We start from the raw sequence: 115,343 nt of genomic DNA, 5'->3' as shown, positions 1-115,343 counted from the left end.
TAACGTTAACTCAGTCTGAAGAAGAGCAAAGAACGCTACGCAACCTTACGGTTCAACAAAACCTGCAAATCATGCGCAGCCGTATTGAAGAGCTAGGCATCACGGAGGCATCGATTCAACGCCAAGGTGAAAGCCGTATCCGTATCGAGTTGCCGGGTGTACAAGACCCTGCTGCAGCGAAAGACGTGATTGGTGCAACGGCATCATTGGCGTTCTATTCGGTGTACGACAATGCCACTCGCAGTACTCAAACCCTGAAAGATTCAGACGGCAACCGTGTGGTAGTCGACCGCAAGGCTGTGTTGAGTGGCGAACACATTATTGATGCTCGCAGTGGCATTGGTGAGATGGGCAGTGCAGAAGTCAACATTACGCTGGATTCTTCTGGTGGTAAGAAAATGTCCGAGTTCTCACGTCATAACATCGGTAAGCCAATGGCAACGGTGTACAGCGAATACAGCCGTGATAGAGCGGGCAACAGCAAGCAAGACAGTGAAGTGATTAGTGTGGCAAACATCCAATCTCAACTGGGTAGCCGCTTCAGAATCACTGGCGCAGGCAGTTTGGCAGACGCACAAGAGCTTGCGTTACTGTTGCGTGCGGGGTCATTGACTGCGCCTGTGACCATCATTGAAGAACGTACTATTGGCCCATCTTTGGGTGCTGAAAATGTAACCAACGGCTTTGCTGCTTTGGCACTTGGTCTTGGCCTTACGCTAACGTTTATGGCGCTATGGTACCGCCGCTTAGGTTGGGTCGCGAACTGTGCATTGGTGGTTAACATGACCACATTATTTGGTTTGATTGCGCTGCTACCGGGTGCGGTGTTAACTCTGCCGGGTATTGCGGGTCTAGTACTGACCGTTGGTATGGCGGTGGACACCAACGTGCTTATCTTCGAGCGTATTCGAGACAAGATGAAAGAAGGGCGCAGCTTTGCTAGCTCTATCGACCGTGGTTTCGATAGCGCATTCTCGTCAATTTTCGATGCTAACGTCACTACCATGATCGTTGCTGTGGCTCTATATACCATTGGTAATGGACCGATTCAGGGCTTCGCTCTGACACTGGGCTTAGGTCTTCTAACCAGTATGTTTACGGGCATTTTTGCTTCACGAGCGATCATCAATTTGGTTTGGGGGCGTGACCAACGCCACGATGTAAGGATTTAAGCATGAGTACTTCAAAAATGACTATTTCAGACCGCTATTTTTCAAATAGCTATATTTCGGACAAGAATATGACTCGCCTTCGTAAGGTGATGTCTGTGATTTCTATTGTGCTGTTCATGAGCTCTGTGATGCTGGTGGCGGTGAAAGGTTTTAACTGGGGCTTGGACTTCACAGGTGGTGTGGTTGCTGAGGTTCAGCTCTCTGATCAAGTCACCAAAGATGCGTTAAAAACAAAACTTGATACAGCTTTCCAACAAGACGTGCAAGTGGTTGGTATGGCAGAACAGGATCGCTGGACAATCCGTTATAGCCAACTGACAGACGCTCCACAGCCAAACTTAGTGGATGCTTTGTCTTCTGTAAGCGACCAAGTAAAAGTGCTTAACAGCAGCGTGGTTGGCCCTCAAGTTGGTCAAGACATGGTTGACCAAGGTGGCTTAGCGGTATTGGTGTGTTTCCTAATGATCATGCTGTACCTGAGTGTACGTTTTGAATGGCGTTTAGCACTCGGCGCCCTTGCCGCGATCATCTATGACGTGACGCTTATCTTGGGTCTGTTCGCTTTTACTCAGTTTGAGTTCAACCTGACTGTGTTAGCGGCTGTGTTGGCGATTTTGGGTTATTCATTGAATGACTCGATCATCATTGCCGACCGTGTCCGTGAGATGCTGCGTGGTAATCCAAATGGTGACACTGATAACCTGCTTAACGAATCGGTTAAAGCGACCTTCTCACGCACCATGGTGACCTCAGGTACAACGCTAATCACCGTATCTGCGCTTTGGCTACTTGGCGGTGCGGCACTTCAAGGGTTCGCGATTGCACTGGTTGTAGGTATTGTCAGTGGTACGTGGTCTTCAGTTTCAGTAGGTATCACACTGCCTAAGTTACTTGGCCTACAGCCTTGTCACTACCAAGTGAAAGCGCCGGTAGAAGTTGAGGGTGAGTACCCTTAGGCTCTCTATTGGTTAACAGTACGACTTAGTCAGTAACGTCAACAAAGCCCTTCGTTTATAACAAAACGAGGGGCTTTATTTTTTATAAGAGTCAGACAGTTACAGAAAAGAGAGCCTATTTCAAAAAACGATGGATTGAGCAGGCAAGCCCTCATGATATGAAGTATGTTTAGATGACGTTCGTAGAAATGAGGCAAGGGAATGGAATATCGACATCAATGTCATGTAGGCGACCATGGGGATGCACTCAAGCATCCAGTTTTAAGTGCACTGGTTAAATCATTAATGCAGCAACACTCTCGCCTCAACGTTATCGACACACACTCAGGTACTGGGTGTTATGACCTCACCACAGCACCAAGCAATCACGCGGGCGAGTTTGCGGAAGGGGTCGGATACTTGTGGCGAAATAAGGCTTATCTTCCGTCGGCATTCAGTTCTTTTATGACGGTGCTGGAATACTACAATCCGAATCAGCTTATCTCTTTGTATCCCGGTTCTGCTGCCATTACCTATCAACAAGGCCGCAGCCAAGACAGTTTCTATTTTTCAGACATTCAGCAAGATGAAGCTGATTTACTGCAAACCAATATTGAGAAGTTACAATGTAACCTAGATATTTCAAGCAAGCTTACGATTAGCGCAGGTGATGGGCTTAAAGCGTTACCTGATGACGTTGCTAAACATGACAACCACCATCTGATTGTTATCGACCCACCCTATGAAACCGATTCAGAATATCTCGCGGTGATTGATGCCTTGGTTAAGGCGTATCAGCAATCTGAGAAGGTATCTGCACTAATTTGGTACCCGCTCTACACGGATGACAAGAGCTCACTGATTTTGAACCATTGTGTGACCGCAGTGAAAGATGGTTTGCTGCCAAGTCCGATTAAGTCGGAGCTTCGCCTTCGAGATCCTAAGGGTGATGATCGCCTGATCGGTAGTGGTTTACTGTTGTTCAATCCTCCCCAAGGCATTGCGGGAACGGTCGCGGATACGCTTGATTATTTACACAGCCAACTCGCGACTAATGGTGAAGGGTATTGGCAAATGAGAAGTCTATAAATATGATTTCTATGGATTTTATGATGATTTTCTAGACGTCGTTCACTAAATCACTGTTATTTATGTGGTTTAAATTGACCAAACGCTAACTTTTATCGATTGATTAATTGCAGTGAATCATTTAAAAATAGAATATCAATGCGCACAAGTGCATAATGGCTCATAAGTTAAATAATTAATCTTAAGATTAAACTAGATTGTGGTTTACCCCCTAAACTGCATAAGGCTCGCACTAGTCATGCGAGCCTTTCTTTTGCCTGAAGGAAATGTTTCTAGTGGTTAGAAACCATCACCTCCTCCAAATTCACTACAACGCTGGATAATCGATGTAGCCTTTTTCGTTGCCGCCGAACAGAGTGGCGCCATCGAGATCGGATAGTTCGCTGCCGTTTTGTAGGCGTGAAACTAGATCTGGGTTAGCAACGAATGGGCGACCGAATGCGACAAGGTCGGCGTAGCCTTTGCTTAACACTTCTTCGGCGCGTTCTGGTGTGTAGCTGCCAGCAACGATGATGGTGTTAGAGAACAACTCTCTTAGTTCGACACGGAAGCTTTCAGGTATCACAGGCGCGTCATCCCAATCGGCTTCTGATAGGTGTAGATAAGCGATATTACGAGCCTGCAGTTCCTTTGACGCTTCTAAAATCGTTGGCACGATGTCTGGGCAGTTCATGTCTTTGAAGGTGATGAATGGGGCTAAACGTACGCCCACTTTGTCAGCACCAATCGCTTCAATTACCGCATCCACGACTTCAATTAGAAAGCGAAGTCGGTTCTCACGACTGCCACCATAGTTGTCGGTGCGCTTATTTGAATTGGTTCTTAGGAATTGATCGATGAGGTAGCCATTACCACCGTGGATTTCCACTCCGTTGAACCCTGCCTCGACAGCTTTTTTCGCTGAGTTAGCAAAATCTTGAACAACACGATCGATGTCTGCTTGGGTCATCTCTCTTGGTTGGATGCAATCCACCATGTTGCCGTTACCATTTTCATCAGAGATCCAAACCTGCGTTTCTATGGGTGCCAGTGCAGAAGGTGCAATCGGCAACTCGCCTTTTTGAAAGGTAGGGTGTGATACTCGGCCTACGTGCCATAGTTGGCAGAATATCGCGGCACCTTGCTCTTTTGCTGCTGTTGTTACTGATTTCCAACCTTCGATTTGCGCATCGGTATAGACGCCGGGTGTGAATGAGTAACCTTGGGAATCATCTGAAATTTGTGTGGCTTCAGTGATGATAAGCCCTGCACTTGCTCGTTGTTGGTAATAAGTCGCCATTATGTCGTTTGGCACGTTTCCAGGTTGGCTAGTGCGAGCGCGTGTCATGGGTGCCATAACCACGCGGTTTTGTAGTGCTAGGCCTTTCAGTTCTGATGCTTCGAATAATTTGTTCATGGTTTCTACCTTGTTTTAATGCTGTGATCTTTCGTTTTTTATTGGGGCGATAAGTCGCGTTATTTGCTTTCTGCTGGGCTGAAAATAGAGTTGCTCTGTGGCTTTTCAGATCGGTTGGCTTTTGCAATAAGCAACAAACCAATCACTGGGACAACAACGGCTGCGAATGGAATCATGCCTGCGCCTAGTTGGCTGTCGAGTACCATGCCGCCAAGGAATCCACCAAAGGCATTGGCTAAGTTAAACGCTGAGATATTCGCAGTTGCTGCTAGCTCTTGCCCTTCGCCACCGTGGTTCATTACTCGAAGTTGCATGGCAGGGACGTTCGCAAATGATGCAATACCAAAGATAAATGCAGCTGCAACGAATAGGATTTTGTTGTCTACCACAAGGCCAACCACCACCAATGACACGATCATTGCGACAGCCCAAAACATTGAAGCTTTGCCTAGGTTTTTATCTGAAGAGCGTCCGCCCAAGGTGTTACCGATGATTAAGCCAACACCTACAATCACTAAGATCCAAGTCACTGATTCTTGACTGTAACCCGTGATGTGCATGGCGATTGGCGCAAGGTAGCCGTAAAGCGTCATGAAGCCAGACCAAGCAAAAGCAGTGATTGCCAAGCTGATCAGCAGCATTGGGTTTTTGAACGCTAACAGCTGAGTTTTGATGTCTTTTGCTTCACTGTGACCAGTCGATTTAATCGAAGTCAGAATGGCAAGCATCGCGATAGTGCCAAGTGCTGCCACGGTAAAGAAAGTAGTGTGCCAGCCGAATTGCAAGCTGACCCATGTACCCGCTGGAACGCCAAGAACGTTAGCGAGTGTTAAGCCTGCGAACATTTGGCCAACGGCACGACCTGCCATTTTTTCAGACACTAAGTTGGTTGCAACAACCGCACCGATACCATAAAAAGGGCCTTGCACTAAGCCTGCGATAACACGGCTGGCAAGTAGAAGTGGGTAGCTAGGAGCAAGGGCTGATAAGACATTACCGATGATGAACAGTGCCATTAAGCCAATCAGCACCATCTTCTTGTTAAAGCGAGCAAGGTAGATGGTTAAGATCGGGCCGCCGATAACGATAGCCAACGCGTAAGCACTGATAAGGTAGCCAGCTTGGCCTTCTGTGATTGAAAGTGATGTGGCGATCTGTGGAAGAATGCCTGCGATAACAAACTCAGCCGTGCCGATTGCAAATGCAGCGAGTGTCAGTATCCAAACTTGGAATGGAATCTTTTCTTTATGGGTAGTTTCTTTATGGATAGTTTCTTGGTTGACGGTTTCTTGTTTCATGATGATCTACCTATGTAAATTCTTGTTTGTTAGGACGTGAGATACACGCCCTAACGATTGTTCTTTATGTCTTTGCTTCTTTGCGGAGTGTTAGCCGAGTAGAGCGCCGCCATCGATATCGATGATTGACCCAGTGACGTATGGGTTATTAATTGCGAACAGGTAACCCATGGCTATCTCTGAAGGCTCGCCAACCTTACCTGCGGGTAGGTTGTTTTTGGCGTTGTCGTACATGTTTGCACGAGCGGAATCGTCCATGTTTTTGTAGGCTTCCGTCATGGTTAAACCCGGGCTAACGGCATTGACTCGAATGGGTGATAGCTCTTTCGCCAGTATTTTGGTTACGCTTTCTAGTGCGGCGTTGATGGCGGTTTTTACGTAAGTACCAGCAACAACTTTGCGTGACAACATACCAGTTGTGAAGGTGATAGAGCCGTTTGGCGTCATGTAGCGTGCGGCATGTTTGGCTACGTTTAAGCTGCCCCAAAACTTAGTGTCAAAAGCTGTCTTAGCGTTTGCGGTTGCTACGTCTGTTACTTTTCCTGCGGGAGCGGATGAGCCAGCCGTTACGATTAAGTGGTCAAACACGCCAATCGATTCGAAGTATTCACAAATCGACTTTTCATCGGTGATATCAACGCCTGTGTGTCGGCTGGCAATATGTACCGTGTTGTTCTCGTTTCTTAGTTGCATCGCTAGTGCTTTGCCGATACCTGATGTGCCACCAATGATGACGAAAGTGCGTTGCTCTTGTTTAGTCGATTCGTTAGTCATTCTCTGAATTCCTGCGTTGTTCTGTTGATGTTTGCCATTATATTTATTCGACTAAATTTGATAATTGGTTAAAATATAAATTCATTATTCGGTTAAGCTGAATAGTGTGACTGAGTATTCAAATCGAGCATTAAGATCGAGAAGTAAGACGAAGAGGTGGAAGCGAGAATCGTATGGATAAGTTTTCAGATATGGCGATGTTCGTCAGTATTGTTAAGCATCACGGGTTAGCGGCGGCGGGGCGCGAACTGGGTTTATCGCCTGCGACCATGACAGCAAGGCTGCAGGCGCTTGAAGAACGATATGGTGTGAAGTTGTTGAATCGAAGTACGCGTCATGTGTCTTTGACCGACTCTGGAGATCTGTATCACAAGGCATGTTTGGAGATTTTAGACAACGTCAGTGAGGCCGAAAACCTGATTCAAAATGGCGTAAAAGAAGTCAAAGGCTCGCTAAAAATCGCCGCGCCAAAAGACATCGGAAAGCAGTACATTCTTCCTATTTTGTCGGAGTTTTGCCAGCAGTATCCGGACGTTATTCCTTACCTGTATTTGAACGATAACCTCTCGAACATTGCTGAATCTGGCATGGATATCGTGGTCCGTTATGGTGAACTGGTCGACAGCAGTTTGATATCCAGACGCTTATCGCCAAGCCGACGTGTGTTGTGCGCTTCTCCTGAATACCTCGCTAAACACGGGACGCCGTTGACGCCGCAAGACTTGGTTGAACACGACTGTTTGGCGATGCTGCGGAGTAATGAAGAGCTCAAGACATGGCACTTCCAAGATCATGATATGAAGAAGGCTGTGACGGTTGTGCCGAAGCGATTTTCAGATGATGGTGAAGTGATTCGGTACTGGGCATTAAAAGGTGAGGGCATTGCGCTTAAATCGGTGCTGGATGTGCAAGACGACATCAATAACCAACGCCTTGTGACTCTGCTTAATGGCTACATGAAAAACTTCAATACCGCGATGTCGGTGTCGAGCGCCGATTTGAATGTGGTGTACATCAGCAAGAAATATCAGCCCAAGCGTATCCGGTTGTTTCTTGATTTCTTGTTTGAGCGATTTGGTTGAAAAGTCTAGTTAGATTAGCCGAGAAGCAGCGCATGACAGATCTCTCGAACTCAACACCCGGGTACGGACAGAGAACATTGAACTGGTTATGATACGACCAACATAAGGATGTGATTGGAGAGAAAAATGAAAGTCGTCGGAGATACGGTTATCCAACCTTTTCACAAGGCAACCTGCCATTGCGGTGCGGTTGAACTAGAGTTCAGCTTACCTAACGGGATAGAAAAACCACGTCGCTGCGATTGCTCTATCTGTCGTCGAAAAGGCGCGATTGTTGGTTCTGTTGCGTTGGATGGTATCAAGATCCTCAAAGGTGCGGAGCATCTCAAGCTTTATCAATTCAATACCAACACCGCAAAGCATTATTTCTGCTCAAACTGCGGCATCTATACCCATCATCAACGCCGTTCTAGCCCAAATGAATACGGTTTTAACATCGGCTGTTTGGAAGGGGTAAATCCTTTTGATATTGGTGATGTGGTGACCAACGATGGTGTCAATCATCCAGCTGATCGTTAATTTATTGAGCATAAAAAAGGAAGGAATTATGTCTGAATACGGAGCGATCATTCGCTGGAAAAAAGCAGAAGATGAAGTCTTTAGCGACAATCAATACAGTCGAGGTCATACGTGGGAGTTCGATGGTGGTGTCACTGTGCCTGCTTCGTCCTCTCCACATGTTGTGCCACTGCCGTTTTCGGTGGAAGCGAATGTTGATCCAGAAGAAGCGTTTATCGCGGCACTTTCTAGCTGCCATATGCTGACGTTTTTGGGCATTGCCGCAAAGCAGAAGTACGTGATCGACTCCTATGTCGATGATGCGATTGGTGTGCTGGAAGAAGATGAATCTGGCCGCTCATCGGTCACTAAGGTGACTCTGCGCCCTAAAATTGTGTTTTTAGGTACCAAAAAGCCCACCGCCAAGCAGCTCGACAAACTGCACCACTTGGCGCACAAAAACTGCTTTATCGCGAACTCGGTAAAAACGGACATTGTGGTAGAAACTAAAGCGTAAACCACACACGTTAACATCCAAAAACCGCGAGGTTGCTTAGTGCATCACTGGCGGTTTTTTTGTGTCTGTGTAATCCTACGTACGGTTTTAATTGAGTGACAGTTAGAAAGTTTTGAGAGATAGGTAGAGAGCTCTTGAATGGTAGGAATAGATTGATTAGCAGAGAGTTATGTTTAGCGTCCCATTGAATAGTTTTGTACATCGTGTGAGTGATAAAAGCCAAGTGATGGTGAATGCTGCGGAATGTGGATGTCAGTTGAAACGAGTTCGTCGTTCGCGTAATTGGCTGTTGGTCGCTCAAGAGTATCAACTCGTTGAATTTAAAACGATGTTAACCCATGAAAAAGACGGTTGGATAGCAATTGCAATCGACAAAGTGCTGCCTAAACCCGTGGTGTGTTTGGCATCTCTGTTGGCCGCTACACCTTCAATGACTGTGGCTCAGCTGGTGATGGAATCTGGATGTTCAATGGCCGAAGCAAGACGTGCTATTGATGAACATGAAGGTCTGTAGGCGTATTCAAATCGTGTGAAAAGAGAATTGCGAGCAGCAAAAAGCCCGTAACGATATTGCGCTGGAAAACGTCATATCGTTACGGGCTTTATCATCTGTGCTGCTGTTAAGCTAAGCCATGCGGCTTATGAAGCATTGAATCGATTAAGAGTTCGCTACTTTTACACGAATCGTGTTTTTGCCAAGCTTTGACAAGTTCAGCTTGTTTAGTGCCGCTTTAGCTTCTTCTTGCTCTGGCATTTCAACAAAAGCGAAGCCTTTTGAGTCGCCAGTTTCTTGGTCTAAAACTAGGCTGCACTCTTTTACTGAGCCAAACTCAGAAAATAGCACACGGATGTCTTGCTCAGAGGTAGAGCGCGATAGGTTACGAACTAGAAGTTTCATAATAAACCTTGAATATGAATTTACGCCGAGCATTGTCGCACACTTTCATGCTCACCCTCACAAATAATTGTCTCGCGGCTCTATTTCCTTGTAGCTCTATCTAAGCACTAGCCGCGGTTTATCGTGATGTCTGATACGAAGCCATGCTCTGTGCTGGTCAACGCCTGTTGTAGCATCTGAGCGGCTTCTTGCGCGGTCATAAAGCTCGAGGTATCCATGTCTTTACCGCTTGTATTCCAAAACTCGGTCGCCATTCCTCCAGGGTAAACCGCCACGATTTTCATCGGGTGACCTTTTAGTTCCAACCTCACCGATTCGATAAAGCCTTTCACGGCCCATTTTGCCGCGCAGTAGGTGGACTCTTCCGCTTTAGCACCTTGGGCCGCCGTCGACATCACCACAGCGATGGTGACCGATTGATCTTTGTAGCGCTGTACAAGCTCGCGAATCAAAAAGATCGAAGACTCAATATTGTTCTTCAGCATGTCGCTGATGATGGTTGGATCTTGCTGTTCTATTTTACCGAAGTAGCCACTGCCAGCACTGTGGATCACCAGTTTAGGCATTTCAGGTAACGCATCCAATAACTCACTCACTGAGTGCGGGTCACAGAGATCACACGCTTGGCTAATGGTATTCGCAGGTAGGCCCTGCGCTACTTCTGCTAAACGTTGTGCGTTGCGACCTGTAATGGCTACACGCTGAGCGTCTGTTGCAGTGTTAGCGTATTGTATCGCGAGCGCTGCGCCTAAACCGCTGCTTGATCCGGTAATTAAAATCATACTGTCTTAAGTTTGTAGAGTTGATTCGAGATAGTAAGGGGCTAGGCTAAGATTTTCTGAGATCTATGGCTAAAGTTGATCGATAGCCTGGTTGATAGGTTGATAGGTTGATAGGTTAATAGCTTGGGTGATCGGTCGAGCGGTAAGGCTGAGCTAAGAAAGTGGGGGAAAGCCGTTAAGAATCGACGGGTTTAGCAAGAAATAACAGCGTTAAAAAACAACGAACTAACAAGTAAAAGCGCCGGCATAGAGCCAGCGCTTTTGAGTAATCATAAGTGATTATTCGTCGTCGAACTGTTTGATCGTGAACGCGTCTTCGATTCGGTTAAGCTCTTCTTGTTCTTTCACTCGCTTCTCTTCTTGCAGAGTCGCTCTCGTTTCGTTGAAACGTTTTTTCTCTGACTTAGTCAGGAATTTTACAGCTTTTTTGTTGGTCAGTGCGTAAGCAACTACGTCTTCACCTTTTTCTCTGCGGTCGTTTACGCGTTGTGAGAAACGTTCATTGTCGCGAGCTTTACGCTCCGCTGAGGTCAACTTGCTCATGCTTTAAAGCCTTTTCAATTATTCATGGTAGGGAATCTACGCTTAGCGAAACAAATGGGGACTGCTTAGTGTCAGTCTAGTCCATTTGTATGCTGGTGGCGCATCTTAGCACAATGGCTTGAGCATGCATGTATGCTATTCGAGGGATCAAACAAAACAGCCCACAATTTTCGTTGTGGGCTGTTTTGTTACGTACTGTAGATGTAGTCATCGTTTTAAAACTAAGAATCAGAAACGGCAGTTACATCAAATCTTCTCGATGTATAAGATGACCTCTCCGACTTTAAAGCCAAACTTAGACATCTCAGTCTTGTTGAACAAGCGTTTATCGTCCATTAAGAACATCCAATCATCGAGCACCACTTCATAGGTGCTGCCGTCTACTTCAATCTCTAAGTCATATTTCCAATACAGCGCAGAACCTTGGGTTTCACCATAAGCGGTTCCAACGACATCGTTGGCAGTCCCAGAATAGGTGTTTTCGCCCGTTTTGATCAGATTCCAAACGCGAGTTGAGCGCTCGCCATCAGCAAAAGAGAACCACTCTTTTATTTCTCCGTTGTCACCGTCCCAAGTCGCGATCAGTTTGGCATCAAAGCGGCGCAGTAAGTTACCAGAGCGGTCTAGCACCATGCCGTAGGCCATTAGCTCGCCATTAAAAAAGGTTTCAAGCTTGAGCTCTGGCGTTGTGTCGACATGGTCTTCTAAACTTGCAGAGCCACAGCCCACTAGCCAAGTGAGTGAAAAAAATGCCAGAGCAAATTTTATTATTGTTGTTTTTGGATTCATTTGTTCAAACCTAAAAGTTGTTTACGAAGACCGGGTTCAGAGGTGTTTTCAGACAACCAAATCGCTAGAAAGGCTTCACCAAATTGCTTGTCTTGGATGGTGCCGATCGGTTGTTCATCGAAATAAAAACGACTTACGTTATCTTCAGCGACACGAATCGTGAGTGTGCTTCCTTCTTCCACGTTCGGCCACATCGCGTACAAGGGTTTCAACCAACGTTGAATGTTGCTGTCAGAGTAGCCAAGCTTGTTCCACTGATCTTCGGTAGCGTCTACGAGGTCTTTGCTATCGATAGAGCGGTAATACTCAAGCTTCAAAGCTCGTTCGGAGTTGGTTGGAGTCGCGTAGAATTCTGCCGAGTAGAGAGTCCAAAACAGGTAACTCATTTCACCCTCACCACGTTTGTTCAGATCATCGACAGCAGAGGCTCTAGCGTGTCCGGCAAATAACAGCGCAGCAAAGATTAACGGGAGAGTAATAAAGCTTAGAAGTGTGTTTTTTGCTTGCTGATGAGCGCGAACAATACCTCGCTCAGGTTTGAACGTTTGTGTCGGGTTGCGTGGATAAGCCATAAGTCACCTCGTTATTGCCATTTTAGGTTGTATTAAGTTGGAGTAGGCGGCCACCAGTAAGGGCAACAAAATCCCCCAACTTATTGCAAGGGCAGCAACTACCGATGCATCTGGCCAAGTAGTAAGAAGAGCACCTGCTTTGATGCCTCCCCAATAACTACTAGTACCTGCTACGAACCCTATGACAAACAAGATCACTTTCGAGCATTTTAAAAGCCAATTTAGGCTGTGGTTAAAACTGATTAAGAACATGATCCACAGGCAGACAAGCCACACCGGGAACCACGATTGATTCGCAATTTCAGAGTCGACGGCAAACACGCCGAAGTGGAGTAAGAGGCTATCAAGCAATAGCCCCAATGGTAATAAAATGAGTATCTTCAAATCGCTACTGCGAGTCGGTGATAGAAGGAAGTGAACCACTACAATCAGTGGTGTGACGAACGGGGCTTGCGCGGTAAAGAAAGCACTGCAAACCCAGGTCGCTTGAAACAGTACGAGATTAATAATCCAAAACCGCTTCATCTTTTGCTCCAAAGTAACGAGGTTTTCTTGCGACTACATGGTGAGTGCTGATCACGCGCTCTTTGAATGCGCCTTCACAGTAGCAGAAGTAGAAGGTCCATAAGCGTTTAAACTCTTCTGAATAGCCGAGAGACTCTAGCTCTTCCCAACTATTTTCAAAGGCGATGTTCCAATCATTCAGCGTTCGAGCGTAGTGCAGGCCAATGTCATCAATTTCTTGAACCACAAGGTCGGTGCTGGTCGCAAGGTGTTGGGTCATCACTGAAACAGAAGGTAGGCAACCGCCGGGGAAGATGTACTTCTGAATAAAGTCGACACCTTTGCGGTATTTGTCGTAACGGCTGTCAGCAATAGTAATTGCTTGAATCAGCATCTTGCCTGAGGGCTTAAGTAGCGAGGAACATTTTTCAAAGAAGGTTTGTAGATACTCATGTCCGACCGCCTCTATCATCTCGATCGAAACCAACTTGTCATACTCACCAGTGAGATTGCGATAATCCTCTTTGAGCAGGGTGATTTTGTCGGTTAAACCAAGCGCTTTTACTCTCTGTTCAGCAAGTGCATGTTGGGCATCTGAGATCGTGGTAGTGGTGACGTGGCAACCGTAGTGTTGCGCCATGAAGATGGCTAAGCCGCCCCACCCTGTGCCTATCTCGACCACGCTATCTTTCTCAGACAGTTCTAGTCGCTCACAGATGGTTTTCATTTTGTTTTGTTGAGCCTTCGACAAGGTTTCTGCGTCTTCGCTGTAGATTGCGGAAGAGTACTGCATCGAGCTATCTAAGAAGCGCTCATACAGCTCGTTGCCAATATCGTAGTGGGCGAGAATATTTCGCTTAGAGCCTTGCTCGGTGTTGGCATTCTTACGACGCAGCAATAGGTTTTTGATGCGAGAAATCCATTGTGTCTTGTCATCAAGCTCATCCAATTGGGCTTGGTTACGAGCCATGATTTGAATCACATGCGTTAGATTTGGGCTGGTCCATTTACCATCGATATAGGCTTCAGATGCCCCAATGCTGCCATTGATGACCACATCTCTAAAAAAGGTCGCATCATGAATCACGATTCGACCTTTCAATTCAGCTTCTCGATCACCAAATACTGAATGCTGGTCGCGCTCAATGATTTCAAGCGTTGCGAATTGCAGGCTTTCTAACACCTTGAAGATTAAAGCTCGATATTTACAGTTGCTTGAAACAGCAACGGCTTTAGCTTGTTGTTCAATATTGTTGTTTTGTTTGGCAAGCTGTTCCATGTAAACCTCGCTGATAACTCATTCTAATATTTTGTGCCAACTAAGCTGAGTTCAGCTCCTTGATTGGAGCGAACCCAAGCTAGAAATGATTTCTGTTTTAAGCGCTTAAGATGTTGAGTCTGGATGCGCCACAAACGGTACTTTTTTCAGGAATAATTTGAGAGCCTGATAATAAATTCCCATCACGACTTTTATCGTCATCGCCGGAATCTTGAATACCGTTCGTCTAATGTTTGTCTTGGTTACTGACTGCTTCGTCAGGGCTAGTGTCGCATCGAAAAGCTTGTCGTCTCGGCGGCTTTCGATGTGAACTAACGTGCGTTTCGCTGGTGGCTTAATCTTCCAAAAATAAGTCATGTTCAAATCCATGAACGGCGAAACGTGAAACTCTTTTTTTACCTTCAATTCTTGGTGCATGTCGATGAGATAGTAGTGTCTTTCTCGCCAAGGCGTGTTACTCACCTCAGCCAACATGTACTTACAATCTCCAGTCTCGTCATAACAGAAGAAACAGTTGATTGGGCTGAAGTAGATGCCTAAACAGCGGCACTGAGCCAGCATCGTCACACGGTTTGAATCAGACCAAACCCCACCAAGTTGTTGCACTTTGGAAGCTATACGTTGCTTAAGTGATTTTGGTTCATCCGTGGTGACATTTTCTTTTTTTTCAGCGAGATAATCCGATTCGACAAAGCGAATCGGGTTGTACCAACGAGTTCCGAACAGCGCACTGCGCGCTGTGGTTTGGGGCAGCTCATCAAGATCTAACCCCATCATATACAGCTGATAGCTGAACTCATGAGTGATGTCGCCAAAGCGGCGATGTCTGACGTTACCCCAATAGATACCGCTGAGCTCTTCACTCTTTTCGGATGCGATCCCCATCTCGGGTGTCAGGGTTTGACTGTTCATAGCGCGGAACTCGTACTCAAATCTAAACCGAAGCGTTTGGTCACATCGAGTGCACTGTGGACACCGTCTTCATGGAAGCCGTTATACCAATAAGCGCCAGCAAAGTGCGTCTGGTTTTTGCCACAGATTTGCTCACGCTTGTGCTGAGCTTCGACCGTGTTCGAATTAAGTACCGGGTGATGATAAACAAAGCTGCGAATAATTTTTTCTGGGTCGATGGCTTCGCTTTGATTCAAGGTGACACAGAAGGTGTCTTGGCTTTCGATGCCTTGCAGAATGTTCATGTTGTACGTGACACAGGCAGGTCGTTTACTGTCGCCATCCAACATGTAGTTCCAGCTTGCCCAAGCCAGTTTTCTGTCTGGTAACAAGCGAGTATCGGTGTGCAGAACCACTTCATTGCGGCTGTATGGGATCTCGCCCAATACCTGTTGCTCTTGTTCTGTTGCATCACCAAGCAAGCGTAAGGCTTGGTCTGAGTGGCAAGCAAAGATTACTTCGTCGAAACCTTGTGCGCTGCCATCTTCAAATTCAATCGTGACGCCTGTTTCTTGGCGAGTCACTTGTTTAATCGATGTATTCAGTGCAACAGTCTTACTTAGGCGTGAAAGGATGATTTCAACATAAGAACGCGATCCCTTTGGTATCACATACCACTGAGGACGGTTCGCGATATCGAGCAATCCATGGTTGTAGAAAAACTGAATGAAGAACTTGAGCTCAAACTCTTCCATTTCTTCCAAGCTTGTCGACCAAATCGCCGCGCCCATCGGTAAGATGTAGTGCTGGCTGAAAAAGTCGGAAAATTGATTATCTCGTAGGAAACTGCCAAGGGTAACGTCTGGTGTGAATTCATTGCTTTCAAACTGAGCCTTACACAGCTTGTTGAACTTGAGAATGTCAGACACTAAAGACCAGAACTGAGGTTTGAAGATGTTGCTCCTCTGCGCGAATAACGAATTAATGCTGTGGCCGTTGTATTCAAACTTGGTCGTCGTGTTGTGGACGCTGAAGCTCATCTCAGTCGGTTGCCTTTCGACATCGAGTTGTTCTAGAAGCTGATTGAAATTCGGGTAGGTTCGATCGTTGAATACGATAAAACCTGTATCTATCGAAAACGCCGAGCCTTGATGTTCAATATCAACGGTCGCGGTGTGCCCCCCAACGTAATCATTCTTTTCGAATACTGTTACGTCGTGGTGCTTATCTAATATATGCGCGCAAGTGAGTCCAGAGATACCTGAACCAATAATGGCGATTTTCTTCATTGTTATACCATCCTTGAAGCGAGTTTTTGCCAAACTGGAGTTGGGAGCATTCTTAGTAGCTTCATCAACATGATGAATCGTCTTGGGAAATCGATTTCACTCTTTCCTTGAGCGATACCATTTACGATTCGCTGAGTTGCGGCCTCACTACTAATAATCATAGGCATAGAGAACGTATTTCGCTCGGTTAATGGCGTTTCAACAAAGCCAGGGTGCACAATTGAGACATGAATGTTGTGCGTTGCCAGATCAACCGAAAGTGTTCTGCCTAAGTAGGTGAGGGCTGCCTTTGAAGCGCCATAAGCCTCGGCTCTTGGCAAAGGTAAAAAGCTGGCGCTGGAGCTGACTAAAACCAAACGGCCGCCGGGCTTGATGTTTTTTAACCAAGCTTTAAGGGCGTAGCCAATTGAAATTAGGTTTATGTTGATGACGCGCTCAAAAAGCTCGGCATCAAAATTCACTGGGTCGTCGATGTACTCACAATCACCCGCATTTAAAATCAGCAGATCGAGCGGCTTGTCTTGGTCGAGTTCTGGGAAGTTGTGGTAATCAGTCAAGTCGAAACAGAGCGGTGAAATTGATGAATGCGCGACGTCTGTCTCGTGCGAGTCAACTAAGGCTTGCAGCTTGTCTGAGTTGCGGCCACAAGCAATCACCTGATGCCCTTGCTGAGCGTAATCTTTAGCTAGGGATTGGCCGATACCTGAGGTCGCGCCTGTAATCATAATACGCATTATCGGCTCGCCCTCTTTTTGATGGATTTGATCGCGCAGCCCAGTACTGGAATGTGTTCGTACAACATAGAGCCGACGTCGAGGTAGTCTCTGTGGTAGACCACTTGACCGTCGAGCATCTTAAGGTGGCTGTGCCCTTGTACTTCGATTGGCTTTTGCCCATTTAATTGCTTGTGAGCAAACTGCATCGTCCAGTAAACGGAAGCTTCGTCGTTCGCTTCGAAAGTGTGTTCGATATGAAAGTAACAGCTGGTTACTTGGGTGTAGAGGTTCTCGAAGTAGTGCGTAAGCGCCGAAATACCGCTGACATGATGCAGCGGATCTTGGAATTCAATATCAGGGTGATAAACCGTCTTAAGCACGTCGAAATTGTCGGTTCCGAGTTCTCGATACATGTTGAGAAAGTTATCAAGCCATAGAGAGTTATCCATAATATTCACTCTAATTATTTGAAGAAGGCTAAGGCTCTCAATCGTGCTTCTTTATGCTCAACGATGGGTTGCCAGTATTCGCTGTCTATTCCGTTTTTAGCGATAAAGTCATGTGGGAAATGTACATGCTTATCTGGGATATTTTGCAGCTCTGGTATGTACTTACGAATAAAAATTCCTTTTGGATCAAACTTTTCACTCTGAGTGATTGGATTGAAAATTCGGAAGTAAGGTTGAGCATCACAGCCAGTACTTGAAGCCCACTGCCAGCCACCATTGTTGGCACTAAAGTCTCCGTCGATAAGGTGCGACATAAAGAAACGCTCGCCCCAACGCCAGTCAATAAGCAGGTGCTTGGTTAGGAAGCTTGCCACCACCATTCTTAGTCTGTTGTGCATCCAGCCCGTTTCAACCAGTTGACGCATTGCGGCATCAACCAATGGATATCCTGTTTTTCCTTCGCACCAAGCTTTGAAGCTAGGATGATCGTGATACCAATCTAAACCATTGTATTTTTGCTGAAAGTTAGCACCTTTGACCAGTTTAGGGTGGTGGAACATCAAATGCTTATAAAAATCTCGCCAAATCAATTCATTGAGCCAACAAAAGGCCGGTAATTGCGTATCAAATAACAGATCGGGTTGCTGCTGAATCAATTGAATCGCTAACCAACGTGGGCTCACGGCGCCAATCGCTAAATAAGGTGATAGCCCCGATGTTCCTTTAACTGAGGGAATATCTCTCAGACGTGCGTAGTCGTTGACTTTATTGCCTAAGAAATTGGGGATCACATTGCCCAATACATCTTGGCTTAATGGCCAGCGACTCGAATCAACACGCGGAAAATCGAAATCATAGTCAGCAGAGATGGTTAAGGCTTGTAAGTCGTCAGGAAGCTGTGTTTGTGAACGTTCAGCTGACTCGACAGGAGCTGGACTGCAGATGATGCCTTTCACCTGAACTTCTTTTAACCAAGCGTTCTTAAAGGGCGTAAAGACTTTGAACATCTCGCCTTGTTTGTTGAGAACGCTACCGAGTGGCAGCATAACGTCACAATCGCTGATCTTCAGGTTTAGGCCGCTTGAAATCAGCTTTTTATCGCGAGCTTGTTCATCGACCTCTGGTTCAGAGTTAGCGTAGACGCACTTGGCATCAAGCTGCTGGCACAAATCGATGAGCTGTTTGGATTGGTCGTCAAAGTCGCTAGCTTTCAGGTGAAGCAACGTTATCCCGAATTCAGCGAGCTGGGAATCGAGTTGTTTTAGATGACGATAGATGAAATCAGCTTTGATCGGCGCAAGGTGGTGTTGCCGCCACGTTTGAGGCGTTGAAATGAAAACGGCGGTCGTTACGCCGTTTTCAACTGCCGCGACGAGCGCTGGGTTATCGTGAATCCGCAGGTCTCGTCGTATCCATAGTATGTCGCTCAATATCCGTATCTCAGTTTAAGTTCTTGAGGGTGCGGGTTTAGGTAAACCTGTGATTCTAGGTATTCGTTCGGGTATTCCATCAGGTAGTGATTGATCAGTGTCAGTGGCACTAGCAGTGGAACAACGCCCTCTCTGAATGATGCGATCTGGTTGGTCAGCTCTTGCTTGTGAGCGCTACTCAGTTGTTTTTTAAAGTAACCCTGCAAATGATGCAGCGTATTGGCGTGACTGCCTCGATTCGCGTGATGAGACAACGCCGTCATCAAGCCTTCGATGTATTGAGCCGCTAGTTCGTCGATATCTAAATCATTACCCGCTAGCAGTTTGCCTAAGCTTTTGTAACCCTCAACGTGGTGACACATGACTAGATATTTGTGGGCGCTGTGGAACTGAATCAGTTTGTGCTTGGTCACACCTTCATCCACAAGATCGAGCCATTTTTGGTAAGTGAACACTCGAGTCATGAAGTTTTCACGCAAAATGGGATCGTTAAGGCGGCCGTTTTCTTCAACGGGAAGTAACGGGTTGCCGTCCATAATTTGTTGGGTGAACATGCCTATGCCTGTCGATTCAGAGCCGCGACCATGGTGGTGGTACACCTTCACGCGCTCCATGCCGCAGGTTGGGCTTTTTTGACACACAATAAAGCCAGCAATGTGTTGGTTTTTCTTTGAGTAGTTTTGACCGAACTCGATCAGTTCGTTGGTCACATCACCTGAGCCATCAGGGCGAGAAACATGGATGATGTCATCTAGCATTCTTGTTTGACGAATGGTTGGACGAGGGGTTGGAAGACCAACAGCCATCTCTGGGCAAACAGGTTCCAATTCCACGTAGTCTGCTAGGTCGTCTGTACAAAAACGAGAGCGTTTATGACCTGTGTCGAAACGTACTTTATGTCCAGCAACACATGCACTGATACCGATTTTGATTTTCTTTTCCATTGGCCAACTCCTTTGCTCTTGCTCTGAGCTTTTTCTTATAGTTCAACATTGCTAATCGTATTTACAGAGCTGGGTGTGTTTTTACTTTGACACCGTAGTTGTTTTTATTCAGATGTATTGACGATATACAGGATAGCTTTATGCCATCCTGTATATTTATAGCCTGCAACTGGGTTAATAGATATATTTTCCAAGTGGATTGAATAGTTGGCTCACACCTTTTGTGAAGTAAAGCGCATCACTTGAAACGGTTAAACAGACACAACCTTCTTTTGTTGCCGGTTGATGAGTGTGATTGCCATCCAACCAGATGAAGTCACCTTTGTTGTAAACGCCCATTTCGTCTTCGAAACTGCCCTCTAGAAGAAGCGTGATCTCGAAGCCTTTGTGGGTGTGGCAAGGCACTTGTCCATCTTTGTCGATGTGCAACAAGCTGGTGTGGTGTGCTTCGTCAGCAAAATCGAGTCTTGCTCGTGAAATTTTGCCTAGGTTCATCCAGTCCTTTCTCGCTACTGAGTTTAGAGCGCGAGGGATTGTGAATGTCGTGTCAGCAACAGTTACTTTCTGAACCTCTGGAGTCACTTCAACAGACTGAGAAGTATCAGCTGTGATTTGCTCTATCGCGTCAAAATCAAAGTCCATGTCGTCCATTGAGAAGCTGTCTAGATCTTCATTTGAGAATACTGGCTCTGCGTCAAAAGCATTATTCGCTGCTACAGCTGTAAGCTGCTTGACTTGTTGTTGGCAGTGTTCACACAGCTCTACATGGCTAGAAACAATCAAAGAAACTGAATCAGCCAACGTGCCATCGACGAAGTCTTTCAAGATTGCCGCGTTTGGGTGATGTTTAATCATGGTCTTGTTCCCCCATGTGAACTTTTAATTTGGCTAAAGCGAGTCTCAGACGTGATTTCACTGTTCCAAGTGGGACGCCAAGTTGCTGAGCGAGTTGCTCTTGAGAGAGCTCTTGAAAGTAAACGCCTTTGACGATGGTTTTCTGAGCGAGAGGCAACTTTTCTATTTGAGTCATTACGTGTCGGCTCATCAAATGGTCACCGAATGGCAAATCTTCGCTTTGAGACTCGGCTACCATCGCATCGATTGGCCAGATATCGTCGGCTATCGTTTGTTCGGCTTTCGCTTTCACTTTGCGCAACATGTCGAATGCTGCATTACGCATTACCGTGTAGACCCAAGTGGTCGCAGCGCCTTTATCTACATTGTAGAGATGTGCTTTCTTCCAAACATTAGTCATCGTGTCTTGAACTAGCTCGTTTGCAGCAGCTTCGCCACCCAACTTACTGATACCAAAACGCTTGATCTTAGGAGCGAAGAACTTGAACAAACAGGTGAACGCCTGCTTGTCTCGGTCTGTACCAACCAACACCAGCCAGCTCGAGAGCTCTGTCGGTACTTTGTTGTCTGTAGGTACTTTGTTATCGGGAATAATGACATGCTCCTTGCCGTTCCCTGAACTTCTGCTTTCCACTTGCATAGTAACTAACCATCATGCGAATTTGATGGGCACTACGTGAAAGGAGAAAGTCGGGATCACTTTAATTTAAATTAATTTCTACTATACAAAATTATAGTGAAGAAAAGTGCTTATTGCCCCGTAATGATTTGATTCAAAAAAGGAACTAGAGACGGAAAACTGGCTGGCTCAGTAAATTCTGTTTTCTTTTCCAGTGGGATAGGCATCATTTCGAGCAATCGCGCACAGATCCATTGTGGGCTCTCAAAATCAGGAGTGGGATAGAGTGTTCTTATCGAATCGTGGTCGCGAAACAACTGAACCAAAAAAGCGGTAAACACGTTAGGCACTTTATATTCATCGGTAGGCCAGTGAGGCAACAAGCTGAACTTACTTTTAATCAGGTCATCATCGTCTCGAAACGACCCATGCAATTGCACCAACTTTTCGCCTTCGACATCAATTTCTAATATCTGGTCGTCCGACATATTGAAGTCGACGATGGTCACCTTTGTTCCCCAAGAGCTGAGATGATCAGAGTTAGATTTGTCTTGAGTGGCGATAATGAAACCATCGCCCTGCGCTGCGTGAGCGACCATCGCGAGATACTTTGGCTCAAAAATGCGCAGTCTTTGTCTGCCTCCCGGTAAAAGGAAGATGGGGAGGGGAAACACAGCGAGCTCCAGAGAAGACTCTACGGGTGTTTCTGGTTCGGCGTCTGTCCGCGTGGTCTTCCTAGGTGAATTCGGCACATAGTACTCCTTAGTTCAGATGTGATTCGAGAAGATATACGCGGGGAGGGTGGTGTTCGATCAATTCGCTTCGGCTTATGTTCGCAAAGGGATAGATATTTTGTTGCACCTGTTCATAAATTCATTGTTTTTACCTTTTCTCATACGCGTCATTAGGTAATATATGAACAAATAGTAAGCGAATGGGTAGTTGCCAGACGATGCTTCTATCTGACGTTCTTCTATACCTAACATCGCATCAAAGGAATGGTCATGATTGTTATTTATGGTATCAAAGAGTGCTTAAATCCAATTAAGTTGCAGCTCTCTAATGTGTTGCAGCAGTGCTTGAACAGTGAAATGGGTTTACCCGATGACAAGCGAGCACATCGGTTTGTGCCATTGGAACGAGATGACTTCTTTTACCCGGAAGGAAGAACAGAAGCCTATACCGTCATTGAGATAAATATGATGGAAGGTCGAGCGGTAAACACCAAAAAGCGTCTAATCAAGAAGATCTTTTCTGAGATTGAAAAGCAGCTCTCTATCTCTCCGATTGATATTGAAATCACCATTAAAGAGCAGCCTTCACATTGTTGGGGTTTTCGAGGGATGACCGGCGATGAAGCTCAAGATCTGAAGTACAAAGTGAACGTCTAGGGTTTAAGCTCTTAACTCTTAACTCTTAACACGTAAGACTTAAGCCAATCTATCGAGTGACGGCTTTGGAATTTGATGCCAAAGCCGTTTTCCTAGTTCTCGACACTAACCTTTAAGCATCTAAGCATCGTCACTCTTTTTTAAATACTGATGCCAATTTTCATTGATCACGTCAAAGTGCTCAACGCAGAACTCTTTTCTGTCTTTCAAATAGTCGTTTTCCACTTCATCGAGCAAGTTCTTATAGGCATCGGGATCGCTGCCATACACCAAGCATAACGTGGAGAAGTAACGCTGCAGGTCGAAACTGTGCTCGTCGATGTATTCCCCCAAGTCGTAATACTCTGGGCGGTCTTCTGACTCGAAAGCGAACATGTCTGCAGCGCTGATAGCAGCGTCGGCCCCATGCTCTACGTAGTTAAGCAGTAGCATGGTTGCTAGGTTATCAACCGCATCTTCTTCTTTACCCAATATGGCAATGTTCTGATCTTCGATATACGCATGCCCAGTCTCGTGTAGCAGGGTGTGCAGCAAGGTATCAATAGCGCCGGTTTGCGCAGATTTCCCATACTCTTTTTCGTATTGGTTCTTCTCAAAGTAATTGAGTGACTCAGCGTAAAAACTGTAAGGGATCAGTACTTGATGGGTTTGTGGATCGTAGAGTGGTCCTTCTTCCCCGCCATATTGAATGGTTAATGGCTTCTCAAACATGAAGAGTTGGTTTGATAGGTCGACCACGGTGTCATTAACGCCACTGCTTTGAATCTCTCGTTTGAGCTGCTCTTCTTCGGTATTTTGCGGTGTAGAGTACTCGACGATTAGGTTACTTTGGGTGGCTTGTTCACTAGATGCATAAGTTGTGGCAAACATTGCACTCAGGGCTAGGCTGCAGGTCAATGTTCGTTTCAATAATGTCATCGGCTATCCTTGTGATTACGTTGCGATTCAGAGTCGTGCTTGGGGTAACAACTCCAAGCTGTGTACCCTGATTTAGTTATTGCGTTAGAGTATAAGTTTAGACGGAATTTTGATGCATCGAGGACTGCAATTTTTGAAGTAGGCGCTATCCTATCAATGAATAATCCGCTTAGAGATTCGCCACAAAGAATAAGTAAGCTGAATGAGCGGTGTCGATGTGATTCGTTTCTATTGGTAATTAACAGATAAATTTCGGTTCAACACAACCCTTGTGCTATACTCCGCGCCCCAATCCGAATTGGCTTGTTTAATCTTAGGAAATTATTATGAGTGTTAAAAACGAACTTCAACAAATTAACAACCGTCTAGACAAGTGTCGCCACAAGTTAGATGCTGCTAAAACTCGTAATGATCGTCCTGTTGTTCGTCAGTTCGAGGAAGAGATTAAGAAGCTAACTAAGAAAATTGCCCAGCTTAAACACAAAGAAAGCTATGATGTGAACCAAGAGCGTAAGTCTCTGGTTGATATGCCATTTAGCCGTGAGATCACTAAGGCTGAGCAAGCGGATATGGGTAAACTTAAAAAGTCTGTTAAAGGACTCGTAATTGTTCACCCAATGACGAAGATCGGTAAAGAACTTCGCATTGAGGTTATGACTGGTTACGCACCGAAAAAATTCTAATTACCAGCGATGGTGATGAAAGAGGAGCTAGAAATAGCTCCTTTTTGCTTTTTTAGGTATTAAGAAAGCAGAGTCAGCGGCATAGATACTCACGCCGTTTTCAACTTTTAGGAGGTGATTGTTGTCACAAATCCTTTTATCTCCTATAAAAGTTAACGTGCTACTAACATGGTACTAAGCGATCGCAGTAATGTGTTCGCTTTTCGAATCCACACTTTCTCTCCAGTTTGTATAAATATAGGTAGAGCAGCACAAATAATTACAGATAAAACTAGACTCATTAGGGAAGATGAGAACGTAAAAAAATAGAGGTTATATGAATCAATTAATTTCAATTGGACCACTAGAATCCTTCCTAATCGCGATTAGTGTTTTGTTTCTAGGTCATTTCGTCAATGCAAAGCTTCCGATTCTCAAAAAGTACAACATTCCAGAGCCCATTGTCGGCGGCTTGATTGTCGCTTTTGCTATTACAGCCCTGCACTTTAACGGCCTTGATCTTGAGTTTTCCTTGCCCCTGCAGAACACGTTTATGTTGATGTTCTTTGCAACGGTCGGTCTTGCGGCGAACTACACGCAGCTGATAAAAGGTGGTGCTAAGGTATTCCTATTCTTAGGGGTAGCGTCGGTTTACATCATTATCCAAAACGGTGTAGGCGTAACCTTAGCTACGGCACTAGGCCTTGAACCCTTGATGGGTTTGATTGCTGGCTCTATCACCCTTTCGGGCGGTCACGGCACAGGCGCGGCTTGGTCTCAAACTTTTGCAGACACGTTTGGCATTGCAAATACGCTAGAAATCGCGATGGCTTCAGCGACCTTTGGTTTGATCATCGGTGGTATTATCGGTAGCCCAGTGGCGCAAAAGCTGATTGATAAAAACCAGCTTGAATCTGAGTACGGCACTGGCACGCAAACACATGAACGCTTCCCTGAACTTGTTACTTACAACGAGTATGAAGAAGACAAAGTGACGGCGAAGAAGGTGATTGAAGTGTTGTTCATCCTTCTTATCTGTATCACGGGTGCGAAGTACCTAGAGCAGTGGGTGGCGACTTTTGAAATTTCTTGGTTGATGATTCCTGACTTCGTTTACGCGTTGTTTATCGGTGTGTTCATCACTAACGTGTTTGAAGTGACTAAGCTGCATAAGACTGACAGCGAAACGGTCGATATTCTTGGTACGGTGTCATTGTCACTGTTCCTAGCAATGGCGCTAATGAGCCTTAAGCTTTGGAACATATTTGACCTTGCGATTCCGTTCTTGGTTATCCTGGCGGTTCAGGCGGTTGTGTTAGGTATCTTCTCTTACTTTGTGACGTTCAAAGTAATGGGTTCTAACTACGACGCAGCGGTTATGGCAGGTGGTCACTGTGGTTTCGGCCTAGGTGCAACACCAACAGCGGTAATGAACATGGGCTCTTTGGTGAACCGTTTTGGTCCTTCACCACAGGCGTTCATGGTGGTGCCAATTGTTGGTGCCTTCTTTATCGATATCGTTAACCTGATTATCCTTCAGGGTTACATCTCGTTTATCGGTTAATGTTCGCTTTTACTTAAACGCAATGTGCTTATCGACTAAGATGAATACAAGAAAGCCAGTCTGTTGACTGGCTTTTTTTGTTCTTGTTTATCGAGGTTTTCTTGCCTGATACCCCTGCGGTTAGGGCTCTGTCACATCAATAACTAGGGCGTGTTGATCTTTCGAGCTGATTTTTGCAGTGAGTTGCTGGGTATTTATACAAGGCAGAGGCATCGATGTGTAGCTAGCCTACATGAGAAGCCGATAACGCAGTAGAAATGACCAGCAAACGCTGCCCGAAGGGTTCGAGCTGGGCGCCCCCGCAAAAAGCGTTTTACTCTTTGTTGAGGGAGGTTTGCTTAGAATGACTAGGCTACTTCTCCCTCACCGCGATTAAAACGCTTTTGACTAGGCGTCCCCATCCGAACAAAATTTAACCACGAAAGGTCAACACGCCCTAAAGTGTTGTAACGACTTCATCAAGAGCTAGGCGCGCTTTTGGTTTGCCGTAGTTGTAGTCTTCGCCGTCTTTGTGGTAGCCGATAGCTAGCGCTACATCAACAACGTGACCTTCTAGTTCGTCAGCAAACTCTTCGCTGATCATAGCTGCATCTACACCTTCCATAGGTGTTGAAGCGATACCTAGACGAGCTAGTGTGTGCAGTGTGTTACCTAGTGCGATGTAAACTTGAGACTTAGTCCAGTTACCGTTGAAACCTGTTTCGTCTGTGTTCATTTCTGCGAATGCGTAAGCACCTAAGAATTGCTCGTACATTTCAGCTGGTAAGTGACCAGAGCTTACTTCTGTATCAGCACGCTTCGCGAATTTCTCTTTAGTGTACTTAGGATCGTGAGCAAACAGGATCGTGTGTGACGCTTCTTTCGCATGTGGTTGGTTAAACTGGAACATGTTTTCGAAAGTATTGTGGAAGCGTTGTTTTGCTGCGTCACTCTCAATGATGATGAATTTCCAAGGCTGAGAGTTGATAGAAGAAGCTGACAAGCGAAGTGCTTCTTTGATTACTTCCATGTCTTCCGCAGAGATGCGCTTTTCTGCATCGTATTTTTTAGCTGTGTAACGAGTGTTTAGATCAGTAATGATTGGATGAGTCATGTTGAATCCTAATATCTATCAATAATAAATGTTGTAGGGTTTTATGTTCAGTTACGTCAACAATAAACGGATAACCAATTTAAACGAATCTCAATAGATTGAACGTCTAAATAGTTATCGAACATGCCCCAATAAATCGAGTATCTGCGGAAGCTCAAGTCGATGGGTGTAAGATAATAGAAGAATGACTCGGGAAAAATAGCGAACATATCAAATCACTATGGTTAATAATGTCCATAATGATTCAATAAGTGTGATCTTAATGGAGGTGGAATCTCTAGATTCAGTAGCTTAGTACGCTTTGATACCATATTGGCGCAATAATGGCGGAAGTACGCTGTCTAGGTTGGGGATATCTTCTGGCGTGATTTCGATTAAACCAAAACCATGCTCTTCATAGATTTTTCTCGTATCTTCACGTTTATTTTCGGCGATTGGCGCAGAATCAGTTCCCCAGAACTGGATGTATACTTTGCCACTTGGTAGATAAAAATCGCTGATCACTTCTTTTGATATCGGAAGCGGACGCTCGTACGCATGGACCACTCCTGCCATATAAAGCCAGTTATCAATGATCAGCTCTCCCTTTGATCGAACATAATGCCCGTCTAAGCTTCGGTGCTTCGCCTTAAATTTCTGACGAAAACTGGAGAATGACACATCGGTCGAGTGGCTTTCAGCATCATGCCCTAGGAATTCAACAACAGACTGCTTTAAACGTTTATTGCGAACCAATGAGTCGTGCCATACCACGAATAAGTTTTGAGTCGCTTTGTCTTCTCTTTGTTCACCTCCGGCTTTTAAGCCTGTAGAGGTGACATGCCAACCGTCTTCTTCTTTTGTTATCCAACCAAGCTCGTTGAGCAGTAAGTTGATTTTCTTTGCGCTGAGTTGAAAGGCACTGCCAAGCTGGGTGGCGGTGAGTGTTTTTCCTGAGAATGAGTCCAAATCGATAAGCAGTTTCTCTGGCCAGACAATAAAGACACCAAACTTCTTGTGTTCGACATATTCCCCACCAAAGCTTTCTCCCCGTTCTGTGAGAATCCAACGCTCTTGTGAACGCACTATATAGCCCGCTGTTTTTAGATCGCTAAATAAAGCTTTAGCTTCTATGCCTTTTTGTTTAGCGAGTGCGGATGTGGAAATTTTGTCTGACATAGTCTTTTCTCAAATAGCGGAGTGATCAGCTGATGGGTGTTGGATATATATATGATGCGATAGCGTTGGTAAATACCATATCACATCTATCAATGCTAACTGCAGTTCAGTGGTCTATGTTTTTAGTAGAGCGTTAGGTCTCGTTTTGTATGTTTAGCAAAATGTAGCTCAACCTGTAATTAAATTACAGGTATCGCGATTTTGCTCATCTGGGTGCATATTTTATATACGTGACACGATGTTCTTTTATACGGTTTATATAGATCTTAGATGCTATCTTTTATTAAATGTGACTTTAATCACTATTTATTTTTAAGTATTACAAAATAAAATGTGATCTAGATCGTGTTTTGATGATATCTATTCTCATTGATTTGGCTTTGTAATTTAAATTCATGGTGTTTTTGTGATCTAAGGTGCTCTTGTTAACCCTAAAGTGTTTTTCGTGTGTGATGGTTGTCACGAAAGCTGGGCTAAGGTGCATTTTGGAAATGTTGTGATACATTTTAATCGACTTTTGAGTACACACTTTCGGTCATTTGACCAACCAATACATTACGGGGTTCTACCTATGTTATCACCAGAAGCAAAGATTAAGGTTCAAAACTTTGGTCGTTTCTTATCCAATATGGTAATGCCAAACATCGGCGCATTTATTGCGTGGGGTTTCATTACTGCACTATTCATCCCAACCGGTTGGTGGCCTAACGAAACGTTAGCATCAATGGTTGGCCCTATGATTACATACCTACTGCCACTATTGATTGGTTACACCGGTGGTAAAATGGTTGGTGGTGACCGCGGTGCGGTAGTGGGCGCTATCACAACAATGGGTGTTATCGTTGGTACTGATATCCCAATGTTCATGGGTGCAATGATTGTGGGTCCACTAGGTGGTATCGCAATTAAGAAATTCGATGAAGCTGTTCACGGTAAAGTGAAGAGTGGTTTCGAAATGCTAGTGAACAACTTCTCTGCGGGTATCATCGGCATGATCTGTGCGATCATCGCGTTCATCGTGATTGGTCCTGCGGTTAAGATTCTGTCTGGCGGACTTGCGGCTGGCGTAAACGCAATGGTAGAAGCGGGTGCACTACCTCTAGCATCTATCTTTGTTGAACCTGCGAAAATCCTATTCCTAAATAACGCAATCAACCACGGTATCTTCTCTCCACTAGGTATCCAGCAATCTGAAGAGATGGGTCGCTCTATCTTCTTCCTAATCGAAGCAAACCCAGGTCCTGGTTTTGGTCTTCTACTTGCTTACATGGTGTTTGGTAAAGGTAGCGCGAAGCAATCTGCTGCTGGTGCATCTATCATCCACTTCCTAGGGGGTATCCACGAAATTTACTTCCCTTACGTTCTAATGAACCCACGTCTAATTCTTGCGGTAATCGCAGGTGGTATGGCGGGTGTATTCACTAACGTAATGTTCGATTCTGGCCTTATCTCTCCAGCATCTCCAGGTTCTATCTTCGCAGTCTTACTGATGACGCCAAAAGGCTCTTACATCGGCGTGATTCTATCTGTTATCGCAGCAACGGCAGTATCGTTTGTTGTAGCGTCAATCCTTCTTAAAACATCAGCGCAAGATGATGAGGAAGATTCACTAGAGAAAGCTTCTGCACAAATGAAAGACATGAAAGCGTCTTCTAAAGGTGCAGCAGCAGAAGCAAACGTAAACCTAGCGGATGTAAAAGCAGTTTATGTAGCGTGTGATGCGGGTATGGGTTCAAGTGCAATGGGTGCAGGTCTACTACGTAAGAAAGTAGCAACAGCTGGCCTAGACATTGAAGTAACCAACTACGCAATCAACAACCTACCGGCTGATTCGCAAATCGTTATTACGCATAAAGACCTAACAGACCGTGCTCGTAGCACTGTGCCAGGTGCGATGCATATGTCTCTAAGCAACTTCCTAGACGGCGGCGTATACGACCAACTAGTTGCCGAGCTTGTCGATGCTCAAAGTGGTGAAGCGAAAGTAGAAGCTCCGGCTCCTGCAGCAGCTCCAGCGCAAGAAGGCAACAAGCTTGCACTCACTGACGACAGCATCTTCCTTGGCCTTAAAGCGACTCAAAAAGAAGACGCAATCAAGTTTGCTGGCGAACAATTAGTAAAACTTGGCAACGTATCACCAGAATACGTAGATGGCATGTTTGCTCGTGAAGAGCTTGTGTCTACTTACCTAGGTGAGTCTATCGCAGTACCACACGGCACAATCGAAGCGAAACAGTACGTACAAAAAACCGGCATCGTTTTCTGTCAGTACCCTGAAGGTATTCAGTGGGGCGAAGATGAAGATGATATCGCGAAGATGGTTATCGGTATTGCCGCACAAGGCGATGAGCACAACATGGTGCTGATGGCTATTACCAATTCACTCGATGATGAAGAAGCTGTGGAATGCCTACAGAACACAACAAACCCTGCTGATGTTCTACGTATTCTCAACGGAAACTAAAAAGCTCTAGTCAAGCTCCTGAGTGAAGGAGGCCGGTATCCCCCTACTGGCCTCATTTTCGGTCTTAATCTTTCTAACAAGATTCAGTCTGAATAGCTTACTGCTTAATGCCTAGGGCACATCGTCAAGGCATGTTGTTGAGCAGTTAGCTATCTAGATTCAAATATTTATAAGGTCAAAATTATGAAAGCGTTACATTTTGGTGCAGGTAATATCGGTCGTGGTTTCATTGGTAAGCTTCTTTCTGATGCTGGTATGAAGGTTACGTTTGCTGACGTAAATGAAACGGTTGTAAATGCGTTAATTGAACGCCAAGAATACCCAGTTAAGATTGTTGGCGAAGAGTGTGTTGTCGAAGTTGTTAAGAACGTGACAGCAGTAAACTCAGCGACAAGAGCAGTAGTAGATTGCATTGCTGAGTCTGATCTTGTGACGACTGCAGTGGGCCCTACGGTTCTTAAAATCATCTCTAAGTCTATCGCTCAAGGCATTGAAAAGCGTGCAGCAGCAAACAACACTGCACCAATGAACATCATCGCGGCAGAGAACATGGTTCGCGGTACTAGCCAGTTAAAAGCAGCCGTGTTAGAGCACCTTTCTGATGAAATGAAAGCGTTCACTGAAGAGCACATTGGTTTTGTTGATTCTGCGGTTGACCGTATTGTTCCACCGGCAGAAGCGGGCGAAACAGATCCTCTAGCGGTAACGGTTGAAACGTTCAGCGAGTGGATCGTAGACCAAACACAATTCAAAGGTGAGATTCCAAACATCCCAGGTATGGAATGCACTGACAACCTAATGGCTTTCGTTGAGCGTAAACTGTTCACGCTAAACACAGGTCACTTGGTAACGGCATACCTTGGTGTCCTTGCAGGTCACGAGACAATCAAAGACTCTATCGAAGATGACGTAATCCGTGCTGAAGTAACGGCAACGATGGAAGAGAGTGGTGCAGTTCTGATTAAGCGTTACGGCTTTGATCCAGAAGCTCACGCTGCCTACATCCAGAAGATTCTAGGTCGTTTTGCTAACCCGTTCCTACGTGATGAAGTAGACCGCGTTGGTCGTCAGCCAATTCGTAAACTGAGCCCGCAAGACCGCCTAGTTAAGCCTCTAAACGGTACATTAGAGTACGGCCTACCAAATGCTCACCTAGTAAAAGCAATCGCTGCTGCGTTCCATTACAAGAACGAAGACGACCCTCAAGCGGTTGAACTTCAAGCAATGTTCGCAGAAAAAGGCTTTGCTGAGACATTAGCGTATTATTCTGAGCTGAATAGTGACTCAGAAGTTGTTAAACTAGCGGAAGAAGCTTATCTAGCATTGAAATGATAAACCATCAAAGTGCCACACCAGTGGCACTTTCTTATTGTCGAGCCGTTATGCCAATACAAACAAGCCATGAAACTGAATTACTCGAAGCCCTTTCGGAAGCTGAGAGTGCTGGCGCCTGCCTAATGGCTGCTTATGATGCATTGGACGACACGGTAGATGCCGTATTAAAAAACATCTTTAAGAAAGACGACACTGCAATTAAGTTCGTTGTCGAGCCACTTCTCAACAGTGGTGGGCCGTTAGGCGAGATCATGATTCGTGCTAAGTTGCTACTCGGGCTTGGCGTGATCAGTAAAGAACTCTACGATGATCTAGAGGTTTTCGTTACCTTGAAAGAGTGGGCGAAAATACAGGGTGAAGACACCAGCTTTACAGAAGTTGATGTGATATTTGAGCTCAACAAGGTGCACGCGATTCAGCGTATTATGCCTATCGAATATGACGCGGAGATGGTGGAAACGATGTCTGGCCCAATGCTTGAAATGTTCTTGGGGCGACATAATCAAAAGGTGAAGTCGACGATCGTATTAGCTATCACTGACATTATCACTACCCTATGCCGAGATAACGCGCTGAGCTCTTAGCTCTAGTTTGCAGCTCTGCTTATCTTGTTTCACATCCTACATAACTTGTAGCTGTTCGTTCGTTTCAATACAAAGATTAAAATGATGGCGGTTTCTCTCGTTGGAGAAATCGCTTTGTTGTTTTTGTGCTTCTAAAAAATATCCGAAATATCTTCCCATTAAATACAAAAGCAGCAGGCACAAAAAAAGCCACATTCAGTGGCTTTTTCTATTCAAGACGCTCTCTTTATAAAAACGCCCTGCTATTCAAGACTATAGGAATTATAGGTCTTGGATGTTCTCAGCTTCTAGCTCTTGGAAGTAGCGTAGAGTCTTAACTTTTAGCTCTTGTTGAGCTGGCTCATCAGCAACGATGATAGCTTTACGGTGCATCTGTAGAGCTGTAACAGTCCACATGTGGTTTACAGAACCTTCGATAGCCATTTGAAGCGCTTGAGCTTTGTTGTGGCCTAGAGAAAGGATCATCACTTCTTCTGCATCTAGAAGAGTCGCAACACCGATAGTTAGTGCGTATTTAGGAACTTGGTTGATGTCGCCATCGAAGAAACGAGAGTTCGCGATACGAGTGTCTTCAGTCAACGTTTTGATACGAGTGCGTGAAGATAGAGAAGAACCTGGTTCGTTGAATGCGATGTGACCGTCGATGCCTACGCCGCCCATGAACAGGTTGATTTTGCCGTATGAACGGATTTTCTCTTCGTATGCTGCACAGTGAGCATCGATATCTTCAGCTTTGCCGTCTAGCAGGTTGATGTTTTCTGCTTGGATATCAACGTGGTTGAAGAAGTTCTCGTGCATGAATGTGCGGTAAGACTCTGGGTGGTTAGGGTCGATGCCAACGTACTCATCCATGTTGAATGTTACAACGTGCTTGAAGCTAACTTCGCCAGCTTTGTAAAGTTCAATTAGCTCAGCGTAAGTAGTTAGAGGTGTGCTACCAGTAGGAAGACCTAGTACAAATGGACGCTCAGCCGTTGGAGCGAACTTGTTGATTGAATCTGCGATATGACGAGCAGCCCATTTACCTACTTTAGCTTTGTTGCTTAATGGAATAAGTCTCATTGATTTTGCCCCTAGAAATAAAATTTTATAGTGTTCTGAAACATTAATTCGCATTATAAAATAAGTTATCCAGTTCCGCTATTGTTTTAGGTCAAGTTTTTGCTTTTTTCGTCGTAACTGTGACTGGAACTCTCAAAATTGCACAATTATTGTATGGATATTTGGTGGCGTTAAACAAGATTAATACGTTTGTCATATACAGCAATGTTGATCTAATTCAGCACCTGAAAGGGTTGGTGTGTTTCTATGCCTTGATACGATTATTGCAATAATGGCATCGCTCGAACCATTGACGAATTTTGGTGCATTAACGTGTTTCGAGTATAAACAAGCGTTGAGCGTATAGTTGAAACTAGAAAAATAATGATGGCAATGGAGCGCTATCGTGATAAAAGACAGGGGCAGGATGAAGAACGATGAATCTCAGTGGGATGAATACCCATAAGATTGAACGAGAGCTGTGTTTTAGTCACGCTATCGCTATGAATTGTATATAAATATTGGTAAAAATGGATAGGTTGGCTAAACTTACCAATTACAAAGAAGATGTGTGTTTGAAGGCAAAAAAAAGCCCAAAGTGATGAGGTATCACTTTGAGCGATTTTACTAATCTTCTAACACTAACTCACTTTCGTATTCTTCCCTAGATACGTCGCCGCGTTTGCAGCCGTTTAGGGTGTGAAAGCGACGGCGTCCACGAGCCAGTTGAATGTACTTCAACCAAACACGCTCTAACTTGGACTTTGCCTTATGAGGGTGAGACAACACTTTAATGAAGTGTTTTTCTTCTGCATTGATTGGTGCTAGTTCACCAGTTTCAAGTGCAAGCATAGTGTCACCAAACAAGGTTAGGATTTCCTCTTCTGAAAGAGTAAAATCACCCGACTTAGCGAACCCTCTCGGGAATTTAATGGTGTCATAAAAACGTTTTTTTCCGTGTCGGAATTCGGTCTCAGACATATCAGCCTCAGTAATGTGGTTAGATAGAAATTAGTGTTTATTGCTCACGCGAAAATATTGTTAAAAGGCTAAAATAGGAAACAAAATGTTTTTGCCTTTACGATAAACAATCCTAGATCGGCTAGTTAGCAGATTTATTACAGAGATGTATTTGATGGATGTGAAAGTATTTAGAACCTTTCTTGAGGTTGCAAGGGTGCGCCATTTTGGGCGTGCAGCTGAAAACTTGTATTTAACACAAGCGGCGGTGAGTGCGCGGATCAAACAGCTTGAAGGCTATTTTGATACTCAGCTCTTCATTCGTGACCGCAATAACATCAAACTCACATCTTCCGGTGAACGTTTGATTGGTTATGCCGAAGTGATGGTGTCCACCCTACAACAAGCCAAATTTGAGCTGTCGTTAGAGAGTGGTAAAGCCTTGCAGTTAACGCTGGGCGGCACGCCGAATATTTGGGATGCGTATCTGCAAAACTGTTTAAGTGTGGTAACCGACTCTTTTGGTGGTTACGGCTTTATGGCAGAGGTGATGGGGCGCGAGCAACTGAACCGTAATTTGTTAGAACGAACCTTAGATATGGCTTTCGCGTTCGATCAGATCAAAGCAGAAGAGCTGAACTGTAAAAAAGTCGCTGACTTGGTTTTGGTGTTGGTATCAACGCAGCAAGATGATCTGGAATCTGTATTTCAACATAAGTATGTTTATGTGGATTGGGGAACGCGCTTTGGTTCTGAACACGCAGAACGTCACCCTAAAGTGCCAGCACCGTACCTACGTACCTCTACAGCCCGTATCGCCCTCGATTTCATTTTAGAGAAAGGCGGCAGTGCGTATCTTCCGGTGTCTCTAGTCGAACCTTTTATCGATTCGGGTCAGCTGCACAAGGTGAAAGGGGTTGAAGACTGGTATCTCCCAATTTATCTGAGCTACCGTAAAAGCAGTACCTCGGTTGATGCGATCATGCAGGTTGAGAAGTTGGTTAATGAGATTGACCCATCGACGGCTTACACATTGCAGCAAGCCGCTGAACAAGCACCTGAGTAACGGCATTCGCGGTAAGCAGTGGCTTTGCTGATTAGATTCAATAAAAAATGGCTCCCAACTAATTGTATAGTTGGGAGCCATTTTTGTTTTAAACCAGAAATGTACTTCTTTTCGGAACTAGAGATCGTTTCTAATTCCATAAATATCGTTTAGGCCTGGTATGTGTAGCCCTTATTAAAAGCCCTATAGGTTCATTAGATTCTCAATAGACTCTTCAAGAGAGTGTGACATGTACGAATGGATTTGATTGCCATCCGTTGCGTCAATCTCGATCATAGAAATCCCGTTGTCCGCTTTGTCTTCAAGAAAGCTTAGAGACTGCTCGACTGATTGACTGGTGAGAACCTGTTGATTTGATAAAACAATACGACATGTGTGTAAAACCATAGCCTTTTCCTTTTTATATTCGATAGGTCTCTGCATCTTGGCGTGCTAAGTACCGATCGTTGACGTTGTGAGAAGAATGTCCTCTCTAGGTTAAATTTAGTCGAATTGAATAAAATTAAAACTCTTTTTTGTGATTTATCTGACCTTCGCTTCCGAAAGTGGCTAGCGACAATGGTGGTTCACGGTAAACTTTTAGGTATCGGATCAAACGCTATGGTAAGTGGGAAGAGTACGGCATGTCGAAAAAGATCAATCACAACAGCAGCTTAACCAGTGAGCAGTGCCATTTGGCTCGATATGCACGAGATGCTCGCTTTGATGGGATGTTTTTTACAGCGGTGAAAACGACAGGAATTTTTTGTCGCCCGATTTGCCCAGCCACACCACCCAAAGAAGAAAACGTCGAATATTTTTCCCATCAAGCTCAAGCATTGAAAGCGGGATATCGTCCTTGTTTACGTTGTCGACCAGACAGCGCACCTTTTTCGCCGGCTTGGAAGGGCGTCGAAACCACTTTCTTACGTGCGATGCAGTTGATTGATAATGGCGCTCTGAATTCAGGATCTATCGTCGACCTTGCAACGCGGTTAGGTATTTCAGATCGTTATTTACGAACCTTATTCGACAATTACATCGGCGTGTCACCCAAGCAATATAGTCTGTACAGTCAATTGATGTTTGCCAAGCAGTTGCTGCACACCAGTAGCATGAGCATTACTGATGTCGGCTTTGCTAGTGGCTTCAATAGTACGCGCCGTTTTAATGATGCCTTTCAAAAAGAGCTGCAGCTTTCGCCAAGCCAAATTAGGCGAGCGAAGCCAAGTGACACTCAGAGTAATCATATTCAGCTTGGTTTTCATGGACCCTTAGATTGGAACCACTTGTTGAGGTTTTATCGACGAAGAATGATTGAGGGCTTAGAAGGCGTTGGCGAAGATTATTATAAGCGCACGGTAAATGTGAACGGGTCAAAGGGTTGGTTCAAGGCGACTTTAGCCAAAGATAACCGCTTGGATATTGAATTCGAGTTGGATGATATAAGCCAATTAAGAAGCTTGATTGCGAATATCCGCCGTATGTTTGATCTTGATGTCGATATTGCCAAGGTTGAGACGTTCTTTACGACTATCGATCCTAACTTGGTGGCTAAGAGTGGTATCCGTATTCCTGGCGTGTGGAGTGCTTGGGAGGCAGGCGTGAGAGCGATTCTAGGACAGCAAGTTTCGGTAACCGCGGCGATTGGTCAGCTTAACTTATTGGTCAAAGAGCTTTCTGATGAACATGAGAAAGCCAGCTTCCCAACACCAAAACAGATAGCGGACGCTGATGTTAGCTTCTTGAGAATGCCGGGAAGCCGCAAAGAGACCCTAAAGCGTTTTGCCGAATACATGGTCGACAATGAAGCTGAGCATCCTTCCAAATGGATTGAGCTAAAAGGGATTGGGCCTTGGACTATTCAATATGCACTGCTTCGCGGGTTAAGCGAACCTAATCATCTGTTGGTTGGTGACTTGGTGGTGAAGAAGTTTATTGAGCATCGCCCCGCCATCAACACGGAGAGTGTTTCGCCTTGGGGTAGTTACGCCACGTTCCACTGTTGGAATCAGTCTTAATCGGAATACTAAGCTAGGAGATATCATGGACAACCGTTTTACTTACTATGAGAGCCCATTGGGAACCGTGACGTTACAGGCGAACGATGAAGGCTTGCTCGGCCTTTGGTTCGAGACACATACCACCAAGCCGGAACCGTTGGGTGTTCAAGATGATAGCTTTCCGATCTTTGCATTGGCTATCGAGCAGCTTAATCGCTATTTCTCGGGCGAAGCTATTCAGTTTTCTGTGCCGATTGCAGCCAAGGGCACGCCATTTCAGCAGTCGGTTTGGCAGGCGCTGACGACCATTCCTTATGGAGAGACTTGGAGCTATGCACAACTGGCCGATGCGATAGGCAATCCGAAAGCCGTTCGTGCTGTGGGTTTGGCGAATGGCAAAAATCCGGTTTCAGTGATTGTGCCGTGTCACCGTGTGATTGGTAAAAACGGCAAACTGACGGGTTATGCAGGTGGCGTAGAACGTAAACAGCACTTATTGGTGATAGAGGGAAGAGAGCAAGACTAGCAAGCGATTTAGCCATGAGCCTGTCGAGATGCTGGCTGAATATCTCGTACTACTTAATGGTGAAGGCGAGTGGTTCTTAAAATATGACTTTGCATTAAAATCAACGCTTTCTGGGAAATATCGATTTGGTTGCATATTCTTTGACTATGTTCTCTAGGCAAGGATGCCCAAATGAATAGATTCCCCTTACTAATATCTGGCTGCAGCTCTGCATTATTGCTGACAGGTTGTTTAACTGATACCAGCCGACCTTTCGAGGTTCCACAGCTTGCTCTGTTCAAAGGTATGTATGAGAACGCAGATAATGACAGTTATCTACTTTTTGAATCCGGGCAAGTGACTTATCAAACAACGGATAATTCCGTGACTCGAACCTATCGTGTTGATGATGACTTGATCACCATTGAATTCAATTCTGGAAGCAGCCGAACTGACTCTAGACTAGTGATGCGCATTCAACAGAAGGGCGAGATGCTAACTTGCAACCAATGTCCAGCGATACAATTGAGTAACGTCTGGACACTTATTGAGAAGCCTTTGAAAGACAGTTCGAATTAGAAAAGATCTCCATTCAGCCATAGGTGAGCGGCGATACTGACGGCATAGCCAATCATGATCACTGGCATCCATTTTAGGTGTCCAAAGAAGGTGTATTTTCCATGCGCCGCCCCCATCAATGCCACACCTGCTGCACTGCCTATAGATAGCAAGCTACCACCGACACCTGCGGTTAAGGTGATCAGTAGCCAGTTGCCCATCGACATTTGGGGTTCCATGGATAACACGGCAAACATCACCGGAATGTTATCGACAATAGCCGATAAGATCCCCACCATGACGTTGGCCCAAATTGGATCCCATTGGCTATACATCACGCCCGAGGCTAATTCCAAGTATCCAAGTAAACTCAAGCCACCGACACACATTACGACGCCGTAGAAGAACAGCAACGTGTCCCATTCGGCATGCGAAACTCTTCGAAATACATCGAATGGCACAACAGAACCGAGTCGTTTCAGGGCGCCTTCATCGTTATTGGCGATCGCCACCGCTTTTTTCTTCGCGAGTGAGTTGGGTAAAGTCTTACGTAAGTAATAACCAAAGAACTGCAGGTAGGCGAGTCCCATCATCATCCCCATCACAGGAGGGAAGTGGAGTACGGCATGGAAAGCAACTGCGGTCGCTATTGTCATGATGAACAAGAATACGATTCGTCTTGCACCACGTTTTAATTCAACGTGTTGATGAACTGTGTCGGGCTGAGTCGTGGGTACAAAATAAGACATGATCAACGCAGGGACTAGGTAATTCATCACCGAAGGGATAAACAAAGGAATGAACTCACTAAAACTCACATAACCAGCCTGCCATACCATGAGCGTTGTGATGTCGCCGAATGGACTGAACGCGCCGCCAGCATTGGCGGCTATCACGATATTCACACAAGCTAGGTTAACGAATTTAGGATTAGAGCCAGCAACCTTGAGAACAACGGCGCACATCAATAGAGCTGTCGTGAGGTTGTCGGCAATGGGGGAAATGAAGAATGCAAGAATACCTGTTAACCAAAATAGAGACCGGAAATTGAACCCTTTGCCTACCATCCACGCTTGCAATGCATCAAATAACCTCCTCTCTTCCATGGCACTGATGTACGTCATGGCCACGAGTAGGAACAGCAGTAGTTCAGCGTATTCTAGTAAGTTATGTTCAAGGGCTTGTTTGGCCACTTCGACAAGGTTGTGTTCTTGGTAAGTGAAACCAATGATAATCCAGATTAAGCCAGCTGCCAGTAACACGGGCTTTGACTTTCTGAGCTTTAGGTATTCTTCCATCATCACCACTATGTAGGCGACAACGAAAATGGTCAGCGACAGGTAGCCAGCAAACGAGTTGGTTAGACTGAGCGATTCCCCTAGCTGAGAAGTGGAAGCAGCTGCTACCGTTGAAAAGAAGAATAAAGAGAGAACAGCTGAAAGCTGGATACCTAGCATGGATTACGCTCCGAAGTTAATAAGTTATTAACACGGGTAAAAGCGTAGACCTAAATAAGCATGTGGGGTGTGATAGATATCTTAATAATTCAATAGATTATAGTGAAAAAGAAAGACGGTGGCGAAAGTATTAGCTTTGATGGATACTCCTGGCAACTCAGGCTTAGCATTGATTGCGTCGCTTCAAAGTACTGATGCTGGCGCGGGGCGATCGTTAACTTCTTCTCTTCAGGTACAGTACTGTTCACCCTTCCAGTTATGGATGGTTCTTTGGCGGTAACTTCGTCAATTGGCCTAGCGGTTGCTGTGATGTTTATCTTCAAGTTTGTTGGTGCAATACATGGGACGTATCATGGGACCAATTGGTATTGAAGGTCGCTATATTCCAGTGATGATCGCGATTTCAGTATTGAATGCCTTTGGTGCAATGTTCTTGATGAACATTATTTTGTAACGTGACTTTGAACGGTTAGTTGCGAACAGCTTTCAGACGTTACAAAAAAGGAAACCCCGTTTGGCTTTCACCAAACGGGGTCTATTCTTTTCGTAGCCATCCTGCTACTGCGCGTTACTTATCTTTCAATAGGTAACTGGTGCTCCCTGCATCGTTCCTTGACGTGGCTAAATCCTTTAACCTATCCAATTCATCGCCGTCCTAGCGGTGTCCTTGCAAACTCATCATCCTGATAAGCGACTCTATCCTAGAGCAAAACTTCCTTGCTGATAACTCATCCTAAGTCATCAAATCTTCATCCTGAAGATACCTAATCCGTTAGGCTTTTTCCTGTTCCTGCCAACTCCCTGTCGACATGTGTATTAAACACTGCAGAGGCTTTACTCACAATCCACCTCAAGAAATAAATGTACTCACTAACCGAAAGAAATATGCGTGGATTCATACAAAACAAGGGGTTGGGTTTGTATTTTAGGAATTTTCTGCGAAGCTTGATTGTGATCTCTTACGTTCGGTGTGAGAGATCTCTTACAAGTGCTCGGGCGTGATTATCATTTTATCTTGGCGGTTAATGTCGAAAAGATAGAAAAGAACACTGAGTTAAGACAAAACAATAGGGAATTATGATGGTTACAGCACTTTACGCAGCTCTGCTGACGGTAGTAATGATTTGGTTGGCGATTGAAGTTATTAAGCAAAGACGAATCAATCTTGTTGCTCATGCCGATGGCGGTGTTGAGTCGTTACAGATAGCACGTTCGGCACAAAGTAACGCGATGGATTACATCCCAATCACGGTGATTTTGATGGGGTTGCTAGAGATGAATGGGGCTGGTGTGTGGCTTATTCATGTCATTGGTGTGGCGTTTATTCTGGGGCGAGTGATTCACGCTAAAGGGATCTTAGCGAAGAATTTCAAAGGCAGAAAAGTGGGTATGGTGTTAACGCTTATCTGCATGATCTCCTTGATTGTCCTAAACTTAGCTTACCTACCTTTTGATAAAATGTTCTAGGGAGCATTATGGCATTGCGCCTTCCTCCTGCTTGGGCGATTGTCCTCGCAGGGCTAATACTCAACATCATGGCGATTGTCATGTCGAGCTTGGTGTTGGACAAAATTGAAGCGGAGAAATCGGAATACAACGATCGTAAATACGGCAATGTGTACTCTATACAACTGTCCTGGAATACGATCGAAACCTTAGAGCGTAAGCGTGAAGCGATTCTGATTCACCTTGATAAGCTATCCCCAGAAATCGCTCAACCTGCTACTGTTCTTGATGAAGCGCTTCGCGGACAACTTCGGAGTTGGGTGAGTGACGAGGTGCCGGCCATCTCGTTGGCTAACTTACCTAAGCTTATGATGCTGATAAACAATGCCCAAGAATCGCAACGAACCCGAATTGATGACTACTATTTGGATAACCTGACCTTGGTTGAGTTAATCCAAAGGCTTGATGAGAAAATGGCTTTCTATAAGAACATCGCCCTGTTTCTTCAGGTGTTTGGTTTAGCGCTTATCTTAGCTCGCGACCTAGCAAGAAGACCTTAGTCTTTAACCTTATTTACCTATTTACTTGTACCGCTAACGAGACTCACTTGGCAGGTTGGGGTGCTGCTGGCCTTGGTATTTTGGTAGCTGTTCTTTCAGCCCCTTAAACGTGCTCAGCGCACTGCCTATCGATAACTTATTCATCAACCAATTGGGCAAGATGCCACCTGCGTTCGCATATGCGGTGTAGGTGATGTAAGTATTGCCATTAGTGAGCGGTTGCAGCGTCCAAAGTGCGTCCACATCGTAAATTCGAATATACCCCGATTCTTTCGCCAAATAGTTAGACGCATCCTTTATCGACAAGACAAACTGCCCATCCTCGATGCTGTACTTTGAGTAGGTCACCATATCGCGATCTCTAGCAGGCCAAGGCGCTTTGAATTGGGTATAGACGATGTTTTCTGCCTCAGATATCTGCATCAAGACACGGCTTTGCGACACATTGTCTATCCAGTTTGGCACGTTCTCGCTGTCTTCCAGCAACAGTAAAAAACCGGAGTAAGTGGTGGGCGTTTGCATTTGTGCTCGTATCTCTACCAAGCCTTCAGAGTGAGGTCTCTTATCAATGATGATGCCGTCTTCACTTTTTACGAACTGCCATTGGGCAGCGTAAGTCAGTGTTGAGAAGGCGCAGAGCCCAAGTGCAAAAATCCTAGGTAATATCATTATTCTTCCATAAAAAGAAAAGCTTATCTTCTAGGAGTATAGAATAAAAATGGGCTTGATTCGTGCTAAAGGCTGACGGGTTTTCCTGATTTGAGCAGCGCATCGCCATTTATTGTGGTGATACCAATAGCTGGAGGCTTATTAATATTTGGAACGTCGAAATGAAAACGGAAGCGTTCGGTCGCTTCCGTTTTTATTAATGGGCAATGGATAAAGGTTAAAGTTACTAGGCTAAAACTTGTAGGTTAAAGCTTATAGACTAAAGCTTATAGGCTTCTACGGTTTTGATCGTCGTCCAGTTGCTGTTGGCGTCTTGGATGAACTCTTGCGTATCTTCCAACCATCGTTTTTGTACAGATTTGTCTAAGTTCAGATACAGCTTTCCATCTTCGACTTTCCATGCGTTAGGGTCGGTCTCAAATTTCTTACCCATAGCCACACCAAAGGCACAATAGCCACCGTATTGAGGTGCATAAGCTTCAGGATTGGTGCGGAACTGATCTCGGTTGTCACTGTTTGCGAACTGATAAATAGCGTTCTTATAAGTAGCAGTGAATTCTGATGAACCTTGAACGGCACCAGCATCAGTAAAGTAAGCCACTGGGTCATAGCCTTTGATCGCGATGTCATTGCTATCAACGCTCATGTCGATGTCTGCTGCCATCAGTGAAAAGCTGGTGCCTAGTAACGCGGCCAATAGAGTGATTTTTTGACTGGTCGATTTCATGTGTGACATATCAAGTTCCTTGTCAGTGTTGGTTATCTTGTTTGAAGTAATTTAGCCCACTCGTCCGGTCTATAGAGGGACAAAAGAACTTAAAAGTAAGCGAATCGTTCGGAGGATGCATGGATCTGCTTTCACAACTAATGGAACACTTCTCGATACGTACCGGTGTTTTCTATTCTGGCAATTTGTGCGGAGTGTCGTCATTTAAGCCGCAGCAGGGTAAAGAAGGGCATCTTCATGTATTGAGCGCGGGTGAGTTGACCTTGTCTAGTGCGCACACGGAGTACAGGCAACTGTCACAGCCCTGCATTGTTTATCTGCCGAATAGCACACCACATGTGATTGAAGGTGTGGGAGACGGTGCTGAGGTCGTGTGTGCGAATGTCGAATATCGTTCAGGGCAGATGAATCCTTTATTGTCTGCTCTGCCTGACGTGATAGTGATTCCGTTTTCGGATGCACCTAACTTAATGCCAGTGATAGAGGTGCTATTTCGAGAGTCGAGCCAAGAATCATCGGGGCAACAATATCTAATGGATAAGTTGAGTGACGCCTTGATGGCTTTGATTTTTCGTCATCTCATTGAACTGCAGCAAATTGATCAAGGGGTATTCTCAGCCCTAGCTCATCCACGATTGGCTTCGGTGGTTACGGCCGTTCACCTATTGCCTGCTCGTCATTTTTCGATTGCGGAAATGGCGTCACTGGCCGCGATGTCTCGTACTCAGTTTATTGAAGCGTTCAAACGGGAAGTGGGTGAAACGCCGGGAGATTATGTGCAAAAGTGGCGAGTCTCTGTTGCTCAATCTCTGTTATTGCAAAATAAGCCGATCAATTGGGTCGCTGATGAAGTGGGTTACAATAGCTATTCAGGATTCTCACGTGCTTTTCAACATGTTGCCGGAGTGTCGCCGCGCCTTTGGCTAAAGCAAAATGCGTCGTGAAGCGCTGGCCATCCCTACCTGCAATATGGCTATTGGCATCAGGCTGGCCTATGTTTTAGCGGAAATTGAGCGTAGTTTGTTCATTTCTCGAATGACGGTGTAAAAAGGTGGACTTTATTAGCTCGTTGTAACATCCTGCCCGTCCTATTTTATCAGACATCAATGAGACGAAGTGCCTGCTGAGCATTATTCAGCCTCCCGTATCTCATTAAAGTATTAAGGAGTTCAACTTGAACCTATTTGTAAGAGACCTTACCGTTATCGATTCTTCATACATCTGTGAACACAGAGGGGTCGTAGGAGATAGTTGGATTTTAGATGTCACCATGTCTGGTGAACTTAATGAAATGAGCATGGTGCTGGATTTTAGCAAGGTCAAAAAGCAGATCAAACAGCTTGTCGATGAGCATGTTGATCACCGTTTGCTGCTGCCAATGCAGAGCGCTGCAATTGTTCTTCAAGCGAGCAAAGCGGGCTACTCTAAGGTTGATGTGTTGCGTGGTGACAAGAGTCTTCATCTACATTGCCCTGATGAAGCATATTGCCTCATTGATGCAGAAGCGATCACCATCGAGAGTGTGACCGCACACGTTTACAATATTCTTCGCGATAACCTACCAAGTAACGTCACAGGGTTAGAGATCACCCTACGTCATGAGAACATTAATGGCGCGTTCTACCACTACACCCATGGTTTAAAAAAGCATGATGGCAACTGCCAACGCATCGCGCATGGTCACCGTTCTCCAGTAGAAATCGTGGTCGATGGTCAGCGTGACGGGCAACGTGAACAAGCATTTGCTCAGCGTTGGGAAGACATTTATTTAGGTTCTAAAGAAGACCAAGTTTCAGTTTCATCACTTAACCTGAGTGAAAACGCGAACAGTGTTAATGATGAAAGTCACTATGGCTTCCGCTACACCGCGCCACAAGGCGAATTTGAGCTAGCGATTGCTAAGAGTGAGACGGAAATTTTACCGACAGATACCACGGTGGAATTACTTGCTGGCTATATCGCGGATCAAGTTGAACCGAGCCTAGCAGAGAACCAATCACTACAAATCGTCGCTTATGAAGGTGTTGGCAAGGGCGCAATGGCGTTCCGATAACACTCCAGCGAGTGACACAGTCTCATTACTGACATGATGAAATAAAGGCAAGATAATCTGTTATCTTGCCTTTATTTTTTGTGACTCTTTAAAACTGATTTAGCTGATGATGTTAGGCACAAACACTAACGAAGCAGCACACGTCGCAGTGGTGTTTTTTCGATTCCAACAACCAACCCGAAGCTCAACAATACGGTGCCAAAAAATACCGTAACGTCTTTTGCCAATTCCGTAATGCCTAAAACTCCACAGACATTGAACAACACGATAATGATCAGCAAATGGCTGACGTAGATACCTAGCATGCGATTTGAAATGGCGCGAACCCAAGCGTAGTTACCCATGTTTGGATTTGCTAAAAGCCACATGAACACGCCCATCCCCCATAGCGCCGTGCCAAACAAGAAATCATTCATGTTGAATCCGACGTCGAACGTGGTGAGCCATGATGCCTCAGCAAAATGAATCAATATGCCTAACGCTAATAACCCCAACGCTTTAGTTGATGACACCTTCCATTGATTCTGACGAATAAGGAAACCTAAGGTCACCATTAACGTGCTAAAGAACGGGCCATTACGCGTGAAGAAAGGTGCTTCTAACCCGGTTAGCGTTGCGTAGCTGCCCGCTAAAACACCATAAACGTAAAGTACAATGGCCGCTGGTAATAGCAGTTTGTCGAGTTTCATTTCGACTATCAAAGCAATGATCAAAACTGCACATACGAGAGCGGGAATAAACCATAAATGAACCAATCCACCCTCTAAGAAAGAGTTAAGTGGCGTGTTCATTAAGAAACCCCAATAGCCTTGGCGCTCACCTAGGTAACCAAACTCTTCTACCTTCGCGAGGTTGAATGGCATCACTAAGCAAATGATGCTCCATGCTAACCAAACCTTAAGCAGTGGTTTAGAGTAATTAATGACGGTTTGCCACGGGGAGGCAGTCAGCTTGGGCTGAATAAGATAACCGGAAATTAGGAAAAACAGAGGTACCGCAAAACGAGCGGTTTGGTTGAGTACATAACCGATCCAAGGCACTTCATCTATTTGCCAATAAGTGAGTGCCATTTGACCGTGTAAACCAATGATCGCCAAGATAGCAATCACTCGACCCAACTCAATACTGGCGATGTGTTGTGAAGGCGTATGTTGAACGGAAGACATATCAGATCTCTAAGAAAATTTTCGTAGAATCTAACAGCCTTTTTATTGAATCAGTTAGCGCTAAATCAAGGGTTGCGACCTTTGTTTTAAGGCTTGTATTGATTATTTGAAGCCTGTCGCAGCTATATTAAATCCATTGCAGTAAGTACAAAAATACCGAGAGTACAAGTGATAAGAGAAACAACAGTAGTAAGCGCGATGATGTTAGCCGCCAGTGTTGAGTTTCCTCCCATCGCACGAGCCATAACGTAGCTTGCCGCTGCTGTTGGTGCTGCGCTCATCAAGAAGATAAGCCCGAGATCGAGCCCTTCAAATCCTAAGTACCCAGCCGCCAGTGTAATCAGTAACGGTGAGGCAATTAACTTGTAGCTAGAGGCGAACCACGTCGATAACTTTTCTTGTTTGAGCGAGCTGATGTCCAGCGACCCACCGGTACACAGCAGTGCCAAAGGTAACGTCATGTTGGCAAAGTACTGACCAGCATCAGTGACCATTTTTGGGATAGGAATCGAAAGCGCATAGAAGACGACCGCTAAGAAAATAGCGATGATCAATGGGTTCTTGGTAATCGACTTAGCGATCACTTTAATCGCTTTCGCACCAGTGTCTTCGCCTTTGGGTGTCAGTGCAATCACGGCTTGAATGTTATACAACACGGTTAGAGATGCGACATAGATAGCCGCCAATGCCACGCCTTGGTTGCCATAGATATTAGCCACATAGGCGAGGCCGATGATCGCGGTATTGGCGCGGAATCCACCTTGGACAATCACACCTTGATCTTTCGAACCTTTAAATACTAATTTGGTTGAGAAAATCGTGAACAAGAAAAAGACAAAGTTAGCGATGACGCCAAACGCAACTAACGCGCTACTGGCTGAAAAGTTGTGATTCGATTGAACAATACTCAGAAATAGCATCGCGGGCAGGGTGACTTGAAATACCACCTTAGATGCGACATCAATGAAATTGTCATTGATTAAGCCGATTCGTTTGAGCATCACACCAAGAAACAGCATTAAACAGATAGGGCCTGTTACTGACGCCGAAAACGCAAACTGTTCCCAAAGTGTGTTCATTGTTTTTCCTTTGTTAGTCGATTTCAATTTCCTTTGAATACTGTCGCATTTTTCCACAGTTCTTTGATAAGACAAAATGAATACCTAGGGTTAAGTAAAAAATCTTGAAAAAAAGAACGAACGTGCTAAAAATAATGTATCAGATTTATTATTGGTGAATAATGAGTAAGGGAAAGATAACCAAAGAGTATATTTTGAGCCATGCATTCGCGCTTGCAAGTGAGAATGGGCTTGAGAGTTTGACGATTGGCGAGTTAGCCAAGCAGTGTGGCATGTCTAAGAGTGGCTTGTTTGCACACTTCAACTCTAAAGAAAACCTGCAACTCTCTGTACTCGAGTATTCCAACGCCATATTCACCGAAAGAGTCATCATTCCCGCAAGAGAGCTGGGAGATGGTGATATTGAAGCGAAATTGAAACAGCTGCTCGACAATTGGTTGGGCTGGAACCATTCATTCCAAGGCAGTTGCATGTTTATTGATGCATGGAAAGATGCGGGCAGTGAAAGGTCTGTGATTCAGAAAGCACTGCAGAAAACCATTTCAGTGTGGATTGATTACTTGACGATTCAGGTAGCAAAAGCGGTTGAGAGCAAACAGTTCAGAGCCGATTTAGACCCGAAACAGGCAACCTTCGAGTTATACGGTCTTTATTTGAGTGCGAACTTGTTCTACTCGTTACGAGGCCAACAAGCGAGCCACACCCATTTTTGGAGTGGTGTCGAGCGCTTGGTAGCCAGTTGGAGAGCGGTTTAATACATACAGCAGGTTAACTCGCAAATCATGTGACTTTGCTTAACTAAGGTTTGCAAAAGATTTTAACAGAAGTGGCGGCAAGCAATCATAAACAGCGCTATCGTCATTTTTTATACTAACAAATAGCACGGTCGTTCGATTTTCAGGGCCGAGCTCGATCCGCCAATGATGATGGCGATACAAGGACCGGTCATGAGTGACAAAATCTACTTTAATACATCGAACAAATTCAGCTTCAAGCGCAGCTTAATTGGCGCAACAACCAATCTTCATTACATCCTAGCGCCGAGTCATGCGAAGAAAACCGCACGTAAGTTGCTGCTCACTCCAATGCGTACTGAGCAGAAAAATGCTGATCCCCAAGGGCTTATCAAGAGTGAAATCAAAGGTCGTGATGGCGTTTTAAAAACCTATTCTTTGGGTACGGGGCCTGTTTGGGTGCTGACTCATGGTTGGTCTGGCACCGCGAGTCAGTTTTTCCCTCTGATGGAACATATCGCCGCTAAAGGTTTTACGGCTCTGGCTTATGATCACCCTGCTCATGGTGGCAGTGATGGTGTACATGGTCATATTCCTGCGTTTGTGAACGGCCTTGAAGCGATTCTCGATTCGGTGGGTGAGGTAGCAGGTTTGGTCGGTCACAGTATGGGCACGGCTTCTGCGTTGGAATGTAAGCACGTTAAATTGGAAAACAAGCCATTATTGCTGATTGCACCTGTACTGGATTATCTAGAAAACCTATTTGGCAGCGTTGCGCGTTCTGGCTACTCAATGAAACTGTTCGAGGCGGTAGTTGGAGAAGTCGAAGAGCAGTTTAACTACCCGATTCAGTCTGTTGATCCCTATGGAAAGCTAGCGCTTCGTGAGTCTCAGACGATCATCGTTCATGATGAGCAAGACAAGTTTACTAAGTTTGATGTGTCTCAGCGTGCTGCTAATGAAATGGGTCGCGTTACTTTAATTGCGACTCAAGGACAGGGCCACGGGCGAGTAATGAAGTGCCCACAAGTATTTGAGAGCTTTGATAACTTGATTGGTTAACTTTAACTAATCAAGCCAGTAGAACGCAGGTTAAGAAAACAAACACTAAAAAGGCCAACCAGACATTATCTGGTTGGCCTTTGTTTTAGGGATTTAGTTGATGCTTAGTTGGTGTTTAGCTCAACCCTATTTTTAGTTAACAGCTTGCAGGACCAATCTCTTTCCACACGCCCCATTGGCCTGTCGTTGTTGGATCTTCACCGGTTGTCCACCATTTCGCTTCCCAAATCTTACCGCCTTGAGTCACTTGGTCGCCACCAGTGTAAACCGCGCCTGAATCCCAAGCGTTAGTACACGTACCGCCGCCTGTGGTTTTCTTTAGAACTTTCACTGAAGTAGCCGCAACCGATGTATCAGTGCCATCGCTGACCGTTACAGAGAAGTTCAGCGTTGTATCTTGCGTGTATTCCGCCGCGACAAAGCTCACTGAAGCACCTTGAACCGTTGCATCGATACCAGCAGGTACATCCCACGTGAAGGTCAATGTGTCTTGGTCTGAATCGCTTGAAGCCGAAGCATCAACCACGACTACATCACCTGCATTCACTTCAGCCGGAGCCGTAACCACAGCAACTGGTGCTGTATTGACTGGGCCTGTGTCTTTAGGAGTTACCGTTACAACAACGGTGTCAGTTGCAGTAGCGCCTTCGTTATCAGTTACCGTTAGGCTGAACGTGAGTGCTTCTTGTTGCGCGACTTCAACCACATCGAAGCTTACAACAGCCGCATTCGCGTTCGCCAGCGTTACTGCCGTGCCGCTTACTTGTGACCAAGCATAGCTCGCGATTGTACCGTCGCTGTCTTTTGAAGCGCTGCCATCTAGAGAAACAGAAGCTGGGCCTTCAACCGATTGGTCTGTACCTGCAGCTGCCGTTGGTTTGCGGTTGACAGGATCAGTTGTACCGCCCGCTAGGCCTTCATGCATTGCATTCAGGATGTCGCCGTTATCTGCATCAATTTCCCAAGAGAATAGACCCGCAAGGCCAAGGCTACGAACGTACGCGCCTTTTGCTTTTACAGAGCGATCATCATCAAATGTGATTAGCTGACCTGAAGTGCGGTTCCAAACGTAAGGCGCTTCTGCCATTTCGTCATAGCCATATTCGAAGCCGTTGATGCCTTGGTTATTCGCGCCAAGCATGTTTGCTTTAATGCCTTTGTAATCAATAACGCCATCTTCCCATACGCCTTGCGCAGAGCTGCCTTTCAGTTTGCCGTTACCAACGCCTGTCATAGGGTCGCTCGGATCGGTGAGTGATGATGGTAATACGCCTTCCCAACCACGACCGTACATCGCTGTACCAACCACAAGCTTGTTCGCTGGAACACCTTGCTCAAGCAACAGTTGGATGCCGTTGTCTGTGGTGTAAGCTGGGCCTGTGTATTGTTCGCCATTTTCATCAAGGCCTGTGCCATCACATTGACCAGGACGCATGAAGTTACCGCAGTTTAGTGCTGTTTGGTGACCTAACACGTTGTTCCAACCGCCGTAGAAGTCGTAAGTCATTGCGAAGATGTAATCCATGTATTGGATAGCATCGCCGTAGTTCACGTCTTCAATCTTATCGTGACCAACACCGATCGCAGAAGTGAGCTCGTAAGTACGACCGTTTTCCGCTTCTAGCTCATCTAGCATCACGCGAAGTTCTGCCATCAGTGCAATGTAAGCTGGGCCGTCATTTACAGGATCACCAAGGTCTGGAGCAGCACCGCCACCACCAGGGAATTCCCAATCGATATCCACACCGTCGTAGAATTTCCATGTGTTAAGGAATTTCTTAACAGACGCTACAAAGGTGTCACGGTTGGCTTTAGTTGTGAAATCAAAGAACGGGTCAGACAGCGTCCAGCCACCAATCGATGGGATGATCTTCAAATCAGGATTACGCTGTTTGAGCGCCATCATCATTGCGTAGTTACCCTTGATCGGTGAGCTGTATTCGTGTCCCGCTTGAGGGAAGCTTTTCTGGAAAGCCGCCCAAGGGTCATGAATCACCACTTCGTAATCGTTAACACCCTGACAAGCTGTCATGAGTGCGTTGTAGCTGTTACCGCCTACTGATTTAACTGATTCGTTCGGACCACAAATTGGGATGAAGCCATAAAGGATATGGGTTAAGTTGTCAGCGGGTAGGTTATCAACGGTGTAATCACGGCCGTAAATACCCCACTCTACAAAGTAAGTACCGACTACCGTATTTGGATCTGTGTTGTATGACTTGTTGTTCGGATCCACATTCATCGCAAGTGGCGCTAAGTGTGAGCCATCGGTATCAGCGATCGTGATTTGAGCAGGTGCGCTCTTGCTACAACCTGTTTCATCACACGCTTCGATTTCCATCTCAAATAAGCCGCCTTGGCCATATTCGAATGAAGCTGTGGTTTGGCTGCCAGTGATTGGGCCGGTGGCCACTTTAACGCCATCAAAGTAGATGTTGTACGTGTTTCCTGACGTTCCGCTCCATTGGTTGAACTTAACGTCGACCTTCGCTTGGTCGTGATATTTCACCATCTGGTTGTAGCCAGAGGTGGTTTCCATCGCGAGTTCAATTTTAGAAAATTGCAGGTTGTTGGAACCGTACATGTCGATGCTAGGTGCTGTTGGAGCAGCTAATGCTGTACCAGATAGCGCTAGAGCAATGCTTGCAGCACAGGTATTTATACGAATCATACTATTTCTCTCATTCCTTGAAGATTACGAGAACCCAATGGCCCCATAAACGGCTCCAATCAGTTTTGAAGGAGCTTCCCAGTCAGTATTCGAGGGAGTTTTAATTTCATAACTGAAAATAAATCCGTTTTCGATGGACAACTAAAAAATTGTATCTTGTTACAATTCTGTTGCTTAATGAATGAGAGGCTGAGTCCATGTTTTATAAAATAAAACATCCTTCAGTAGGAAAATCTCACAAGTGAAAATTCACGACATGAAGTTATGAAAAGGTGCGACAAACTATAAGAAAATACTGTGGATTGAAGCTGAATCACAAAGTGAAGTATGTTGAGCGAGCGGGGTCGATCGACGGGTAAACTTGAAGACGAATGCTTATGGCAGTATGGATAAGAGGGTTATCTTTTGAATTGCTCAGCTAAGGAAGCGCGTCGTTGTTGCATGACACTATGGGTATCACCAGTCGCAGTATCTTCGTAGCCTTCTTTAATAAATTGCTGAGATGGCACGCTTGGCTCTAATCGCTTTAAGCGAGGCGAATCGTAAGTACCACTGATGGTGTAAACGGTGGTTCCAGAGCCAGTGTTGATCGTGACGATCTTCCCGTCAAAATCGAATGAGGTAGTGATAAGACGATGATTCATCATCACACCGTTTTCTGAAAGTGTCAGGATGTCGGTGTTGTAAGGTGGCGCCGCAATCTCTATCCATGTGCCATAGACGTTGCTTGGGCTGACAGATTGCTGGTGGGCTTGGTAAGCAAAATAGCCGGCGGTGAGGGCAACCATAAAGCCAGCTAATAGGAAGCCGTAGAGTAACGAGTTGGCAAATAGATCTCTGCTTTTAGTCGGCTTTTTTGCCATTATCTCTTCATTTTTCGACTGATATTGTTTTAGATTCTATTAATTAAAACCTTAGTTTGCAAAAATTGTTCTAAGAGTTAGAAGCAGGATCGAATGTTCTAATAAATGTGGTTGCGTTAGTGGTTTTTAGCCTTGCTCCTCAGTATTTACGCTATCAATGAAAGCGAACTCCAGAAATGCTTAAGCTATGCGTATTTATTTCTTGTAGGAAAGTCTCGAATTGGTTAAAACAATTATCACCTAAATTTACGCATAGGCTTACTCGGTGAGCTCAATAATTGCAATTTGAAGATAACAAGGAAGTACAATGATTAAAGAAAACACATACTTTGAAGGTGGCGTTAAGTCGTTAGCGTTTAACCAGTCTGGTGCTGATGTGAGTGTTGGTGTAATGGCGGCTGGTGAGTACACTTTTGGTACTGCGGCTCCAGAAAAGATGACCGTTGTTAAAGGTGCTTTGATTGTAAAGCGTGTTGGCGATGATGATTGGACGACATACCAATCTGGTGAGTCTTTTGACGTTGCGGGTGACTCTTCATTCGACCTACAGGTAAAAGAAGCGACAGCTTACCTATGTGAGTATTTGTAATCAGATCTAAATTTGTTCAATCAGGGCATCGTTTGTCTCTGATTGAATAGAAAAAAACCACGCTCTAGGAGCGTGGTTAAATAAGTGATAGTAACCGGCAGTGGATAGTGTCACTTGTTTTTGCAGTCATCAAATGGATGACCAAATCGTTGTTCGTTGCAAAATCTCTTCAATCTTCACTCTTCAATTCAATTCAATTCAATTCAAATCTAAATTCAAAGCTCAAAGACAGACATTGGTAAATCAGTAAGTCTCAAATACGCCGTTGTTGTAATCCTGAATCGTCTGTTCAATCTCTTCCATTGAATTCATGACGAACGGACCATAGTGCACAACAGGTTCATTAATCGGTTCACCAGAAAAAACCAGTACACCTGAATCTTCTAAGCTGTCTAAAGAAAGCCAGTCAGCTTTGGTGAGAAGGGCAAGCTGACCTTGCTTGATCACTTTGTCGCCGATCTTAATGCTGCCTCGGTACACATAAGTCATGGCATTGTGATTAACATTAGTCCCTAACGTTACTTTTTGCCCAGAATGAGAGCGCCAATCCGCAACGCTTAATGGCACACCTGTCTTTTGCAATGGACCTTGCGCTCGTAAAGCCTCTGAATCATCGTTAGTTTGGTTATGCAGTTCAAACCCACCGGCTATCACTCTCAATAAACCACGTTGTTCGCTTTGGTGTTCTGTAATGCTTTCACTCTGGAAGTCGTGATATTGCGCGGGCAGCATTTTGTGTGACGCAGGCTGATTTATCCAAACCTGAAAGCCATGCAGCGCACCTTCTTCCATCATTGGCATTTCGCTGTGAATGACACCACGGCCTGCGGCCATCCATTGAGCGCCACCGCTGCGTAGCTCTCCAACATTCCCCATATGGTCTTTGTGTTGGAAGTGACCTTGGAGCATGTAAGTGAGCGTTTCTATCCCACGGTGAGGATGTGGAGGAAAGCCGCCAACATAGTCTTTGCTTTCATCCGACTTCAGTTCATCAATCATTAAAAATGGAGAGAAACGTGCGTTATTAAAACCTGCGAGTCGTTGGATTTTGACGCCATCACCATCTGAGGTGGCATGTGCTGTAATCACATGATCTACTGCTCTTACATTCGTCATTTTGAAACCCTCATAAACTTGAATAGCTGTAGTTTATGTAATTTGATTTAAAAAGAAGATGGCACAGCGTTGAGTGACTTATTCGAAAATCTTGAACAGGTAACAATATGAAATTATGTCTATACTCAATAGAGAGTATATCGCCAAGGAGGCCGCTATGGCAGTTCAGCAAAAACATGGCGAAAGGCATGGTCGGATAGGTTTTGATAACGACTTTACAACGGAGCAAAGCCAGCGCTTTACAGAGGTTGCAAACAGCGCAGTTAAACGCCGCGTGAAAAAACGTGAGATAGAAGCGCCGTTTATTCAGTCAGCTAAGCAAGCCGCTTTTAAAACCGTGGTGAGGCGACCTAAAGGGAATAACCCAAACCGAACACGTCAAGTCATATGGATTATTATGATCGGGTTAGTGAGTCTTTGGCTTATGTACCTTGCAGGTTAGCAGCGCCGCTCCGTTATAGGAATGGCTAGCGTTGGCGCGTTTTTAATAGCGTAACATTGTTCCCTTCGATCTTCGCTTCAAAGCAATCTTCAAGTTCAGATGAATCCGGTGCTGAGCTAACAAGGCTCGTTGGTAGTTCTTCTATCAGGGTCGATACTGGGTTGTCGTGATAATAAGCATATCGGTTTTTTCCTGAATGCTTGGCAACATACATCGCTTTATCAGCACATCTCGTCAGCTCATGTAATTCTTGGGCATCTTGCGGATACAAAGCAACCCCAACACTTAACGTCAATTCCTTGATTCTCTCGTTTGTTTGGCAGCCGCTTTCGAACAGCCCGCAGATCCTATCTAGAATGCCGTCTAGATCTTTACGAGTTGGCACATCGTAGAGCATCAGAACAAACTCGTCTCCAGCAAAGCGCGCAATCGAATAGTCGTATTCATGGCTTTTTCTGTCTCTGGTTCGAATGTTGTTACTCAAGCGATTGGCAAAGTGCTGTAAGACACTGTCTCCTACGTCGTGCCCGTAGCTGTCGTTAATGCCTTTAAAGTCATCAATATCTAAAAAGACCAATGCCGTAAGTGATCGCTCACTATCCACTGTCGCAAGCTTTTCCACCGCCCAGCGCTCAAAGCTCCAACGGTTGGCCAATCCGGTAAGTTGGTCTCTGTAGGCCAGATCTTCAATGCCTTCTTTATAAAGGCGTTGGATATAACTGACGGCTTTTGTGTAGTAATAAGCGGACGTGTGACACACCAAGCTCATGGTAAACAGGCTAAGAATAAACCGATGTGTGCTGTTAAATGGCAGAGAAAAGTTATTGGGCATTGCCGTAATTAAGGTGCTGATAAACAAACAAAATGAGGTGCTGAAGATGATTCCAATTCTGAAGTCATTGATAAAAATCACCGCCGCCAGAATAGGGTAGAGCCAAAGAATTCGGTCAGGAATGGCGTGACTGTACAAAAATAGGATGACCCCTTGAACCAGTAAAACACCGCTCAGGATCAATTCTGAATACTCAGGGTTAATGACTTTTCTTACGTAAAATGCATTGAAGATAGCGATAAGTGCAAAACACAGTTCGAAAACCGACAGCGTGTAATGTTGGCCTTGGAAGTAAGCCCAAGTGTAGAAAATGAATAACGCAGCGGCAGTCAGTGAAAAGGAGTGAACAATTTTTTGCTTGCGGGTGGATCGTATGTCCGCCATTTCTTCTAGGTGCCTGCCGACGAGCCTTTTCATGTGATCTGTGCCAAAGTTTTTGATAATGGTGTTAATAGTAGATTAAATAACAAGCTATGCAGAGGCTTAGATGTCTATTTAGTGTGACTACTATCAAGGTTTCATATGAAAGGCTGTTCAATCAATTCCAAATAGTGATGTATATCACCGATGGTGCTGGTCATCTCTAGAAGATTAGATTTAAGCATCAAACTTGTAACCGTTGTTTGATGTTTATCTACTTGCTTTCCAGAGAGTTACTCCACATAGTTTGTAAACGACCAAAATTAAGAAAGGCTCATTATGTTAATTACCTTTAGTTGTAAAGCTCATGCTAGTGTCACGATGTTTGGTGAAGTCGGCCTCCAGTTCATCAAGATGCTTGGGCATAGCGGCTCCATCCCAGGTGCTATGGATGCTTCAGAGGTTCCTCAAGCTCTGGATAATCTACGTGCTGCTATTGCAGCAGAGCAGAGCAAGTCCGTAGAGCATGAAAATACTGATGACGACAATGAAGAAGAGGTGGTTGAAGCGCCTGTTAATATCGGTAGTCGAGCGTTCCCACTGGTTGAATTATTAAAAGCTGCCATCAAAGATGAATGTGAAGTAATGTGGGAAGACGGTAGCGGCAAGCGACTGTAGTACGATTCACGCGAAACGTAACAAGCCTATTGAATCTATTTTAATCAGAATGAATGCTGAACCAGTATCGGACACACCATGACCATGGAGTTTTATGGTGATGAACCGATACTGGTGTTTTTTTAGTGAAGTAATCCACTCGTTTCTGTTTATTTACAAGGTTCGTCAGCCCTGAAATGAGTGACTTTTGTTATCGTAATATCAATCCATAACAGACCGTAAACAAAGTGATGCTGTTCACGCTTTCTTGACTCCCAATTCTGAACTAAGAATTTTTCCTAGTTATTCTAAGACCCTCTCTCATGCGGTCGATTTTTAGACTCCTTATTATTTCACGGTCAACTAACAAACAATGTATGGCCGCAATTATGCCGTGCAGACCTCACAAAAAATAAGAGAGTTCACAATGTTAAAGTTCCTAGATCAGGTTCGAAAACCGACGCTGGATCTTCCGGTCGAAACTAGAAGAAAAATGTGGTTTAAACCATTCCTACAATCTTACCTCGTCGTGTTCATTGGTTATCTAACCATGTATTTGATCCGTAAGAACTTCAATGTCGCGCAAAACGACATGATTTCTACTTATGGATTATCGATGACGGATCTAGGTCTTATCGGTCTGGGTTTCTCTATCACTTACGGTATCGGTAAAACCGTCGTTTCCTATTATGCCGATGGTAAAAACACCAAGCAGTTCCTGCCATTCATGCTTGTCCTTTCTGGTATCGCTATGTTGGGCTTCAGCTTCAGTATGGGCGGTGGCAGTGCTAGCTTATTCTTGATGGTTGCCTTCTATGCGTTGAGTGGTTTCTTCCAAAGTACCGGCGGTCCTTCAAGCTACTCGACCATCACTAAATGGACGCCTCGTAACAAGCGTGGTTCTTATTTAGGCCTTTGGAATATGTCGCACAACGTGGGTGGCGCAGGTGCCGCTGGTGTTGCTCTGTTCGGTGCTAACTACCTTTTTGATGGCAACGTGATCGGTATGTTCGTGTTCCCATCAATCATTGCGATTGTGGTTGGCTTTATTGGTATGCGCTTTGGTAATGACTCTCCAGAAGCCTATGGTCTAGGTACGGTTGAAGAGTTGTTTGATGAAGAAGTCAGCGAAGAAGATACGGCTGCTGAAGAAAATCAAATGACTAAGAAAGAGATCTTTGTTGAATACATCCTGAAAAACAAAGTGATCTGGTTGCTCTGCTTCGCGAATATCTTCTTATACATTGTTCGTATCGGTATCGATCAATGGTCTACCGTTTATGCGTATCAAGAGCTAGGTCTATCAAAAGAAACCGCGATTTCAGGCTTCACTCTGTTTGAGGTTGGTGCACTGGTCGGTACGTTAATGTGGGGTTATCTGTCAGACCTTGCGAACGGACGCCGTGCTTTGGTTGCTTGTGTATCGCTTGGCCTGATTATCGTTTCGCTAGAGTTCTACCAGCATGCAACCAGTGAGTTCATGTACCTAGCATCACTGTTTGTGCTTGGTTTCCTAGTATTTGGTCCTCAGTTGCTGATTGGTGTTGCTGCAGTAGGTTTCGTGCCTAAGAAAGCAATCAGCGTTGCGGATGGCGTGAAAGGTACATTTGCTTACTTAATTGGTGACAGCTTTGCCAAACTTGGCCTAGGTATGATTGCAGACGGCACACCTATTTTTGGCTTAACGGGTTGGAAAGGCACGTTCGCAGCGCTTGATACGTCAGCTGCCATTTGTATCGTGTTACTGCTATTCGTTGCGGTTGCGGAAGAGAAGAAGATTCGCCACGCTAAGAAAATACACTTAGCGTCTCAAAACGCGTAGCGAGTCTCACGTGCTTTATTGGTTTAAAGCACGTGAGATCATACCAATCGTTAGTTCGATTCAGTATCATCTCTATTAATAAACTTAATTTTAGATAGCTCCTGTTGGGGCTATTTTTCTTTCTTACTCTTAATTTTGGTTAATATCATGATTAATGTTGCGCTTGTTGATGACCACGTCATTGTTCGATCTGGCTTTGCTCAATTACTCAGTCTTGAAGCTGATATTACGGTCGTGGGGGAATTCAACTCTGCGGCAGAAGCGCGCCTAGGATTGCCAAGTTGTCACCCTGATGTCGTGATCTTAGATATCTCAATGCAAGACGAAAGTGGCCTGAGCTTATTGGAAGAGATTCCATCTGGCATTGCCAGCATCATGTTGAGCGTTCATGACTCGCCGGCGATGGTTGAGAAGTCATTAGAGTTAGGAGCCAAAGGTTATCTCAGCAAGCGCTGTAGCCCTGATGAGTTAATCCAAGCCGTACACACGAGCGCAAATGGTGGCTGTTATCTCACGCCCGATATCGCCATAAAGCTTGCGACGCCCATGAAGAATAAAGCCTCTTTAAATCAGCTCACCCGCAGAGAAAGCGAAGTGTGTCAGTTATTGGCGACAGGGCTCGATGTAAAATCTATTGCCGTAGAGCTAGGAGTTAGCCATAAAACGGTGCATGTACATCGAGCCAATGCGATGGACAAACTCAATGTTAAGAACAACGTCGAGTTAGCTAAATTGTTCACACAAGACCAGTACTAATGCGTTCCTATCTAGCCACCTCCCTGTGTGGGGTTTTTATGGCTGGCTGTGCATGGTTCTGTTTATGGGTTATTGCCTTCTATTTCATTAATGACCCTGAGTTAGCCATTCTGCTTTTCCCGTTTTCACTTCGATTGGGAATGACGCTGCACACTCGCACTCACTATTGGCCCGCTATCTATATTGCAGAGTGGGGGCTTGCGATTGCTTTAGCTCTGCTACTTGATGAACCTCAATGGCTGACGATACTCATCGCCAGTGGGTTGAGTATTCCTGCCACTCTAATTGCCAAGCGTTATTATTCTGGTGACCAAAATCGTCACTTGTTAGTGATGGCGAGCTTAATCATGGTCACAGCATTTATTAATGTTGCCGTGGTGGGCTCTCATGTACCAGCCGTTTACATGGTGTGGTTAGCGAGTATCACGGGTGGACTGATGCTGGTGCCGATGTGTTATCTGGTCTGGAACTATCTATTCCAAAATAAGTGGGCGCCACTGAGCTCTTATTTAATCAACAATGTTGTTGAGTTCAAAATCCGTCATATTGCTTTATATAGCGTGTTGTTGGTCGCCAGTATTTTGATACAAACCAGTTTGCCTGATGAGCTAAGGCGCTTTGCCCCGTTCTGTATGGCGATCCCTATTATCTTGCTCGCCGTTCGTTACGGATGGCAAGGCGCTCTGCTTGCAACAATGCTAAATAGTGTCGCGTTGATTGCAGCCCACAGCGGAACATCCAAACTCGAAATTACCGACTTACTCTTGTCTCTATCTGCTCAAACCATCACAGGTATACTGCTTGGTTTAGCGGTTCAAAAGCAGAAAGATCTCAACTCGAAATTACGCAGTGAGCTCTCCAGAAATCAAAATCTTTCACGTCAGTTAGTTACCGCTGAAGAGTCGGTTCGTCGTGATATTGCGCGTGAACTGCATGATGAAATCGGCCAAAACATCACGGCAATTCGTACTCAGGCAAGCATTATTAAACGTGTCGACGCGGCTGAGATGAGCGTTCGCTGTGCGGGTACCATTGAATCATTATCTTTGAATGTTTATGACACCACCAAACGTCTACTTACAAAATTAAGACCTAAGATGCTGGACGATCTGGACCTAAAAGATTCCGTGGAACAGCTTATTCGAGAGATGGAGTTTTCGGATCACGGCGTTGATATTCAGTTAAATTGGCAAGGTGATTACTCGTGTTTGAGTGACACGCTTAAGGTCACTATCTTCAGGCTGTGCCAAGAATCTCTAAACAATGCCTCTAAATACGCCAACGCGAGCGAGATCAGAATTGAACTGCTTTTAGGTGACCAGGCTTATCTTCAGATATCAGATAATGGCATTGGTTTTACAGCGCAAGATCTTCTCAAAGGAATGGGTGTTCGCGGTATGCAAGAGCGTGTTCAGGCGCTCGGCGGCAAGATGACAATCAACGCTAATGGCTCATCTTCGGGTACCAATATCAGCGTTACATTACCTAAAGTGTGAGAACGAATATGTTTGGATTTCTGCGCTCAACAACGTCAGAGAGTGATGCTCTAACTGATGATGAGGTCAATCAGAGTTATCGCTATTGGCGCCTTCACATCATGATAGGAATGTATGTCGGCTATGCGGGTTTTTACTTCACTCGTAAAACCTTTAATTACGCCGCGCCTGCAATGATCACCGATCTAGGTTTGGACAAAGGCGATATCGGCTTAATTGGCACGCTCTTTTATCTTTCTTATGGCTTATCGAAATTTATCTCAGGTACGATATCGGATCGGTCGAACCCTCGTTACTTCATGGGGTTGGGCCTAATTGCGACAGGCTTGATCAATATAGCGTTTGGCTTTTCTAGTTCGTTGGCTACGTTTATCTCGCTTTGGGTGCTCAATGCATGGTTTCAAGGATGGGGTTGGCCTTCATGTTCTAAGCTGTTGACGACTTGGTATTCTCGATCGGAAAGAGGGTTTCGTTGGGCTATCTGGAATACGGCGCATAACGTCGGCGGGGCACTAATCCCTATTCTTGTTGGCTATTTGACTCTCCAATACAGTTGGCGAGCTGGGTTTATCTGGCCGGGTGTGATTGGTGTTTTTATCGGTCTTATTGTCTGCTGGCGCTTACGTGACAAGCCCACCACCATGGGACTTCCGACGGTAGGGAAGTGGCGCAGTGATCACCTGGAATTAGCGCAAGAGAGCCATGGGCAAGGGTTAAGCTATCGAGAGATCCTGAAAACCTATGTGTTCAGCAATAAGTACATTTGGTTGCTCGCCTTTAGTTACGTGTTGGTTTACATCGTAAGAACGGCAGTTAACGACTGGGGCAATTTATACCTCACCGAAGAACACGATTACAGTTTGATCAACGCCAACGCTGCCTTGTCTCTGTTCGAGATAGGAGGTTTTGTTGGTTCACTTGTTGCTGGGTGGGGATCGGATAGGTTGTTTGGTGGCAACCGCGGTCCAATGAACATCTTGTTTGCGATTGGCATCTTCCTTTCGGTTTCGGCTTTATGGCTTATGCCTTTAACCAACTTTGTGTTTCAAGCGGCTGGGCTATTCTGCATTGGCTTTTTTGTTTTTGGCCCTCAAATGCTTATTGGCATGGCGGCGGCGGAATGTTCACATAAAGACTCTGCCGGGGCGGCGACAGGTTTTGTTGGCTTGTTTGCTTATATGGGAGCAGCACTTTCTGGTTACCCATTAGCGCTCGTTCTAGAAGCTTACGGCTGGAGTGGGTTCTTCATTACCATCTCGACTTGTGCGGCCGTTATTGGCTTGCTGTTACTGCCTTTCTTACAAGCTCAATCACCTCAGAAAAGTGCAGAAGCTCGCTCTAGCTTTTAAGGAACGATAACAAGATAGTCACTAGTGTTTGTATTCAGATGCTTGTATCGCTGCTGTAACCAGTGCGATACAAGCCGCTATCTTATTTTCGGCGCTTTCTATACGTGATATTCAAATGTGACTATTTTCACGCTTTTCATCGGTCTCACCTGTTTCTAAGAATTTTTCCTATTGCGTCTAAGACCTCATCTCATGTGGGTTCTAGCCGAGCTCTGTAGTCTTTCTAATTATTTACGTTATTAGAAATCAGCTCTCTGAATTGTGTTCAAAGGGCTCACTACGGAAAACGCCATGTCACTCAGCCACCTCTCAGAACACTCATTTTTCCCAATGGAAAACACCATCCAAAATTATGCATGGGGGAGCATTTCTTCGATACGTGAACTGTTTGGCTTTCAGAATGAGTCACAAGAGCCGCAAGCGGAAGTTTGGATGGGAGCGCATCCAAAAGGTTGCTCAATGGTTAAGCTTGACCAGCACTTGGTGCCTCTCTCTGAGCTGATTAACAAGAATAAACCGGCCTATCTATCAAGCGATATTGCGCAGGAGTTTGGTGAGCTGCCGTTCTTGTTTAAGATCTTGGCAGCAGAAAAAGCGTTGTCTGTTCAGGTTCACCCAAACAAGCGCCAAGCAGAGGTTGGCTTTGCAAGAGAGGAGCAAGCAGGAATCCCTCTGACTGCAGGACATCGTAATTACAAAGACTCTAACCACAAACCTGAATTGGTTTACGCGATCACTGAATATCAAGCAATGAATGGCTTTCGAGAATTCGATGAAATATTAGGGTTGTTCAGAAAGTTGAATTCGAGCGAGCTGGCTGGTTTAGTTGAAGAGTTTGGCAACCACCTTGATTCTCTAGGTTTAGAGGCGTTTTTCCGTGATTTATTAACTCTGGACGACCAACGTAAACACCGAGCATTAGAGCAACTTCTGGCTTACGCAGCCGCTCACCAAGGTCAATCTGAGTTTGCTTTGGTTATTGAGCTTAGTCATCAGTATCCAAACGATATTGGTCTATTTTGTGTTCTGCTTCTTAACTTGATCACATTGAACCCGGGTGAAGCGATGTATTTGAATGCGAATACTCCGCATGCTTACATTAAGGGAACTGGGCTCGAGATCATGGCAAATTCAGACAACGTTTTGCGAGCAGGTTTAACGCCAAAGCACATTGATGTCGCCGAGTTGGTTGCCTGTACAGAGTTCAAACCGATCCCGTTTGAACGCTTGTTGTTAGCGCCCTCAAAACTGGGTCAATGTGATAGTTATGATATTCCTGTCAGTGATTTTGATTTCAATATCTTTCATCGCCCTCAGCAAGAAGAAGTGATCACAAGCGGTGCTGAAATTTTAATGGCGATAGATGATGATTTAACGTTAATGAGTCAGAAAGGTGAACACCTGACACTCACCAAAGGGCAATCGGTATTTATCCCAGCTTATATTGGTCATTATGTACTGAGCAGTAATGGCCGTGTTGCCAGAGCGTTTAATTAGAGATGGTGTTTGTGGTATAGATTGAGCTCCATCCCCACAAAATCATCATCTCCTTCATCAACAACGTGATAGCCAAGCGATTGATAAAAGTTAATAGCACGAGCATTACTTTTAAAACTCGATAGAGTGACTTGACTAAGTTGCTCTGCCATAGCTTTTTTATGTATGAGAGTCATGACTTGCTTGCCAAGCGAACGACCTTGGTACTGGGGGAAAATGATCAGCAAATGAATATGGTATGCGTTGTCATAAGGTTTAAAGCAGGCGAGCCCCACTCTTTTATTTTCGCGATATACCCAATGAAACCAAGATGGATGGTATTCGTTTAAAAGTCGTTGACGTTGAAAGTCGTCATCCCAGCCGAAAACGCTATCTACGTGTATGAAGATACCTTGTTTAACACACGCAAACAGTTCATCGAATTCAGAATTTGAAGCGAGTTGGAGTTGTATGTTCTCTTCTTTCATTGCCACTTTTACCGCTTCCTTATCAAACGCCTTTGAATAAGTAAACAGTAACATAATTGAAGAAGCCGAATTAGCTTAGATTTGCGAAGTGATGAAACCAAAAAGCCATGCGTGATGCATGGCTAAGAATAAAGTCTTGGATTGATTTTTCTATACGATCTTAAGCGCGTGATGGCGTGTGAGCTGTTTGTGTAGCGAGTCTTTTAGCTCCATGCGTTCTACTTTGAGGTTGTGCATGCTGTCGTCATCGATAGGGCTGCCAGAGATTTCTAGCTGACGGATGTCGTAGTCGAGTTGGTGGTATTTCTGCATGTCTGCTTTGAATTTTTCGTCGTCGTGGTTGAGCTGAACAATGTCTAATTTAAGATCTGGGAAATCTAAGATAAAGGCATGGTTTTCATTGAGCATTGGCACTTCCTCTCTAGTCGAATTATTAACAGTATAGAAGTAATTTTTCGAAAGAAATGTGGTTCAAAACACAAAGCCGTAAAGCGATCAAAAAAGGGCGTAAACTCGTAGAATTATCCTCGAAATTGCGCCCTTTTGTATGTATATAGCTAACTATTTATAGTTATATGTTTAGAACTATAAGAGTTTAAAGCAGAAAGTTTACTTTGCTTTCTTACCAGAGCGTTGCTGCTCTTTGTGTGCAAGCTTCTCTTTTTTGCGTTGCTCGATAAGGTGAGCAGCTTCGCCGCCTACGTGGGTTTCGCCACGAGCATTCGACAGTTGAACTTGCTTTTCACGTTCACGGAAACGGGCTTTCTGCTCGTCGCTGTGCTTATCAATACACTTAGGGCAGCTTACGCCTTTCTCGAAGTGTTTAGAGGCTTTGTCTTCGTCAGTGATTGGCAGGCGACACGCGTTACACACATCGTAACCGCTCTTTTCTAGCTGGTGGTTTACTGCAACTCGACCATCAAATACGTAGCAGTCGCCTTCCCACATACTCTCTTCTTCAGGTACCTCTTCTAGGTACTTAAGAATGCCGCCTTCAAGGTGATAAACCTCATCAAAGCCTTGCTCTTTCATGTAGGCTGTTGATTTTTCGCAACGAATACCGCCAGTACAGAACATCGCAACTTTCTTGTGCTTCTTAGGATCAAGGTTGTCTTCAACGTATTGAGGGAATTCACGGAAGGTTTCTGTGTTTGGGTTTACAGCATTTTTGAATGTACCGATATCGACTTCGTAGTCGTTGCGAGTATCAACCAGAATTACATCAGGATCAGAAATCAGAGCGTTCCATTCGTTTGGTTTCACGTAAGTGCCGACAACGTGGCGTGGGTCGATACCCTCAATGCCCATGGTTACGATCTCTTTCTTAAGCTTAACCTTGGTGCGGTTGAATGGTTGTTCTTCGTTGAACGACTCTTTGTAAACAACATCAGCCAAACGAGAATCTTGTTTGAACCATTGAAGAAGAGCGTCGATAGATTCGCGCTTACCTGCAACGGTGCCGTTGATACCTTCACTCGCAAGTAGCAAAGTACCGCGGATTTGGTTGGCTTCTAACACGTCAGTGAGTGGCTGGCGAATTTCTTGGTAATCATCAAGTGCTACGAATTTATACAGAGCACATACAACATATTGAGACATGGTTTTTCCTTTCTGCGAGCTGGAACGTAAATCCAGAGCGGTTGCCTTTTATGATACATACTGAGTTTGATTTACTCAGGTTTGCCCATATTGGCTTATTAAAATCCGCCGCAGTATAACCAAGCCAAGGAAGGACAAAAACCAACCAAAAGTAGGGCTATTTAGCATTGTTATTAGTGTGGCTTTTGGACTAAGAAATGCAATGAAACCGTTTTATCTGGTTCGAATTACAACACGTATTCCCAAACCAAAAAGGCCCTGCTGTAAAAATACATCAGGGCCTTGGTATTGAATCTGTCTGACTTAATCAGCGATTACGCTTGGTTAAGTACTTCCGCTAAGCGTTTCACCGCTTCTGTTAATTCTTCTGGGTTGGCGTTAGTGAAGTTTAAGCGCAGTGCGGCTTTTGCTTCATCGGCCTTTGGATAAAATACTGGGCTTGGTACAACCGCCACACCATTCGATAGCAAAGTCTTAGCTAATTCGAAGGTATCGCACTCTGGGATTTCTACCCAAATGAACATCCCGCCATCTACGGCTTTTAACACGCAATCTGCAGGCAGTTGTTTCTCTAGCTCTGAGAACAGCACTTCATAACGAGACTTGTACAGGGTGCGAATGTTCTCCATGTGTACGCCAAAGTCTTCATGTTTTAGAAGACCAACAAGCAGTGCTTGCATGGGTACACTTGAGTGTAAGTCAGCGCCTTGCTTCACTTTGATCAGTGGTTCAAGGTAGCTGCGTTTACCTGTTACCGCGCCAATACGTAGACCTGGCGATGCAATCTTAGAGAATGAACGAAGAACGATAGAGTTATCAGGGCAGAACGAAGAAACCAACGGCAGCTCTGTGCCTGTGAAACGTAGCTCACGGTATGGCGCATCTTCAATGAATGCCACGTTGTATTTGATACACAGCTCAGCCACTTTTTGACGAGTTTCTGTTGCCCAGCACACACCGGTTGGGTTGTGAAAATCAGGCACCGCGTAGAACATTTTTGGCGCTTGCTGTGCAAAGCATGTTTCCAATTCATCTAGATTCGGCCCAAATTCGGTTTGAGACACGGTCGCAATGTTTGCTTGAACTAGGCCAAACACCTGCATCGCACCTAAGTAGCTTGGCGCTTCCATCACAACCACATCACCTGGATCGACATACGCACGCGCAATCAAATCCAAACCTTGCTGAGAGCCAGTACAAATCATTACCGTGTGTGACTCTGGCAATTGGTAGCTTTGTGTTAGGTGGTCAAGCAACGGGCCGTAACCGGCAGTAGAGCCGTATTGGAAAACTTCAGGCATGTTCGCTAGGTTTTCTAGCGTTGGCTTCATTAAATCGATTGGGAATGTTTTCTCGTCCGGTAAACCGCCGGCCAATGAGATGACATTTGGATCACTTGCGGCTGCGAGGATCTCTCGAATGTATGAAGATTGAATCTGTTGTAATGACTGTGCGATTTCCATGTGTTGTGTCTCGTCGTTTATCGTTTTTATTCTATCGCTTGATATTACACGGCAATTGTAAAAACTAGCGTGTCCGTTTATGCTCTTAAACATGTCCATTTATGCTATTTAAACGATGTCACGTCAACACATATCGCGAATCAATGATGTCTTGTTCCATATTCACCAAGACATCAGTCAACCTTTGTCTGCCAAAGAGTTATCTGAGATAGCGGCCTATTCAGAACAGCACTTTCATCGCACCTTTAAAAGCGTGGTCGGGGAGTCGTTGCATCAATATATCCGTCGAACTCGAATGGAGTATGCAGCCAACCAACTGATGTTTGATACCAGCTCGTCTGTGGTTGAGATCGCTCATAAATGTGGCTTTAGTTCTGTATCTTCGTTTAGTCGAGCATTTAAAGCGACCTTCAATATGTCGCCCGGAGAATGGCGTAAGCATGATTTACAAGTAGCAGAAAAGCCCTATTTGAAAGATCCCGAAGTGGCGGCGGGCTATTTGAATGTGGCGCAGCGAGTATTGCCCGAACCCAAGATCGTTGAAGTGCCTGAACGCATGGCGGCCTATGTTCGACATACGGGATATAACCGATCCATTCGCAATGCGTGGTTGATATTGAAAGCGTGGGCGAATTCAGAACAGCGTGATTTTTCAAGTCAATTTGGTTTGCATCACTCAAACCCTGCTTGGGTTGAGATGGATCAGTGTCGTTATGTCGCGTGTATCGCGATTGATGAACCGATTAAGTATCGCAGTATCGTGAACCAGATGGTGATCCCAGGAGGCTTGCATGCGGTGTTTCGACTGAATGGCCGCTATGGTGAGCTGCTACCACAGATCAGTATGGTGTTAGAAAAGTGGCTACCCACATCTGGTTTCAAACAGCGCTCGACTCCCGCGTATGTGCATTATCATCAGAATCACTTTCTTAATAGTGATGAAATATTCGAACTCGATTTTTACCTTCCCGTGAGTTTTTACTAACCGATCTAAAGCTACTCATTTGGCTCGCTAGCGCAAAATCACTTAATCGATCGTTGTGCTGTTTTGTTGATAATCTACTCTAAGTAAATGATGACAACGTACGGATTAAACGATAGTATCCCGTTCTAATTGCAAATAGTTCTTAATATCACTCGCTAGAATATGACCATTACCCACAAAGATTATCTAAAAATCGCTTTCCCTTTCATCATCTCAACGGTGACTCAGCCTCTGCTTGGCGCGGTGGATACCGCCGTGATTGGTCAGCTTGGCATCGCTGAATTGATCGGTGGTGTGGCGATTGGCACCATCATTATGAACACCATGTATTGGTTATTTGGCTTTTTCCGTGTCAGTACGACCGGGCAAAGTGCGATGGCATTGGGTAAGGGCAGTCGCTCTGATTTAGCGGGTAGCTTGATGCGTCCGTTTGTGCTGTCTGGTTTGGTGGGTTTGATCTTTATCTTGATACAACCACTCATCTGGCAAGGCGCAATGTGGGTGATAGAGCCTGAAGCCAATGTAGCCGAGCACGCGCATATCTACTTCAGTATTTTGATTTATGGCGCGCCTTTCGTGTTGCTTAACTACACCATTATTGGTTGGTTAATGGGACAGGCGAAAGCCAAAGACGTTCTTTATACACAAGTGTTTGGTAATGTGTTGAACATTGTCTTGGATGCGGTGTTTGTACTTTATTTCGATTTGGGTGTCGCAGGTGTGGCTTACGCAAGTTTGATTGCACAAGTTACCACCTTTGCGATTGGTGTGACCTTGGTGATGAAGACCAGCAATATTTCGATCTCTGAGTTCTTGCAAGGCTCGAAGATGACCAAGAAAGACCTATCGACAATCATCTCTTCGAATACCGATCTATTGCTTCGCACTATTTGTATCTTGGTGTTCTTCAACATGATGGCGCGTACTGGCTCTAAACTGGGTACCGATGTTCTAGCGGCTAACGCGATCTTGATGCAGGTGACCTTCATTGTCAGCTATATGTTTGATGGTATTGCCAACGCATCGAGTGTGTTTGCAGGTAAGGCGGTAGGACAGAAGAACCCTTCAATGCTTGATCGTGTTTTAAGGCTTAACTTCCAATGGACGGCAGGTTTCATTGCCGCGCTGACGCTTTTAACTTTGATTTTTAAAGATATGATTGTTTTCTTGTTTACCGATATTCCAGCGCTGGTCACGCTGTACCAAGAGATGGCTCCGTGGTTAATTGTGTTCCCGCTAGTGGCTGGCTTTGGCTTAACGGTTTACGGCATCTTTACCGGAACGGGAACCACGCGTCCGGTTAGAGACTCAAGCATCGTGACTTTGTTGGTATTCTTAGCGGTACAGGCATTCACCATCGATATTTGGGGCAATCATGGTTTGTGGCTTGCGTTTACTCTGTTCTATCTTGGGCGTATTGCGTTCCTGTATCCGTTCATCGCACAAGTTAAGCAGAAGTGTTTCCCAGTCAAAGATGCAGTACAGGGTGCCATTAACTAAGCTGTCTAATTGCCATCTTTAATACATTATTAATATTTTATGAAAGCGCTTTACTATTTTTATACGATAAATTTGGTGAGCGCTTTTTTGTATGTAATGACTCACTATAAATGGTCAATAAAATTGTAAGTAAAACGCGATACAGTTCAATGTCCGCTTTTCATCGCCTCAGCTAAATGATAATGTTGTTATGTTATAACATCTATCTGTGAGTATCTGCGTGAACGCCCCACTTTTGTCTGTTGACCACCTAACGATCAAAACCTCTTCGAGAACCCTTTTCCAAGATATCCACTTCGATGTTTATCGCGGTGAGCTGTTGGCGATCATGGGACCGTCAGGCATTGGTAAGTCGATGCTTTCTCGCGCTATTGCCGGGTTTCTGCCAGAGACGATTGAAGTTGAAGGTCATATTTCTCTATCTGGTGAAGCTGTGTGTGGTTTGCCTATGTTGCAAAGAACTGCCACACAGCGCCCCGCAGTTATCTTCCAAGATGCGCTTCAAGCTTTGAACCCTCTGGTTTCAATAGAAGGTCAACTCTGCCTTGCCTTGACGGGAACTCGCACTAAGCTTAAATCAAAAGAAAAAATTCAAATTACCGAGTTGCTGAATCAACTTGGTTTTCCTAATCCAGAAACCATCTTGCCGTTGTACCCGAGCCAAATTTCGGGTGGGCAACGCCAACGTGTGTGTATTGCGATTGGCTTGCTGAGTAACGCCGATATTATCATCGCCGATGAACCAACCAGTGCGTTAGATCCGGTGACAGAGCAAGAGATACTTAAGCTGATTCGACACAATGTTAAACAGCGTCAAATTGGTGGTTTACTCATCACCCATGACCTGCATAGCGCGTTGGCGTGTGACAAGCTGTTAGTCATCGATGATGGTGGTGTGGTGGCTTACGGTGCACCGAAACATGCACTTGAGTCGAGCTCTCACGCTTTCTGCTGTTCATTGAGAGACTTAATCGAATGAGCTCGACCTTATCACTAAACTCAGAAGCCTCGCCATTAATGCCAGTGACTGATTCAGAAACACAAACACCGATAGAGATTAAGTTCGACAATGTGAGTGTTCACTACTACTCCGTACCAAGTTGGCTGGGTGGTAAGGCGTTCAAAGCGCTGCAGAACATCGACCTTAATGTTGAAGACAAAAGCCTAGCAATTGTTGGGCGTTCTGGTGCCGGTAAATCAACGTTAATTGAACTGCTATTTGGCCTTAAAGCGCCAACCGTTGGTCAAATAAACTTGTTCGGTTATTCGCTCCCAATTCGCGATAGCAAAGCGCAAGCAACGGTGTGTCGCTTGATTCAATTGGTGCCTCAAGAGCCCCACACTAGCCTCAACCCTTACTATACCGTTCGACAGATCTTAGCCGAACCTCTAAGTAACTTAGAGGTTTCGGGTAATCATGAAGCCATCATTGAAGAGGCGCTTTCAGACGTTGGATTGCCTGCCAGTTTGCTCTTACTGAAACCTAATCAGCTTTCTACAGGTCAAGCTCAACGTGTGGCTATTGCTCGGGCTCTTGTCGTTAGACCCGCAGTGCTGGTGGCCGATGAACCTACTGCCAGCCTTGACCCAGTGAATCGCCAAAGGTTGTTGGACTTGGTTAATTCATTAAAAAAGAAGCGCGATATGCGCCTTATTTTGGTTACTCACGATTTAGGTGCCGCAAAAGCCCTTTGTGAAGAAATACTGGTACTCGACCATGGTGAAATGGTGGAGCACGGACCGACCGATCAAGTGATGAGTAAACCTGCTCATCCTGCGACTCAGATGCTGATCGAGTCTCAGCCTCTTTCGAAATCTACTTGTTAAACACAACCTTATTTATTAAAAAAATACAGCTACAGAGAAAAAATAATTATGCGTTTTAATTCAATCAAACTGGCTTGCACGCTTGCGTTGGCTCTGCCTTTGACGGGCTGTTTTGACTCTCAACCAGGGTCTAGCGATGCCGCAGTAAAATCTGAAATTCGAGTTGCGATGATGCAACCACCAAGAACGGGTTTATCGCCACTTTCTGATGACGCTTTTAAGTTATCTCGTTGGAGCACAGCAGAAACTCTGGTTAACCTGAGCCCAACCTCAGAAGCAGAACCTATGCTAGCAACGGATTGGAAACATCTTGATCCTCTGACTTGGCAGTTCACGATTCGCCAAGGCGTTAAATTCCATGACGGTTCGACATTAACGGCAAACTCTGTAGTGAACTCTCTACAAAAAGCGCTTGAAGCAGCACCTAAGCCGCGTATCCTAGATGGCGTAGAGCTAGAAGTGAAAGCGATGGACAACTACCGTGTAGAGATTAAAACCAGCTTTGATGACCCTCTTCTACCAAGCCGTTTATCAAGCCCTCAATTAGCGATCCTAGCAGCAAGTGCTTATCAAGAAGATGGTCGTGTTAGTCCAATTGGCGCAGGTACTGGCCCGTTTGAGCTGACTGAAATCAACGGCACAACCAGCGCGAAACTGAAACGTTTTGACGGCTACTGGGGCGAAAAAGCGCAAGTAGAATCTGTAATTGCAGAATACGTTCCTAATGGTTTTGCTCGTGCTGCAGCACTGAGAACCGGCACGGCTGACGTCGTTGAAGCGGTACCCGTTTCACAAATCGCGACCATTGATCCGAACCTACTTTACGAAGTGGCAATGCCTCGTACTAATACGCTTTACCTGAACAACAAGTCAGGCGTATTTAGCGATATTGAACTGCGTAAGGTAGCGGCAGCTGCAGTAGACCGTGAGCAGATCGTGAATACTGTTTATGAAAACCACGCGGATATCGCGCAAGGCCTATTAGGTCCTGCACTTGCTTGGGCTGAACCAATTCGACCTGAAGGTCAGGCAGTTGACAAAACGCTAAAAGCGAACGGCGAAAGCATTGTTATTGGTACCTTTACCGACCGTGCAGAGCTTCCAGAAGTGGCAGCGCTACTGAAGCAACAACTTGAAGCGGCTGGTTTCAAGGTTGAGCTGGATATTCGTGAATATGCTCAGATCGAGAACGATGCGCTATCTGGTAAGTTTGACGCGTTTATCCTTTCTCGTGCAACGGTTCTAGATTCGGGTGACCCAGTGGCTTACATGATGAGCGACTTTGGTTGTAAGGGTTCATTCAACCTTGGCCAGTTCTGTTCTCAAGAGGTAGATAAAGCACTGAATCACGCTGACCTACAACCGCTAGGTGCGCTGCGTCACCAAGCGATCATCGAAGCTGAACAAAAAATCCTTAACGATTTCGCGGCTATCCCGCTGCTTCACGAACGTGTGATTCAAGGTGAAAGTGAGCGTGTAAGCAATGTCGTTCGTGACCCAAGTGAACGTCGCTTGGTTGACCAAACTACACAGGTCAAAAAAGCGACACAAGTTAACCCGGCAACACAGGCTAACTAAATAAATGTTATCTGCTGAGACTCTGCGTCGAACTCTATTTATCTTGACGCCTTGGCTATCAAGAATCGCCTCACTGATTGTGGTGGTGATTCTTGTTGGTTTGATGCCTGACATTGCAGGCATCGATCCAAGCCAATCTATTCTGCGGGCTAGGGCGGGGCAACAACACCTGCTTACGCCTGAAGCTTTAGCGGCGGTACGCGCTGATCTTCAGCTTGACCGTTCAGCCATTGAGCGCCTGCTCGACTGGGTAGGAAGTGCTTTTTCAGGTGATCTAGGTGAATCATGGATTGATGGTTCTTCGGTTGCACTAGGTATTCAAAAAACAGCGTCTACATCTCTGTTTTTGATGTCTAGCGCACTGGTGATGACTTTCGTACTGTGTGGTGCAGGCCTGCTTGCCACCTTACGCAGTTGGAAGAAGGGCAAGCTGGGGCAGAGCTACAGCAGTTTAAGTACGGTATTAATATCGTTGCCAGAGTACGTAGTGGCCTCGGTATTAATATTGGTGTTCTCTATCTGGTTAGGTTGGCTACCACCGTATGGTTGGCAAGGTTGGCAAGATATCTGGCTACCGAGTTTAGCGCTCGCACTGCCTGCAAGTGGCTTGTTTAGTCGTCTACTCAGAGACAGTTTACAACGCGTTCTCAATGAACCTTGGGTGATCACTTGGCTCAGTGCCAACGTTCATTCCAATCAAATTATTCGCTTTGCGTTGAAAAGAGCGCTGAGCAGCCTGATCCCACAGATCGCGATGATCGTGATCGGTTTGACTGGTGGCGCGGTCGCGGTTGAGCTTATCTTCTCGATTCCGGGTATCGGTCGCATGATCTTAGGCGCAGTCAAAGCGCAAGATTTGCCGATGCTGCAAGGCGGTCTGTTGGTATTGCTGCTGTTTTCAATTGCCGTGAGCAGCATGAGCTTGTTTGTTCAGCAATTGATTCTTGGCCACAGCCTGAAAAGCGGCAAGCTCATCAGTAGCCACTCTTCGTTTCGTTTTACCCAGAACCGCGCAAAGCGTGTCACTGCTTTTGCGATCTTCTCTTTCCTAATTGCTATCGTTGTATGGGCTGCATTCCGAGACCCATACACTAGCCAATTCGCACGCTTGGCATCACCGAGTTGGCAAGCACCTTTGGGCGCAGATGGCATTGGTCGAGACCTACTGGCGAGAATTGGTTCTGGTATGATTGCGACCTTCCAAGCCGGCATATTGGCAACGTTCTTGAGCTTGGTGACGGGCATCATCATGGGTTTCAACACCCGCTTTAGCCAAGGCCTTATCGAGATCACTAAGGGTATCCCATACATCATTGCAGGCTTGCTTGTTGCAGGCTTAACGGGGATGAATCCGAACAGCGCATTAATCGCGATTGTATTGGTGTCGTGGGCGCCGCTAGCTGCACACTGCTCAAGCTTGATCGTAGAAGCCAAGGCTCAACCTTATACACACCTCGCGCCACTATGGGGCACCAGTAAGCTTAGAATCTTCCGTTTCTACTTGCTTCCGTATGTGTTGCCACCGTTGTTAAGACACGCGATGTTGAGGCTACCAGTCATCACTCTAAGTCTGACCTCGCTGAGCTTCATCGGATTAGGGGCAAAGCCACCAACACCTGAATGGGGTTTGATGATCGCAGAGAACCTTCCATACATTGAGCGCGCGCCATTAGCAGTCATGGGGCCAATTGTTGGGCTGATCTTGTTGGGTGCAGCCATTAACTTGATGTTTGATGACTAACGTAAAGATCCGGTCGCTGAGGTTTCTAAATTGACGATCCGATTGGGTATTCGATTTAGCATTTATGTTGTAACCTTAGCCCTGCTTTTTAGAGACGCTTTTTGATCGGCTCGAAAGTTAAACAGGCCCTAGTTAAGTGTAAAGGATTCAACATGTATCTCGTTTTGTATTGCCACAATATTGGTATGACCGACTTTTCTTTCTTTGAGACGGAAGATTTCGATAAGGAAGATGGCTATATCGTGCGAGGCAAATGGCCGAACGAGAAAGCGTTCCGTGATTACTTAACCAAAGAGTTTGGTGACATGAACGAGTTCCAAGTGATCGACTTAATCGCCAAAGGCGCAGAAGCAGAACACTACTCGCCAGAAGAGTTGGTGCGCTTAGCTCAGTAGCCGCTAGCTCAGCAATATCTAGCTCGGTAATACGTTTTAAATCGAATAAACAAATGGCAGCCTGATTGGGCTGCCATTTTTCGTTTTAAGCTAGAGCACGTTGCTCGCAGTATGAGTGGATCTACTGCGCCACTTCGTCCACCAAGTACAAGATTGATTGATACGGAATGCCACTGTGGTGTGATAAACCGATCTCACAGGTTCGGCTGTTACTAAAGCCACGAGTACAGTTGCTCGGTACTTGTTCTTTAAGTGGGTGGACTGCCGCTTCATTTAGTTCTGGCGTAGTGAAGCCTTTGTCACCCGCCCAGCCACAACATTGAATATGCTCTGGAACAATCACCTCTTCGGTACACGCTTTAGCAAGGTTTAACATCGCGCCTTCTAAGCCCATTCGACGAGAGCTACACGTGACATGCAGCATCACGGTTTCTTGTAGCGGCTCAAGCGTCAGATGTTCAAGCAAATATTGATTCACAAACCCTGTTGGCTCTAACACCTCTAATGGCTTGGTGAACTGTTCAATACTGCGTTTAGCACATGGGCTGGTATCCATCAATATTGGGTATTCACCCTGACGACTGGCTTGCCATAGCACTTCTTCCAACTGCTGAGCCTTCGACTGTGCTAAGTCGGTCATTCCTTTGCTGTCGTAAGGCATACCACAGCATTGGTCATCTAGCTTCTTCGGTAGAATTACCTCGAATCCTGCCTTGTTGAGCAAAGACATGGTCACTTCAGTAAGAGGACGTTGGTCGCCCGCATCACTTTGTTGCCCCATGGTTCGACTGGCACACGAAGGGAGGTAAACCACTTTCTTCGCGTTGTTCGATGTTTCGGCTGTCATTGGTGAAGCCGTGAGGGAGTGACTATTGGATTGCGGCATCTCTGGCATCCAAATCGGTGTCGCGCCTTTGGTCACTGAGCGTAGGCCATTGGTAAGCTTGCCGACCGTGTTGGCGCCCAGAACCTTACTCGCCACTTGGTTGGTTTTGAGGCCTGCTTTGGTCAGCTTAGTGGTGGTCGAGAAATGATCCGCTGTCCACTTAGCGATTGGTGTGAACTTCTCATACTTGGCAACACGAAGCTTCTTCACTAAGTCACCCGTATTAATACCTACCGGACAGCGCTCAGCACACAGGCCTGTTGCCGCGCAGGTATCAATGCCTTGGTATTCGAAGGTTTTCTCTAGTTCACTGGCTTCTATCTCTTCACCTGCTTCTCGGCGGCGTTGCAGTTCTCGGTACAACACAATACGTTGGCGAGGTGACAAGGTCAGTGTGCGAGACGGGCAAACAGGCTCACAGAATCCACACTCAATACAGCGGTCAACAAGGTCGTCGGCAGCAGGCATTGGTTTTAGGTCGGTGATGTGGGAATTTGGATTGTCGTTGATGATAACGCCGGGGTTGAGCAGCCTTTCTGGGTCAAACAGCGCTTTGATCTGTTGCATCAAGGCATAGCCATCTTTGCCCCATTCCAATTCCACATAAGGTGCCATGTTTCGGCCCGTGCCGTGTTCCGCTTTCAGTGAACCTTGATACTTCACTGCAACTAGCTCGGCAACGTCATCCATGAAACCGCCGTAACGGTCGATCTCTTCTTGGCTGTCGAAGCCTTGGGTAAACACAAAATGAAGGTTGCCTTCGAGTGCATGGCCGAAAATGATCGCTTCGCTGTAGTCGTATTTATCGAACAACTCTTGCAGCTCTCGAATACCGTTAGCCAGGTTTTCAACAGGGAAAGCCACGTCTTCGATGATAACGGTTGTGCCAACTTCACGAACGGCCCCAACCGCAGGGAACATGCCTTTTCGGATGCCCCACAGAGTCGCGACTGTCTTCGGATCGGACGTGAAAGGGACTGATTCAACAATTGTGTATTCAGTCAATGCATCCAAAATTGATTTACATTGTAAATCTAAGTCCTGCTGGGAGCTGGCGTGTGATTCAACCAAAATAGCCGCGGCTTCTAAATCCAAGCTAGGCATAAAGGCGGGCATACCCGGTTTATCAGCCACTGAACGCAGTGCTCTGCCATCCATCAATTCAACGGCAGCAACGGGTGTTTTTGATAGCGTAGTAACGGCTTTACTTGCTTGTTCGATGTCAGCAAACACCAACAGAGCCGAAGCTTTGTTCGGGTGTTCGATAACGGTGTTGTAGGTGATCTCTGCGATGAAGCCTAGCGTGCCTTCTGAGCCAATCATCAGGTGTTTGATGATCTCAATTGGATCGTGGTAATCGACCAAGGCATTCAGAGCGTAGCCAGTGGTGTTTTTGAGGCGGTACTTGTGGCGGATTCTGTCTGCAAGTTCTTGGTTTGACGCTGTCTGTTGATGTAATTCGACAATGCCTTCAAACAGGTCTTTATGTGATTCCTTGAATGCCTCAACACTTGCGTTGTCAGCCGTATCAAGCAGGGAGCCATCACTCAATACGATTTTCATGCTCTCAACGGTGCGATACGAGTTTTGCGCAGTACCACAACACATGCCGCTGGCGTTATTCGCCGCGATGCCACCGATTTTACAGGTATTGATTGAAGCTGGATCTGGGCCGATTTTACGTTGGAAAGGGGCGAGGTATTTGTTGGCATCAGCACCAATCACACCGGGCTGAAGAATGATCTGATTGCCGTTATCGACAATCTCATAGCCGCGCCAGTCGTCGGTTAGAGTGATGAGTACCGAGTCTGAAACCGCTTGTCCTGATAGGCTGGTACCCGCAGCGCGAAAGGTAAAATGAATGCCCAGTTCGCGACAGCTTTGAATGGTGAATATCACTTCATCTAAGTTTTTCAGCCTTAGAACCATTTTCGGTACCAAGCGATAGAAACTCGCATCGGTGCCGTAAGCCAAGCGCTTTGCCTCTTGCGTGACAATGCGTTCTGTTTCTATTCTTTGAGCCAGTATCGATTCAAGCTGCTGATAAGCTTGTGCGTCTATTACTCGCTCATGGGATGTGTTTGTCTCCATCTTTGCTTCCTTGTGCTTCTTATTTGGCACTGATTTGCTTTTTTGTTTTTTTATTTTATTTTCCAGTGCTTAAACGGTGTCACAACGGCAGTGGAATTGCTGTGACACCGATTGAACTTCGGTCTAAGTAGACCAAAGCATTACAGTGAATCAACGGACTTAATCTAGCCCCACCAAAGATTCACGGGTTAAGTCTTTGATTGTCTTGGCGCCAGTTAGAGTCATCGCAACGCGCATCTCTTTGTCGTACAGGTCGAGTAGGTTCTCAACACCTGCTTGTCCTTGCGCTGCTAACGCGTAAACGAAAGAGCGGCCAAGCAAGGTGCAGTCTGCGCCCATCGCCATCATGCGAACTACATCTAAGCCAGTACGAATACCAGAGTCGACCAGAATCTTGGTGTCGCCTTTTACCGCATCTGCAATCGCAGGCAGTGCTTTAGCACTTGATAGAACACCATCTAGCTGACGACCGCCGTGGTTTGAAACTACGATACCGTCTGCGCCAAATCTCACGGCGTCTTTTGCATCTTCTTCATCAAGAATGCCTTTGATAACCATTGGGCCATCCCAGAAGTCACGGATCCACTCTAGGTCTTTCCATGAAATAGACGGGTCGAAGTTATCACCTAACCAACCGATGTAGTCTTCCAGTTTGGTTGGAGAACCTCGGTAAGTAGATATATTGCCAAGGTCGTGCGGTTTACCAAGTAGGCCAACATCAACTGCCCAGCTAGGATGACGCATAGATTGGAATACACGACGTATTGCTGCATTTGGGCCACTCATTCCTGAGTGCATGTCACGGTAGCGAGCGCCGGGTACGGGCATATCCACGGTGAAGACCAGTGTTGTGACGCCAGCGGCTTTAGCGCGTTCAAGAACGTTCTTCATGAAGCCACGGTCTTTTAACACGTAAAGTTGGAACCACATTGGGCGTTCAATCTTAGGTGCAACTTCTTCAATCGGACATACCGACACGGTCGACATGGTAAAAGGGATGCCTTTGTTGTCGGCGGCTTTTGCTGCTTGTACTTCACCGCGTCTTGCGTACATACCCGTTAAACCAACAGGCGCTAGTGCGATTGGCATCGCTAGCTTCTCGCCAAATAGTTCGGTTTCCAAATTTAGGTCCGACATGTCGTTGAGTACGCGTTGTTTTAGCGCAATCTCAGCTAGGTCAGCCGTGTTGCGACGTAGGGTATGTTCTCCGTAAGAGCCACCATCAATGTAGTGGAAAAGAAACGGTGGTAATTTCGCTTTTGCTGCGGCGCGGTAATCAGTCGATGCGGATATGATCATAATTTCAGTCCTAAATTCTTGGGATGTTGCTCTTCTTTGAGAGCTTGGTTTGGGCTGCTTTAATTCGGGAAAATGGCGTTAATACCCATGGGTGTTGATGTGCTCTAGTATCCATCCCGGAACTCATCAACTGTCTTATTAGACGGTGTCGCTGTCGGGGAATTGAGTATTAACGCCAAGTGCTTTTGAACGACTTATGGTTTACATAAGTGCGTCGGTCATTTTGAATCCGTAGATAACCACTAGGCCGATGATGCCTGTCATCACCAAGTAGTAGAACGTTGGAATGATTGTCTTACGTAGGGTTGCACCTTCGCGTCCTAGCAAGCCAACAGTTGCTGATGCCGCTACCACGTTGTGAATCGCAATCATGTTACCTGCTGCTGCACCAACGGCTTGTAGAGCAACAACCACCGCACTAGAGATAGTCAGAGTCTGCGCTACTTCGAATTGGAACTGGCTGAACATCATGTTTGAAACTGTGTTCGAACCTGCAATGAAGGCACCTAACGCACCAACCGTTGCACTCAATGCTGGGAATGCGCTACCAACGAGGTCAGCTGCGAAGTTTGCCGTGGTTACGGGCATACTTGCTAAATCGGCACCGTTCACGCCAGAGTTAATGAAGATACGAACCATTGGGATGGTGAACACCAACACAAAGCCTGCGCCAATCAGAGTCTTGCTCGATTCACCGAAGGCTTTAGCCAGTGGCGTTGCGCTGCGAGATTGCATGAGAACAGCAACCAGCGCGACGAAGACCAAGATACCGCCCGGTAGATACAGAGGCTGAATCGCAGTGCTCACACCGGTTTCACCAAGGATGTTGCTGAACGATAGGCTAACGCTCTTCAGTAGGCCTTTGAATTCAGGGTTCACGCGGCTCGCAACCAAGGTCACCGCTAGCAGCACGTATGGTGCCCATGCCATCGCCATGCTCATCTTCTTATGGCCTTGATTGTTGTCGTCAAGGTCGATTTTCAGAGAACCTAGCCATTCTGCTGGCCACTTCTCTTCGCTTTCGAAATCCCATTTTGATTTTGGAACGAGGAAGCCACGTTTTGCTGCAGTAACCACAATTGCTAGGCCGACTAGACCACCAATTAGAGATGGGAACTCAGCGCCTAGGAAAACACCTGTTAGTGCGTAAGGAATAGTGAAAGCAGCACCTGCGAACAGTGCGAACGGCAGGATATCTAAACCTTCAGTCCAGCTTTTGTTCTTACCGAAGAAGCGAGTCAGCATCATTGCCATCAATACAGGCATCATCACACCAACGCAGGCGTGGATGATCGCAACACTTGATGTGATCTGTTGTAGGTAAGCATCCCATGTTGAACCATTGGCAATCAGGCTTTCACCGATGTTGTGCGTATCCAAACCTTTGTTTACGCCAACAATGATAGGTGTACCAACCGCGCCAAACGATACCGGCGTAGATTGAATCATCATGCCCATCAGTACCGCAGCTAATGCTGGGAAGCCGATTGCAACGAGTAAGGGAGCGGCGATTGCAGCGGGTGTGCCGAAGCCAGATGCGCCCTCAATGAATGAACCAAAACACCAAGCAATGATGATCGCTTGTACACGACGGTCTGCTGATATGTCAGTAAATCCGTTGCGGATGGTGGTGATAGCTCCGGTGTGTTTCAAAGTGTTTAATAAGAAGATGGCGCCGAACACAATCCAGAGAACCGACACGGTAATGCCGAAACCTTGGAATACAGAGGCCAACACGCGAGTGCCAGACATATCCCAAGCAAATAGGGCAATAGCAACGGTTAATGCAAATGCCACTGGCATCGCTTTTTTCGCAGGCCAGTTCAGGCCGACCAGCAGAATCGCTGCAACAACTATTGGTGAAAAGGCCAATAGAGCTAGTAGAGTTTCACTCATGGGTACTTCCTCGTACTGTTTTCAAACGTTCATGTTTGAAGTAGATAACACGTTATGGGTTGTCATTTTTGATTCGCTATTGGCCTCTAAGCGGGAACCATTTAGGTGCGAATCTTGTAATTGGAATGACTCTTTTGTAATTGTTTTGTTAATTTGGCGTGAATTTACCCCTTTATTTTTTATTGATATAGGGAAATAATGAAAATAATTAATTCCAAAATTGGCATAATCAAATGCGAGCAGACGATTTGATCCTGTTTTCACAGGTAGTAGAGCTGGGCAGTTTTAGTAAGGTGGCAGAGCAAAATAACCTTACAAATTCGGTAGTTAGTAAGAGAATTGCGCGTTTGGAAGAAGAGATTGGCGTGCAGCTATTATATCGAACCACGCGTAAATTGACGCTTACCGAGGCGGGTAAGGCAATGTTACACGGAGCCAAAAATGTGAAGCAGGCGGCTCAAGAGGCTATGGACGCAGTTTCAGGCTTTGGTGAAAATGTTAGTGGTCATATCAAAATGTCAGTGCCTACTATCTCCGGAGATTTGATTCTGGCAGACGCTGTTGCCGAGTTTTGTAATATGCACCCAGGTTTAACGGTCGATATGTCTCTTAACAATCGCTTTGTGGATCTGGTTGATGATGGTCTCGATTTAGTGATTAGAACCGGCTACTTGGAAGACTCCAGCTTAATTGCCCGTCATATCTTGGACTCTCAATGGGTGGTATGTGCTTCTCCGTCTTATATCGCCAAGAATGGTAAGCCGATGCAGCCCAAGGATTTGGTTGAGCACAATTGTCTGCAATACGCTTATCAAACAACGGGTGCCAGTGAGTGGCAATTTCTGCATAGCAAAGATGGCTTTACTGATAACGATAAATACATAGTGCGCGTCTCGGGCTCTTTTTCTACTGATAATGCGACGGCATTAAGAAAGGCAGCGTTGGGCGGTCATGGGGTCGCGTATGTGCCGCGTTGTCTGGTTTATCACGACATTCGTAACGGCCAGCTGGTGGACATCTTCCCTGACTTAGTCGGCAAGAAGCTCGGTATTTATGCGGTGTACCCCTTTACGCGCCAGCCACCGAACAAGATTAAGTTATTGATTGAACACATCAGAACGCGTTACCTGACGATTTCACATTATTTTTAATAAGGATCACGATGAGCTATTTAAAAGAGTATCAATATCCAGTCACCAACAAACAGATCGTCAGCGATGACTATTTTGGTCAGATAGTTGAAGACCCTTATCGCTGGTTAGAAGACGACAGAAGCGACGAAACCGCGCAGTGGGTGGCGAGCCAAAATGAGGTCACGTTCGATTACCTTGCTCAAATTCCGTATCGCGCTGAACTGCGAGAGCGATTAGCGAAAGCGCAAGACTACAAAAAGAGCTCGCAGCCGTTTGTTCGAGGTGAGTACACCTATTTCTATAAGAACGATGGCCTGCAGAATCACAGTATTCTCTATCGTCAGAAAGAAGGGCAACAAGAAGAAGTTTTCCTAGATCCGAACACTTTCTCGGAAGATGGCACTACATCACTGGGTTCGGTGTCGTTTTCTAAAGATTACAGCCTAGTGGCGTACAGTATTTCAGAGGGTGGTAGCGACTGGCGCAAGATTTTTGTTATCGATACCGAGACCAAACAGCAGCTCGAAGTCGAAATCACTGACGCGAAATTTACTGGCATCTCTTGGTTGGGTAATCGTGGCTTTTATTACTCTAGCTACGATAAGCCAGACGGTAGCCAGCTTTCTGCACGTACCAAACAGCACAAACTTTACTTCCATGAGTTGGGTACAGAGCAAGCTAGCGACAAAGTGGTTTTTGGTGAGAATAACGCCGAGCAGCACCGCTATGTGTCGGGTTACACCACCGAAGATGACCGTTACTTGATCATTCTAGGGCGAGAGTCGACATCGGGTAACAGGCTGTTCTATATAGATTTAAATTCACCAGAACAATCGCTGAACACGCTGATTTATCATGTGGATAGCGATACGTACCTCATCGATAACCAAGATGAAGTCTTTATTTTATACACCAATCTCGATGCGCCTAATGGCAAGGTGGTGAGCTTTGATACTCGCAGTCAACAGTGGCTCGATATCATTCCTGAAAAGCCACAGCCGTTAGATATCAGCACGGGTGGTGGTTACTTGTTTGCCCACTACATGGTCGATGTGGTGTCTAAGATTGAGCAGCGGGATTACCAAGGCAATCTGGTTCGTGAAATCCACTTACCTGGTCTCGGAACGGCCAGCGGCTTAGGTGGAAAAAACGAGCAAACCCAGCTTCATTACACCTTTACCAACTATGTAACGCCGCCAACGATTTTCTCTTTTGATGTTGAATCTGGAAGCTCTGAAATCTACCAACGCTCTGAGTCTCCGTTTGAGTCGGATCAATTTGAGTCTAATCAAGTCTTCTATACCTCGAAAGATGGCACCAAGGTTCCGATGCTTATCTCTTATAAGAAGGGATTAGTGTTAGATGGCAATAATCCAACCATGTTGTACGCCTATGGTGGCTTTAACGTTAGCCTAACGCCTTCTTTCTCGGGCACGGTTGGCAGTTGGCTAGAACTGGGTGGCGTATATGCGGTGCCGAACCTGCGTGGCGGTGGTGAGTATGGTAAGGCGTGGCACAAAGCGGGAACTCAGCAGAAAAAGCAGAATGTCTTTGACGACTTCATTGCTGCTGCCGAGTTCTTAATTGAAGAAAACTACACCAGTAGCGATAAGTTGGCGATTCGCGGCGGTTCTAACGGAGGCTTGCTGGTAGGAGCTTGTATGACACAAAAGCCTGAGCTGTTCCAAGTGGCTCTGCCTGCTGTTGGGGTGTTGGACATGTTGCGTTACCACACATTCACGTCTGGCGAAGGGTGGGCGTACGACTATGGCACATCCGCGCAGAACAGAGAGATGTTCGAATATCTGCTTGGCTATTCTCCGGTTCATAATGTGGTGCGTGGCACGGATTATCCAGCAACATTGGTGACGACCGCTGATCACGATGACCGCGTAGTGCCTGCTCACTCTTATAAGTTCATCTCAGAGCTGCAAGATAAGCATGAAGGTAGTGCGCCCGTGATGATTCGTATTGATGTTAATGCGGGCCATGGCGCCGGAATGCCGCTCAGCAAAGCGATCGATCTCACCGCCGATATCTACGCATTTACTCTGTTCAATATGGGGGTTGCGTCTCTAGATTCACTTTAACGAATGCTTGATTCTAGATAACTGGGTATTTTACTCAGACCAAGAAGCCTCAAAATCTACCTTAGATTTTGAGGCTTTTCATATATATGAAAACCAATCAAAACTGCGTCATATTTCCTTCACTTTCACACACTGTTTTCCGTGATAGCCGCCACCAATACTGATGAAATGAAAGCGATTTCAAGCTGATATCTCACGCAATATCAACCGTAACCTGTTGATCTTAAATCAGTAGTTTTCGTCATGGATATTCTAAAAGTTTCATGGCATTTAGGCTGATTTATCAGTGTGAACAGCAACCAACTTTTCAACGCTTTCATTGCTTAATATTTCCCTGTTCGATGAAAACTCAAAAAAATAATAGGGAATTACAATGCAAAAATTTAAGCTTTTGCCAATAACAGTCGCAGTGGCGGCCTCGCTTGCTTCACTCTCTTCTTTTGCTGCTGATACTGATATCGAAGCATTAGAAAAACGAATTCAAGAGTTAGAATCTAGGGTTCACTTCTCCGCCTTGTTTACTGCTAACGACCAAACCGCTTACGGGGCGATTAAGGCGCTACACGATCACGGTTATAAAGTGCCAGAAGATGTGTCAGTGATTGGGTTTGATGACTTACCAACGTCGAAGTATTTCACACCCGCGTTAACAACATTAAGGCAGCCAATTGAAGAGATTGGTGAAGTGTGTGCTCAGTCGATCTTGAACTTGTTATCTGGCGAGCGACATGAAGCAAGGTTGCCTCAGATTGATTTAATTGTGAGAGAGTCGACCAAATCTTTGTATCGTTAATTTCAAGACAAGCATCAAGGTGGTGCGCCTGTGATGATTCGTACTGATGTCAATGCGAACCATGGTGCAGGAATACCGCTGAGTAAAGCTATCGATCTCACCGCTTATATTTGCGCGTTCATATTGTTCAATACGGGGCAGGTAAGCTAAAACACTTTTGCCCCAAAGTTTGTTACAACAATGGAAAAAGGACTGACGAGTCAGCCATCTTTAATGGTTCGTTTTGGGGCTGTTTTCCGAGGAGAGCTTTGTATGAATCACACACCTCAGGGTTTTAGAAACTTAACCAAGACTTATTCGCATGGAATGGGGTCACTGAATTTCGACTTATTAAATTTCCATTTAAGATTTTCGGTTCATATGGAACAGCTTCATCACGTAGCTTTAACGCTAACTTAACAGCATTCTGTGCCATGAGTTCAATCGGTAAGTCTATGGTCGTTAATTCTGGGGTTGAAAACTCACCAAAAGGATCATTATCTATACCAATAACAGATACTTGACTTGGAACGTGAACCCCTTCTTCTGACAAAGCTTTAATCGCTCCTAAAGCCATATTATCGTTAAATGCGAGAATCGCCGTAAACTTCACATTTAACTTCAAGAGGTTGGTACACAGATCATATCCACTTCTTATATGGTAATCACCGGATAACACTAAAGATGGATTATAAGGCAATCTAGATGATTCTAAAGCTCGCTTATAACCTTCGATACGAGCTTTTCCTGTTGGGTTGTCTATTGGACCAGTTATGCATGCGATGCTCTTATGACCGCATGAAATCAAATGTTCCATTGCGGTCACGATAAGACTAGATTGATCAATGGATACTGAATGGTAATTCCCTGCCATAGAGGCACGGTTTAACACAACAAAAGGCACGGACAGTTGTGATTCTAACGTTTGTATATGCTCATCAGATAGGGTTCGGCTATAAAGCAAAATGGCATCAAATTGCCCTTCTAGTTGTCTAATTACTTCATATTCATGTTGAGGGTCATTCTTACCATCGATTACTGTTAGTGTTTTGCCTTCTGATTGAAGTTGAATTGAGATTTGCTGTAATAGTACACCCCACCTAGTACTGTCATAGTTAGACAGTACCAATGCCACTGTATCAGTTTTATTTGTCGCTAAAGCTTGAGCGGTCCGGTTTGGACGGTAACCCAACTGTTCCATCGCGGCGAAGACACTATCTTTTGTCGATTGTTTAACCTGACCTGTGCCGTTGATCACACGCGAGACTGTTGCTTTGGAGACTCCAGCAAGTTTGCTGACATCAACAATGGTACTCATTCTATTCCTTTCATCACTTACCCACGTTACGTTTGGATATTATTATAAGTTATTGTTTATATGGACCAATTATCAAAAAATAAAGTTATCTTACTGTCTACTAGAACATAGTAACCCCTAAATTCGAACCCGATTTCTTACCTAATGTGATGCCCGTCATCAATTGTAGCATTGAGTAACGATATTTTATGACATTTCTCACACAAGTGAAACCGGTTTCTGTAACCGGTTTCTGTAACCGGTTACATTTTTCTCGTACTCTACAACGCTTACTAGATTAAGTGATAAATTAATAAGAAAAGGAACTAAATCATGATCAACATTTTATTGTGCTGTGCTGCTGGTATGTCTACTAGCATGGTCGTAAACAAAATGAAGCAATCTGCGGCAGCGAAAGGGATTGAAGCGCATATTGAAGCTGTGGGATTAGATGAATTCGAGTCGAACCTTCCAAACTTCGATTGCGTTTTACTAGGTCCACAAATTAAATACAAACTCAATGATTTCAAAGAGATTGCTGATGCTGCTAACAAACCAATTTCTGTAATGAATCAAATGGATTACGGCATGATGAAAGGCGAAAAAATCCTTAACGATGCAATCACAATGCTAAATCAATAAGAGGGATATCACGATGAAAGCATTATTCGATTTTCTAGAAAACACCTTAACACCGATAGCAGGCCGACTGGCAACTCAAAAGCACGTGTGTGCAATTCGTGACGGCTTCATTGGCGCAATGCCCTTCATGATCGTGGGTTCTTTCTTGCTTGTGTTTGCTTTTCCTCCTTTTTCGGAAGATACCGCGTTTGCCTTAGGTCAATGGTGGATTTCAATGTCATCCACCTATTTTGATGAAATCATGACCCCTTTTAATATGAGTATGGGGATTATGTCATGTTATATCTCTGCTTGTATCGCGTATAACCTAGCAAATAGCTACAAGTTAGATGCCCTACCAACGGCAATGCTTTCATTGATGTCATTTCTTTTGATAGCAGCACCGATGAAAGATGGTGCTCTGTCTGCAACGTACCTTGGTGGCACTGGTATCTTTACTGCAATCATTGTTGCGATCTTTGTTACTGAACTGACTCGTTTCTTAAAAGTTCATAATATTGGCATTAAAATGCCGGAGCAGGTGCCTGATAAAATTCGTCAGTCATTTAACCTGCTGATCCCAACAATGATCGTGATAGTTACAATTTATCCACTAAACCTTCTAATTCAAAACAATTTCGATATGCTAATTCCAGGTGCAATTATGGCTCTATTCCAGCCATTGGTATCAGCATCTGACACATTGCCGGCGATTTTACTTGCTGTACTTGTTGCACATACTCTATGGTTTGCTGGTATTCATGGTTCAGCAATCGTTTCTGGCATCATGGCACCCTTCTGGCTTTACAACCTAGGTGTAAACCAAGAAGCTCTTGCTGCAGGAATGGAACTGCCTCAAGTGTTTATTGAACCATTCTGGTCGTTCTTTATTGTATTAGGCGGCTCTGGTGCAACATTCTCATTAGTTCTACTTTACCTGAGAAGTAAATCTGCTCACCTTAAAACAATCGGTCGTCTTGGTGTAGTTCCTGCAATGTTCAACATCAATGAACCTGTAATCTTTGGTTCACCAATCGTTATGAACCCTATTATGTTCATTCCATTTGTCGGCGCTCCAATGATCAACGCTATCATCGCTTACTTCGCGACGAGTATGGACTGGATTGGCAAAATGGTTTCACTGGTTCCTTGGACGGCACCAGCACCAATAGGTGCAGCTTGGGGAGCTGGATGGCAGCTAAACAATGCTGTATTGGTGTTCATTCTAATTGGTGTAAATCTGGTTGTTTACTACCCATTCTTCAAAATTTACGAAAAACAGTTGCTTGCAGAAGAGCAGCCTCAAGATAACAAATCTAGTGAACAAAGCTTCGCGTAACATTCATCCAACTCAATAGAGTGGGTACTACCACTCTATTCATCAAAAATATTGAGGATATCCACATGGAACTAGAATCAACCGTAATGGAATTGATCATCAATGCTGGCGAGTCAAAAAGCCTAGCAATGCAAGCGCTACAGAATGCAAAGAAAGGTGAATGGGCAGAAGTTGACTCATTACTAACACAATCTACTGAGGCATCAAAGCGTGCTCACAAGGTTCAAACTGAGCTCATTGGAATGGATGAAGGTGAAGGAAAAGTGCCAGTGAACCTAATCATGGTTCACGCTCAAGACCACATTATGACTGCAATGCTTGCTCGTGAGTTGATTGAAGAGCTAATCAACCTACACCGTAAAATTCAATAAAATAACAACAGATTAAAATAAAGAGATAAACATGAAACCTAAGAATCTAACTCCTTTCCCTACCGATTTCTTTTGGGGCGCGTCAACCTCAGCTTACCAAGTTGAAGGCGCTTGGAACGAAGACGGTAAAGGACCATCAGTTATCGATATGGCTCCAATTGTCGAGGGTACAACAGATTTTAAAGTTACCAGTGACCACTACCACCACTACAAAGAAGACGTAGCACTATTTGCAGAGCTAGGCTTGAAAGCATACCGCTTCTCTGTGGCTTGGACGCGTATCTTCCCTAATGGTGACGGTGAAATTAACCAGAAAGGCGTGGAGTTTTACAGCAACTTAATCGACGAACTGATCAAGCACAATATTGAGCCTATCCTAACGATTTATCACTTTGATTTACCATACGCTTTACAACAAAAAGGCGGGTGGTCAAATCGTGACACTGTTGATGCGTTTGCACTGTACTCTAAAACACTATTCGAGCTGTACGGTGACCGTGTTAAGTACTGGCTAACAATTAATGAACAAAATATGATGATCTTGCACGGTGATGCCATTGGTACCAAGAGTGTTAGCGGTGAGAACCCGGTGAAAGATCTATACCAACAAAACCACCACATGTTGCTAGCACAAGCCAAAGCAATGGTACTTTGTCACGATATGCTTCCTCAAGCTAAAATTGGTCCTGCGCCAAATGTTTCAACGATTTACCCTGCATCTTCAAAACCAGAAGATGTTCTTGCAGCGAACACGTTCTCGGCAATTCGTAACTGGCTATACCTAGATATGGCAGTTTATGGTCGCTACAACCCAACAGCGATGCGATTCTTAAAAGAACGTGATGCAACACCAGAGATTGCAGACGGCGATATGGACATTATGGCTCAAGCTAAGCCTGACTTTATCGCCTTTAACTACTACAACTCGCAAACCGTTGCTGAAAGTACTGGTGATGAGAGCGACATCAACTCAACTGGCGACCAACAAATCACGATTGGTGAAGTCGGTGCTTACCGTGGTACTGAGAACCCGAACCTAGTGAAAAACGAGTTTGGTTGGGAGATTGACCCTGTTGGTTTCCGTACCACAATGCGTGAAATTTACGAGCGTTATGCTCTACCTCTTATTGTGACTGAGAACGGTCTAGGTGCTTTTGATACCGTCGAAGCTGACGGTTCAATTGATGATAGCTACCGCATCGAATATCTACAGCAACATATTGACCAAGTTCAGCTTGCTATCACTGATGGTGTTGAGGTCTTCGGTTACAGTCCTTGGTCTGCAATTGACCTAGTCAGTACTCACCAAGGTTGTGCTAAACGTTATGGTTTTATTCATGTTGACCGTGAAGAGTTTGACCTAAAAGAGATGAAACGTTCTAAAAAGGCAAGCTTCCATTGGTACAACGCTCTTATCTCTAAACACACTGCATAACCAGTCTGAATGCTTGGAGCCTACGCTCCAAGCATTCAATTAAACTAGGAAAAGACTATGAAATTCTCCAACAGTTTTCTGTTTGGCGCAGCCACTGCCGCTTATCAAATAGAAGGCGCAATCGATAAAGACGGTAAGGGCCCGAGTAACTGGGATGAATTCGTTAAAATCTCAGGCAAAACCTTTGAAAATACAACGGGTGAATTAGCTGTAGATCACTACCACCGTTATAAAGAAGACATTAGACTCATGGCAGAAATGGGGCTAGAGTCATACCGTTTTTCTATCGCTTGGCCTCGAATTATTCCTAACGGTACTGGTGAGGTGAATCAAAAAGGCATCGATTTCTACAACAACATTATTGATGAATGCTTACATTACGGCATTGTACCATTTGTGACTTTATACCATTGGGATTTACCATTGGAGCTAGAGAAACAAGGCGGCTGGACGAATAAAGCAACCATTGATGCGTTTGTTAACTATGCCAAAGTTTGTTTTGAAGCATTTGGGGACCGTGTTAAACACTTCATAACCTTCAATGAAACCGTTGTTTTCTGTGGTCATGGTTACCTTGCTGGCGCCCATCCACCAGGTATTAAGGATGAGCCTAAGCTCTACTTTCAAGCCACTCATAATGTATTTTCAGCACATGCGAAAGCAGTACTCGCATACAAAGAGCTAAATCAATATGGTGATATCGGCTTAAGCCACGTATTCTCTCCTGCTTTTTCAGTGGACGATAGCATCGACAACAAATGGGCAGAGCGTCACGCAAATCAATTCGGCATCAACTGGTACTATGACCCTATCTTGAAAGGTCACTACCCTGACTATGTTTTGAAGATTCTTGAAGAGCGTGGCTGGATGCCTGAAATACTTGAGGAAGAAAGACTCGCATTAACCCAAGCTGCTCCACTCAACGATTTTATTGGTTTGAACTACTATCAACCCGTACGAGTAGAAAGAATTCTAGGCCAAGCAGAACACGTTGAGCATTCACGAGAAAATGCCACAGGTGCTCCTGGCAACCCAAGCTTTGATGGTGAATACCGCAGCGTATCAATGAAAGATAAGCGTTACACCAAGTGGGGTTGGGAGATTTCACCGGAAGGCTTTGTTGATGGTTTGAGACTACTCAAAGACTATTATGGTGATGTCACTATGTACATCACTGAAAATGGCCTCGGTGATGAAGACCCAATCATTGAGGGAGAGATATGCGACATTCCTCGAATTAACTTCATTAATGACCATTTAGTGGCTGTAAAAAAAGCCATTGATGAAGGTGTGAACATTCAAGGTTATTATGCATGGTCTGCAATTGACTTACTCAGTTGGCTGAATGGCTATAAAAAGCAATATGGCTTCATTTATGTAGACCATCAAAACAACCTAGACAGAAAGAAAAAAGCTTCTTTCCATTGGTATAAGGACATTATAGCGAGTCGAGGGGAAAGCCTTAAATACCCCGCTTAAAATCAAGCGAGCTATTGCAAAAAATGTCAATAGCTCGTTTTTGACCAAAAAGTAAAATCATTAATATTATGACTTCGAGCGCTTTCATAAAAGCAAAGAATAAAAAAAGACTGAACGTGAGAAAGTGTTGGCCGGTGAACTCTATAACCCGGTAGATGATGAGTTAAGTAAAAAGACGTCGTAGGTGCAGAAAAATAGAACGTCAACTTAACAACACAATGATAGGTGCTCCAGAGTAGAGGAATTCAATTGATGAACTTAGTCATCTTTGTGGCTTTTTAGCTAACTTATTGATTGCTAGGTTAACAATGTTACTAAAACACTTTTGTCCAAAAACGAGTTGAACTAAGCCGCTCTTCGACTATGACGACTACCAGCGAACTCTGTTTAAAGTCCGTTAATTTTAGCAAACCTTCATAATCACTGGTTCGAATCACTGAGTTGATTTTTCATATACGCCAGAAACGAAAAATGTCGCATCCATGCGACATTTCTCTTTTGGCGGCCAAACCAGTTTTGCTATATCCATTCTAGATTTCAATCCATTAGGAGATTATTCAGAATGTAATTATAAGACGCTGTTAATGTTGATTAGTTCCCTTTATGCGGCATTTTTTTTCGATTTATCTTCTAAGTCGAATGACGCAGCGATTAATTTCTTGGTGTAGTTGTTTTTCGGCGCATTGAAAATCTCTTCTGCAGACCCTTCTTCCATCACTTCACCCTTCTGCATCACCAGTACACGATCCGACAGTGCTTTCACTACCGAGAGGTCGTGGCTGATGAACAGAAAGCCAATATTGTGCTTGGCTTGAATGTCTTTCAGCAGGTCAATCACGGTCAGTTGTACTGAGCGATCGAGTGCTGAAGTCGGTTCATCCAGCAAAATGAAAGAGGGCTCTAGAATCAGTGCGCGAGCAATCGCGATACGTTGTCTTTGCCCGCCAGAGAACTCATGCGGATAACGGTTTATTGAATTCGGCTCTAAGCGAACTTCAATCAATGCTTTGCGCGCTCTTTCTAAACGTTCTTGCTTGGATAGATGAGGTTGATGCACCGTCAAGCCTTCGGTGATGATTTCCCCAACTGTCATACGTGGTGATAAAGAACCATAAGGATCTTGGAACACCATTTGGACATCTTTCTTGAGCTTGTGACGCTCTTTATCATTTAATAAGCTAACGTCTTGGTCTTTGTAAACAATACGTCCGGTACTCGGCAGCAAGCCGATTAATGCACGTCCAAGGGTTGATTTACCTGAACCAGATTCACCAACAATGCCTAGCGTTTCGCCTTGCTTAAGATTCAACGAAATGCCTTTTACGGCTTCGAAGTACTGGCTTTTACTCTTGATAAAGTGTGATTTCACCAAGAGCTGAACTCGGATGTCGTCAGCACACAATAGTTCTGGGGCTGTCGCCTCAACAGGAACCTTAGCGCCTTTCGGAATCGAGTTAATCAGCATGCGTGTGTAATCGTGTCTTGGATTCTCGAATAAGGCTTGAGTCATCCCTTCTTCAACTAGCTCACCTTTGCACATCACCAGAACACGGTCGGCAAAATGTTTTACTACGCCAAGGTCATGGGTGATGAACAAAATTGCCATGCCCATTTTGTTTTGGATTTCTTTGATAAGAGAAAGCACTTCCGCTTGTACGGTCACATCCAATGCGGTGGTGGGTTCGTCGGCAATCAAAATATCGGGCTCGTTGATTAAAGCCATCGCAATCATGATGCGCTGCAACTGACCGCCTGAAAACTCATGCGGATACTTGTTGTAAGCCTGTTCTGGCATTGGTAAATGCACAAGATTGAAGAGCTCTAGCACACGCTGTTTTGCTTTTGATTTCGATACATTGCGATGCCACATAATAGCTTCTGCCACTTGAATGCCGACGCGCAGGTATGGGTTCAAAGATGTCATCGGCTCTTGAAAGATCATGCCGATTCTGTCGCCACGAATCGACTGCATTTCACGCTCTGATTTTTCGAGAACAGACTCGCCTTCAAACTCAATTTGAGACTGCGGATCAATAATGGCGTTGTCTGGAAGTAGACGCATCAGTGCGTTGGAAGAGACAGATTTACCAGAACCTGATTCACCAACAATGGCCAAGGTTTCGCTGGATTTAAGGGTAAAGTTAACCTTTTTCACCGCATCAACGATTCCATCGTTGGTTTTGAAGCTAACGGAGAGGTTATTGACTTTAAGAAGAGCCCGGTCCGACATGATATATCCTTATCAATTTAAGACATTAGGTGAAGATTGAACTTCTGACGTTGTTTTAAGTTGCCCAAAATGGTGATGAGCACGTTGAATTTGTTCTAGTTCGAGCATCCAATGCGAACTGCGCTGAGCGCTGCAAAAAGCGATCAGGTGATTGAGCAAACCTTCGCTCTGCTTTTCCAATAATCCAAAGGTACGTTGAATCAGCTCAGTGTTCTCCAGAGAGATAAATTGCATCAGAGCGTAAGATTGATTCAAGGTATCGAAGGCTTGTTGGTGCTGACCTAATCGGTTGAGTATCTCTGATTGAGCGACGCTCGCGTCTCTTAACCCGGCAAGCAAGCAGGCAAATTGGCAAGGCTTGATATCGCTTTGGTATGCTGCATCTTGGATGTGATGAGGAAGTGAGGTTAGAACATCACCATATAGGCGCTGTGCTTCAGGCCAGTGACCTTGTTCCATTAACTGTTCAGCTTTTAGGTAGTGCATCCAGCATCGTTCAATTTCCATATCCACATCCTCAATTTATAATATCAGAAAATGTTAATGATATTTATTATCAATTGCAAATTAAAATCATTCACATGTTAAGTTGGTGAATTAAATGACGAGCTATTCCTAAAAATGGCCTAAATTGTGTGTTATTTGTTCAGTTGAACAGCTGTGTAGCGTAAGTCACTAAATTTGTAGGAAATTACATCTACACTGATTTTATCTACACCCAAGTAATGAAGGACTAAGGAGGCGGCGATGGCGATGCAAAGACTCAATACAGAACAGCTGTATCAGGTAGCGGATTTAGATAAGCTACCATGTAAGTCGACCAAAGAACTGGCTCCAATTGACGAAATCGTCGGGCAGGAACGGGCACAAAAAGCCGTTGAGTTCGCGATGTCAATCAAGGAAAAGGGTTACAACATTTATGCGATAGGGCGAAATGGTCTGGGTAAACGCACCATGATCTTGCGCTATCTGAACCGTCACCCTCAAGAAGTGCAGGAGCTTTTTGATTGGTGTTATATCGCGAACTTTGAAGATATTCGTACACCTAAGGTACTGAAATTACCTCGTGGCGTTGGCAGCAGCTTAAAGCAAGATATTGAAAAGCTAATGCGTAAATTGCTGAAAGGTATGCCTCTAGCGTTTGATAACGAGATGTACTTTAGCCGTGCTGATAGGCTTAAAAACCAATTAGCAGCTAAGCAACAAGCCGCGTTAGAAAGCATTAGCCAAGAAGCGAAAGACAAGGGCATTAACCTGACGATCACCACTCAGGGTGATTACCAGTTTGTGGCCATGAATGGGGATGATCTTCATACCGAAGAGAGCTTCGATCTGCTTTCGCCAGAAGAGCAAGACCAGTTCGATAAAACCATTGATGGATTGGAAGTCGGTCTGCGAACCATTTCTCGTGAGTTGACGGAACTTGAAGAAACGTACACTGAGAAAATTCAAAAACTGAATGATGATACGGCGCGAGACGTGATCACGCACTTCATCAAGCAATTGAAGAAGGATTACAGCCAATATCCAGACATTAAAAAGTACCTAACGGCACTGCGTAAAGACATTGTCGACAACGCTGACATCTTCTTAGAAGAGAGCACTGAGCAAGCCGAAGTTGCAACCGCTTCTTTGGATAAGAAAATGCCGCGTCGCTACAAGGTTAACGTGATTGTGAGCCAAAAGGAGGAGACTCTGCCGATCGTGGTGGAAGAGAATCCAAATTATCACTCTCTGTTTGGCTATGTAGAAACGGCAACGTTCAAGGGCACTGTCTTTACAGACTTCTCATTGATTCGTGCAGGTAGCTTACACAGAGCTAACGGTGGCGTATTGCTGATGGATGCGGTGAAGGTACTTGAGCAGCCGTACGTTTGGGAAGGCTTGAAACGAGCGCTGCGTTCACGTCAATTGAGCTTCACTTCATTAGAGAAAGAGGTGACCTTAACGGGCGCGGTATCGCTTGATCCAGAGCCGATTCCATTGGACGTCAAGATCATCCTGTTTGGCGACTACCGAACTTACCAACTGCTGCAACACTACGATGCAGAGTTTGGTGAATTGTTCCGTGTGACGGCCGATTTTGAAGATGAGATGAAGCGTACTCCCGATTCTGAAATGCACTACGCGCGCTTTATTTCGAGTATCGTGCACGACAACAACATGCTGCATTGTGACCGTAAAGCGATCGCTCGCATCATTGAGCACAGCTCTCGTCAGGCGGGTGACCAAGGTAAGTTGTCGCTGCACTCGGCACACATTGCTAATCTGCTTCGTGAGTCAAACTACGTGGCGAGAGGTTCAAAGTCGAACCTGATTCGAGCAACACACGTCGACCAAGCGTTATCTAACCAACAGATGCGTGTCGGACGACTGCAAGACAGTGTGATGGAGACGTTTACCAACGGCACAACACTGATCCATGTTGATGGTCAGGCGGTTGGGCAAGTGAATGCTCTGTCTGTATTAAGCACCACCGATCACATGTTCGGTGCGCCAAACCGAATTACTGCCACCACGGCTTACGGCGATGGTGAAGTGATTGATATCGAAAGAAACGTAGACTTAGGTGGCAGCATTCACTCAAAAGGCGTGATGATCTTGTCGGCTTACCTTTCTTCCGTATTTGGCAAGACAGCCAAAGTCCCTCTCACCACTAACATCACCTTCGAACAATCGTATGGTGGCGTCGATGGTGACAGTGCGAGTATGGCTGAGTTCTGTGCGGTGGTGTCAGCGTTTTCTAAGCAGCCAAACCGTCAAGACATCGCGATTACAGGCTCGATGAACCAGTTTGGTGAGTCTCAGCCTATTGGTGGTGTGAACGAGAAAATTGAAGGTTTCTTTGATGTGTGTGAAATCAAAGGGCGTTCAAACGAACAAGGGGTGATCATCCCGCGTTCAAATGTTCACAACCTGATGCTGCGTAGCGATATTGTGAAAGCGGTTGAAAAGGGCGAGTTTAATATCTGGGCGATTGACCATGTAACAGAAGCGATTGAACTGTTCACAGGCAAAGCCGCAGGTGAGGCGAGTGATGAGGGTAGTTATCCAATTGATACTATATTTGGTATCGCCCAAGCTAAACTGAACGCACTGCGCAAATAGTTTGAATATCTAGATACACAGTTTAATAGCTAAGCTAAATAGATAGATAAACAAACAGATAAACAGCTAAAACGCAAAAGCCATCGATTCTAGAGTCGATGGCTTTTTTGTTGGTTACGATTTGGTTTACCAGTGAGCTATTTGTATTTGGTCAGCTTGCTGTATTCGGTGAAAGTTGCGTGTTAAATGGTGTTAACCGTTTCGCAAGCAGAGCTTGGTGCCATCGAACTTCAGTTTTGCCAATAAGTGTTTGGCGTTAGCTCTGCCAATATCATCAAATTCGACACCGTATCGAGCGTAGTGCGTCGATTTCTGTAAATTACAGACGATGCCTCGCAATGGCGGAATCAGTGGGCCATTGTAGTTCTCAGGGGTTATCTCAATAGACACGCGATCGGCAATCTGAATCGCACGAGAGGTTGGTGAGGTAACGAAACGACAACCACTTTTCGATAAGTCTCTTATCTCACAGTTTGCTCGCTGGTCGTTGAAGATGATTCTTGAAGCCAGATTCACTTCATAGCGTGTTTCTTTACGCAGCTGAGTCACTTGCATCGTGCTTGGTGTTGAAAGTACAAGAATAGGGAAGGGTTCACCAATCTTATGGTGAATTTGGCTTCTAAAGTGGATAAGCGCGCCTTCACCTCGTAGAGAATACGCACGAGCGGTCATCCAAAAACCTTCTTGAAAGAAAAAGTTCAGATCTTCATTGGATACCTCGGGAACCTCAACCACAATACAGTTATCACTGTGCGTTCCGATAAACCTGGTGGTGGCGAGAAACTTCGTGCCAACGGGAGTCGAGACATTTAATGTCAGCTCACTGCCGTGCTCAATCATGGCCAGTGCATCAGTGCTATTGATAGTGGAAACGGTGCGATTACGAGGGTCTTGAAGTGCCTGATTATGCTCCAAAGGCTTCTTCAGGGGTGCGTTCATTATATGTTCTCCATGCGCCAACATGCGTCTGTTAGTTATATTGGTAACTTGCTAATAAGGGGTTATTACGTGCTAGATTTAGTAGGTGTACTAACGCAATTTATAGAGTGCTTTTAATTGGTTTGAATTTTATTTATAACCACACGCTATAATAATATTTTCTTTGATTGTAAGTACTTAGTTTTATTTATATGCACTTGCGTTAGTCTATTACAAGGAATTCATACTTCAAACTTTAATTGTTTGTCGTATCCATTATTTGCAGGAGTTGAGAATGCAGGCAGTAAAATGGGATCAAGAAGTGAACCAGATCACGGTAGAGTTAGAGCCCAACCAGTTCGCGGTCGTTAAGTATCAAAAGGACGGAGATGTACTACATATCACGTCGACACGCATTCCTGATGAACTGCAAGGCAAGGGCTTTGGGAAGGTGATGATGGAGTCGGTATTGCCTGAAATTGAACAAGCGGGCTTCAAAATTGTGCCGGTTTGTAGCTATGTGGTTCACTACATGAATAGGCAGCCACAGTGGTCACACCTTCTATCCGATAAAGCATAACAACGAGTAATATGTCTCAATCAATATCGTCGAATAATCGAGCTCAACCTGAAGCGGGTTCAAGTCAAAATCAGCCAGAGCTTTATCAAAATGAGCTTTATCAAAAAATAGCGACCTCGCTGGGTTGTCATGAAGGGTTTGATGTCCAAGTGATTCAACGCCTATGGGGTGGATACGGCGAGTTAGTTCGCTTAGTCTTTTCTCAAGAAAGCAGTGCGGAACTCAAGAGTGTGATTGTTAAACATGTCGCGTTGCCAGATAAAGCTGAACACCCAAAGGGTTGGAATACCAAACTCTCTCACCAACGAAAGGTACACTCTTACCAAGTGGAAACAGCTTGGTATCAGTCATTCACCCAACAATGGGACGAGCGCTGCCCTGTACCTGTTGGGCTGCAATGTGAACTAGAAGAGAATGAGTGGCTGATAGTGATGCAAGACTTAGCGGATATTGGCTTCCCGTTGATCTCTCAGTTTGATGTGCTTGCTGCTTCTGACTATCAGGCATCTAGTTACACAAGAGAAGAGCAAAAACAACGTAATGCTTGCCTTAAATGGCTTGCTAACTTTCACGCAAAGCACATCAATATCAATCAAGAGCAGTTGTCATCATTGTGGCAAGTCGGTACTTATTGGCATCTAGATACACGCCCTGATGAACTCAATGCCTTGGCTGATTTACCATTGAAGAACCAAGCCAAGCACATCGACCGTTTATTAAAAGAATGTCCATATCAAACCTTAGTCCATGGTGATGCTAAGCTCGCCAATTTTTGCTTTGATTCGAAAAGCGAACGCGCGGCTGCGGTCGATTTCCAATATGTGGGTCACGGCTGTGCGATGAAAGATGTCGCCTTGTTCATGAGCAGCGCGATTAGGCCACAAGATTGCGCAGAGCTTGAATCAGAAGTACTAGGTGCTTACTTCCAGCACTTGAAAGAAGCATTAGCGCACTATCAACCACAGCTTTCATTTGATGAAGTCGAAGCCGCATGGCGACCAATGTTTTACGTGGCATGGTCCGATTTCCAACGCTTCGTAAAAGGTTGGAGCCCAGAGCACTGGAAGATCAACCCTTATACTGAGCAGTTAACCTTACGAGTGCTCACTCAATTAGACGAACAGGAGTCCGTCAATGTTCGATAGAACCGCGAGCTGGAAAACGCCGCAAAACTTCTTATTACTGATTTCGATTGTTGTCCCTATCGCGTTTTCGAGCTGGATGGCACTGCTTAATAACTTCGTGATTGAAAAAGCGAACTTTGATGGTGCGGATATTGGTTTACTGCAAAGTGTTCGTGAAATACCTGGTTTCTTAGCGTTTACCGTAGTGTTTGTGCTGGCCTTCATACGTGAACAACGCTTTATGTTGATATCGCTAGCGATGCTCACTGTAGGCACCGCGATTACGGGTCTGTTCCCTTCACTCACTGGTCTGTTGCTGACTACGATTTTGATGTCGACGGGCTTCCACTATTTTGAAACGCTGAAGCAGTCTTTGTCACTACAATGGTTGAGTAAAGAAGAAGCACCAGAGATGTTAGGTAAGATGATCTCCGTTGGCGCGTTGGCATCTTTAATCACTTATGGCTCCATTTGGGTGATGTTAGAGCAACTCAAACTCGACTTTGCTTGGGTGTATGGCATCACTGGCGGAATTGGTTTTGTTTTAGTTTTGGTGATGACCTTTGGTTTCCCTGAATTTCAGACTAAGACCCAACAAAATAAGAAACTGGTATTGAGAAAGCGTTACTGGCTCTACTACGCACTAACGTTTATGAGTGGTGCAAGAAGACAAATCTTCACCGTATTTGCAGGCTTTCTGATGGTAGAGAAATTCGGTTACTCGGCAGCTGACATAACGCTATTGTTCTTAATCAACTACCTATTTAACTTCTTGTTCGCAAAACGTATTGGTCGATTTATTGGTGTGGTGGGTGAGCGTAAGGCGCTGATTTTCGAGTATGTCGGTTTGATTGGTGTATTTGTCGGTTATGGTTTAGTGCAAAACGCAGAGTGGGCGGCAGCACTTTACGTGGTCGATCATTTGTTCTTTGCATTGGCACTAGCGATCAAAACTTACTTTCAGAAAATTGCAGATCCGGCTGACATGGCATCAACCGCTGGTGTCTCTTTCACCATCAATCATATTGCAGCGGTCGTTATTCCAGTGGTGTTTGGTGTGATTTGGTTGTCTTCTCCTGCAACGGTTTTCTATATTGGTGCAGTGATGGCCGTGGTTTCTCTAGCGCTATCTTTAAACATTCCGAAGAAACCTGAAGAGGGCAACGAAGTGCGAATGTTTAGCTGGCGCTAATGTTGGTCTCGATATTATGAAATAAGCAAAAAGCTCCAATAGTGATATTGGAGCTTTTTGTTTATGTGGGATATGTATATCTAATCCGCAAAATAGGTTTCACGCGGATCAGTTTCTTACGGTTTTTAATTCGGTACGCAGCTTGAAAATTCCCTTTGGTGCCTTGGTGAGTAAAATGCCGCAAAGCAGGGGGATCATCATAAACAATGATTGTTCAGACAGAACTTCACCGTTGACGTAACAAGATATTAGCAGCGCTACTACCGGGAAAATCAAAAAGCAGATAGACGCTTGGAAAGGGGTCGAAACCTGTCCTAATTTGAAGTAAGCCACAATGCCGCCAACACTCGCGACAAAGCCTAGGTAAACCACGGCTGAGATTGAATCCCCAGTGAAGGATTCAACATTCACGTTTTCACCTACAGCTGAAACAGCGAATAAGAATAAAGCAGCAATCAGGCTCGGTACGGCGTTGTAGGTCAGTACTTCAATACCTTTGCAGTGCTTTTGAACCAGCACATACATAACTGCGTGAATCGCAACAGCAAGGCCTAAGCAAACCGTGCCAATTAGGTAGTCATCGCCACCCATCTGCATTTCGTTGCCAAGGATTAAACATAGGCTCACAACAGCAGCGATCAAACCGAATATCTGGTGCTTCGCCAGTCGTAGACCTAAGAATAAGCCAGACATCAGCATCACAGCGACAGGCATGTTGGCGAAGATGATCGACGCTAAACCTGAAGAGATGTATTGCTCGCCATAGATCATCAACGTAAACGGAATCGCGAAATACATCAGCGCAACAATAAGCAGCCATTGGCGCTTACCTTTAGGGAACAGCAGTGGTTGGTTGAAGACTTTCGCCAATACCGCAAGCAGAGGTGCTGCAAGTAAAAAGCGCAACGCAGTAGCAAAAATAGGTGGGATAGAATGCAATGCTACTTCCATAGCGAACCAAGTGGTTCCCCAAATTAAGCAAACAGAGACAAAAAGCAAGATAGTTAGCGACTTCGAATTCATGGTGACTACTCATTAATAATTATTTTAAATCATAGGCTTGTAGCGCCTTAATGACGTGGCACAGTATAAAAAGGTAGTCGGAGAAAAGTTTTGTCTTTTTATCTCTAATTTACGTTTTATGTGGAAATTAAATCTCTAATATAATTATTTTATAGAAAATAAATTCACTTTAGATAGTTTAAGTAAAGTCATTATTCTTTGTGAGGTTTAATTTGGTTCAAGAAATGATCAACTCGGTGAGTATAGCTGTTAGGTTCTTGCTTTCTGCGTAGCAACAAAAACGCGCCTACAATTAGGCGCGTTTTTGATCAATACGTTTAAGAGGCGATATCTACTGCGTAACAGGCTTAACTTGTTTGGACTGTCTTACTGCCAGAATAAGTTGCGGTAGCAGCGACATCACTATCATGCCGGTCATTAGTGAATATTGGACTGGAGTAAATGATTCACCCATTAACACCATACCGGTCACGATGCCAGCTACTGGGTTGGCGATACCACCGAAGGTGAAATCAACCACTGACATACGTTGCAGTAACCACACATACATACCGTAACCCAGCGCTGTGTTTAGGCCAATCACCCACACGAGTCCCATAGCGTTGCGAGTATCGAAATGAGTGACAGCATTAATATAAGGCTGTGGGTCGATGAAGGCATGAACGCCAGATGCGACAGATAAAATCGTACCACCCAAAATCAGTTGCCACGTTAATACCTTCCACCAATGCATGCGATTACCCAGTGATTTGGTAATGCTGCTGCCGATGACGATACACATGATTGCCGCGAACATGGCACCTAAACCGATCGGGTTTAATGCGATCTGACTTGGATTAAACAATATCCACGCTAAGGTGATCAAGCCAATACCAGACAGTGCTTGAATCAAATGTGGGCGTTGCTTTTTCACTACCCAGTGGAAGATCATCGCGAACACCGGCACGGAGATCATGCCCACTCCAGAGATTGCCGAAGGTAGCGTTAACGCCATTACGAAGATCAAGCCAAAGAAGGTCGCAATATTGATAAGGCCCAATGTGAAAATGATCTGCCACTCACCTTTTTTAGGCAGTGTTGGTTTTACCGCTAGCAATAACAAACCAGCAGGTAACGCACGCAAAGCACCCAATAATAATGGTGGCCACTCCTGTAGCGTAAATTGCGTCACTGCATAGGTTGTTCCCCAAAAGAATGCGGGGATCATTGCTAATAATATGTTCATCTGAAATATCTTTACGTTAAGATAACTATTGTGTGAACTGTATACTGAGAACTAGTGGTTGTAAAGTATCTTTATGTTAAACTAGTTTGAAGTAATCAGACTAATAACGGAGCGAGATTGCAAATGGATGCTATCGACCGCGTAGTAGAGCAATGGGCAAAGGAAAAGCCTGAGCTAGAAACTGAGCCTATGGCAATGATGGGCCGGATTATGCGTATTGCCAAGTATATGGAGACGCAAGTTGCCGAGCTTCATAAAAAATACGACATGAAGCTGGGTGAGTTTGATGTGCTGGCGACGTTGCGACGTTCTGGGAAGCCTTACCGACTGACGCCATCTGAACTGATTGGATCCATGATGCTGACATCTGGCGCGATGACCAATCGCCTTGATAAGCTAGAAGCCAAAGGGCTGATCAGTCGTGAGCACAGTAAAGAAGACAGACGCAGCGTGAGTGTTCAGTTAACAAAAGATGGTCTTATTCTTATTGACCAAATGATGACTGAGCATGTTGAAACGCAGAAGAAGCTTGTGAAATCTCTGTCTGCGAGCCAGAAGAAAAATACTAACCAGCTGCTGAAAACATGGTTGAGCGCGTACGAGTAGTTTTTCTGATCTTCCTTTAGATTCAATAAAAAACCGAAGCCTAATCGCTTCGGTTTTTTTGTTCCTGTCTAAGAATTTCAAGTACAGAGAGTTAGCGAGTTAAGCTTGCAGCATCTCATCACTGAACAGTTCTGCGCAGCCAATACCATTAATGGCGCAGCTTTCATCAATGTCTGAAATGTCACCGCTCACGCCGATAGCACCCAATACCGTTTTATCCTTGTCTCGAATCAGTAGCCCCCCAGGAACTGGCACCATGTTTCCGTGCGCGAGCACGTTTACGGCGGAGATAAATGCTGGTCGGTTGTCAGCATCTTGGGCGAGTTTTCTAGAGGAACAACCCAGTGCGAGTGCCCCCCACGCTTTAGCGATCGCGATGTCTGGTCGCATCATGCTAGAGCCGTCTTGACGTTGCAGAGAAATCAGCTTGCCACCGCTGTCTAAGACGGCGACCGTCAAAGGTTCTGTGTGGATTTTGTTTCCTGCTTTTAAGGTTCCATCGATGATGGTTAACGCTTGTTGTAGAGTCAAACTTCCCATGTTATCTCCTAGTTTTTCAAGGGGCCTTGTACCAAGCTAAGCCTGCCAATCATTACTCTTGTTGTGAATATCATTGACTGATTCAGCTCGGTACAAGAGTCCTAACTGGACTCTTGTAATAGCCCATAGCTGGGTAAAGTTAGGAAGGCAGCGAACTCTTTGGCTGTAGAAAGTTGATAGAAAAGATCGGCTGTCTCTTCAAATCGACCTGCTGCATAGCGCGAGTCTCCGACTTCATGTTTTATTGTGTCTAGCTCTTGGTAAAGCCAAGAGTGGAATAGTGATTTGGTAAAGGTTTGGCCGTCATCAAGCGTGACACCGTGGTGGATCCACTGCCAGATATTGGCTCTTGAGATCTCTGCGGTGGCGGCATCTTCCATAAGTCCGTAGATAGGCACACAACCGTAGCCTTGAATCCATGCTTCGATGTAATACAGCGCGATGCGTATATTTTTACGTACTCCTGCTTCGTCGCGACTGCCCTCACAAGGTTTTAGCAACGAGTCTGCATTGATCACATGCTCTGGGCTTTGGAAATCCATTTGATTTACTTTGCCATCTAAGTGCTTATCAAAGATCGACATTGCCAAATCAACCAGTGCAGGGTGCGCGACCCATGTGCCATCGTGTCCGTTTTGAGACTCTCTCTGTTTGTCTTCGATAACCTTGGCGGTTACACGCGCCATTTCTTGCGGGTCTTTTGCTGGGATAAAGGCTGACATCCCACCCATTGCCAGTGCGCCGCGAGCGTGACAAGTGCGTACCAACAGTTGGCTGTAGGCGTTAAGGAATTCTTGATCCATGCCGATTCCGTGACGATCTGGCAGGATGCGGTCTTTATGGTTCTTCAGCGTTTTGATATAGCTGAAGATGTAATCCCAACGGCCACAGTTCATCGCAACGATGTGATCACGCATGGCGTACAAGATCTCTTCCATTTGGAATACGGCTGGTAGTGTTTCGATCAATACTGTCGCGCGAATGGTGCCTTTTGGTACATGGAAATAGTTTTCGGTGAAGCTGAAAATATCGTCCCACCACTGTGCTTCTTCCATGCTCTCAAGTTTTGGAATGTAGTAGTAAACCCCTAAACCTTGTTGTGCTCGTGATTGATAGTTATGGAAAAAGTACAAAGCGAAGTCCATCAAGCAACCGCCGATAGGCTGATTGTTGAATTGGATGGATTGCTCAGGAAGGTGGATCCCTCGTGGGCGAGCGATCAGCAGTGCAGGATCGTCGTTTAATTGGTAACGCTTCTGCTTCTTCTCATCGAAATGGCTAATGGTGCCAAGGTTGGCGTCTCTTAGGTTGATTTGCCCTTCGACCATATTGGCCCAAGTCGGGGAAGACGCATCTTCAAAGCAGCACATGAAGACTTTCGCGCCTGAGTTTAGCGCGTTGATCACCATCTTTCTTTCGATAGGCCCGGTGATCTCTACTCGGCGATCGAGTAGCTCTGGTGGCGGTGTCGCCACTTTCCACTCTTTATTCTGGCGAATGGAAATGGTGTCCTTTCTGAAATTGGGTAACTCACCCTCGTCATATTGAGCTTGTTTTACGTCGCGGTCACTTAGCAGGGCATGACGGCGATCTCCAAACTTATTGACGAGAGCTTCTAAGAATTTTAATGCATCTTTAGACAAGATCTCTTTGTACTCGGAGTTGTCCATCTTCCCAAGTACCTGCATACATTGTACTTCTTCTCTCTCTTTTATGTCATTCATCATTGTTGTCTCCTTTAAACAATACGATGCCACTTTGTATACAAAATGCTCTTTTTAAGGATATTTATATTGTAGAAATTGTAAACAAGCAAACGGTATTTAACATTTATTTATCATTTGATCTTTTTGTAATTTATTTTCACGTAAAGATATTTTATGTAAAGCAATGAATTGTAAGCTTTTCAGGATGAGTGCGTACTTAATGTGATGGGTTGATGTAACGAAATTGTTTCATTCTGGGGTTGATAAATAGCGAGGATGGTTCATAGTACACAAAAGTTAGTTTAATTGTATACAATCTGAACTGGAGGTTCGAATGGCAATTATGAAAGCGATTGAAGCAGCGGTAGAAGTGCTTAAACGTGAAGGTGTAGACATCGCATTTGGTGTTCCCGGCGCAGCAATAAACCCTATGTATGCGGCTATGAAAAAGCTCGGAGGAATCGACCACGTCTTAGCTCGTCACGTAGAGGGTGCATCCCATATGGCTGAAGGGTACACGCGTACTAATCAAGGCAATATAGGTGTGTGTATTGGTACTTCTGGTCCTGCGGGAACGGACATGATCACGGGTCTTTATTCTGCGTCTGCTGATTCGATTCCAATTCTATGTATCACAGGCCAAGCGCCCCGTGCTCGTCTTCATAAAGAAGATTTCCAAGCGGTCGACATTGAATCTATCGCTAAACCAGTCACTAAATGGGCAACCACGGTGCAGGAACCTGCACAAGTGCCACGCGCATTTCAAAAAGCCTTTCATTTGATGCGTTCGGGTCGCCCGGGGCCAATCCTGATAGATCTACCGATTGATGTTCAGCTGGCTGAGATTGAGTTTGATATCGATACCTATGAACCGCTAGAACCTTACAAACCGCAAGCAACTCGCGCGCAGGTTGAGAAAGCATTAACCATGATGTCTCAATCGGAGAAACCGCTGATTGTATCGGGCGGTGGCGTGATTAATGCTGGTGCGTCTGAATTGTTGCAACAGTTTGCCGAGATCACTGGAGTTCCTGTGATTCCAACCTTGATGGGTTGGGGCTCGATCCCAGATGATCATGAATTAATGGCAGGCATGGTAGGGCTACAAACGTCTCACCGTTACGGCAACGAAACCATGCTCAACTCTGACTTTGTGTTTGGTGTCGGTAACCGATGGGCAAACCGTCATACCGGCTCTGTCGATGTTTACACCGAAGGCCGAAAGTTTGTTCACGTTGATATTGAACCGACCCAGATCGGTCGCGTGTTCTGCCCAGATTTAGGCATTGTCTCTGATGCGAAAGCAGCGCTAGAGCTAATGGTTGAAGTGGCGCAAGAGTGGCGTGACGCTGGCAAATTGCCGAACCGAAATGCTTGGGCAAGCGAGTGTCAGGAACGCAAATCGACCATGCTGCGTAAAACCAATTTCGATGAAGCACCAATGAAACCGATGCGTGTTTATGAAGAGATGAACAAGGCGTTTGGTCGTGATACTTGCTATGTGAGCACCATTGGTTTGTCGCAAATCGCTGCGGCTCAGTTCCTGCATGTTTATAAGCCGCGTAACTGGATCAACTGTGGTCAAGCTGGCCCATTGGGTTGGACAACGCCAGCCGCATTAGGCGTACGAGCTGCTGATCCAGATCGCGATATCGTTGCTATCTCTGGAGATTACGATTTCCAATTTATGATCGAAGAACTGGCGGTAGGTGCGCAGTTCAACTTGCCATACATTCATGTGTTAGTGAACAACTCGTACTTAGGTTTGATTCGCCAAGCGCAGCGCCAATTTGATATCGATTATTGTGTACAACTGGCGTTTGATAACCAGAACGCGCCAGAGCTTGAAGGCTACGGTGTTGACCATGTCGCGGTTGTTGAAGGTTTAGGCTGTAAGGCGATTCGAGTTCGTGAACCAGAGCAAATTACCGCTGCGTTTGAACAAGCCAAAGAGTTGATGAATAAGCATAAAGTACCGGTTGTTGTTGAGCTAATTCTTGAGCGAGTAACCAACATTGCGATGGGCGTTGAGATCAATGCTATTAATGAATTTGAGCCACTTGCCGAAAGCCGCGGCGATGCCCCAACGGCGCTGGCGTACAAGTAATCATTAAGTCATGTGTATCCGTAGAGCTGAGGCTTAGCTCTACGGAAAAGCCTCCAATAGAGCGAGGCTCTACTACAAATAACCAGATTTTCAAAAATAAAGAATAAGGACAGAGTCATGGCAAAATTTGCAGCAAACTTGTCAATGTTATTCACGGAAGTTGATTTTATGGACCGCTTTGAAGCTGCCGCAGAAGCGGGCTTTCAAGGTGTGGAATACCTTTTCCCTTACGCCTTTGATGCTCAGGCAATCAAAGCAAAGCTCGATGCTAACAACTTAGAGCAAGTGCTATTCAACCTGCCTGCGGGTGATTGGGATGCTGGCGATCGTGGTATCGCGGTCGACCCAGCACGAGTTGAAGAATTTCAAGCGGGTGTACCTAAAGCCATCGCTTACGCAAAAGCGCTCGGTTGTACTCAAGTGAATTGCTTGGCGGGGATTGTTCCGCAAGGTGTGACCCAACAAGACGCGCAATCGGCGTTTGTGATTAACCTGCATTACGCGGCGAACGCGCTAGCAGCAGAAGGCATCAGCTTAGTGATAGAAGCGATCAATACACGCGATATTCCGGGCTTCTTCTTAAACACCACAGAGCAAGCTAAAGCGATCATCAAAGAGGTAGGGAGCGATAACCTTTCTATCCAATACGATATTTATCACATGCAAATTATGGAAGGCGATCTTACGCCGACCATGCAACAAAATATTGGCCAAATCGCACACGTGCAACTGGCGGATAATCCAGGCCGACACGAACCGGGTACTGGCGAAATCAACTACCCATTCGTGCTCAATTATCTTGATGAGCTTGGCTATCAAGGCTGGGTTGGCTGCGAATACAAGCCAAAAACAACAACGACAGAAGGCCTTGGTTGGCTGCACCAGTACCGTTAATTGAGTCTGGTAACCCTCAAACGTTAAGGAGAACAACATGTCTAAAATTGCATTTATCGGAACTGGCATCATGGGTAAACCTATGGCGAGTAACCTTCAAAAAGCAGGTCACGATTTGATTCTGTCGGATCACTTTAATGCAGCACCTGCCGACCTTGTGGCAGCGGGCGCAACGGTCTGTCATTCACCAGCGGAAGCGGCTGAAGCAGCAGATATCGTTATCTTAATGGTGCCGAATACACCACAAGTTGAAGATGTCCTGTTTGGTGACAACGGCGTCGAGAAAGGCCTAACGGCGGGTGGCGCAACGGGGAAACTGGTTATCGACATGAGTTCGATCTCGCCAATCGCGACCAAAGCAATTGCAGCGCGAATCAATGAAGGTGGTGCTTCATACCTTGATGCACCGGTATCAGGTGGCGAAGTAGGCGCTATTAATGCAGCGCTGACTATCATGGTGGGCGGTGAGCAAGACGCCTTTGACAAAGCACGTCCGCTATTTGAAATCATGGGTAAGAACATCACGCTGGTGGGTGATAACGGTGCAGGTCAAACCTGTAAGGTCGCAAACCAAATCATCGTTGCTCTGAATATCGAAGCCGTGTCTGAGGCGTTAGTCTTTGCTTCAAAAGCTGGTGCTGATCCAGCACGAGTTCGTCAAGCGCTATTAGGTGGCTTTGCTAACTCTAAGATATTGGAAGTGCACGGTGAGCGTATGGTTGAAGGCACATTCGACCCGGGCTTTAGAATCTCACTTCACCAAAAAGACCTCAACTTAGCGCTAACGGGCGCACAAGAGCTAGGGGTTGCACTACCTAATACGGCTAACGCTCAAGAGTTGTTTGGCGAGTGTGCCGAAATGGGCGGTGAAGGTTGGGACCACTCTGCGCTTATCCAAGCGATTGAGAAACGTTCTGACCACTCGATTCGTTAATCTAGTTAACGGTTTATCCGTTTAGTGGTTAGTCAATCTACCGATTATCCGTTAATTAGGGCTGCAATCGATTCGTAGCCCAACAGTTTGTTTATAAATCGCGTAGTTTCGTCTCCTTTTATACGCGTTCCTGATACGAGGCAGAGGTTGAAGTTGTTCCTTTCTAACTTGATCTTAGCAGGCACCCTCTAGCCTTGTATCGGGGTTCTTTTTTTCTCCGTCAACTAAGGAGTGGCTGATGGACATTGATGCTAAGCAGTTTCTACAAACCCTTTTCTCAAGTGCTGTTAATCAGGCGCTACCTAAAAATCACATCGAACCTTTTCTTCCTCAAGACATTTTCTATCGCTTTGCTAATCAAGCCGGGCGTACTGTCGTTATCGGGGCAGGAAAAGCAGCCGCGTCGATGGCCGCCGAGCTGGAAGCGGTTTGGCAGGCAAAGAAACAACAAGACCTTGCACTACGTGATTTAGAAGGCTTGGTTGTGACTCGCTATGAGCACCTCGCGTCTTGTGAGTACATCGAGGTGATCGAAGCGGCGCACCCCGTTCCGGATGCGATGGGTCTTGAAGTCAGTCACCGGATGTTGGAGTTGGTGAGTAACCTCAGTGAAGACGACACCGTGATATGTCTTTTGTCAGGAGGTGGCTCCGCATTACTGAGTCTGCCCGGTGGCGACATCAGCTTGGCAGAGAAGCAACAAATCAATAAAGCGTTGCTTAAATCAGGCGCCGCCATTGATGAGATGAACTGTGTGCGTAAACACTTATCGTCTATCAAAGGTGGGCAACTAGCGAAAGCTGCGTATCCAGCAAGAGTAGTCTCTTTAGCGATTTCAGATGTACCTGGCGATGACATCAGTGTGATTGCATCAGGCCCAACCGTACCCGACACCACGACACGTTTTGATGCGATGGCAATTTTAGAACGTTACCAGATAGATACACCACACTCGGCATTTGAATGGTTAAATAATCCAGAGTCAGAAACCGTGAAGCCGGATGACGCTTGTTGGAAAAACGCAGAGCACCATATTATTGCCACGCCGATGTCGGCATTGGAAGCAGCCGCGGCAGAGGCCGAAGGTTTAGGTATTCCCGCTTATGTGTTGAGTGATTGCATAGAGGGAGAAGCGCGAGATGTCGCGAAAGTTCACGCAGCGCTGGCTAAGCAAGTGGCTAATCATAAGCACCCATTTGAGACGCCTTGCGTGATACTTTCCGGTGGCGAAACCACAGTAACCGTTAGAGGCAATGGTCGCGGTGGGCGTAACTGTGAATTTCTGTTGAGCTTGTATAACGAGCTTAAAGGCCAAGACAATATATTCGCATTGGCTGCTGATACCGACGGGATTGATGGCGTGGAAGACAATGCGGGCGCGTGGATTACCCCACAAACATGGCAACAAGGTTCGAGCTTGTCGCTTAAAGCGCAAGACTATCTCGATGCTAACAACAGCTACGACTTCTTCAAGCAAGTCGATGTGCTTCTTACCACGGGGCCGACGCTGACCAATGTGAATGACTTCAGAGCGATATTGATTCTTTAACTTGAACAGTTCAAAAACACGGTATGGAATGGTCGCTTCTTAACAAATAGAGCGGCCATTTTATTGTTATCAATGCGGTGACCTTGAGTTCTGAGATTATCTTCTGGACTAATGAAGCACGTTGATTACTATGATTTTAGTAACGAGCTGTAAAGGATGCAATATGTCTAGGATCAGACAAAAGAATCAAGATTTAATCATCGAAGTCGCGTGTGAACAATTCGCCACTCATGGTTATGCCGCAACAAAAATGGCTGACATCGCAAAAGCGGCCGACATTCCCAAACCTAACGTATTCTATTATTTCAGCTCTAAAGATAAGCTCTACAACGCTGTGCTTGAAACCGTCACTCAGCCCTTACTAGAAGCGTCTCGTCCGATTGAAGAGCTCAGCGATCCTGTTGAAGCCTTGTCTCAATATATTCAAACCAAGCTGATCATTTCTCGCGATCATCCACATGCCTCTAAGGTATTTGCCAATGAAGTGATGTCTGGCGCTAAAGTATTGCCGAAAGAGATTGGCGATGAGCTGTATAAGCAATCCCAGATGATCCTCGATAAGTTCTCAACGTGGTCAGCACAAGGCTTAATGGATGACGTCCCTGCACACCACCTGATGTTTACCATCTGGGCGGCTACTCAAACCTACGCTGATTTTGGATGGCAGATTTGCAGCGTGATGCAGAAAGATAAGCTCGATGATAAGGACTATGAAGATGCCGCTGAGTTCATCATACAGCTATTGATTAAAGGGTGTGGTGTGAAAAGCTAACGTTATTTGAATGTTTTTTGGGTCTGCGATTGCAGGCCTTTTTTGTTTGTGCATGTGAGTGAGCATATGTGCAAAGCTACTTTTGTGACCCGTTGTGCAATAACTCATTTATCTTGAATTTGGTTCGATTAGGTATGCCATTTTATTTAAATGACAGGTTATAGTATCGCGAAAATTGGCGGCACTTACTCTTCTGAAAAGCGAAAAGCTGGAAACTTATAGATGAAGTCGCTAACAATATTACACGCATAACATTAAGGTTTAGCAATGACGCTTAAAAGCTTGGCATGCACCATCAGCGCAGTTCTGCTTGCAGGTTGCGGTTCAACAGTCACGACGCAAACATACAACGCCGACTTGATCATCACCAACGGGCAGGTTCTCACCATCAATTCAGAAATGGATGTGATTGAAGATGGCGTGGTAGTGGTGAAAAACGACCAGATCATCGCAGTGGGCAATGAGGATTTGATTGCTCAGTACCGTGCTGAAAAGGTGATTGATGCTCAAGATGGAATCGTTATGCCTGGCATGGTTAACGCGCACAACCATTTACCTATGATCGCGTTCCGCGGCTTAGGAGAAGAGGGCATCTCGAACCGCTTATTCGCTTACTTCTTCCCTCTAGAAGCCGAAAAGCTAAGCCGTGAACTGATTTACAACGCAACTAAGCTTGGCTCTATCGAATTGGCACAAAGCGGTGTAACCACTTACGCCGATATGTATTACCACATGGACGAAATGGCAAAAGCGACCAAAGAAGTGGGTTTGCGTGCTGTGCTCGGTGAAACCGTGATTAAGTTTCCAGTGGTCGATGCTAAAGAACCTTATGGCGGAATTGAATATGCCAAAGGTTTTATCGAGCAGTACAAAAACGATGAGTTAATCACACCTGCTTATGCACCACACGCGGTGTACACCGTGAGTAAAGATAAGCTGCAAGAAATCAACAAGCTGTCTGCTCAATACGATGTGCCAGTGCTGATTCACGTTGCTGAATTCCCGAATGAAGAAAAGCGCATCAAAGACGAAACCAAAGCCACGTCACCGGTCGAATACATGGATGAAATCGGTGTGCTTGATGAGCGTGTAGTGATTGCTCACGGCATCCACCTTTCAGAAAATGACCAAAAGCTTCTCAAGCAAGCTGACGCGGGTATCTCATACAACCCAATGGCGAATGCTAAAGGCGCAACCGGAATCGCACCTGCGTGGGAGATGTATCGTGCCGACATGCGCATTGGCTTAGGAACCGACGGCCCAATGAGCTCAAATCAAGTCGATATCATGCGCACCCTAAGTTACGCGGCAAATATGCAACGTTTAAAGCATTCTGACCGCACCATCATGATTCCTGAACAAGTCATCGAGATGGCGACATTAGGTGGCGCGAAAGCCCTACACATGGAAGATCAAATCGGTTCTCTTGAAGCGGGTAAGAAGGCAGACATCGTGATTGTAGAGACAACATCAGCGAACATGATGCCAAATTACGACCCTTACGCGACCTTGGTTTACCAAGCGAACCCAAGCAACATCGACACGACGATTGTGAACGGCCAAATCGTAATGGAAAACCGTGTAATGCAAACCGTTCAACTGGATGAAATCCGCCAAAGCGTCGATGAGTTTGAAACAGATATCAAAGCCTTTGCCAAAGAGCTTTCTAAGAAGGCGATTAAGTCGAAGAGCTTGATGGATTAAGATGTAAATCGGTTTCTAAAAATCGAACTGAATGAACAAGGCCGACATCACGTCGGCCTTTTTTCGCTTTTCTAGTTAGAGAGTATTTAATTATTCATCGCCAGTTTACCTAGCTTCATTGCAGCAGCATGGTGGCGGTGCATCAGTTGCTCCATGTCTACTCCAATTACTGCTCCATCGTTAACTCGCCATTTTCCGGCTACCATCACTTTATCCGCTTGTTGAGCTCCACAAAGTAGTAGTGCAGCCAGTGGATCGTGGCTACCAGAGAAACGAATATCGTCGAGCTTGAACATCGCGATGTCGGCTTGTTTACCGACTTCTAGCGTACCGATATCCGTTCTGCCCATTGCTCGTGCAGAGCCTGATGTCGCCCAGCGCAGTGCATCAAAGTGTGAAACGTTAGCAGAGCCATACTGCAGGCGCTGTAAGTACATCGCCATGCGCACTTCGGCAATCATATTGGAGCCGTCATTGGAGGCCGAACCATCCACGCCTAGCCCGACTTTCACGCCAGCGGCTTCAAGGTCGTTGTTCTTACAAATACCAGAAGCCAGCATCATGTTGGAAGTAGGGCAGTGGCTGATGCCAATGCCTGCTTTACCCAAGCGCTTGATCTCTTCTGGATTGAAGTGAATGCCGTGTGCAAGCCAAGTGCGTTCATTCAGCCAGCCCACATCTTCTAGGTAATCGACAGGGCGTAGACCGAACTTCTCGATACAGAAGTCCTCTTCATCGAGCGTTTCGCATAGGTGAGTGTGCATCATCACGTTCTCACGCTCACTGATCTTAGCGGTCTCTTTCATTAGATCGGTGGTGACTGAGAACGGCGAACAAGGTGCGAGTGCGATTTGAATCATCG

107 protein-coding genes and 1 pseudogene (2 of these 108 cut by a window edge) are annotated in these 115,343 nt (G+C 45.3%); 58 read left to right on the top strand and 50 right to left on the bottom strand.

Annotated elements, in window-relative coordinates:
* The 3 genes from secD to rlmJ form a co-directional block, all read left to right on the top strand.
* Positions 1-1,172 carry the 3' portion of a protein translocase subunit SecD gene (secD, locus tag AB4486_RS06810; RefSeq protein ID WP_372116791.1) on the top strand. Its footprint begins 628 nt before the window's first position, so only the last 1,172 of its 1,800 coding nucleotides appear in the window; its start codon lies beyond the left edge, outside the window; its stop codon occupies positions 1,170-1,172.
* Between the two features lie 2 nt (positions 1,173-1,174).
* Positions 1,175-2,128 carry a protein translocase subunit SecF gene (gene secF / locus AB4486_RS06805; RefSeq protein WP_048614133.1) on the top strand — a complete coding sequence of 318 codons (954 nt, stop codon included), beginning with the start codon at positions 1,175-1,177 and terminating at the stop codon, positions 2,126-2,128.
* 201 nt (positions 2,129-2,329) lie between these two features.
* Positions 2,330-3,196 carry a 23S rRNA (adenine(2030)-N(6))-methyltransferase RlmJ gene (rlmJ, locus tag AB4486_RS06800; protein WP_372116789.1) on the top strand — a complete coding sequence of 289 codons (867 nt, stop codon included), beginning with the start codon at positions 2,330-2,332 and terminating at the stop codon, positions 3,194-3,196.
* A 307-nt stretch (positions 3,197-3,503) separates the two neighbouring features.
* Here the strand turns inward: rlmJ and AB4486_RS06795 are convergent, their stop codons facing one another.
* From AB4486_RS06795 to AB4486_RS06785, 3 genes are all read right to left on the bottom strand, one after another.
* Positions 3,504-4,592, bottom strand: coding sequence for an alkene reductase (locus AB4486_RS06795; RefSeq protein WP_372116787.1), 1,089 nt, complete (start codon positions 4,590-4,592; stop codon positions 3,504-3,506).
* Positions 4,593-4,651: 59 nt separating this feature from the next.
* On the bottom strand, positions 4,652-5,890 hold the full coding sequence (locus tag AB4486_RS06790; protein ID WP_372116785.1) for an MFS transporter: 1,239 nt from the start codon (positions 5,888-5,890) through the stop codon (positions 4,652-4,654).
* A 90-nt stretch (positions 5,891-5,980) separates the two neighbouring features.
* Positions 5,981-6,664 (bottom strand): SDR family oxidoreductase, encoded by a 684-nt coding sequence (locus AB4486_RS06785; RefSeq protein WP_065583949.1) that lies wholly within the window; start codon positions 6,662-6,664, stop codon positions 5,981-5,983.
* Positions 6,665-6,837: 173 nt separating this feature from the next.
* Here AB4486_RS06785 and AB4486_RS06780 point away from each other — a divergent pair, with 173 nt between their 5' ends.
* From AB4486_RS06780 to AB4486_RS06765, 4 genes are all read left to right on the top strand, one after another.
* The gene (locus tag AB4486_RS06780) at positions 6,838-7,746 is read left to right on the top strand and encodes a LysR family transcriptional regulator (RefSeq protein ID WP_372116783.1); all 909 of its coding nucleotides are present in this window, start codon (positions 6,838-6,840) and stop codon (positions 7,744-7,746) included.
* A 126-nt stretch (positions 7,747-7,872) separates the two neighbouring features.
* Complete coding sequence (locus tag AB4486_RS06775; RefSeq protein WP_102320400.1) at positions 7,873-8,265, top strand: GFA family protein; 393 nt, start codon at positions 7,873-7,875, stop codon at positions 8,263-8,265.
* 28 nt (positions 8,266-8,293) lie between these two features.
* Positions 8,294-8,761 (top strand): OsmC family protein, encoded by a 468-nt coding sequence (locus AB4486_RS06770; RefSeq protein ID WP_017065091.1) that lies wholly within the window; start codon positions 8,294-8,296, stop codon positions 8,759-8,761.
* A gap of 169 nt (positions 8,762-8,930) precedes the next feature.
* Positions 8,931-9,275 (top strand): ribosome recycling factor family protein, encoded by a 345-nt coding sequence (locus AB4486_RS06765; protein WP_017061272.1) that lies wholly within the window; start codon positions 8,931-8,933, stop codon positions 9,273-9,275.
* 144 nt (positions 9,276-9,419) lie between these two features.
* Here the strand turns inward: AB4486_RS06765 and AB4486_RS06760 are convergent, their stop codons facing one another.
* The 16 genes from AB4486_RS06760 to AB4486_RS06685 all read right to left on the bottom strand — a co-directional run bounded on the left by AB4486_RS06760 (position 9,420) and on the right by AB4486_RS06685 (position 22,073).
* The gene (locus tag AB4486_RS06760; RefSeq protein ID WP_017061273.1) at positions 9,420-9,659 is read right to left on the bottom strand and encodes an RNA-binding protein; all 240 of its coding nucleotides are present in this window, start codon (positions 9,657-9,659) and stop codon (positions 9,420-9,422) included.
* 107 nt (positions 9,660-9,766) lie between these two features.
* Positions 9,767-10,441: an SDR family NAD(P)-dependent oxidoreductase gene (locus tag AB4486_RS06755; RefSeq protein WP_372116781.1), complete on the bottom strand. Its 675-nt coding sequence runs from the start codon at positions 10,439-10,441 to the stop codon at positions 9,767-9,769.
* Positions 10,442-10,720: 279 nt separating this feature from the next.
* Positions 10,721-10,984 carry a hypothetical protein gene (locus AB4486_RS06750; RefSeq protein WP_017061275.1) on the bottom strand — a complete coding sequence of 88 codons (264 nt, stop codon included), beginning with the start codon at positions 10,982-10,984 and terminating at the stop codon, positions 10,721-10,723.
* Between the two features lie 246 nt (positions 10,985-11,230).
* Entirely contained in the window at positions 11,231-11,773 is a 543-nt protein-coding gene (locus tag AB4486_RS06745) for a DUF3833 domain-containing protein (RefSeq protein ID WP_017061276.1), read from the bottom strand.
* The gene (locus AB4486_RS06740) at positions 11,770-12,345 is read right to left on the bottom strand and encodes a chalcone isomerase family protein (RefSeq protein ID WP_017061277.1); all 576 of its coding nucleotides are present in this window, start codon (positions 12,343-12,345) and stop codon (positions 11,770-11,772) included. The genes AB4486_RS06745 and AB4486_RS06740 overlap by 4 nt, the downstream gene beginning before the upstream one ends.
* Positions 12,346-12,348: 3 nt before the next feature.
* Positions 12,349-12,870, bottom strand: coding sequence for a DUF2878 domain-containing protein (locus AB4486_RS06735; protein ID WP_017061278.1), 522 nt, complete (start codon positions 12,868-12,870; stop codon positions 12,349-12,351).
* Positions 12,848-14,128 carry a class I SAM-dependent methyltransferase gene (locus tag AB4486_RS06730; protein WP_372116779.1) on the bottom strand — a complete coding sequence of 427 codons (1,281 nt, stop codon included), beginning with the start codon at positions 14,126-14,128 and terminating at the stop codon, positions 12,848-12,850. Before AB4486_RS06730 ends, AB4486_RS06735 begins: the two co-directional genes overlap by 23 nt.
* 105 nt (positions 14,129-14,233) lie before the next feature.
* Positions 14,234-15,040, bottom strand: a complete 807-nt coding sequence (locus tag AB4486_RS06725) for a DUF1365 domain-containing protein (protein WP_017061280.1) — start codon at positions 15,038-15,040, stop codon at positions 14,234-14,236.
* Positions 15,037-16,308: an NAD(P)/FAD-dependent oxidoreductase gene (locus AB4486_RS06720; protein ID WP_102428126.1), complete on the bottom strand. Its 1,272-nt coding sequence runs from the start codon at positions 16,306-16,308 to the stop codon at positions 15,037-15,039. Before AB4486_RS06720 ends, AB4486_RS06725 begins: the two co-directional genes overlap by 4 nt.
* Positions 16,309-16,310: 2 nt before the next feature.
* Positions 16,311-17,042, bottom strand: coding sequence for an SDR family NAD(P)-dependent oxidoreductase (locus tag AB4486_RS06715; protein ID WP_017061282.1), 732 nt, complete (start codon positions 17,040-17,042; stop codon positions 16,311-16,313).
* Positions 17,042-17,473, bottom strand: coding sequence for a nuclear transport factor 2 family protein (locus AB4486_RS06710; RefSeq protein WP_017061283.1), 432 nt, complete (start codon positions 17,471-17,473; stop codon positions 17,042-17,044). The genes AB4486_RS06715 and AB4486_RS06710 overlap by 1 nt, the downstream gene beginning before the upstream one ends.
* A 14-nt stretch (positions 17,474-17,487) precedes the next feature.
* Positions 17,488-18,903 (bottom strand): deoxyribodipyrimidine photo-lyase, encoded by a 1,416-nt coding sequence (phrB, locus tag AB4486_RS06705; protein WP_065583940.1) that lies wholly within the window; start codon positions 18,901-18,903, stop codon positions 17,488-17,490.
* Complete coding sequence (locus AB4486_RS06700) at positions 18,900-19,847, bottom strand: DUF523 and DUF1722 domain-containing protein (protein ID WP_017060965.1); 948 nt, start codon at positions 19,845-19,847, stop codon at positions 18,900-18,902. The genes phrB and AB4486_RS06700 overlap by 4 nt, the downstream gene beginning before the upstream one ends.
* Before the next feature lie 174 nt (positions 19,848-20,021).
* Positions 20,022-20,702: a ChrR family anti-sigma-E factor gene (locus AB4486_RS06695; RefSeq protein WP_017060966.1), complete on the bottom strand. Its 681-nt coding sequence runs from the start codon at positions 20,700-20,702 to the stop codon at positions 20,022-20,024.
* The gene (locus AB4486_RS06690) at positions 20,695-21,342 is read right to left on the bottom strand and encodes a sigma-70 family RNA polymerase sigma factor (RefSeq protein ID WP_017060967.1); all 648 of its coding nucleotides are present in this window, start codon (positions 21,340-21,342) and stop codon (positions 20,695-20,697) included. The genes AB4486_RS06695 and AB4486_RS06690 overlap by 8 nt, the downstream gene beginning before the upstream one ends.
* A gap of 110 nt (positions 21,343-21,452) precedes the next feature.
* Entirely contained in the window at positions 21,453-22,073 is a 621-nt protein-coding gene (locus tag AB4486_RS06685; protein ID WP_017065084.1) for an LON peptidase substrate-binding domain-containing protein, read from the bottom strand.
* Between the two features lie 252 nt (positions 22,074-22,325).
* Here AB4486_RS06685 and AB4486_RS06680 point away from each other — a divergent pair, with 252 nt between their 5' ends.
* Positions 22,326-22,712 (top strand): tautomerase family protein, encoded by a 387-nt coding sequence (locus AB4486_RS06680; protein WP_017060969.1) that lies wholly within the window; start codon positions 22,326-22,328, stop codon positions 22,710-22,712.
* Between the two features lie 120 nt (positions 22,713-22,832).
* Here AB4486_RS06680 and AB4486_RS06675 read toward each other — a convergent pair whose 3' ends face one another.
* On the bottom strand, positions 22,833-23,630 hold the full coding sequence (locus tag AB4486_RS06675) for a DUF4344 domain-containing metallopeptidase (RefSeq protein ID WP_102428128.1): 798 nt from the start codon (positions 23,628-23,630) through the stop codon (positions 22,833-22,835).
* Positions 23,631-23,956: 326 nt separating this feature from the next.
* On the opposite strand from AB4486_RS06675, the gene AB4486_RS06670 reads away from it, so the two are divergent.
* Together AB4486_RS06670 and gltS are read left to right on the top strand one after the other, a co-directional pair.
* Complete coding sequence (locus tag AB4486_RS06670; protein ID WP_017060971.1) at positions 23,957-24,313, top strand: YibL family ribosome-associated protein; 357 nt, start codon at positions 23,957-23,959, stop codon at positions 24,311-24,313.
* 316 nt (positions 24,314-24,629) lie between these two features.
* On the top strand, positions 24,630-25,856 hold the full coding sequence (gene gltS / locus AB4486_RS06665; protein ID WP_017060972.1) for a sodium/glutamate symporter: 1,227 nt from the start codon (positions 24,630-24,632) through the stop codon (positions 25,854-25,856).
* Between the two features lie 436 nt (positions 25,857-26,292).
* Here gltS and AB4486_RS06660 read toward each other — a convergent pair whose 3' ends face one another.
* Both AB4486_RS06660 and AB4486_RS06655 read right to left on the bottom strand, forming a co-directional pair.
* A complete protein-coding gene (locus AB4486_RS06660) occupies positions 26,293-26,949 on the bottom strand; it encodes an NAD(P)H-dependent oxidoreductase (protein ID WP_017061511.1) in 657 nt (218 codons plus the stop codon).
* A gap of 291 nt (positions 26,950-27,240) precedes the next feature.
* A complete protein-coding gene (locus AB4486_RS06655; RefSeq protein WP_372116778.1) occupies positions 27,241-28,107 on the bottom strand; it encodes a glycerol kinase in 867 nt (288 codons plus the stop codon).
* Positions 28,108-28,678: 571 nt separating this feature from the next.
* On the opposite strand from AB4486_RS06655, the gene AB4486_RS06650 reads away from it, so the two are divergent.
* The 3 genes from AB4486_RS06650 (at position 28,679) to AB4486_RS06640 (ending at position 32,490) form a co-directional block, all read left to right on the top strand.
* On the top strand, positions 28,679-30,571 hold the full coding sequence (locus tag AB4486_RS06650) for a PTS mannitol transporter subunit IICBA (protein WP_017066361.1): 1,893 nt from the start codon (positions 28,679-28,681) through the stop codon (positions 30,569-30,571).
* A 183-nt stretch (positions 30,572-30,754) separates the two neighbouring features.
* On the top strand, positions 30,755-31,903 hold the full coding sequence (locus AB4486_RS06645) for a mannitol-1-phosphate 5-dehydrogenase (protein WP_372116777.1): 1,149 nt from the start codon (positions 30,755-30,757) through the stop codon (positions 31,901-31,903).
* A gap of 50 nt (positions 31,904-31,953) precedes the next feature.
* On the top strand, positions 31,954-32,490 hold the full coding sequence (locus AB4486_RS06640) for an MltR family transcriptional regulator (RefSeq protein ID WP_017065079.1): 537 nt from the start codon (positions 31,954-31,956) through the stop codon (positions 32,488-32,490).
* 261 nt (positions 32,491-32,751) lie between these two features.
* Here AB4486_RS06640 and nagB read toward each other — a convergent pair whose 3' ends face one another.
* Both nagB and AB4486_RS06630 read right to left on the bottom strand, forming a co-directional pair.
* The gene (nagB, locus tag AB4486_RS06635) at positions 32,752-33,552 is read right to left on the bottom strand and encodes a glucosamine-6-phosphate deaminase (protein WP_017057618.1); all 801 of its coding nucleotides are present in this window, start codon (positions 33,550-33,552) and stop codon (positions 32,752-32,754) included.
* 606 nt (positions 33,553-34,158) lie between these two features.
* On the bottom strand, positions 34,159-34,512 hold the full coding sequence (locus AB4486_RS06630) for a DUF413 domain-containing protein (RefSeq protein ID WP_017061517.1): 354 nt from the start codon (positions 34,510-34,512) through the stop codon (positions 34,159-34,161).
* A gap of 154 nt (positions 34,513-34,666) precedes the next feature.
* On the opposite strand from AB4486_RS06630, the gene AB4486_RS06625 reads away from it, so the two are divergent.
* A complete protein-coding gene (locus AB4486_RS06625; protein WP_017061518.1) occupies positions 34,667-35,557 on the top strand; it encodes a LysR family transcriptional regulator in 891 nt (296 codons plus the stop codon).
* A gap of 183 nt (positions 35,558-35,740) precedes the next feature.
* On the opposite strand, the gene AB4486_RS06620 is transcribed toward AB4486_RS06625, so the two are convergent.
* Entirely contained in the window at positions 35,741-35,944 is a 204-nt protein-coding gene (locus AB4486_RS06620) for a hypothetical protein (RefSeq protein ID WP_017061519.1), read from the bottom strand.
* A gap of 236 nt (positions 35,945-36,180) precedes the next feature.
* Between AB4486_RS06620 and AB4486_RS06615 the strand changes: the two genes are divergently transcribed.
* The 3 genes from AB4486_RS06615 (at position 36,181) to AB4486_RS06605 (ending at position 38,623) form a co-directional block, all read left to right on the top strand.
* Complete coding sequence (locus tag AB4486_RS06615) at positions 36,181-37,557, top strand: AlkA N-terminal domain-containing protein (RefSeq protein ID WP_017061520.1); 1,377 nt, start codon at positions 36,181-36,183, stop codon at positions 37,555-37,557.
* Positions 37,558-37,582: 25 nt separating this feature from the next.
* Positions 37,583-38,065, top strand: coding sequence for a methylated-DNA--[protein]-cysteine S-methyltransferase (locus tag AB4486_RS06610; protein WP_017061521.1), 483 nt, complete (start codon positions 37,583-37,585; stop codon positions 38,063-38,065).
* 171 nt (positions 38,066-38,236) lie between these two features.
* Complete coding sequence (locus AB4486_RS06605; RefSeq protein ID WP_371725534.1) at positions 38,237-38,623, top strand: hypothetical protein; 387 nt, start codon at positions 38,237-38,239, stop codon at positions 38,621-38,623.
* Here the strand turns inward: AB4486_RS06605 and nhaD are convergent.
* Positions 38,620-40,059, bottom strand: coding sequence for a sodium:proton antiporter NhaD (gene nhaD, locus AB4486_RS06600; protein ID WP_372116775.1), 1,440 nt, complete (start codon positions 40,057-40,059; stop codon positions 38,620-38,622). The two genes, AB4486_RS06605 and nhaD, sit on opposite strands and share 4 nt — an antisense overlap.
* A 109-nt stretch (positions 40,060-40,168) precedes the next feature.
* Here nhaD and AB4486_RS06595 point away from each other — a divergent pair.
* The 3 genes and pseudogenes from AB4486_RS06595 to AB4486_RS06585 form a co-directional block, all read left to right on the top strand.
* Positions 40,169-40,395, top strand: a pseudogene (locus AB4486_RS06595) (YjiH family protein); the annotation flags it as partial.
* 744 nt (positions 40,396-41,139) lie between these two features.
* The gene (locus tag AB4486_RS06590; protein WP_004732742.1) at positions 41,140-41,526 is read left to right on the top strand and encodes an MAPEG family protein; all 387 of its coding nucleotides are present in this window, start codon (positions 41,140-41,142) and stop codon (positions 41,524-41,526) included.
* Between the two features lie 8 nt (positions 41,527-41,534).
* The gene (locus tag AB4486_RS06585; protein ID WP_054541961.1) at positions 41,535-42,065 is read left to right on the top strand and encodes a hypothetical protein; all 531 of its coding nucleotides are present in this window, start codon (positions 41,535-41,537) and stop codon (positions 42,063-42,065) included.
* A 33-nt stretch (positions 42,066-42,098) separates the two neighbouring features.
* Here the strand turns inward: AB4486_RS06585 and AB4486_RS06580 are convergent, their stop codons facing one another.
* Positions 42,099-42,734, bottom strand: coding sequence for an START domain-containing protein (locus AB4486_RS06580; RefSeq protein WP_102533967.1), 636 nt, complete (start codon positions 42,732-42,734; stop codon positions 42,099-42,101).
* 259 nt (positions 42,735-42,993) lie between these two features.
* The gene (locus AB4486_RS06575) at positions 42,994-43,470 is read right to left on the bottom strand and encodes a YHS domain-containing (seleno)protein (protein WP_017077045.1); all 477 of its coding nucleotides are present in this window, start codon (positions 43,468-43,470) and stop codon (positions 42,994-42,996) included.
* A 110-nt stretch (positions 43,471-43,580) separates the two neighbouring features.
* Here AB4486_RS06575 and AB4486_RS06570 point away from each other — a divergent pair, with 110 nt between their 5' ends.
* Together AB4486_RS06570 and AB4486_RS06565 are read left to right on the top strand one after the other, a co-directional pair.
* Positions 43,581-44,405, top strand: a complete 825-nt coding sequence (locus AB4486_RS06570; RefSeq protein ID WP_372116773.1) for an AraC family transcriptional regulator — start codon at positions 43,581-43,583, stop codon at positions 44,403-44,405.
* 230 nt (positions 44,406-44,635) lie between these two features.
* On the top strand, positions 44,636-45,514 hold the full coding sequence (locus AB4486_RS06565) for a 6-carboxytetrahydropterin synthase (protein ID WP_104216219.1): 879 nt from the start codon (positions 44,636-44,638) through the stop codon (positions 45,512-45,514).
* Positions 45,515-45,639: 125 nt separating this feature from the next.
* Here AB4486_RS06565 and AB4486_RS06560 read toward each other — a convergent pair whose 3' ends face one another.
* Together AB4486_RS06560 and AB4486_RS06555 are read right to left on the bottom strand one after the other, a co-directional pair.
* Positions 45,640-46,680 (bottom strand): acyltransferase, encoded by a 1,041-nt coding sequence (locus AB4486_RS06560; protein ID WP_372116771.1) that lies wholly within the window; start codon positions 46,678-46,680, stop codon positions 45,640-45,642.
* Positions 46,681-46,802: 122 nt separating this feature from the next.
* Positions 46,803-47,759 (bottom strand): AEC family transporter, encoded by a 957-nt coding sequence (locus tag AB4486_RS06555; protein WP_048610304.1) that lies wholly within the window; start codon positions 47,757-47,759, stop codon positions 46,803-46,805.
* A 161-nt stretch (positions 47,760-47,920) separates the two neighbouring features.
* Here AB4486_RS06555 and AB4486_RS06550 point away from each other — a divergent pair, with 161 nt between their 5' ends.
* Positions 47,921-48,514 (top strand): TetR/AcrR family transcriptional regulator, encoded by a 594-nt coding sequence (locus tag AB4486_RS06550; RefSeq protein WP_029235279.1) that lies wholly within the window; start codon positions 47,921-47,923, stop codon positions 48,512-48,514.
* Between the two features lie 192 nt (positions 48,515-48,706).
* Positions 48,707-49,555 (top strand): alpha/beta hydrolase, encoded by an 849-nt coding sequence (locus AB4486_RS06545; RefSeq protein WP_017065066.1) that lies wholly within the window; start codon positions 48,707-48,709, stop codon positions 49,553-49,555.
* A gap of 136 nt (positions 49,556-49,691) precedes the next feature.
* Here the strand turns inward: AB4486_RS06545 and AB4486_RS06540 are convergent, their stop codons facing one another.
* Both AB4486_RS06540 and AB4486_RS06535 read right to left on the bottom strand, forming a co-directional pair.
* Complete coding sequence (locus AB4486_RS06540; protein ID WP_372116769.1) at positions 49,692-52,226, bottom strand: glycosyl hydrolase family 18 protein; 2,535 nt, start codon at positions 52,224-52,226, stop codon at positions 49,692-49,694.
* 398 nt (positions 52,227-52,624) lie between these two features.
* Complete coding sequence (locus AB4486_RS06535) at positions 52,625-53,089, bottom strand: DUF2850 domain-containing protein (RefSeq protein WP_017065063.1); 465 nt, start codon at positions 53,087-53,089, stop codon at positions 52,625-52,627.
* Between the two features lie 307 nt (positions 53,090-53,396).
* Between AB4486_RS06535 and AB4486_RS06530 the strand changes: the two genes are divergently transcribed.
* On the top strand, positions 53,397-53,678 hold the full coding sequence (locus AB4486_RS06530) for a pyrimidine/purine nucleoside phosphorylase (RefSeq protein WP_017057600.1): 282 nt from the start codon (positions 53,397-53,399) through the stop codon (positions 53,676-53,678).
* Positions 53,679-53,921: 243 nt separating this feature from the next.
* Here AB4486_RS06530 and AB4486_RS06525 read toward each other — a convergent pair whose 3' ends face one another.
* Complete coding sequence (locus tag AB4486_RS06525) at positions 53,922-54,794, bottom strand: pirin family protein (protein ID WP_372116767.1); 873 nt, start codon at positions 54,792-54,794, stop codon at positions 53,922-53,924.
* A gap of 157 nt (positions 54,795-54,951) precedes the next feature.
* On the opposite strand from AB4486_RS06525, the gene AB4486_RS06520 reads away from it, so the two are divergent.
* Positions 54,952-55,236, top strand: coding sequence for a hypothetical protein (locus AB4486_RS06520; RefSeq protein WP_017061541.1), 285 nt, complete (start codon positions 54,952-54,954; stop codon positions 55,234-55,236).
* A 25-nt stretch (positions 55,237-55,261) separates the two neighbouring features.
* Here AB4486_RS06520 and AB4486_RS06515 read toward each other — a convergent pair whose 3' ends face one another.
* Positions 55,262-56,452 (bottom strand): GGDEF domain-containing protein, encoded by a 1,191-nt coding sequence (locus tag AB4486_RS06515; protein WP_372116892.1) that lies wholly within the window; start codon positions 56,450-56,452, stop codon positions 55,262-55,264.
* Positions 56,453-56,767: 315 nt separating this feature from the next.
* On the opposite strand from AB4486_RS06515, the gene AB4486_RS06510 reads away from it, so the two are divergent.
* From AB4486_RS06510 to manA, 6 genes are all read left to right on the top strand, one after another.
* On the top strand, positions 56,768-57,106 hold the full coding sequence (locus AB4486_RS06510; protein ID WP_017061543.1) for a DUF1840 domain-containing protein: 339 nt from the start codon (positions 56,768-56,770) through the stop codon (positions 57,104-57,106).
* A 406-nt stretch (positions 57,107-57,512) separates the two neighbouring features.
* A complete protein-coding gene (gene uhpT / locus AB4486_RS06505) occupies positions 57,513-58,907 on the top strand; it encodes a hexose-6-phosphate:phosphate antiporter (RefSeq protein WP_017061544.1) in 1,395 nt (464 codons plus the stop codon).
* 147 nt (positions 58,908-59,054) lie between these two features.
* Entirely contained in the window at positions 59,055-59,663 is a 609-nt protein-coding gene (gene uhpA, locus AB4486_RS06500; RefSeq protein ID WP_017061545.1) for a transcriptional regulator UhpA, read from the top strand.
* Positions 59,663-61,159, top strand: coding sequence for a signal transduction histidine-protein kinase/phosphatase UhpB (gene uhpB, locus AB4486_RS06495; protein ID WP_032549449.1), 1,497 nt, complete (start codon positions 59,663-59,665; stop codon positions 61,157-61,159). Before uhpA ends, uhpB begins: the two co-directional genes overlap by 1 nt.
* A gap of 8 nt (positions 61,160-61,167) precedes the next feature.
* Positions 61,168-62,508 carry an MFS transporter gene (locus AB4486_RS06490; RefSeq protein ID WP_229647872.1) on the top strand — a complete coding sequence of 447 codons (1,341 nt, stop codon included), beginning with the start codon at positions 61,168-61,170 and terminating at the stop codon, positions 62,506-62,508.
* A gap of 291 nt (positions 62,509-62,799) precedes the next feature.
* Positions 62,800-64,005: a mannose-6-phosphate isomerase, class I gene (gene manA / locus AB4486_RS06485; RefSeq protein WP_372116765.1), complete on the top strand. Its 1,206-nt coding sequence runs from the start codon at positions 62,800-62,802 to the stop codon at positions 64,003-64,005.
* Here the strand turns inward: manA and AB4486_RS06480 are convergent.
* From AB4486_RS06480 to AB4486_RS06465, 4 genes are all read right to left on the bottom strand, one after another.
* Complete coding sequence (locus tag AB4486_RS06480; protein ID WP_372116763.1) at positions 64,002-64,526, bottom strand: GNAT family N-acetyltransferase; 525 nt, start codon at positions 64,524-64,526, stop codon at positions 64,002-64,004. The two genes, manA and AB4486_RS06480, sit on opposite strands and share 4 nt — an antisense overlap.
* A gap of 96 nt (positions 64,527-64,622) precedes the next feature.
* Complete coding sequence (locus AB4486_RS06475; RefSeq protein ID WP_009846137.1) at positions 64,623-64,880, bottom strand: YdcH family protein; 258 nt, start codon at positions 64,878-64,880, stop codon at positions 64,623-64,625.
* 201 nt (positions 64,881-65,081) lie between these two features.
* Positions 65,082-66,071: a rhodanese-related sulfurtransferase gene (locus tag AB4486_RS06470; protein WP_017067892.1), complete on the bottom strand. Its 990-nt coding sequence runs from the start codon at positions 66,069-66,071 to the stop codon at positions 65,082-65,084.
* Between the two features lie 314 nt (positions 66,072-66,385).
* Complete coding sequence (locus tag AB4486_RS06465; protein ID WP_017065696.1) at positions 66,386-67,534, bottom strand: PLP-dependent aminotransferase family protein; 1,149 nt, start codon at positions 67,532-67,534, stop codon at positions 66,386-66,388.
* 115 nt (positions 67,535-67,649) lie between these two features.
* Between AB4486_RS06465 and AB4486_RS06460 the strand changes: the two genes are divergently transcribed.
* From AB4486_RS06460 to AB4486_RS06430, 7 genes are all read left to right on the top strand, one after another.
* Positions 67,650-68,519 carry a GyrI-like domain-containing protein gene (locus AB4486_RS06460; protein ID WP_137002080.1) on the top strand — a complete coding sequence of 290 codons (870 nt, stop codon included), beginning with the start codon at positions 67,650-67,652 and terminating at the stop codon, positions 68,517-68,519.
* A 162-nt stretch (positions 68,520-68,681) separates the two neighbouring features.
* On the top strand, positions 68,682-70,019 hold the full coding sequence (locus AB4486_RS06455; RefSeq protein WP_372116761.1) for an MATE family efflux transporter: 1,338 nt from the start codon (positions 68,682-68,684) through the stop codon (positions 70,017-70,019).
* 220 nt (positions 70,020-70,239) lie between these two features.
* A complete protein-coding gene (locus AB4486_RS06450) occupies positions 70,240-70,998 on the top strand; it encodes an ATP-binding cassette domain-containing protein (RefSeq protein WP_017061554.1) in 759 nt (252 codons plus the stop codon).
* Positions 70,995-71,846: an ABC transporter ATP-binding protein gene (locus AB4486_RS06445; RefSeq protein ID WP_372116758.1), complete on the top strand. Its 852-nt coding sequence runs from the start codon at positions 70,995-70,997 to the stop codon at positions 71,844-71,846. Before AB4486_RS06450 ends, AB4486_RS06445 begins: the two co-directional genes overlap by 4 nt.
* 48 nt (positions 71,847-71,894) lie before the next feature.
* Complete coding sequence (locus AB4486_RS06440) at positions 71,895-73,424, top strand: ABC transporter substrate-binding protein (protein WP_371725515.1); 1,530 nt, start codon at positions 71,895-71,897, stop codon at positions 73,422-73,424.
* 4 nt (positions 73,425-73,428) lie between these two features.
* Complete coding sequence (locus AB4486_RS06435) at positions 73,429-75,165, top strand: ABC transporter permease subunit (protein ID WP_372116756.1); 1,737 nt, start codon at positions 73,429-73,431, stop codon at positions 75,163-75,165.
* A 152-nt stretch (positions 75,166-75,317) separates the two neighbouring features.
* Positions 75,318-75,560, top strand: a complete 243-nt coding sequence (locus tag AB4486_RS06430) for a hypothetical protein (RefSeq protein ID WP_017061558.1) — start codon at positions 75,318-75,320, stop codon at positions 75,558-75,560.
* A gap of 121 nt (positions 75,561-75,681) precedes the next feature.
* On the opposite strand, the gene AB4486_RS06425 is transcribed toward AB4486_RS06430, so the two are convergent.
* The 3 genes from AB4486_RS06425 to AB4486_RS06415 form a co-directional block, all read right to left on the bottom strand.
* Positions 75,682-78,537, bottom strand: a complete 2,856-nt coding sequence (locus AB4486_RS06425; RefSeq protein ID WP_372116754.1) for an FAD-binding and (Fe-S)-binding domain-containing protein — start codon at positions 78,535-78,537, stop codon at positions 75,682-75,684.
* Positions 78,538-78,696: 159 nt separating this feature from the next.
* Entirely contained in the window at positions 78,697-79,836 is a 1,140-nt protein-coding gene (gene lldD / locus AB4486_RS06420; RefSeq protein WP_010432610.1) for an FMN-dependent L-lactate dehydrogenase LldD, read from the bottom strand.
* A 201-nt stretch (positions 79,837-80,037) separates the two neighbouring features.
* Positions 80,038-81,732 carry an L-lactate permease gene (locus AB4486_RS06415; protein WP_372116752.1) on the bottom strand — a complete coding sequence of 565 codons (1,695 nt, stop codon included), beginning with the start codon at positions 81,730-81,732 and terminating at the stop codon, positions 80,038-80,040.
* A gap of 233 nt (positions 81,733-81,965) precedes the next feature.
* Here AB4486_RS06415 and AB4486_RS06410 point away from each other — a divergent pair, with 233 nt between their 5' ends.
* The 3 genes from AB4486_RS06410 (at position 81,966) to AB4486_RS06400 (ending at position 85,748) form a co-directional block, all read left to right on the top strand.
* Positions 81,966-82,883, top strand: a complete 918-nt coding sequence (locus AB4486_RS06410) for a LysR family transcriptional regulator (protein WP_017081288.1) — start codon at positions 81,966-81,968, stop codon at positions 82,881-82,883.
* An 11-nt stretch (positions 82,884-82,894) separates the two neighbouring features.
* On the top strand, positions 82,895-84,955 hold the full coding sequence (locus AB4486_RS06405) for a prolyl oligopeptidase family protein (protein ID WP_372116750.1): 2,061 nt from the start codon (positions 82,895-82,897) through the stop codon (positions 84,953-84,955).
* A 373-nt stretch (positions 84,956-85,328) separates the two neighbouring features.
* Positions 85,329-85,748: a substrate-binding domain-containing protein gene (locus AB4486_RS06400; RefSeq protein ID WP_372116749.1), complete on the top strand. Its 420-nt coding sequence runs from the start codon at positions 85,329-85,331 to the stop codon at positions 85,746-85,748.
* Positions 85,749-86,022: 274 nt separating this feature from the next.
* Here the strand turns inward: AB4486_RS06400 and AB4486_RS06395 are convergent, their stop codons facing one another.
* A complete protein-coding gene (locus AB4486_RS06395; RefSeq protein ID WP_102332276.1) occupies positions 86,023-87,045 on the bottom strand; it encodes a LacI family DNA-binding transcriptional regulator in 1,023 nt (340 codons plus the stop codon).
* A 312-nt stretch (positions 87,046-87,357) separates the two neighbouring features.
* Between AB4486_RS06395 and AB4486_RS06390 the strand changes: the two genes are divergently transcribed.
* The 5 genes from AB4486_RS06390 (at position 87,358) to AB4486_RS06370 (ending at position 92,269) form a co-directional block, all read left to right on the top strand.
* Entirely contained in the window at positions 87,358-87,666 is a 309-nt protein-coding gene (locus tag AB4486_RS06390) for a PTS sugar transporter subunit IIB (protein WP_102332275.1), read from the top strand.
* Between the two features lie 13 nt (positions 87,667-87,679).
* Positions 87,680-88,984, top strand: a complete 1,305-nt coding sequence (locus AB4486_RS06385) for a PTS sugar transporter subunit IIC (RefSeq protein ID WP_372116747.1) — start codon at positions 87,680-87,682, stop codon at positions 88,982-88,984.
* Positions 88,985-89,049: 65 nt separating this feature from the next.
* Complete coding sequence (locus tag AB4486_RS06380; protein WP_102332273.1) at positions 89,050-89,355, top strand: PTS lactose/cellobiose transporter subunit IIA; 306 nt, start codon at positions 89,050-89,052, stop codon at positions 89,353-89,355.
* A 31-nt stretch (positions 89,356-89,386) separates the two neighbouring features.
* Positions 89,387-90,790, top strand: coding sequence for a glycoside hydrolase family 1 protein (locus AB4486_RS06375; RefSeq protein ID WP_372116745.1), 1,404 nt, complete (start codon positions 89,387-89,389; stop codon positions 90,788-90,790).
* 57 nt (positions 90,791-90,847) lie between these two features.
* On the top strand, positions 90,848-92,269 hold the full coding sequence (locus AB4486_RS06370) for a glycoside hydrolase family 1 protein (RefSeq protein ID WP_102332271.1): 1,422 nt from the start codon (positions 90,848-90,850) through the stop codon (positions 92,267-92,269).
* A gap of 601 nt (positions 92,270-92,870) precedes the next feature.
* On the opposite strand, the gene AB4486_RS06365 is transcribed toward AB4486_RS06370, so the two are convergent.
* Positions 92,871-94,499, bottom strand: a complete 1,629-nt coding sequence (locus tag AB4486_RS06365) for an ABC transporter ATP-binding protein (protein ID WP_372116743.1) — start codon at positions 94,497-94,499, stop codon at positions 92,871-92,873.
* A 12-nt stretch (positions 94,500-94,511) separates the two neighbouring features.
* Entirely contained in the window at positions 94,512-95,006 is a 495-nt protein-coding gene (locus tag AB4486_RS06360; protein ID WP_017068585.1) for a hypothetical protein, read from the bottom strand.
* A 240-nt stretch (positions 95,007-95,246) separates the two neighbouring features.
* Between AB4486_RS06360 and AB4486_RS06355 the strand changes: the two genes are divergently transcribed.
* Positions 95,247-97,607, top strand: a complete 2,361-nt coding sequence (locus AB4486_RS06355; RefSeq protein ID WP_017061577.1) for a Lon protease family protein — start codon at positions 95,247-95,249, stop codon at positions 97,605-97,607.
* Between the two features lie 192 nt (positions 97,608-97,799).
* Here AB4486_RS06355 and AB4486_RS06350 read toward each other — a convergent pair whose 3' ends face one another.
* The gene (locus AB4486_RS06350; RefSeq protein ID WP_017067648.1) at positions 97,800-98,546 is read right to left on the bottom strand and encodes a flagellar brake protein; all 747 of its coding nucleotides are present in this window, start codon (positions 98,544-98,546) and stop codon (positions 97,800-97,802) included.
* A gap of 274 nt (positions 98,547-98,820) precedes the next feature.
* On the opposite strand from AB4486_RS06350, the gene AB4486_RS06345 reads away from it, so the two are divergent.
* The 3 genes from AB4486_RS06345 to AB4486_RS06335 are packed head-to-tail and all read left to right on the top strand — an operon-like array spanning position 98,821 to position 101,421.
* A complete protein-coding gene (locus tag AB4486_RS06345; protein ID WP_004732803.1) occupies positions 98,821-99,105 on the top strand; it encodes a GNAT family N-acetyltransferase in 285 nt (94 codons plus the stop codon).
* A gap of 11 nt (positions 99,106-99,116) precedes the next feature.
* A complete protein-coding gene (locus tag AB4486_RS06340) occupies positions 99,117-100,250 on the top strand; it encodes a phosphotransferase (RefSeq protein ID WP_372100824.1) in 1,134 nt (377 codons plus the stop codon).
* Complete coding sequence (locus tag AB4486_RS06335; RefSeq protein WP_010432674.1) at positions 100,240-101,421, top strand: MFS transporter; 1,182 nt, start codon at positions 100,240-100,242, stop codon at positions 101,419-101,421. The genes AB4486_RS06340 and AB4486_RS06335 overlap by 11 nt, the downstream gene beginning before the upstream one ends.
* Before the next feature lie 108 nt (positions 101,422-101,529).
* Here the strand turns inward: AB4486_RS06335 and AB4486_RS06330 are convergent, their stop codons facing one another.
* Both AB4486_RS06330 and AB4486_RS06325 read right to left on the bottom strand, forming a co-directional pair.
* A complete protein-coding gene (locus AB4486_RS06330; protein WP_372116739.1) occupies positions 101,530-102,444 on the bottom strand; it encodes a DMT family transporter in 915 nt (304 codons plus the stop codon).
* A 331-nt stretch (positions 102,445-102,775) separates the two neighbouring features.
* Positions 102,776-103,669 (bottom strand): DMT family transporter, encoded by an 894-nt coding sequence (locus AB4486_RS06325; RefSeq protein ID WP_372116737.1) that lies wholly within the window; start codon positions 103,667-103,669, stop codon positions 102,776-102,778.
* Positions 103,670-103,792: 123 nt separating this feature from the next.
* Between AB4486_RS06325 and AB4486_RS06320 the strand changes: the two genes are divergently transcribed.
* Positions 103,793-104,275 carry a MarR family winged helix-turn-helix transcriptional regulator gene (locus AB4486_RS06320; RefSeq protein WP_010432677.1) on the top strand — a complete coding sequence of 161 codons (483 nt, stop codon included), beginning with the start codon at positions 103,793-103,795 and terminating at the stop codon, positions 104,273-104,275.
* 99 nt (positions 104,276-104,374) lie between these two features.
* On the opposite strand, the gene AB4486_RS06315 is transcribed toward AB4486_RS06320, so the two are convergent.
* Together AB4486_RS06315 and aceB are read right to left on the bottom strand one after the other, a co-directional pair.
* Complete coding sequence (locus AB4486_RS06315; RefSeq protein WP_008220964.1) at positions 104,375-104,815, bottom strand: heme-binding protein; 441 nt, start codon at positions 104,813-104,815, stop codon at positions 104,375-104,377.
* A 101-nt stretch (positions 104,816-104,916) separates the two neighbouring features.
* On the bottom strand, positions 104,917-106,542 hold the full coding sequence (gene aceB / locus AB4486_RS06310) for a malate synthase A (RefSeq protein WP_372116735.1): 1,626 nt from the start codon (positions 106,540-106,542) through the stop codon (positions 104,917-104,919).
* Positions 106,543-106,855: 313 nt separating this feature from the next.
* On the opposite strand from aceB, the gene gcl reads away from it, so the two are divergent.
* From gcl to AB4486_RS06280, 6 genes are all read left to right on the top strand, one after another.
* Positions 106,856-108,628, top strand: a complete 1,773-nt coding sequence (gene gcl, locus AB4486_RS06305; RefSeq protein WP_372116733.1) for a glyoxylate carboligase — start codon at positions 106,856-106,858, stop codon at positions 108,626-108,628.
* 117 nt (positions 108,629-108,745) lie between these two features.
* Complete coding sequence (gene hyi / locus AB4486_RS06300) at positions 108,746-109,522, top strand: hydroxypyruvate isomerase (protein ID WP_017075254.1); 777 nt, start codon at positions 108,746-108,748, stop codon at positions 109,520-109,522.
* Between the two features lie 37 nt (positions 109,523-109,559).
* Positions 109,560-110,456, top strand: coding sequence for a 2-hydroxy-3-oxopropionate reductase (locus tag AB4486_RS06295; protein WP_102556181.1), 897 nt, complete (start codon positions 109,560-109,562; stop codon positions 110,454-110,456).
* 238 nt (positions 110,457-110,694) lie between these two features.
* On the top strand, positions 110,695-112,005 hold the full coding sequence (locus AB4486_RS06290; RefSeq protein ID WP_372116731.1) for a glycerate kinase: 1,311 nt from the start codon (positions 110,695-110,697) through the stop codon (positions 112,003-112,005).
* Between the two features lie 163 nt (positions 112,006-112,168).
* On the top strand, positions 112,169-112,777 hold the full coding sequence (locus tag AB4486_RS06285; RefSeq protein WP_372116729.1) for a TetR/AcrR family transcriptional regulator: 609 nt from the start codon (positions 112,169-112,171) through the stop codon (positions 112,775-112,777).
* A 267-nt stretch (positions 112,778-113,044) separates the two neighbouring features.
* The gene (locus AB4486_RS06280; protein WP_372116728.1) at positions 113,045-114,481 is read left to right on the top strand and encodes an amidohydrolase; all 1,437 of its coding nucleotides are present in this window, start codon (positions 113,045-113,047) and stop codon (positions 114,479-114,481) included.
* 86 nt (positions 114,482-114,567) lie between these two features.
* Here the strand turns inward: AB4486_RS06280 and AB4486_RS06275 are convergent, their stop codons facing one another.
* Positions 114,568-115,343: the 3' portion of an 8-oxoguanine deaminase gene (locus AB4486_RS06275; RefSeq protein WP_372116726.1), read on the bottom strand. 586 nt of this gene lie beyond the right edge of the window; only the last 776 of its 1,362 coding nucleotides appear in the window; its start codon lies beyond the right edge, outside the window — the gene reads right to left on this strand; it ends in the stop codon at positions 114,568-114,570.

This window comes from Vibrio sp. 10N.222.55.C6, assembly GCF_041473395.1.
In the GTDB taxonomy this organism is placed as follows: domain Bacteria; phylum Pseudomonadota; class Gammaproteobacteria; order Enterobacterales; family Vibrionaceae; genus Vibrio; species Vibrio crassostreae_C.
The sequence above is the reverse complement of the archived record's forward strand: the minus strand, read 5'-3'. Positions and strand labels throughout refer to the sequence as shown.

Excerpts from the sequence above, each read along its gene's own strand:
- secF (WP_048614133.1), top strand. The coding sequence starts at position 1,175 with ATGAGTACTTCAAAAATGACTATTTCAGACCGCTATTTTTCAAATAGC.
- rlmJ (WP_372116789.1), top strand. The coding sequence starts at position 2,330 with ATGGAATATCGACATCAATGTCATGTAGGCGACCATGGGGATGCACTC.
- AB4486_RS06795 (WP_372116787.1), bottom strand. The coding sequence starts at position 4,592 with ATGAACAAATTATTCGAAGCATCAGAACTGAAAGGCCTAGCACTACAA.
- AB4486_RS06790 (WP_372116785.1), bottom strand. The coding sequence starts at position 5,890 with ATGAAACAAGAAACCGTCAACCAAGAAACTATCCATAAAGAAACTACC.
- AB4486_RS06785 (WP_065583949.1), bottom strand. The coding sequence starts at position 6,664 with ATGACTAACGAATCGACTAAACAAGAGCAACGCACTTTCGTCATCATT.
- AB4486_RS06780 (WP_372116783.1), top strand. The coding sequence starts at position 6,838 with ATGGATAAGTTTTCAGATATGGCGATGTTCGTCAGTATTGTTAAGCAT.
- AB4486_RS06775 (WP_102320400.1), top strand. The coding sequence starts at position 7,873 with ATGAAAGTCGTCGGAGATACGGTTATCCAACCTTTTCACAAGGCAACC.
- AB4486_RS06770 (WP_017065091.1), top strand. The coding sequence starts at position 8,294 with ATGTCTGAATACGGAGCGATCATTCGCTGGAAAAAAGCAGAAGATGAA.
- AB4486_RS06765 (WP_017061272.1), top strand. The coding sequence starts at position 8,931 with ATGTTTAGCGTCCCATTGAATAGTTTTGTACATCGTGTGAGTGATAAA.
- AB4486_RS06760 (WP_017061273.1), bottom strand. The coding sequence starts at position 9,659 with ATGAAACTTCTAGTTCGTAACCTATCGCGCTCTACCTCTGAGCAAGAC.
- AB4486_RS06755 (WP_372116781.1), bottom strand. The coding sequence starts at position 10,441 with ATGATTTTAATTACCGGATCAAGCAGCGGTTTAGGCGCAGCGCTCGCG.
- AB4486_RS06750 (WP_017061275.1), bottom strand. The coding sequence starts at position 10,984 with ATGAGCAAGTTGACCTCAGCGGAGCGTAAAGCTCGCGACAATGAACGT.
- AB4486_RS06745 (WP_017061276.1), bottom strand. The coding sequence starts at position 11,773 with ATGAATCCAAAAACAACAATAATAAAATTTGCTCTGGCATTTTTTTCA.
- AB4486_RS06740 (WP_017061277.1), bottom strand. The coding sequence starts at position 12,345 with ATGGCTTATCCACGCAACCCGACACAAACGTTCAAACCTGAGCGAGGT.
- AB4486_RS06735 (WP_017061278.1), bottom strand. The coding sequence starts at position 12,870 with ATGAAGCGGTTTTGGATTATTAATCTCGTACTGTTTCAAGCGACCTGG.
- AB4486_RS06730 (WP_372116779.1), bottom strand. The coding sequence starts at position 14,128 with ATGGAACAGCTTGCCAAACAAAACAACAATATTGAACAACAAGCTAAA.
- AB4486_RS06725 (WP_017061280.1), bottom strand. The coding sequence starts at position 15,040 with ATGAACAGTCAAACCCTGACACCCGAGATGGGGATCGCATCCGAAAAG.
- AB4486_RS06720 (WP_102428126.1), bottom strand. The coding sequence starts at position 16,308 with ATGAAGAAAATCGCCATTATTGGTTCAGGTATCTCTGGACTCACTTGC.
- AB4486_RS06715 (WP_017061282.1), bottom strand. The coding sequence starts at position 17,042 with ATGCGTATTATGATTACAGGCGCGACCTCAGGTATCGGCCAATCCCTA.
- AB4486_RS06710 (WP_017061283.1), bottom strand. The coding sequence starts at position 17,473 with ATGGATAACTCTCTATGGCTTGATAACTTTCTCAACATGTATCGAGAA.
- AB4486_RS06700 (WP_017060965.1), bottom strand. The coding sequence starts at position 19,847 with ATGGAAAAGAAAATCAAAATCGGTATCAGTGCATGTGTTGCTGGACAT.
- AB4486_RS06695 (WP_017060966.1), bottom strand. The coding sequence starts at position 20,702 with ATGATTAAACATCACCCAAACGCGGCAATCTTGAAAGACTTCGTCGAT.
- AB4486_RS06690 (WP_017060967.1), bottom strand. The coding sequence starts at position 21,342 with ATGCAAGTGGAAAGCAGAAGTTCAGGGAACGGCAAGGAGCATGTCATT.
- AB4486_RS06680 (WP_017060969.1), top strand. The coding sequence starts at position 22,326 with ATGATTGTTATTTATGGTATCAAAGAGTGCTTAAATCCAATTAAGTTG.
- AB4486_RS06675 (WP_102428128.1), bottom strand. The coding sequence starts at position 23,630 with ATGACATTATTGAAACGAACATTGACCTGCAGCCTAGCCCTGAGTGCA.
- AB4486_RS06670 (WP_017060971.1), top strand. The coding sequence starts at position 23,957 with ATGAGTGTTAAAAACGAACTTCAACAAATTAACAACCGTCTAGACAAG.
- gltS (WP_017060972.1), top strand. The coding sequence starts at position 24,630 with ATGAATCAATTAATTTCAATTGGACCACTAGAATCCTTCCTAATCGCG.
- AB4486_RS06660 (WP_017061511.1), bottom strand. The coding sequence starts at position 26,949 with ATGACTCATCCAATCATTACTGATCTAAACACTCGTTACACAGCTAAA.
- AB4486_RS06655 (WP_372116778.1), bottom strand. The coding sequence starts at position 28,107 with ATGTCAGACAAAATTTCCACATCCGCACTCGCTAAACAAAAAGGCATA.
- AB4486_RS06650 (WP_017066361.1), top strand. The coding sequence starts at position 28,679 with ATGTTATCACCAGAAGCAAAGATTAAGGTTCAAAACTTTGGTCGTTTC.
- AB4486_RS06645 (WP_372116777.1), top strand. The coding sequence starts at position 30,755 with ATGAAAGCGTTACATTTTGGTGCAGGTAATATCGGTCGTGGTTTCATT.
- AB4486_RS06640 (WP_017065079.1), top strand. The coding sequence starts at position 31,954 with ATGCCAATACAAACAAGCCATGAAACTGAATTACTCGAAGCCCTTTCG.
- nagB (WP_017057618.1), bottom strand. The coding sequence starts at position 33,552 with ATGAGACTTATTCCATTAAGCAACAAAGCTAAAGTAGGTAAATGGGCT.
- AB4486_RS06630 (WP_017061517.1), bottom strand. The coding sequence starts at position 34,512 with ATGTCTGAGACCGAATTCCGACACGGAAAAAAACGTTTTTATGACACC.
- AB4486_RS06625 (WP_017061518.1), top strand. The coding sequence starts at position 34,667 with ATGGATGTGAAAGTATTTAGAACCTTTCTTGAGGTTGCAAGGGTGCGC.
- AB4486_RS06620 (WP_017061519.1), bottom strand. The coding sequence starts at position 35,944 with ATGGTTTTACACACATGTCGTATTGTTTTATCAAATCAACAGGTTCTC.
- AB4486_RS06615 (WP_017061520.1), top strand. The coding sequence starts at position 36,181 with ATGTCGAAAAAGATCAATCACAACAGCAGCTTAACCAGTGAGCAGTGC.
- AB4486_RS06610 (WP_017061521.1), top strand. The coding sequence starts at position 37,583 with ATGGACAACCGTTTTACTTACTATGAGAGCCCATTGGGAACCGTGACG.
- AB4486_RS06605 (WP_371725534.1), top strand. The coding sequence starts at position 38,237 with ATGAATAGATTCCCCTTACTAATATCTGGCTGCAGCTCTGCATTATTG.
- nhaD (WP_372116775.1), bottom strand. The coding sequence starts at position 40,059 with ATGCTAGGTATCCAGCTTTCAGCTGTTCTCTCTTTATTCTTCTTTTCA.
- AB4486_RS06590 (WP_004732742.1), top strand. The coding sequence starts at position 41,140 with ATGGTTACAGCACTTTACGCAGCTCTGCTGACGGTAGTAATGATTTGG.
- AB4486_RS06585 (WP_054541961.1), top strand. The coding sequence starts at position 41,535 with ATGGCATTGCGCCTTCCTCCTGCTTGGGCGATTGTCCTCGCAGGGCTA.
- AB4486_RS06580 (WP_102533967.1), bottom strand. The coding sequence starts at position 42,734 with ATGATATTACCTAGGATTTTTGCACTTGGGCTCTGCGCCTTCTCAACA.
- AB4486_RS06575 (WP_017077045.1), bottom strand. The coding sequence starts at position 43,470 with ATGTCACACATGAAATCGACCAGTCAAAAAATCACTCTATTGGCCGCG.
- AB4486_RS06570 (WP_372116773.1), top strand. The coding sequence starts at position 43,581 with ATGGATCTGCTTTCACAACTAATGGAACACTTCTCGATACGTACCGGT.
- AB4486_RS06560 (WP_372116771.1), bottom strand. The coding sequence starts at position 46,680 with ATGTCTTCCGTTCAACATACGCCTTCACAACACATCGCCAGTATTGAG.
- AB4486_RS06555 (WP_048610304.1), bottom strand. The coding sequence starts at position 47,759 with ATGAACACACTTTGGGAACAGTTTGCGTTTTCGGCGTCAGTAACAGGC.
- AB4486_RS06550 (WP_029235279.1), top strand. The coding sequence starts at position 47,921 with ATGAGTAAGGGAAAGATAACCAAAGAGTATATTTTGAGCCATGCATTC.
- AB4486_RS06545 (WP_017065066.1), top strand. The coding sequence starts at position 48,707 with ATGAGTGACAAAATCTACTTTAATACATCGAACAAATTCAGCTTCAAG.
- AB4486_RS06540 (WP_372116769.1), bottom strand. The coding sequence starts at position 52,226 with ATGATTCGTATAAATACCTGTGCTGCAAGCATTGCTCTAGCGCTATCT.
- AB4486_RS06535 (WP_017065063.1), bottom strand. The coding sequence starts at position 53,089 with ATGGCAAAAAAGCCGACTAAAAGCAGAGATCTATTTGCCAACTCGTTA.
- AB4486_RS06530 (WP_017057600.1), top strand. The coding sequence starts at position 53,397 with ATGATTAAAGAAAACACATACTTTGAAGGTGGCGTTAAGTCGTTAGCG.
- AB4486_RS06525 (WP_372116767.1), bottom strand. The coding sequence starts at position 54,794 with ATGACGAATGTAAGAGCAGTAGATCATGTGATTACAGCACATGCCACC.
- AB4486_RS06520 (WP_017061541.1), top strand. The coding sequence starts at position 54,952 with ATGGCAGTTCAGCAAAAACATGGCGAAAGGCATGGTCGGATAGGTTTT.
- AB4486_RS06515 (WP_372116892.1), bottom strand. The coding sequence starts at position 56,452 with ATGGCGGACATACGATCCACCCGCAAGCAAAAAATTGTTCACTCCTTT.
- AB4486_RS06510 (WP_017061543.1), top strand. The coding sequence starts at position 56,768 with ATGTTAATTACCTTTAGTTGTAAAGCTCATGCTAGTGTCACGATGTTT.
- uhpT (WP_017061544.1), top strand. The coding sequence starts at position 57,513 with ATGTTAAAGTTCCTAGATCAGGTTCGAAAACCGACGCTGGATCTTCCG.
- uhpA (WP_017061545.1), top strand. The coding sequence starts at position 59,055 with ATGATTAATGTTGCGCTTGTTGATGACCACGTCATTGTTCGATCTGGC.
- uhpB (WP_032549449.1), top strand. The coding sequence starts at position 59,663 with ATGCGTTCCTATCTAGCCACCTCCCTGTGTGGGGTTTTTATGGCTGGC.
- AB4486_RS06490 (WP_229647872.1), top strand. The coding sequence starts at position 61,168 with ATGTTTGGATTTCTGCGCTCAACAACGTCAGAGAGTGATGCTCTAACT.
- manA (WP_372116765.1), top strand. The coding sequence starts at position 62,800 with ATGTCACTCAGCCACCTCTCAGAACACTCATTTTTCCCAATGGAAAAC.
- AB4486_RS06480 (WP_372116763.1), bottom strand. The coding sequence starts at position 64,526 with ATGTTACTGTTTACTTATTCAAAGGCGTTTGATAAGGAAGCGGTAAAA.
- AB4486_RS06475 (WP_009846137.1), bottom strand. The coding sequence starts at position 64,880 with ATGCTCAATGAAAACCATGCCTTTATCTTAGATTTCCCAGATCTTAAA.
- AB4486_RS06470 (WP_017067892.1), bottom strand. The coding sequence starts at position 66,071 with ATGTCTCAATATGTTGTATGTGCTCTGTATAAATTCGTAGCACTTGAT.
- AB4486_RS06465 (WP_017065696.1), bottom strand. The coding sequence starts at position 67,534 with ATGGAAATCGCACAGTCATTACAACAGATTCAATCTTCATACATTCGA.
- AB4486_RS06460 (WP_137002080.1), top strand. The coding sequence starts at position 67,650 with ATGTCACGTCAACACATATCGCGAATCAATGATGTCTTGTTCCATATT.
- AB4486_RS06455 (WP_372116761.1), top strand. The coding sequence starts at position 68,682 with ATGACCATTACCCACAAAGATTATCTAAAAATCGCTTTCCCTTTCATC.
- AB4486_RS06445 (WP_372116758.1), top strand. The coding sequence starts at position 70,995 with ATGAGCTCGACCTTATCACTAAACTCAGAAGCCTCGCCATTAATGCCA.
- AB4486_RS06440 (WP_371725515.1), top strand. The coding sequence starts at position 71,895 with ATGCGTTTTAATTCAATCAAACTGGCTTGCACGCTTGCGTTGGCTCTG.
- AB4486_RS06435 (WP_372116756.1), top strand. The coding sequence starts at position 73,429 with ATGTTATCTGCTGAGACTCTGCGTCGAACTCTATTTATCTTGACGCCT.
- AB4486_RS06430 (WP_017061558.1), top strand. The coding sequence starts at position 75,318 with ATGTATCTCGTTTTGTATTGCCACAATATTGGTATGACCGACTTTTCT.
- AB4486_RS06425 (WP_372116754.1), bottom strand. The coding sequence starts at position 78,537 with ATGGAGACAAACACATCCCATGAGCGAGTAATAGACGCACAAGCTTAT.
- lldD (WP_010432610.1), bottom strand. The coding sequence starts at position 79,836 with ATGATCATATCCGCATCGACTGATTACCGCGCCGCAGCAAAAGCGAAA.
- AB4486_RS06415 (WP_372116752.1), bottom strand. The coding sequence starts at position 81,732 with ATGAGTGAAACTCTACTAGCTCTATTGGCCTTTTCACCAATAGTTGTT.
- AB4486_RS06410 (WP_017081288.1), top strand. The coding sequence starts at position 81,966 with ATGCGAGCAGACGATTTGATCCTGTTTTCACAGGTAGTAGAGCTGGGC.
- AB4486_RS06405 (WP_372116750.1), top strand. The coding sequence starts at position 82,895 with ATGAGCTATTTAAAAGAGTATCAATATCCAGTCACCAACAAACAGATC.
- AB4486_RS06400 (WP_372116749.1), top strand. The coding sequence starts at position 85,329 with ATGCAAAAATTTAAGCTTTTGCCAATAACAGTCGCAGTGGCGGCCTCG.
- AB4486_RS06395 (WP_102332276.1), bottom strand. The coding sequence starts at position 87,045 with ATGAGTACCATTGTTGATGTCAGCAAACTTGCTGGAGTCTCCAAAGCA.
- AB4486_RS06390 (WP_102332275.1), top strand. The coding sequence starts at position 87,358 with ATGATCAACATTTTATTGTGCTGTGCTGCTGGTATGTCTACTAGCATG.
- AB4486_RS06385 (WP_372116747.1), top strand. The coding sequence starts at position 87,680 with ATGAAAGCATTATTCGATTTTCTAGAAAACACCTTAACACCGATAGCA.
- AB4486_RS06380 (WP_102332273.1), top strand. The coding sequence starts at position 89,050 with ATGGAACTAGAATCAACCGTAATGGAATTGATCATCAATGCTGGCGAG.
- AB4486_RS06375 (WP_372116745.1), top strand. The coding sequence starts at position 89,387 with ATGAAACCTAAGAATCTAACTCCTTTCCCTACCGATTTCTTTTGGGGC.
- AB4486_RS06370 (WP_102332271.1), top strand. The coding sequence starts at position 90,848 with ATGAAATTCTCCAACAGTTTTCTGTTTGGCGCAGCCACTGCCGCTTAT.
- AB4486_RS06365 (WP_372116743.1), bottom strand. The coding sequence starts at position 94,499 with ATGTCGGACCGGGCTCTTCTTAAAGTCAATAACCTCTCCGTTAGCTTC.
- AB4486_RS06360 (WP_017068585.1), bottom strand. The coding sequence starts at position 95,006 with ATGGAAATTGAACGATGCTGGATGCACTACCTAAAAGCTGAACAGTTA.
- AB4486_RS06355 (WP_017061577.1), top strand. The coding sequence starts at position 95,247 with ATGGCGATGCAAAGACTCAATACAGAACAGCTGTATCAGGTAGCGGAT.
- AB4486_RS06350 (WP_017067648.1), bottom strand. The coding sequence starts at position 98,546 with ATGAACGCACCCCTGAAGAAGCCTTTGGAGCATAATCAGGCACTTCAA.
- AB4486_RS06345 (WP_004732803.1), top strand. The coding sequence starts at position 98,821 with ATGCAGGCAGTAAAATGGGATCAAGAAGTGAACCAGATCACGGTAGAG.
- AB4486_RS06340 (WP_372100824.1), top strand. The coding sequence starts at position 99,117 with ATGTCTCAATCAATATCGTCGAATAATCGAGCTCAACCTGAAGCGGGT.
- AB4486_RS06335 (WP_010432674.1), top strand. The coding sequence starts at position 100,240 with ATGTTCGATAGAACCGCGAGCTGGAAAACGCCGCAAAACTTCTTATTA.
- AB4486_RS06330 (WP_372116739.1), bottom strand. The coding sequence starts at position 102,444 with ATGAATTCGAAGTCGCTAACTATCTTGCTTTTTGTCTCTGTTTGCTTA.
- AB4486_RS06325 (WP_372116737.1), bottom strand. The coding sequence starts at position 103,669 with ATGAACATATTATTAGCAATGATCCCCGCATTCTTTTGGGGAACAACC.
- AB4486_RS06320 (WP_010432677.1), top strand. The coding sequence starts at position 103,793 with ATGGATGCTATCGACCGCGTAGTAGAGCAATGGGCAAAGGAAAAGCCT.
- AB4486_RS06315 (WP_008220964.1), bottom strand. The coding sequence starts at position 104,815 with ATGGGAAGTTTGACTCTACAACAAGCGTTAACCATCATCGATGGAACC.
- aceB (WP_372116735.1), bottom strand. The coding sequence starts at position 106,542 with ATGATGAATGACATAAAAGAGAGAGAAGAAGTACAATGTATGCAGGTA.
- gcl (WP_372116733.1), top strand. The coding sequence starts at position 106,856 with ATGGCAATTATGAAAGCGATTGAAGCAGCGGTAGAAGTGCTTAAACGT.
- hyi (WP_017075254.1), top strand. The coding sequence starts at position 108,746 with ATGGCAAAATTTGCAGCAAACTTGTCAATGTTATTCACGGAAGTTGAT.
- AB4486_RS06295 (WP_102556181.1), top strand. The coding sequence starts at position 109,560 with ATGTCTAAAATTGCATTTATCGGAACTGGCATCATGGGTAAACCTATG.
- AB4486_RS06290 (WP_372116731.1), top strand. The coding sequence starts at position 110,695 with ATGGACATTGATGCTAAGCAGTTTCTACAAACCCTTTTCTCAAGTGCT.
- AB4486_RS06285 (WP_372116729.1), top strand. The coding sequence starts at position 112,169 with ATGTCTAGGATCAGACAAAAGAATCAAGATTTAATCATCGAAGTCGCG.
- AB4486_RS06280 (WP_372116728.1), top strand. The coding sequence starts at position 113,045 with ATGACGCTTAAAAGCTTGGCATGCACCATCAGCGCAGTTCTGCTTGCA.